Genomic DNA, 115,343 nt, shown 5'->3' with positions numbered 1-115,343 from the left:
ACGGTATGAACGCTTGCTGGTTTCATCATCAAAAGTAGGAATAATGCCGTAGTCTGGGTGAGTGACATTGCCGCTAAATTTGGCCGATTTATCGCCTTCATTAAGGATGTTTTTAGCCTCAAAAATAATCCCTGTTTTTTGGCCACTGTCAGCTGTTTTTTCTGACAGCATAAGCTGGCTTTTAAAGTTTAATCCTTCACTACCGTATGAACCGCCAATGGAAGTGTAAACATCAGTTGGGTTTGACATATCAATGTCTGACTTATTGTCAGCGGCTACTGCTAAACCTGAGGTCATTGACGCGATAATGGCAATATTGATAACAGACTTTTTCATAGTAACTCCGGTTATTTTAAGCATAAATTTGTTATTTTTTTGAAGAACATCTTCAAAAATTAATATTTTTTCAATGGGTTACGCACTGGCCATGAGGCGAGTGTGAGTATATTTTTTACTAAAGAATACATAGGCATACACAGCATTAATGATGAAGCTGAATGCGCCTGCTGCGAGCATTAATTCGTCGTTTCTTGGTAGTGGTACAACGTTACTTTCGTACATGAATGGGCAGCTGAAGTAGTACATAAACGACGCGGCTAATGTGAATGCCCGTGCTTGTAACCAAGTGCCTTTTTTGATGAGTAATGCAGGTAATGTAGCGGCAACTAACACCATCATTTGCGCGGTAGCAGAACCTGGGAAATTGAGGTAAACAAACACAATGTTCCACACGTCATAAGCCACAATCCAGAAGGTGGTCATGGCGGGCCAAATCATGTCGCGTTCTTTGGACTTGTCGGCAAAAATTTTCGCCCAACCTGCTAAGGTGATAATCGATAAGATGCCACCAATGGCGTTAAGGATGTTGGCAAGGTTGCCCATGCTGAAATCTTGCATCACCGCTTCAGAAATATTAATGGCAAGGAAGGCGGCAGCGCCAAATTTGGCCCATTTCATGTCGCCCACCTTGGTGTACCTAATTAAGGTAAATAAGGCGGCGGCGCCAACCACGGAGTACAGTTTTACCCATTTAAACCAATAAGAGATTTCATAACTTGACCATAACGGAATCAAAATGACGGGTAATACAAACCAAAACAGATAGTTACTCCATTTCACTCGACGGCATATCTCATTGATGATCATCAAGCCAATCAACACCAATAAAACGTGGGCATATGAGCGAAATTGATACCATTTATGGATATTGAACCCTTCATCATTAAGGGTGAAACGTATCTGTTCACCGTCAACCATGCTTAAGGTTGCGTCGTCAAAGTCAGTAATAAATTGACCTTCTTGGCTTTGGATTACCACGCCTTTGGGTGAGTTTTTCCAATACTGGGTTTCTGTTAAATTAGAGCCGCCAGATTGCTTAATAACCACAACTTGGTTGTTGTCAGCAAATTCTAAGCGGTAAAACAAACTGCCTTCTCCAGGTTTTCCATCACGGGTGCCTTGCCATACATCACCAGCCATCACCGCGTAAACCTCGTGGGTGTCGACTTCAGTGTCCGCAAAGCTTAAACCTGAATAACACAGCAATAGCAACGCTATTAATGGACTAAATAGAGCCCTTGCTTTTATGTTCATTACATTCTCTCCAGTTGGCTATCGCACCTTGGAGCATCGGTGCGATAGCACGAAGGGTTAGTGAGTTTTGGCTGTTTTGGGTGAGTCTTCCAAATCACTGATTAACGGGGCGGGATGCTTCTCATCACACGGAGGTTCACCGTCTTTTTTCTGGGTTTTGAAGTACCAAATAGCGAATGGAATATGCAGGGCTAAGTTGATGACACCCCAGTAGTAAAGGACGTTCTCGTTGTACCAATGGGTTGAGTCCATCAGTGGGACAAAGATGTCACTGTTGGCGCGAATTAATAAGTGGAATGCCAAGGTGTAAACCCGAGCAATGATATATAGCTCTGGTCGGCCTTTAATGATTGGGTAAATTTCTGCCGCCATTAAGATACAGAACGAGCTTGCGAAGAACGCTGGGCTTTCGCCAAAGACGAAGGCTAAGTTCCAAGTGGTATACAGGAAGTTCCATGCCGCAGTTGAGTAAAATAACAGATCGTTTGGTTTGTCTTTACCGATAACCCAGTATTGGCGTTTACCATTTTTGTAGCGTGGGAAAGGCACCGTGATACATAAGATCACCCCACAAATGGCGTTAAAGTAATTGGCGGTAGCAAAGTCTTTGACCGTGGCCTCGGCAATATTGAGCACTAACATGGCATATAGGAATTTTAATACCCAGTCGCCACGGAAAAAGGCCAATACCTTGTGAGGATTTTCGTGATAAAGATAAGCAATACGCGCGCCACCGACCACAATGGCCGTTGGAATAATCACACTGACTGTTTTAACCCAACGGAACCAACCGTCGAGTTGTTCTACCCATAAAGGCGCGGTTAATAACGATAATAACCAAAATGCAGCAGTTAATCTTGGCGTGCGGCGCATGCCTTCAACCAATACAAGTAACAGAACAATATATCCTGTCATTGATACAACGTATTGCCAGACTGGGATGTCCATAATGCCTCCGAAAGCATGTTTTTCTTTTAGTGTTACGGCGTTTTTTTGAACCGTAATTGGGCGTAATAAAAAATGTGTTTTAAACAGGTTTGAATAAAAATGTGTTAACCAAAGTTAGCGCTTAACTTTTAAAATCCTTTTTTAGAGTCTTTACTCTATTTATGTCGTCGGTGACGAATATTGATCTAGATCATTTAACATTTCGGTTTGGGTTGTTAATGAGGTGTGTTTGATTTGTGATTGTGACGCGGTTATCAAATATGCTTTTGCTAAATAAGTGTTTTCGCATAAACATTGTGGAGTTTTGATGATTTTAATTAATTTAGTGGACTTTACTTTTTGTTGTGTTAGGTAAGTTAAGTGCGGCCAGAGTTAGCTGTGGCGGGGTGTGTGGGGTTTTTGGATGTTTGGCATGAGGTCAGTGATGAGGCGGTTTTATGCCAGTGATACATTTACCTGAAGCCGCAGCAACCTTGCTAGCTAGCGATAAATTGCCCTGATTAATGCAAGTTGAGTCGGTAAGTTAATCAAGTTGTTTATACGTGTGTTGCGTAATTGTTATTAGTTAAGGGTGAGGCTGTCGATAGGGGAATGTAGGTAAAATTGGCAAATTATTATCGTTTTTAGCATTTATTTGTGCTTAATCGGGTGGTGATTGATGGTTTGAGTTTTGAGTTTTGAGTTTTGAGTTTTGAGTTTTGAGTTTTGAGTTTTGAGTTTCGAGTTTTGAGTTTAGATTTTAGATTTTAGGTTTTGAGATTACCGAGTGATAACTAGAGACGAGTGATTAGCCAATCACCCAGAAAGCTCACAAATGATATCGCCTTACAAAAAGTGGGGCAGGCAGCATTAACGCACACATTAATCTGCTAGTTGCTGTAAAGCTTTCGCGGTTAAACGCTCAGTTAATGGATTAATTTTGACATGGCTTGGGCTCCAACCTTTAATAAAACGCTGAAAGTCAGCCCACGCTGTCACAAATAAAGGTTGCCAGCTGTCGATAACCTCGTCGGTGGACAACTGCGGATGATGGCGAGCAATTGCTTGTGATAACGCACTGAAATACACCTGCAAATATGCGTCAAGTTGCTGCTCTGACTCGTCAAACCGTATACAACTGCTTAAGCATAAAATGACATCTTGCATGCCACAGCCGCCGCCAACATATTGAAAGTCGACCGCAGCAGCTTTGCTGTTGTTGTCATTAAAACAAAAGTTAGCCAGCTTAGCGTCACCGTGAATTAAGGTTTGATAACGACACTGTTGTAACTGCTGGTCAAGTTGCTGCGCAGCGTGTTTTAGTGGTAAGTCGGTTAATGCAGCCCATTCATCTGGGCGAGTAGCAAGGTGCCAATAGCTGCCTTGTGGCCATAACCCTTTTACTTGAGTTTGCATAAACGTGCCATGAAACTGCCCAAGCCATTGTAAACAAGTATGAATAATTTGCTCAGCGGTGTTGTTGTGAATGTTGTTGTGTGCGTTATTACTGCTTTGGCTGAGAGCGTTACTATATGGATGACCATGCACTTGGTTAAAGCCCGCTTGGGTTAAGTCTTCCATTATCAGCACAATATGCTGGCCTTGCTGCTGTGCAAAATATGTTTTCGGCACATAACACTCAACAGGGCATTGCGCGCTAATGTGCTGATACCAGTGCATTTCAACTAAATAAGATTGCAGCTTACGCTGGTGGGACAACACGCTATTCCAGCCTTTTGGGTGTGGCGCGGCCTGTTGTGGACTGCTGGGTAATTGAATGTGTTTCACAATTACACTAGGGTAAGGCGCACCTGCAAGTTCAACCCGTAATAACTGACCGTAACCACTCCATAATGACTGAATGACATGCACATGTGTGATTTGCTTCGCTTGAGTTGAGTGAATAATTTGCTGTTGTAGCGCAACGGTCAATGGCATAGGTAACGGTTCTGTTTTAAAGGCGATGGTGTTGGGTGTCTATCATACCTCAGACATACACCGCGAGGGTATTTGGATACAGACTAAGAACTTCATCTCGCTCTGTAAGCTTAGCCCTTGTATTTTGTGTATAAAAGGGTAGCGTAAAGAGCAATGATAACGAGCATCAAAGGTGCGCTGCGCAATACATTAAGCTAATTTAGGCTTAATTAATGTTCATTGTAATAATACGAATATAAAAGGCTGTTGCAGCCCTAACACATAGCGCTTAACCAAGGAGTTTGGCTTATGAAGCCTGGAAAACACGACGTAAAACTATTGAAGTTAGCTATGGAAATTGGCGAAGGTTATGCCGCAAAACGTGGTTTTAAAAATTTTGGTAAAGGGATTTCTCCTAAAGATAAAGTCGAATGTATTTATCGATTATTGGTGCAAGACGGTTTGATTACCCCATTAGCTGAAGATGCCGACGACGGCCCAAACCGGAAACATAAATTAATTTTGTGGATAACTCGGCAGTTGCCTGACACCCACCCATTGAAGAACTAATTCAGTTTTTATGCAGCAACGTTGACCAATAGACATAAAAAAACACTATATTAAATAGTGTTTTTTTATGTCTATTGGGCTGTTATTTAAGGGATATTTAATTGGCGTAGTTGTTTTTCATGCGCTTTGATTTGACGATCGAGACTGGCTACCACGGTTTCGGCTTGTTGATTTACCGCGCTCATTTCTTGCGCCAAGCTTTGCTCCCACGTTGCTCCAGCAAGGTTATTACTGGCCAGTTGGCGGCTTTTATGTAATTGAGCAATTTTTTGATCGCGCTCAGCCAATGTACGTTTACGCTCTCGGACTAACTTATCAATATCGCGATTAATTTTTTGACTGCGGATGTAGTTGGAAATACTGGCTTTTTGCTCGTTAACGTCATGGGCATCGACTTGTTTAGGGGTCGGTGAGTCTGCCGATGTGCGTGCCAACGGCACCACAATGCTACCAATATGGCTCATATCAATCGCTTCACTGTGCTCATCACAAGGCCGGTCTTGATACTTATCAATTGCACACCGATACACTTCAGCCTGTACTGATAATGAAAGTAAGCCACTAATAATTATCACAATTTTGTTAATCATAACCACCCCGATACATTTGTTTAATTAGTGTAACGCGATAATTTGTTAAAAAAAAGTGTTTAAATTAATCTGCTAATGGAAGTTGGTTGTAGGGGGATGTAAATAGTGAAGTCGGTGGAGGCAAGGCTTTCAATATATGTGCACCGAAACGCTGAGCTTTCAGGCTAAATCCTTTTATGAACAACGTGGTTATCAGGTTTTTGGTGAATTAGCGGACTATCCAAAAGGCCATACGACTTACTGCCTTGTGAAAGCGTTATAGCCCACGTTTCCCGTAAAAATAATCATCAAAAGCTATCATCAAACGCACAACATCACCACTATCTTCAAGTTAAAATGATTAGATAGCATAGGGCGGGCAATTAAGATGGCGAAGTCCGTTTTTGTGTCATTATTTATGGCCTTTTTTATTCATTCGATACGGAGAACAAGATGAGTGCTGGAACATTGAGCGATTACAGTGAAGATATGTATGAGGTTTATTTTGAAGTTGCAGATGAAGCCGTATTGACTATTTTAAGCGAATTTGTCGGCAGTAAACATGCTGAATCGATTGTGGTTTTTCCTTTTGGTTATCAAGTTGCTATGCCTATTCAGTGTATTCCAGAGATTGTGAATTATCTCAGCCAAAAAAATATTGCTATTTATCAGGTTATTCGCGGTGATAAAACCGATGGTATATGGCGTTAACGCTAAATGCATAATCGTTTTTCAGTTGTATTATGAGTGAGCAAGTCACTATAAATTCTGACTAATTTTAAACACGTTTTTGGACATAAATGAGTTAAGCCATCTAACCCACTTTGGGGCAACTATGTCTTTGAATGTCGGGATCGGAGCCCTAATAAATAGGGCTCCTTTCAACTAACAATCAATGCTTTCTGAAAGTAACAGTGCATCTTCTAATTCAACACCAAGATAGCGGATCGTGTTATCTACCTTTGTATGCCCGAGTAAAAGCAGCACTGCTCTGATATTCTTAGTTTTTGCATAGACTAATGTCGCTTTGGTTCGCCTCATTGAGTGCGTACCATAAAAACTTGAGTCTAATCCAAGATTTGAAGCCCATTTTCTGACAAGGCATCGATAGTATGAATAGCTAATTGGTTGCTGTTTTCGTCTTTGGCTTGGGAAAAGAAAATCGTTAGGGTTTAGAGAAGCAATCAACATCCATTTCATTAGACTTTGTTGAGTTCTTGTCGTTATTTCAAATTGGACTTCAATGTCTGTTTTTCGCTGAATATGCTTAACACGGTTAAATATTCTATCTTGCGAAGATACATCGCAAACTCTGAGTGGCAGTAAGTCACTAGATCTAAGTTTACTATCAATAGCTAAATTAAGTAGCGCAAGTTGCATCAAACTATTTTCAATCTCTAGCCTGGTTCTGATACGCCATATCTCTTCAAGCCGAAAAGGCTTTTTGACACCACTACGTTTCGCTTTACTAAAACACATCATGACGACCTCCTTTTATTTTGGTCATCACGATTGTAGTTAGAAAGAAATGGATGTATTCACATTAGTATTTCTACGGAATAACTCTGTAAGAGTTTGCCCAGTTAAGCCAATGAAATACTGGTCATTCCAAAACTTTAATTAATCAACTTGAATAGCCCCACACAAAGAAGGAATGGGGCTATACAGAGTTGTTATGACCTAAACTCTTTTAATTTTCCTTTAGAAAAGAACTGATATAGGCTTGGAACAACAAATAGCGTGAGTAACGTTGCTGTAATTAAGCCACCAACAATTACACTAGCAAGCGGCCTTTGAATTTCAGAACCAACCCCATTTGACATCAACATAGGTATTAATCCTAATGCTGACGTAATTGCGGTCATAAGCACTGGACGTAATCTCGACGTAGCACCATCAAATATAGCTTCTGCTGTTGTCAGTCCATCTTTGACGCGTTGGTTAATGCTTTCCACCATGACAACACCATTGAGAACTGCTACCCCAAATAAGGTAATAAAGCCTACGGAGCTTGGAACCGATAAATACTGACCTGAAAGGTATAGTGAGAATACCCCCCCTATAACTGCTAAAGGAACGTTAAGCAGGATCAGCATAGCTTGCCCGACAGAACCAAACGCAAAATATAGGAGTAATGCTATCAAAGCCAACGATAACGGTACTACAATAGAAAGGCGCTGCTGCGCTCTTTGTTGGCTTTCGAATTGACCTCCAATCGATACTGAATAACCTACAGGTAATTTTACTTCTGAGGCTATCGTTGCCTGAATATCTTCAACTACACTTCCCATATCACGGCCTTGGACGTTAGCTTGAATAACCACTCGGCGCTGCACATCATCACGCCTAACCTGTGGAGGTCCAGACTCAAAAGACACAGAAGCTACATCACCAATTCTTACCCAAGCGCCTGTAGGAGACTGTAACCTTATATCGGCTATAGCTTCACTATTCGCTCTAAATTCCTCGCCTAGACGCACGTAAATATCATAACGCTCGTTTCCATTAACAATCTGACCGGCTTCAGCACCACCAATTCCGTTTTGAACCACTTCCATGACATCGCCAACAGATAAACCATATCGAGAAAGTTCAATTCGATTAGGTGCAATAACCAGCTGTGATTCACCAGCTATCTGCTCAAGAGCAACATCTTTCGCACCTTCGATTGATTTTATAGCAGCTTCTATTTCTTGGCCTTTATTAGCAAGTACCGCTAAATCAGGTCCAAATAGTTTTATTGCAAGTTGGGCTTTTACACCTGATAACAATTCATCCACACGAGTAGCAATAGGCTGGGAAAAATTTAGTAGTAACCCAGGGAACTCTTCTAATGAGAGTTCCATTTTATCTTGTAACTCATAACGATTAGAGGCGCTTGTCCATTCTGAAACAGGCTTAAGGCCAATGTAGATTTCAATGTTGTTCACAGGCTCGGGGTCGCCGCCAATTTCTGCTCGACCAATTCGGCTCAGTGCATAGGTCACTTCAGGGAAAGCCATTAACTTTTCTTCCAATATTGGAGCAACCGAGAGCGCTGTTTCTAAACTAGAAGAAGGGGCTAGAGTAACCCTTAGGTTAATCGTTCCTTCTTCAAGTTCTGGCACGAACTCTGTCCCAATTTGTGGAATAACTGCCGCAGCTGAAGCAACAAGTGCTAATGAAACAAAAACAACAAATTTGGTCTGATTTAAAGCAATTTTCAATGACTTCCGATACAGAACATCGATAGGTTTTAAAATCAAACCTTCCCTTTCTTTTACCCCACTTTTAAACATAAAAGTGGCAAGTGCAGGAACAATAAATAAAGCAACAACTATAGCTGACACCACAGCTAGCATAATGCTGATTGCCATTGGCTGAAATAGTTTTGCCTCGACACCTTCAAAACTAAACAGTGGTGTAAAAACAACAAGAATGATTGAAGTAGCAAAAAAGATTGGACGAGCAACTTCTTTACCCGCAAGTTTTAACTTTTGCTTAATTTCAATACTTGCTTCATCGTTGCCGCTTTCCAGTTGCTTATTTAGATGTTTAAACATGTTTTCAACCATTACAACGGAACCATCGACTAACATGCCAATAGCCACGACAATACCACCAAGCGACATCAAGTTGGCTGAAACACCCAACCACGCCATCACCATTAATGCAATACCAATAGAAATTGGAATAGAAATCAGCACTAAAAATGTAGCTCTTAAATTCATTAAAAAGAGCGCCAATACAACGGTAATAAAGACAAAAGCTAAAGCAAGGGCTTCAACAACGGTTGTCACCGCTTTTTCAATTAAATCTGCCTGATCGTAAAAAGGCTCAAACCTTACACCTTCCGGGAGTGCCTGGTTGATAAGCGTGGTTCTAGCATTAATACCATCTATCGTCGCTTTGGTATTCGAACCCATCCGCTTTAAGACTATGCCAGAGACAACTTCACCCAAATTTTCGACAGTACCGTTGTCAGCTTTGCGTGTCATAGTGACAGCACCTTGTCTGATCTCTGAACCAAGTGATACATTGGCTACATCAGAAACAGTAACAACGACACCATTTAGTGTTTTCACAGGCACTTGCTGAATATTTTCAATACCTTTCTCACCACTTTCAAACCAACCTGTACCACGAATAACTAACTGCTCTTGGCCGCGGTTCATGTACCAGCCACCGACATTGGCGTTGTTATTTTCAAGCGCTGAAACTACTTCTTCTTGTGTTAACTCGTAGGATAATAATTTGGAAGGGTCGACATTAACTTGATATTGTCGAACATTACCACCAAATGACAGTACATCAGTCACACCGTCTACAGGCATTATTAATAGTTTAATGATCCAGTCATTCAGACTTCTAAGCGCCATTGAATCATACTTGCTAGTGTCATCTGAAATCAGCAAATATTGAAAAACTTGTCCTAAGCCAGAAGTGTTGGGCCCCATTTCTGGTGTCCCAACTCCGGCAGGAATAAGCTCCTTTGCAGCCTGTAACCGCTCAAAAACTAACTGTCTAGCAAAATATATGTCAGTGCCTTCTTTAAATACTACAGTTACACCGGACAAACCTGTTTTTGATATAGAGCGCACTTGTTCTACATCCGGCAATGCATACATCACAGCTTCAATTGGATAGCTAATAAGCTGTTCTACTTCTTCAGCGGCTAAACCCGGCGCTTCAGTATTAACGGCGACTTGAACATTTGTTACATCTGGAAAAGCATCTAAGTTCAACTTAGGTATGGTTATAACGGCACTTGCCATCAACGCAAATAGTGCGATTAGCACTAGCAACCTGTTGTTAATGGACCAATCAATTATTCGATTAAACATGGTTGGCCTCCTTAATGGTTATGCGGATCAAATCCGCCCTTAGCTATCTCAGAGGCGACAAAAAAAGCGCCACGGGTAACGACTCTAGTTCCAGGTTCAATACCTAAAACTTCGCGATACTCGCCAAAAGATCTGCCTCTTGTCACTTCAACTGCTATAAACTCATTTGGATGGTCTTCAATAAACACTGTCCAATCACCATCACTGCTTCTTATCAACGCTTCTTCTGGTACGGCAATGACCTCACTGTTCGATTCGAACTGAAAATAGACTTTCACAAACATACCTGAATGAAGCTTATGTTCAGTATTATTAACTGACAGTCTGACAATTCGGGTACGGGTGATAGGATCGATTGTGTGAGCTTCTTGTATTACATTGGCAGGATATTTAGAACCACTTACTTCAACTAGAGCAGGGCTGCCTAAGACTATATTTAACGCTTTATTTGGTGGAACATTTGCTTCTACCCAAAGGTCTGTCTCATCGGCAAGTAACATGATGGTTTCACCCGCTTCAATGCGCTGACCTTGCATAAAGTCATCCTGTAAAACAACACCTTCTCGCTCAGCAATAAGCGCATATTGCCCAAAGGTTGAGTTATCTTGCTGATATATTTTTTCAATTGCCTGTTGAGTCAAACCAAAAGCAAGTAACTTACCGTAAACTCCTCTATAGATGCTTTCAGCCTCCACAAGAGTTCGCTCGCTTACATTATCACTACCTAACTTTTTAGCTCGCTTCCAATTGGAAGATGCAATGATAAAATCAGCTTGCGTTTGTGCCATCGTCTCGCTAAACAATGTAACCAGCTCTTGCCCAACTTTAACGTGGTCTCCTAAGCTTGCATGGCGGCTAATAACTACAGAGTCAGTTCGTGGAGAGACAATATAGCTCTTATAACCATTTGCTTGGATTTCTCCCGGAGCATAAATACTTTTAAAATGTTTTTTTAGTACAAGCTCTTCAACTTTTATTCCTGCTAATTTAATTTTCTCAGCACTTAAAGTAATACCTTCTTCGTGCTCCTCTTCCTCAACTGAAAGCTTCTGAGGGATATTTAATTCCTCTGTAGCATGCTCAAGCTCATGAACAACAGTTTTAGTGGAGTGTTCATGCGAATGTTCATCGTGATGAGTGTTATTTTTGCTGCTACTAGCCGATGTTGGGTTTATTGAAAACACACCCAAAGTAATCACTAGGGTTACCCCTGTGATTTGAAGAAAATCATTCATAATGTCTCTTAACTTTTATTAAACCAAATTTTGTTTGCGTGAAGACGCGGTGCATTGAGTAAAGTTAAGCGATGGGAGGGCGATTGAGCCTAGTTGAATAACTATGAGGAAACAAAGTCAACTTATTGAAATTGTAGAAGTGGTTTTTGGGCAGGTTTAAGGTAAATGCTTTCACCAAAAACCAATTGGTATGATTGCCACTACAGTGCCCACAATGGTGACAGTCATACATATCATGTTTTTTATCATCATCAAGCTTGGATGTATGATCAGTCTCGTGGTTATGAGTAGATTGGAAATGTTCAGCATCTAGTTGATGAGCATCTGCAGATACGGATACCGCAAATGATTGTAAAATAATAGATAATATAAGCAGTATTTTTAAAGCAACGTTAGTTTTCACAGCTATACTCTCATCGTTAGATGAATATAAAATAGCAAATTCATGAACTCAAATCTAAGGCTATCATCACATCATCAATGATTTTTTTCTCTCCTTAGCATTTTTAATACTAAATGTACTATCGGTCTGTAGTGAAACGTGTAAGATTTGAAACAACTCTACAGCAATTTGGTGTATGTAAAATTCGGCACCGGTTACACAAATCAGTAACCAAACAAATATTCAGGGAGGAAGCTGCTAATGAATTCAGGTATTTGGTTCAGGGCGGGTATCGTTATCATATATGGCTCGTCTGTAGATGCCTCTCCTCATAGCCACCATGCAATTCAACTTGCGTGGCCTCGATCTAATTCTGGTTGTACATTAGATAATAAGGAAATTAATACAGCTGTAGTTATTGATTCTAGCATCAAGCATCAGTTACAAATGGATGAGGGTTGGATCTTATTAGTAGAACCCTCCAGTGAATTAGGTGTTGCATTGACAAAAAAGTTGGAAGGAAGGCCATCAAGGCTATTTGAAGGATCTGTTCTCTTTTTCAACCATCCCAAAAACACTGATGATTTGACGGAACATCTATCTTCACTGTTTGAAAGCCTAGGTCTGCAGACCATGTTTCCACTTTGCAATCAAACGCTAACAATAGACCCTCGTATTAGGACATTACTGAGCGAACTTTCTCAATGCTTAGATGGGCAATGCCTAAAGCCAAACCATTGGAGAGCATCAGGTGTTGCCAAAAAGCTTGCACTATCTGAAAGTCGATTTCTGCATTTGTTTAGTGAGGAACTAGGCATACCTTGGCGACCATACCTGTTGTGGTGTCGAATGATATGTGCGGTAAGAGCGATACTTAAAGGAGCATCAGCGACAGACGCTGCCTACATGGCTGGTTTCTCTGACAGCCCACACTTGAGCCGAAGTTTTAGAAAAACGTTTGGAATGACAATTCGCCAAGCAAAGACCATTTTTCAAGAAAGGTAGCCAGTTTATTCAAGTCTCGTATTCTCCTTTTGTTTACTCTTTATGTGTGTTCTCAGAGAGGAGATATTCATGACTTTGGTATCTAAAAAATATCTACAAGAAACGGCGATGCTAGATTTTAAGCACCCAGACATCCAAGAGCTAGTTGAGAAAAAAGAGTGGAATAAGCTCTCTCAGTACGAGGTTATTGGTGCAATTTACAAGTATGTTCGAGATGAAATTCAATTCGGTTATAACAAAGATGATCGCTTGGCGGCAAGCCAAGTGCTAAAAGACGGCTACGGGCAATGTAATACCAAAGGTACTTTATTGATGGCATTGTTACGTGCAGTAGGTATAGCAACACGCTTCCATGGTTTTACTATTTTTAACGAACTGCAGCGAGGAGCGATACCGAACTACCTATTTGTGTTCGCGCCAGAGCGTATCATTCATAGTTGGGTAGAAGTCTATCAGAATGAACGCTGGATTAATCTAGAAGGCTATATTTTAGATAGTGATTACTTAAAAGAGGTGCAAAACAGATTCGCTGAAGTTAATGAACCATTCTCAGGTTACGGAGTTTCTACCAAATGTTTGTCCAATCCTAGTATTGATTGGAAAGGAGAAGATACCTATATACAAAGTGAAGGGATAGCCGACGATTTTGGCGTGTTTTCGCAACCCGACGATTTCTATTTTATACACGGTAGTAACTTGTCAGGTATAAAAAAAGTGATGTTTCAATATGCACTCCGCCACTTAATGAACTGGAATGTAAATAACATACGAACAAAAGGGATTTCAAACTGAGTGGATTAGATAAATTGGCTACATATATAGAGCTTTCTGCATGAGAAAAGTAAGTCAAATTGCAGGATTTGAAACTGACTTCAATTCCTTCCTAGCTCACTTTGGGGCATAAACGCGTTAGAAATACAAACGAAGTTCAAAGCTGGATTGTCCCCCGTTGGAAATCTTTCGCTTTCCAGAAAATTTCGCCGGGGCTGCTGGGGAGATGCAAGAGGGGGGAGCAGTTTCCCCCTTCTTGCTCTGGTGTGGGCGAAGCGCCACGACGTTAATCCAAACAGGGTTTGGAAATCTTGTGTGAAATCCATATGTCTAAAACTGATATTAACTAAGTACCAAGACGTAGAGTTTTCAAAACAGTAAACAAGCAATGGGGCGCAAGCGTGTTAGCTAATCCGCCCCTTTTGACCTGACATGACTCAAAAAAGATTAATCTTTATGAGCTTATTAGTGTGTTGGGGTTAAATTGAAATATTTTGTTTTCGCTACATTGGCGACGGTTATTTGCTGGGCGTTGTCATCACATTTCACAATTTTTCCATTGCTGGCACATAGTTGCAGCTCTGCTGTGGCAAATACCTGACCAACCAATTGACTGGTGAGGTATTTGGCGCTGACGGTTAACATGCCATTGTTACCCATGACACCACCGGTAAATAATGGCTTGAAAGTATTTATCCCTAAGCGGCGGAGGTTAAGTGCAATTGGAGCTCCTGTTTCAGGATTGATTTTACCAACCAAAAACGGCCGAGTTTCATTTGTCATGTAGTCGTCAATATGGGCGTAAGTCGCAGCATCAAGTGGTTTGTCATTCATCATAACTTTAGCCGTTATCACCAAATTACTGTTAGCTGCGTTTGCTGCAGGGGTGACTTTAACTGATTGAATATCTATAACAAAGTTGCCAGTGGCTGATTTTCGGCAATGAGTTGAATGCGCCTCATTAGGGCTTAAACGGCCTGATGAATGGCAGAGTGTGCAAGCTTCATCTCCGGTGGGAATAATGCCGGCATGGTTTTCACCGGTATTGAAGTTTACGTTGTTGTGACAAGAGACACAGGCCTGTGCATAAATATTTTGTCGCCACTGTTGACCATTGTCGTGGCAGGTTTGGCATTTATTTGAATCATCTGAAAAATCGATGCCGCCAAACAGTTCTTTTGCCTCACCATTGAGCTTCATTTTATTGCCCGAATGCAAGGTGTGGATCATGGCATTCCAATTAAGGCTAAAACCTTTTTTAGGGTTGTCTTGTGTGGCAGCCATTGCAGAATTGTGGCAAGCAATGCAGTTTTCTACTTTTTGATAGTTATCATGCTTGTGTAAATTGGCAATACGAATATCACCTTCATCGTAGCCTCCAAGGCATAAATGGCAGCTTCGACAAGCAGAATTAGACACTGAATCTTTTTGTGACTTAGCCATCTGCCCCGTTGCTGGAATAAAGTCTATTGGGGTCGACAGTAGGTTGTCAGCTAATGGTTTGCCTGCAAAGTCAGTAACGTTCAAACTTTGAATCATCACTCGGTGTAGATTATTGGGGTCGCCATTAGCAAGTACAACAGGGGCATTGCCTTGGTGTTGCCACCAAGCATGATAAGTGCCCGGTTGTTTTTTGTCTTCGCGCAAGGTGCAATCATGCTGGCTGTTAGCACCATCAACAGAGCAAATCATATTATATTGGTTGTGGGTATTGGTGATGACATGGCTTTGCCATACAAAAGAGGCACCGATACCTTTAGCATTTCGATGTTGATTGGTGACAAACACAGCAATTTTAGTTAGCCCAGTAAAGGGAAGCGTTTTGCCTTGTTGGTTTTTACCTGTGACGGAAAAAGTCATCTCAAACGGTTGCTGGCCAACCACAACAATGTGCTGTGGTTCAAGTGTGAGCCGGTAATCAGTCGCTGTGGCGACATGTTTGATCTGTGACAGAGGGTTATCCACGGAATGAGCAAGGTTATCGGAGTGTAATTTGTACTGATTGCAACCACTTAGCATTACTGTGAAAAACACACTGAGGAACAGGGTGAATGGTTTCATGTATCTCACAGCCGTATCTTTTCATTGAACATGATCAATTTATAACATACGGCTTATCTAATAAACGTGAGTTACATGTAGAACCGTTAAACAATGGCGCAAACTGAGATGAACATTCGTTCATATGTGAGCAAGGTCAGCCTTAAGTACCGTCGTTGCGCATAAGTACTAATGGTAGACATAAAAAAAGCGACGCAGAAAAACGTTTCTCAGTCGCTTTTTTATATCGTTGAATTTAGCCGCAGTGGCTAAATTCGTGATGTCATTTAATCAACCGCAACCATAACATTGCTTGCTTTAATAATGGCATAAGCACTGCCACCTTCTTTTAGCCCTAGTTTATTACATGATTCTTTCGTCACTACCGAGGTGATTTCAACGCCTTGAGCAAGCTCGATGACGACTTCATTATTTACTGAACCTTCGGTGATTGATTTTACTTTGCCGTTGAGGGTGTTACGTGCGCTAATTTTCATGTTAGTTCCTTAACTTTTACCTTGATTGTGAATATATCCTTGCACAGTATAGTCAATAATGGTCACAAAAATACAACCAGAATTGGTGCGGCAAAACGCGCTGATAACCATGGCTTGGTTTATACATTACTCGAGTGCGAATAGATGGCGATTTTAACCTTTACGCAACATAATGTTTAACGTAACGTGGTGCAATTAAATGGGTGATTGAACAAATGAAAATGGAGTGAGCCATGAAAGGGATGAGACAACACTGGCGCAATAAATTAACGATCGGCTGTTGGTTGGCACTCACAGGTATAATGGCAACATCTGCGCAAGCAATGACGTTTGATGAGCATGTTATTACGACCGAAATGACGTTAACCCAAGGGGTGATTAGTGCCAATGTGTTACCCCATCCAGGTAATGAATTAATTACGGTTGGCGTTGACGACAAGCAGCAACGCTGGTTATTGATTTATGGTTTCGTTGACAACAAGCTCAGCCGATTAGATAAAGCCTTAATTGACCGCAGCTTTATTCAGTACGATGTCTTTGAGCCTGACGACCCACTGCCCAATAATCCGCTTCAAAACTTGTTCTTTACCAGTAAAGATATGCTTTACCAATACGTGACACCTTACCGTGATGCCGCAGTAACAACACCGCCTGTTAAAAATGAGCATCAGCATTGGCTTGAAGTTGCGCCGATCAGTTCATTGGTGATGACAGAAAAGCCTGATTATATCGCTAAGGGAGATTTTGTGCGGGACATTAACGGTGACGGCTTAGGGGATGTGATCATCAGTGACTTTAATCAAACCCATTTATTGTTGGCCCAAGCAGACGGTAGTTGGCATCAACAAAGTATTGGCTTGTTGCCGATTGTTGAAGTGACTCAAAGTGGGGCAGAATACAGCCGCAGTGAAATATTTTACAGTGACATGAACTTTGACCAACGCCTTGATTTAATTAAAGTAGGCGAAGGCATGTTGGAGGTTTATTATCAAAAGGAAGATGGCACATTTGCTGATGTCGCTGGCTTTGTGTCGGTCAGTCAGCCAATCAGCGGTGTTAATTGGTGGAATAAGCGCGACGCCTATGGCAAACCGCTTGATCAAAGCGATTTACTCTATCGTAAGGTAGAGCACATTAAAGATATCAACGGCGACGGCTTTACCGATTTAGTGGTGCGTTATACCAAAAGTTCAGGTGTGTTTGACCGCAGCAATGACTATGAGGTGTATTTAGGGACGCAACCTAACAGTGAGTCGCTATCTAATACGGTTCAATTTAGTCGTAACCCAAGTAGTCTTATTCGCGCAGAAGGGACATTAACCGGGCTTAAGTTTGCCGACCTTGATAACGACAATATTGAGGAAGTAATCGTGTCTGGTTTTGATATTGGTGTCACGCAAGTGATCGGTGCCTTGTTGTCGGGCAGCATCGATCAAGACGTCTACATATTTAAAATGGACACCAATAGTCAGTTTCCTAGTGAAGCCAATGAAAGCAAGCAAGTGCAGCTCAACTTTAGCTTAACCTCCGGCCAAAGCGGTCAACCTGTGGTGATGGTCGCTGACATAAATGGCGATGGGTTAGATGAACTGTTGTTGTCAGACAGCGACGCTGCGATCAAAATTTATACGGGTCAAAAAGGGGCTGTGCCTTTTAGCCGTAAAAGCCAATCGCTTAACGTCGATGTCCCTACTGAAGGCAGTATGTTGTCAGTTGCCGATATCAATGGCGACGGTAAAGACGATTTATATCTACAGTATGGTCCGCAAGATGATGACAAGCTACAACAACAGTTAAGGGTGTTAATTGCCAAGTAAGTGCTGTTTTTACATGCAAATAAGATTCATTATCAATAAAGTCAATGTTTTAGCGTGCTCTTAAAGGCCGTGTTCAGAAAAATACCGTTAATTTTATCATTAGCGGTATTTTTTTGTTTTTATAACTAAATATATGATTAATATTGAATTAATTATTATTTATGCTGAGTCACGCGATTCAAGAAAAAGTGATATAACTCATAAAATGATTAACGTGTGTTTAAAATAGGTTTTGATTTTCTCAGTAAAGAGTACACTCGCTTTAAACATGTAAATGTTATACATGATTAGCAATTAGGAGAGTGTGTCAATGTTCTGTGTTCAATGTGAGCAAACAATTCGTACCCCAGAAGGTAATGGCTGTAGTTATACTCAAGGCATGTGTGGCAAATTAGCCTCAACATCAGACCTTCAAGATCTACTTATTTATATGCTGCAAGGCGTGTCAGCTTATGCTGTTAAAGCACGTGAATTTGGTATTGTTAATCCTGAAGTTGACACGTTTGTACCAAAAGCATTTTTCGCAACGCTAACTAACGTTAACTTTGATGACGACCGTTTAGCAGGTTATGCACAACAAGCGCAAGCTTACCGTGATGAATTAAAAGCCGCTTACGTTGCTGCATGTGAAGCTGCTGGTCAAACTCCTGTTGTTATTGCTAATCAAGGCGAATTAAACCTTGCTGCAAGTCAACTTGAAATGCTTGAACAAGCACCTATCGCACTACCTAACCGCGGTGATGTACATGAAGATATTCTTGGTCTTCGTCTTTTATGCCTATATGGCTTAAAAGGTGCAGCAGCTTACATGGAGCATGCTCGCGTATTAGACCAAACTGACGCTGAAGTTGCTGGTGATTTCCATAAAATCATGGCATTTATTGGTGAAGATTCAGTTGATGCTGACCAACTATTTGCTACTGCTATGGAAATTGGCCAACTTAACTACCGTATAATGGCAATGCTTGATGCGGGTGAAACGGCTTCATTTGGTCACCCAGAACCAACTCAAGTCAACACTAAGTCTGTTAAAGGTAAAGCTATCTTGGTTTCTGGCCATGATATGAAAGATTTAGAGCTCATCTTGCAACAAACTGAAGGTAAAGACATTAACGTTTATACCCACGGTGAAATGCTACCTGCTCTTGCTTACCCTGAGCTAAAAAAATACCCACACTTAGTAGGTAACTACGGTAGTGCTTGGCAAAACCAACAACAAGAGTTTGGTACTTTCCCAGGCGCTGTTGTGATGACCTCTAACTGTATTATCGACCCAAATGTTGGCGATTATGCAGACCGTATTTACACTCGTAGTATTGTTGGCTGGCCTGGCGTTACTCACGTTGAAGGTGACGATTTCAGCCAAGTTGTAGAAAAAGCACAAGCACTTGAAGGCTTTAAATACGACGAAATTCCACACATGATCACCATTGGTTTTGCACATAATGCATTAATGGCGGCTGCGCCAACTGTTGTTGAAAACGTGAAAAACGGTTCAATCAAAAACTTCTTCCTTATTGGGGGTTGTGACGGTGACAAAACTGAACGTAGTTACTTCACTGATTTAGCCACTTCAGTACCAGATGACTCAATCATCTTGACGTTAGGTTGTGGTAAATACAAATTCAACAAACTTGAGTTTGGTGACATCAACGGTGTTCCACGTCTATTAGATATTGGACAATGTAACGATGCTTATTCTGCAATCCAATTAGCACTTGCGTTAAAAGACATTTTTGAATGTGACATTAACGAATTGCCATTACACCTTGTCCTTTCTTGGTTCGAGCAAAAAGCGATTGTAGTATTACTGACATTATTATCGCTTGGTGTTAAAAACATCCGTACAGGTCCTAGCGCTCCAGGTTTCTTAACTGAAAACCTTGCTAAGATTTTAGAAGATCAATTTGGTCTTCGTACTACCACTGATGTAGCAACAGACTTAAACGCGATGCTTAACAAAGGCGCTTAATCTGTGAATACGGCGATAGTGGCTTTGGCTGCTATCGCCGTTTTTTTATTTTTAGTATGTAAGGTGAATTATGAGTACCTCAGGATTTTCATTTTCAACAGCATTGGCATCCGCTCAATCATCAAAAGAGCCGGCCAGCGATAACTCAAACGCACCGACCACCGATGCCAACTTGAAAACGACACCCGCGGCGCCAAGCTCATCTGGTTTTTCTTTTGCTGGTGCGTTGTCGTCTGCTCAAGCTGACAACGCCACATCAACCCCTGCCAAAGCCGCTGAAAAACCTGCTAGTTCAGGCTTTTCATTTTCAGGCGCGCTGGCTAGTGCGCAAAAACCTGCGGCAACTAAACCTGCAACAGGCGGTTTTTCATTTGCTGGCGCATTAGCCTCTAAGCAAACACAAACTCAGCCAACTCAAGCGCAAGTGTTAGCGGCAGATGAATGGCAACGCAGAGAAGTCACATTGCGCTGCATTGAAAAATGGAACGAAACCCACGATGTGGTGAGCTTTCGCTTTAAAGGCCTAGAGCCTGTGAAGTTTAACTTTAAGCCGGGTCAATTTTTAACTTTTAAGTTAACCATTGACGGTAAAACAGTTTATCGCAGTTATACCATTGCATCTTCACCATCACGGCCTTATTCGTTAATGGTTACGGTGAAGCGTATTGAAGGTGGTTTGGTCTCTAACCATTTAGCTGAACACCTAAATGTGGACGACGAAGTGACGGTTGTTGGCCCTGATGGCGCATTCAACCTTATTGATATTGCCGCTGACAAATACTTGTTTTTAAGTGCAGGTAGTGGTGTTACGCCGATGCATTCAATGTCACGTTGGTTATGCGACACCAGTGTTGATAGTGATATTGCTTTTGTTCACAGTGCTCAAAGCAGTCACGACGTTATTTTTGCCGATGCGATGGCATCCATGGCGCAACGCAGTCCACAATTTTCATTAAGTTACTTATTGCGTGAAGGCAGTGAAACCGCCAGTTTATCAGCACGTTTTGACGGTACTCAATTTGAAACTGGGCGTATTAACGTTGAAAAGCTAGCCACGCTAGTTCCTGATTATCAAAGCCGTACAGTGTTTGTTTGTGGCCCACAATCTTACATGGATGCGGTAAAAGCCATGTTAGAAGCCGCTGACTTTAATATGGACAACTTTAACCAAGAAAGTTTTGGTGAAGTGGCAAGTGTAACCTCAAATGCGCCTAAGTTGAGTGCCAGTGAACATAAAGCCGCTGGTGGATTTATGTTAAAGGTCGCGGATAAAGAGATTGCCCTTGGCAGCGACCAAACCTTACTTGAAGGCATTGAGGCAGAAGGGCTGCCGATTATTGCTGCTTGTCGTAGCGGTGTGTGTGGTGCATGTAAGTGTAAAGTCACCGATGGCACGACGATTTCAAGCAGTAAAATGACCTTAACCGCAGCAGAAATTGAAGCCGGTTATGTGTTGGCTTGTTCAACCAAAATTACCTCTGATGTGGATCTAGAAATGTAAGTTTGTCATCATTGATGATTGTCAGCTTGGCGAGGTTTTAGGCCAAGCCTGCTGGCATGAAACTTGGTTATCGTCCTATTGGTGTGCGTATTCCCCTTCACCCTTTCATTTAATATTCACTTTCTCAGCGTCGTTATCTGCTTGATGGGGATGTGATTTGGTACAAATAATTATCATTTAGCTTTTATTCCCTGCCTAAACCTTGACCTAACGCAACTTTAACAAGGTGAGCTAGGGGGTACAATTTTGTTTTATTTTTAAAAGGTCTCTCATGTCAAAGTCAATTCATGGTCGTAATGTCATTAATTTAATGAAGTCTCACTCTCCTCAACCTCGTGATCAGTGGTTAGCATTAGTTGCACAGGAATTTGGTGAGCAAGCGCAGTTTCATACTTGCCAAGCTAGCGATATGACAGGTGAACAACTTGTTGATTTGTTTGTTAGTAATGGCCGAATCACTGAAGGTGAACAAGGTTTTACCATTAACCAGTGCGGTCACTGTGCAAGCAAAGAAGCGGCAAAAGCAGAAGAAGCTTAATTGACCCGCTCTGTTTATCTATGCATTAAAGATATGCCTTTGTATCACTATGCTGGTAACCCATTGAGTTGCGCTATTAATAGAAAAAAGTCATCGGCTTAATGTTGCTAAATCGATGAAATAAAAAACGCCAGACTTAGTCTGGCGTTTTTGTTTTTAGCTTAAGCATGACATGGCGAGGTTGATTTCGCTAAACCTGCATCGTCAGCGGCGACTTAGCGGCGTGGGTTACACAATAAAGCTTAAGTAACCTTGTAAGATAATGGCGTTAACGATATCAATAAAGAACGCCCCTACAATAGGCACAATCATAAATGCTTGTGGTGACGGCCCAGTGCGATTAACCAATGCGCCCATGTTCATTACCGCTGTTGGGGTTGCGCCCATACCAAAGCCGCAGTGGCCGCCAGCAATAACTGCCGCGTCATAATTACTGCCCATTAAACGGAATGTCACAAAGTAAGCAAACAGCGCCATAATCACTGCCTGTATCATTAAGATAATGAGCAATGGCACTGCGAGGTTGAAAATTTCCCATAATTTGAGGTTCATCAATGCCATTGCTAAGAACAATGACAATGAAATCGTCCCTAAAATATCAACCGATTCGCTGTTAATTTTATAACCGCGACTCACTTCCGTTAAGTTGGTGATCACCACACCAATAAACAGTGCGTACACAAATGTCGGCATTTTTAAGAAGCTAATATCTAATGCATTTACGCCTTTAGAAATCGCCTGAGAGCCAGCAACACACACTAATAAAATGAATAAGATCTCTAAAATGCTCTTGGCATTAATGCGGTCGATTTCAAGTTGGTCGTAAGTGTGTAAATCAGGATGATCTTTATGGTGGTCGCCATCAATACCGTATGAAGACACTAAGCCCTTTTTATTAATTAATCGCTGTGCGACTGGGCCACCAATAATCCCGCCAATAACCAAACCAAACGTGGCTGCTGCCATGGCTAATGCCAATGTATGAATGCCGTATTGGTCATAAAACGTTTGCGCCCAAGCCGCACCCGTACCGTGGCCGCCTGACAAGGTAATTGACCCAGCAATTAACCCCATAATAGGTTCTAAGCCTAACACCTTGGCTAAGCTCACACCTACGGCGTTTTGAATAATGATATACAACGAGGCGATGCCTAAAAACCAAAAAACTTTTACCCCACCTTTCATCAGCAGTTTGTAATTGGCAGCAAGGCCAACAGTGCTGAAAAACATCAACATTAAGGTGTTTTGTAAGGACAAATTAAACTCCAACACAATATTATTAAAGTGTAAAAGAGTAATCACAGCAGCAACAATTAACCCCCCCACAATCGGTTCGGGGATATTGTATTTTTTTAATACGCTAACGTGACGGTTAACAGTGTGGCCGATAAATAACACTAAAATCGCAATAATAAACGATTCCAGTTCACCGATAGAATAGACAACTTGCATGAAATACCTTTGAATTTACGAGTACAATGATTCTCAACTGAGACAGCTCAGTGAGCGATAAGATGAGTGAAGTTATGAAAATCACAGCCGGTGATTAAAAGATAAGACGCTTCACTTCGATTGTTTTGAAAAGGATACAGACAGTACGCTGTATCAAATTAATTCTACGGTCAGCGCAGCGAAAACAACAGCGAAAGGCATTTTTGTGTGAATACTGGGTGCTGAAGTGACGTTTGTTGTTACTGATGTTGTGTTGGGGTGTAGGTTTGGTTTTAAGTTTATATTCGTAATGAAAGTCAATAGTGTGATGTGTTCTTGAATTGTTACTAAAGCAACAGGTTGCTAGGTGAGTTCATGGCGGTTAAACAGTATGCTATGGTCACCATTTCAGCCCATATTTTGGAAATAAACCCACAATGAAGTTAGAAGTTATCAATAAAGCCCAATACCGCAAAATGAACAATCGGGTGCAAATGGCATTGATTGCGATGTTAGCGGGGTTGTCGGTACTGATTGGCCAAGTGCTGATTGCCTTTTATGGTTCACAAGCCATGCCCGATGGTTCGACGGGCAATTTTAATTTGAATTTTTTAGGGGTGATCATCGCCTTGATGATATGCACATTCATTGTGCGTAAAAATCGCGAAAAGCCGCAGTTTCATGAAGTGTATTACGTGTGGCAATTAAAGCAGCTGCAAAACAAAATCTTTAAAAAACTTACCAAGATTAAGCAAGCCGCCAACGATAATCAAACCGACGCGCTCATTATTTCACTGTTTTACTACCAAAGCCTTGCCAATGTGTATGAGCTGGACAATAACACCTTAACGATGGAAAAAGTCACTGCTGAACTTGAGCAGATTGAGGCACAAATACAGCAATTGAACCTAACCGTGAGCACTGATGATTTTGAGCAAAGTATGTTGGCACAGTATTAATCTAGATTACGTTGATGCTGACTAAGGCTAAGGCTAAGGCTAAGACTAAGGCTAAGACTAAGGCTAAGACTAAGGCTAAGACTAAGGCTAAGACTAAGGCTAAGACTAAGATGAAAATTAACTGCTAAAAACCTAAAAAGCCAAACTTATGTTTGGCTTTTTAGTGGCGTCAGCAAAATAAATCTTACACCTTAAAAGGCTTCATTATTCTAGGCAACACGCCTTGTAGCTTAGATATTGCTACCCCATAGTTAGTGATGGCGACACCACGACGTTGGCACTCTCTCACTCGGCGCAGCATTTCGGTGCGGTTAAACATGCAAGCGCCGCAATGCACCACTAAGGCAAATTCTTCAAGGTTGTTGGGGAAATCATGTCCCATTACCACCTCAAATTCTAATTGTTTGTTGGTATAGCTGTTAATCCACTTAGGTAGTTTTACGCGGCCAATATCATCTGCTTGCGGGTTATGACTGCAAGCTTCACAAATCAATATTTTGTCACCATCTTGCAAGTTATCGAACTGCTCAGCACCGGCTTCCATTGCGGTTAAGTCACCTTTAAAACGCGCAAAAAGGGTTGAGAAGGTGGTGAGCGGAATCGTTTGCGGTACGATTTGGTCAATGTGTTTTATCACCTGCGCATCTGAGATGATCAATGCCGGTGGGCTGGGAAGTTGTTGCAATAAATCCGGTAGTTGGGTCTCTTTTACGACGGTGGCGATGGCGTTGTTATCGAGTGCCTCACGTAAAATTTGCACTTGCGGGAGGATTAACCGGCCTTTAGGCGCAGCAGTATCAATGGGGACCACACATACTACATGATCGCCTGCTTGGTACAAATCACTGGCGAGTGCGGGTTCATTTTTTAACTCCTCAGGCACGAGGTCATAAATGGCTTGTTTTAGGTCGGCATTGCCCTTTGAGGTGGCGGCCGAAACCGCCACAAAAGGCAGCTGTTGTTCGGTGCAATAGGCGCTATCTTTTGGATGTAGTGCGCGTAAATCGGTTTTATTAAATACCACTAATAAGGGTAATTGCAGGGTTTTAGCTTGCGCAATTAACGCCAGTTCGGTGTCAGTGAGCCCTTGCTCATCAGTAACTAACAGCGCGATATCGGCGCGGTACATCACTTGTAATGTGGCCTGTATCCTTTGCGGGCCTAGTTCACTGCCATCATCAACACCGGCGGTATCAAAAAATGTCACTGGCCCTAATGGCAGTAATTCGTAAGGCTTGGCAACCGCATCTGTGGTCGTGCCTTTTATGTCGGACACAATGGACACTTGTTGGCCGACCATCATGTTTAATATTGACGATTTACCGGCATTACGACGGCCTAAAAGTGCAATTTGGTGGCGCATACCTCGTGGGGCAAGTTGTGATGGATTGCTTTGGGGATTAATTCCTTGGCACATGTGGGTTCCTTTTCGAATCTCCGCGGCTTAAGCATGGATGTAAGCCGTGGGCATTTATTTGTTCGAACATCGCGTTTAAACGTGGTTGGGTTGCAATCGTGGAGGCATTTTTCCCCGGGTAGATACTGTAATTAACGTATCCTTTTTCTGGTGTGAACGAAGGCATTATCACATTGCAGCCACGCAATAGTGCTTGTTCACGCGCGCCGCGGGTTAATACCTCTAATGAGCTGGTGGCCGGAATATTGGCGTAAGGGTTCATTAGGCGCAATATGGCGCTTACTCGCTGACTGGTTAGCACGTTCCCGTTTGGCTCATCGGCAAAAGGGGTTTGCTGATGAGCAACAAACGGGCCGCAAGCCAACATATCGAGCTCCATTTGGGTGAGCGTTAATATGTCGTTGGCAAGCCGTTCATCTGTTGTGCCGGGTAGGTCAGTGATAATGCCAGATCCGGTTTGATACCCAAGTGATTGTAATGTTTTAAGTTGATGTAAGCGTTGGTGAAAGTCGGCTTTTGGTCGGCATTGTTCAAACAGGGTTTGATCAAAGGTTTCCATTTTTAATAAGTATCTGTCGGCGCCTGCTGCGCGCCATTGTTGTAACTCGTGGGAATGGCGATCGCCGAGCGATAGCGTAATGGCAATGTCGTGTTTTTGCTTAATCGCCACAATGAGTCTTGTAATTACCTCGCTTCGATAGTGTTTGTCATCGCCCGATTGCAGCACCACGGTGTTTAGTCCTGCCGCCACAATGTTGTCTACTGCTGACAGTATTTCTTGCTCTGATAATCGATAGCGGACCACCTTACGGTTAGCGCTGCGCAAGCCACAATAATGGCAGTTGTGAAGACAATAATTTGAAAACTCAACAATACCGCGTAAGTAAACATTATCGGCAAATACCTGTGAGGTGATACGCTGCGCTTGGTCAAATAACCAGGTGTCTTGTTGACCTTGCAACAGGGAAAGTATTTGTTGTTTGTTTAACGCCATTGGGCTAATGGTTGCAGCGGTCATAACGTTGGCTCCAAGAGGGTAAATGGCTGACGTGATACTTGGCGACATTCTTCAACATAACGACCAATAGCTTGTGGCCAATCGCATAAGTTGGCAGGTGTGCCATCGAGATACCATTGATGTAATTCACCGCCAGCAAGCCCTAATGCGCAGCTGTCTATTTGTAACCATAAGCCTTGAGCTGACGTGCTGTGGCTATGGGCGTATTGGCCAATAAATAGTTGGTCACCAATAAGCAAAATAGGCTGCAATGGTAAGTGCTGACTAACGCAGTGGTGCACTTGTTGCGGGTATGAGTTACTTAACTGCTGACACCAATTGAGCGAGGTGCGTTGCAGTGTGCTGACATCTTGGCTTGTCAGTGTAGGGCGCACAATGGCGGCAAATTCATCTTGCCAATGTTGAGCACAGTGCTGGGAGATAATCGTTAACTGTTGTAACTGCCTTGAACGAAGTTGTCGCTGCAGTAGTGTGTTCATGTCGCCATTGGCAAAATTGTTATAAATAGCCGCGTGCCACACCATGGTGTTAGCTTGTTGCACGGCGTTGAGCAGCGCAGAGATATTGAGCCCTGCGCTGACAGTGATACCTTGCATCGACACCATAGTGTCAGCCATGTTTGCTGTGGGGTTACAGGTAGATGTCACGTTCACCAGCATCCGTTTTGGCTAAGCAGGTGCGCACGTTGCGTTCGCGTGCTTTGCCCATGGCCGTTAATTCGCGTTCTATTAGCTCAGTACCTGCTTTTTGAGTTTGTTCACCGGCGTAATCATTTAAGTATTCGCGAAAAGTGATCAAGGCGTTGGGCTGACAAAATTTACCAATAAATTGTTGCTTGGCTAGGCCGATGAAGTGATCGCCTGTGCGTCCTTTGCGGTAACAACCGGTGCAAAATGACGGCACGGAGTTGGACTCGGTGACCAGTTCATAAATGATGTCATCCATCGGGCGGTGATCGCCGAGGCTGAATTGCTCTGCGTCATGTTGGTCTTGCTCGCTGTCTTGATAGCCACCAGGTGAAGTACGACTGCCAGCACTGATTTGTGAGACTCCCAGTTCTAATAACTCTTTACGCAAGGTACTGCTTTCACGGGTACTCATAATTAACCCGGTGTACGGCACTGCTAAGCGAGTAATTGCCACAATGCGTTTAAAGCACTCGTCGTCGACTTCATAGGGTGGTTTTTCGCTGATTTCTGAGCCGTGAGCCGGTTCTATACGAGGGAATGAAATGGTGTGTGGACCAACGCCGCAAACGGTTTCAAGTTGCTCGACATGCGACAACATTGCTAACAGTTCAAAACGGTGGTCGTATAAGCCAAACAAGGCGCCAATACCGACATCGTCTATGCCACCTTCCATGGCACGGTGCATGGCATAAAGGCGGTAAAGGTAATCTTTCTTTTTACCTTTTAAATGGACTGACTCATAGGTGTCACGGTGATAGGTTTCTTGGAAACACTGATAAGTACCAATTTGCGCCGTTTTAAGGCGGGCAAAGTCTGTGCTGCTCATTGGCGCACAGTTCACATTAATGCGGCGTATTTCTCCGCCTTTGTCGTCTTTGCAGTCGTACATAGTGGCAATACTATCAACAATGGCATCAACATTATTGCGTGGATGTTCACCATAAACGGCCAATATACGTTTGTGGCCCATGTCTTGTAATACCCGCACTTCGTTGCGAATTTGCTCTGGCTTTAAGGTGGTGCGTTTTAGTGCGTGGTTGTCGGCGTTAAAGCCGCAATAGCTGCAGCTATTGGCGCAGTGGTTTGACACGTAAAGCGGGGCAAATAAAACAATGCGATTACCATAAATTTTGTTTTTTATCTCGCGAGCCACATTGAATAATGCGTCATCTAATTCAGCGTGTTGGTTTTGCAATAATATTGCGGTTTCTTCAATGCTAAGCCCTTGGCATTCTTGCGCTTTTTCTAGCACGTGACGGACTTGTTGTTGAGTTGGGTTTGCCGACGATTCAATTGTTTGCCAAATATGTTGGTCATTTATAAAACTGTGGGTTTTATCATATGGCTGCATGTGGATATCGTGGCTATGGGTCTGTGTACTCATAAAAAACTCTTGTGGTGATGAACCCAAAAAACAGCAGCCCTAAATAAGGTGCTGCTGTTTTGAGTTAGCATAAAAAAATGTCATTAATTTTTAGCTGCTTCTGCAGGTTGTTGTTTTACTGCAACGATTTCTTTTTCAACCCATAATGGCGTGTATTGTGCGGCGTCATGGTATGGCACCTTGCCGTGGAGCATCATGGCTTTGAAATCATCAAAACGATACACCGCAAGGAATAAGTGAATCGGTAAGAATGCAGTTAAAACAAGGCCTGCAACTAGGTGTATTTGGCCTAATCCCCAAACCATATCTCTTGGCGCTGCGTGTGGAATTAACCACAATACGAAACCAGAGACGATTAATAATGCGCCGCCAATTAGGACACATGCACCAAATAATTTTTGGCCTGAGTTGTATTTGTTCATCGGTGGGATAGGGACTGTTTTACCCAGCAAGAATTTTTGTGGGTATCCACCCAGCACCATGAACCATTTAACATCACGCTCTGAAAAGCTAAATACGCGAGCAATAAACAGCACTACTCGGTCAAAAGCTAATAAGGTAAATAACACAGCGTTAAGGGTAAGCCCCACACCTGCAATCATGTGGATGTCGTAGGTGAGTTGCATTGCATTTTGCGATAATGGCTTAAAGAACAGCAATAACCCAGTGGCCGCTAAGGGTAAAAAGGTTAATAACAAAATGTAATGAAACACGCGCACATTTAAAGGGTGCTTTAAAATAGGTCGAGTATCATGTTGAGTCGAAGACATGTTGATTTCTCCCTTATGATTTTAGTTTAGTGCGATCAACAAAGTGGGTATGCAGTAGGTCGTGTGACTTATGACCCAGTGGCTCACCACCAAATTCGGCATAATATTTTTCAACGGCAGAGTTAGCGTGGCTCACCCGTTGTTTGGCTATCATGTCGTCTTGGTATAAACCGGCTGAGCGCGCTTTAATGTAGTCATTACGACGAGCCAGTTTATTGCTAAACCATGCAACAGGTAGCGCCAATGTGGCGACAAATGCTGCGCCAATAGCCATAAATTTTCGGCGTGAAAGGAAGAATTTATCTTCCTCAAAAAGGGGTTTTTTATCCATCATAATGTGTTCCTTATCCAAGATTTCCAATCCAACCTGAGCCACTTGTATCAATCGGTTGTCCTGCGCCGTTAACACAGCCGCCAGCACAGTTCATGACTTCAATAAAGTGGTATGGCGAGGTGCCAGCAATAATGTCGTTGATGATAGGTTCAATGTTGTGTCCCATGTCGTGAACCACAGCAACCTTAATGGTGACTTCTTGGTCTAAGGCCTTATCAAACAAGGTCACAGATGCTTCTTTGACCCCTTCGAGGCCGCGCACGGCAGTGAAGTCTAATTGCGCAATTTCTTCATCAGTAATGACTTTATGTGCGGTGCGAATTGCTGCTTCCATTACCCCGCCCGTGGTGCCGAAAATCGTGCCTGCGCCACTGTATTGTGAGAACAAGCTGTCGCCGTCAAACGGTTGGGTATTGGCAAGGTCAATCTCAAGATGCTTGAGTAGTTGTGACATTTCACGGGTGGTCAGTACGGCATCGACATCTTGATATGACGGCACATCTTGACCCTGTTGCTGGTGGTATTGCCATGCTGAATTAAATTCAGGGCGTGATGCTTCAATTTTTTTAGACGTACATGGCATGACCGCAACGGTAAAGAGTTTGTCTGGCTTGGTGTCATACACTTTTGCGCCATAGGTTTTTGCAACCGTACCTGCAATTTGTTGTGGTGATTTAGCCGTCGACAGATGTGGTAATAGCTCTGGATGGTCGGTTTCAAGGTAGCGTACCCAACCTGGGCAGCAAGAGGTAAATTGCGGCAATGCCCCTGCGTTGGGTTCGTTTTTAACATTGGCGTGTAAGCGATGAATAAACTCGCTGCCTTCTTCCATAATGGTGAGGTCGGCGGCAAAGTTACAATCAAAGATTTTAAAACCCGCTTGGTGCATTGCGCCATAAAGCTTGCCAGTGACTAATTCGCCTTTACCTAGGCCAAATTCTTCCCCGATAGCAACACGTACTGCTGGGGCGATAATGCCAACGACTTTGGTGTCTTTGTCTGCCAGTTTGTTAATGACGGTTTCCAAGGCACTGTGGGTTTCTTTAATTGCGCTAAATGGGCAGTTAATTAAGCATTGACCACAACCTAAGCATTTTTCTTGATCAATGGTATGGACTGCACCAGAAGCGCCTTCAATGGCATGAGTGGGGCAAAACTTTAAACAGGCATCACAGCCTTTACATTTTGAAGCTTCAATTTCAATCAGCCCTTTAATCTCACCAGGTTGATAAGTCGTTTGCGTCATAACGTTGCTTATTCCTTATTATTATTCGTCAATCACCTTTAAAATTAGGTGGGCAAATATATAAGAAATATTTCCGTTTAAAATTGCTGAAGATCATATTTTTTGACGCAAAAGCCCGTTTGAGTTCACATTTAAGTCAATATGTTTACAATCTTAAAATTAGCTTAACTTTGCGGGGGTGAAATGTTAATTAAAGTCAATTTAAACAATGACTAATGTAGGTATTTATATATAAGCAAGGCTGATAAATAGCGGCGTTTTTGCATGAGTAAATGAAAAAGGCGCCCCTAAGAGCGCCTTTGTGTTGGCATGTTGTTGCCAAGTCGAGTGATTAACTTAATGGGTAAATCATTTCTACTTTAAGTGATAGTGAACATGAACCAACGATGTCCCAGTTTACATCCGCAAGAGCGAAAGACTCACCTTTACCACCATAAATAGGGAGGTTATATAACGTAGTTAATGTTAACGACGTTTAGTCCAGGGTTAATGCCACTATTTTTAATGGATGATTACCGTCAAATGACGGAAAATCTTGGTGACAGTTGAGCCATTGATGTTGGCTGACACTGCGACCTTGTTTTTCAACACAACGTACAAGTTGTTCAAACCAGATTTGTTTGTCTACCTTGGCGACATTATTACAACAGACAATCGTGCCGCCGACTTTAGTGGTCAGCAATGCGGGTTTAAATAAGCCTTGATAGTCACTAATCAAATCAACAATCCCAAATGGGCTCTTTGCATAACGTGGCGGGTCTAAAAAGACGAGATCATATTGCGTAGCGGATAATTTGGGGTATTTAGGCATGCGTTGGTTTCTTCGGCCACCCACTTTGAGCCCGGCCAATTGACGCAGCGCAGGGAATGCATCGCTCTGAATAAATTCACATTGTGACTCAACGTGATTGAGTTGGGCATTTTTACGCCCAGCGTCGAGTGCAAATGAAGAGAAATCGACATTGGTGACTTTACTTGCTCCGCCTACCGCAGCGGCAGTGCCAATGCCACAGGTATAAGAGAATAAGTTTAATACGGTTTTATTTTGACTGTGCTGACGAACGTATTCTCGGCCAATGCGCATGTCTAAAAACAATAATGGATCTTGGCCTTCGTGACGCAGTTTGCTGGTAAAGGCAATGCCATTTTCATACATCACGCTTGTTTTGCTTGCGTTGATGTCATCGTGCTGATGATCTGGGTTTTGAATCCGTGAGTTGGTGTGCGAGCGGTCATGATACACGACAGGTAAGTCACAGACCTCTGTTAGCAAAGGGCTAATTTGGCTAATTTGGGTTGCGCTTAACGGTTGATGAAATGATTGAATTAACCACGTGTCGCCGTATCGATCAATATTGAGTCCTTGTGCACCTTCAACCGTGCCGTGAAAGAGGCGATAACAGGTGGTATTTTGCTGTGCTGCTAATAATAAAAATTCGCGGCGAGATTGGATAGCCAGGGTGAGTGAAACAAGCAAGGTCATGATAGAAGCTCAACAAGAAAAGAGGCAGATTGTATCAAGTTATCGTGCTTATGTCGGCTGCTTATTATTACCACGAATGATATCAAGCATTTGGATAAACTATTTTCTATAACAGTGATTGTTTTAGCAAAAAATAATCATTTTTAATGATAAGTTACTGATAATTTGTTTTTAAGGGCTGAAATTGTAATGAAATGGCGTTGTTGTATTTTGATGTTGTTGTCAGGTGTAAGCTTGTTGCTTGTCTCTATGGGCAGCTATGCCAAATCAGCCTCTTTTGATCCCCTTGATACGATAAAGCTGACTAAACAAGGACAACAACTGTTTGCGTTGTTTCATCAACGTGAAACCGAACCGGTAAAAACACTTAACAGCGTAGAGAAATTCTTGTCTACGGTGACAGATTCCTCCCCGCCGGCCTACCAGGCGCTATCTTTGCGCATCAAACATGACATTTTAGTCAATGAAGGGAAGTTAGATGCCGCAGAAAAAGTGGCAGATGAGTTTGTATTTTTAGGCGCCAAAAGCCGTAAAAAATGGATTGTTGCTGAAGCACTTACATTAAAAGCGATTTTGTCAGCAAGGCGAGGTCATGCTGAAGTTGCATACAATTTAATTAATCAAGCGGTGGATTTAGCCGAACAAACCCATTATGACCGCTTATTATCGCGGGCGTTAAATGCACGGGGCGTGCTTTATTCACGGCGTTTAAAATATGAAGATGCGGTAAAGGATTATCAACGGGCTATTTCGTTAGTTGATAGCAATGCCAGTATCGGTTATTTGAGTAAACTTTATTCGAACATATCGGTTGTTTACTCACGTGTAAAAGAGTGGGGTAAGGCCATTGAATACAACATGCAAGCGATTGATGTTGCCCTAAAATCAACACACACAAGTTATGAACATTTGGTGGTGTTATACGCCAATGCCAGCGAGCTTATGCTGGAAGTCAATGATTTAGCGCAAGCAGAATTGTTCAATGAAAAAACCACGGTTGTGGCGGAAAAATCGGGTAATACCAAACTGATTATTCATGCCCTTTGGACACAAGCGAGCTTGCTGATGAAGCAAAAGCAGCATTTACAAGCTAAGCCGTTAGTGCAACGTTGTTTAAAATTAGCAAAGAATATGCCCGACCCAATGTTATATAACCAATGCTTATTAGGGATGGGGGAAATTGAGTTTGTTCTGGGTGAATTAGCGCCTGCGCAGCAACATGGACAAGCGGCGTTAAAAGCATTTGAGATGATTGAAAATAAAGCCTTAGCGCTGCGTTCGCATCAGTTGCTAGCCGATATTTTTCAGCAAACTCAAGAGTATCCAAAAGCGATTCATCACCTAACTGAATATTACGAAGGCACTCAAAAGGTGCTGTTTGAGAACCGTGAAGCGCAAATGTTTGAACTGCAAGAAAAGTTTGAGAATGAAATTAATGTTGAAAAAATTGCCTTATTAACTGCGGAAAATAACCTTAAAGAGTCGACGTTAGAGCGTAACAAGCTGCGTGAAAAGTTTTGGTTGTTACTATTTGTCTGTATTGTGATGTTTTCGGGGTGGTTATTCCAACGTTATCGTCAACATGTTCAGCGTATTCGTCGCTTAAGCTCTTCTAATAAAGACTTATTTAATCAGTCCAATATTGACGCCTTAACCAATATTTATAATCGCCGTTATGTCGAAGATGTGGTAATTCAATCTAGTGCGTCATTGAGCTCGCCTTACTTTAGTGTATTGATGTTAGATTGTGACTTTTTTAAACGGGTGAATGACACCCACGGACATGATGTTGGCGATGAAGTATTAAAGGCTTGTGCAATGCGCTTGTCAGGGCAAATCCGCGATACTGACGTACTTGCGCGCTGGGGGGGAGAAGAGTTTATTATTTTATTGGGCTTAGATAGCCCAACCTTACCAACAGAAGTACTTGCAAGAATGAACCAAGCCATTGCTAACAAAGCCATGGAAACCACTGATGTCAGTATTGATATGACGGTGTCAATTGGTGCAACTTTACCGGTGACGAAGAAACATCTCACCAGCCATTGGCATGAGCTAAAAATCTCAGCAGATAAAGCCTTATACCAAGCGAAAGCCAAGGGCCGTAACCGGGCTGAAGTGGCCAGCACGCGAGTGGTCTCTTAAACGCTTTTAGGGCGGCATAACATAAGCGTATTGAGTGAACTTCATCGCTTCAATCGCTGAGTTTGCTTGCCCAGAGATGTCATTGTAAAAATATTGTCAGGCGCATGCTATTTTCTTCAACGTCCTCAATTCACATTGAGTCTGTTAGCTTGTTTAATTACCACAAATACAGGTAAAACGAAGAGATAATAACTAAAGGTTATTATGGCCGTACAACTGGGCGCATGCCGGTTAAGTTGTCGGCCAATATACCTTAAAGGTTTTGTCGGCAATGATGTTGCCATTGAGCGTTAATGTCATACGCCAATTCCCCACTTTGTTGTTAGCGGGTGCCCAAATACAGTCGCCTAAATAAAACGTCCAATCATTTTCTTTTATGTACACTTCGCCATCAAACGGCGGTCTCACCTTGCCATTATCATCAGTAAGATTGGGATGATAAATGCAGTATTTTAAGCGCTGATTTTTGGCTTTTTTGATGCGAGTGACAAAACCAAACTCGACATCAATTTCGCTAGGGACATGAACCGTTGCCTGTAAAAAGCGCGGTAATTGGCTGCTGTTGGCGTCCCATTGACTGAAAATACCGGATTGAATGATCGTGATATCCGGTTTTAACTTACTCATAATGCTACTTATTTGCTGAGGTAAAAAATAATGAGGTCGGTGTCAATCACCTACCGATATCGACAGGTTATGCGCCCGCTTGTAACTGCGTGATAGCCGCTTGTAGGGCAAAGGTGTAACCTTGTGTCCCCAAACCACAGATAACCCCTAGCGCTTTGTCACTAAGGTATGAGTGGTGGCGAAAAGGCTCACGCGCATGCACGTTAGAAATGTGCACTTCAATAAAAGGAATGTTCACGCCCAATAATGCATCACGTAGAGCCACACTCGTATGCGTAAAGGCCGCGGGATTGATGACAATAAAAGCCGCGTCGGTGGCATGAATGGTATGAATGAGTTCATGTTCAGCATTTGACTGGCAATGTTCAAACTCAAATCCTGCAGCTTGGACTTGCAACTGTGCGCGTTCGACAAGGGTCGTTAAAGTATCGTTGCCATATAAGCCCGGTTCACGACGACCCAATAAGTTTAAGTTGGGACCGTTAAGCAGTAGTATTTTGGCGGGCGTTGTCATGGTTAATCCTTAGTGGTTGTTGCTGAATAAAAAATACCCGTTGCATTGATGGTGAGTAAAGGTGATGGTTTCCCTTTTCTACCCAGCATTGAAATTAAGGTATTCAGGGGCGGTTTGTCAAAGTGTCTCGACCACGGTTGTGGCTTAATAATCACTTTTGTTACGACGTAGTGCTTTTGTGGCGCCGCGCTGTTTTTTGCTATCAACTCTTCTTCGTTGGCTGGCTCTGGTGGCCTTGGTCGCAATACGGGCTTTTTGCAATACACCGACACTTTTTACTAATTCGATAAACTGCTCGAGCGCAACCTGACGATTAAAGTCTTGGCTGCGGCTTTGTTGGCATTTAATGATTACCTTGCCACTTTTGGTGATACGGTGATCGGCTTTAGCTAATAGCTTTTGCTTATAAAAGTCAGGCAAAGACGATTGGTTGATATCAAAAATAATTTGCGCGGCAGTAGAGACTTTATTGATATGTTGACCACCCGCACCGCTTGAGCGGATAAACTGCCATTCAATTTCGTTGTCTTCAATGCTGACTCGGTTAGTAATATTGATCATTTGGGTTATCTATGTTGGGCCATTCACCTGCGTTTAGGCTTGGGTTGTGCCTTGTGTTTGCTGTGGTTGTGTTTTTTATTTTACTGAGTGTCTAGGTTTACCTAGGCTTGCTTAGTCATGGCAAGTGATAATAAACCTACCAAGGTTTTGTGCGCCTCAGTTTAGCAAATTTCATGTTGGCTTAACATGTTGCGTCAAGGATTCAAATTATTGCCTAATCATATAGGCACTTAATGGTAAGCGTCCATGCGATGCTAATGATTGACATTAGTGGACGTGGTGGGGCATTAAATTGGTTTTAAGGCTTAGTCACGTGAGAGGTCTGTTTTGCTGTGATAATATCGCCTTGCTTTACACAATGATTTGTTTGGCAATTCAGATGAGTGGGATTGCGCCATGATGATAGTCAATCACTCATCAGTTAACACATAAAAAAAGCAGCAAGAAAACTTGCTGCTTTTTGTTTTATTGCTTATTGAGCCTTATTTTATGGCCAATAAACTTAACTTATTTTAATACTGGTAAATAAGTCAGTACACGCATATCACGAGCAATAGCAGGGTCAATAAATCTTTCTTTAACCGTTTGATTGTTCGAGGTAACGTGTGTCATTAACGCCGTGTTTTGAGTTAATGCATTAAGCTCAGCTAATTGTGTTTTCAAATTAAGTGCTAATTTGTTTTCAGCTGTTATTGCGTAGTTTTTACCATTAAATGAAATAGTATCAACAGCATTAACAGTATCATCCGCTAAGTGAATGCCAACAAATTCACGCCATACTCGCGCTTTCGCTTCACCACGGTAATCACCGTCGTGTGATGCTAATTCAACTTGTTTTAGCATCATTTGCAGTAGGTTGCTTCTGCCTTTTTGTTCATAAGACGCTTGTGAGAAGCCAAAGTAACGACCTACTGAACGCGCATATGCTGGAATCGCTTCAATTTCTTGGTCAGCATAATCCATGTCATTTTTGAAATACGCTGTATCAGTGGTTCCACACGATTCAGTTAATGGGTCAGTCGTCAGCAAACCGTTGATATCAGCAGTGGTTGTACTCATTGTCATATGACAAAGCATATCTTCTAATGGTTTACCAATTGCTGGGTTGTCAACAAGTGCATAATATGAGCGACCCGTTGTATGGCGAGGCGTGGTTCTTGTTAGCAATTGGCGAACCGCTAACAATTTGTCAGGCCACATACCCAATACATCACGTTCGTTCACATAAGGGTGATTCGGACTTGAAACTGGTGCTTTTGAACCATTTAGTAAGTGTCCACCACTGACGTACGTTTTGACGCTATAACTATCTGTGTAAGCAGGTTTAAGGTCAATGTTTAACATTAAGTTGTTAAGTTTTGTAGGATCTGATTGGAAATCCGTAATCACTTTACCAATGTCAAATTTTTCGTCAGGATCAAGCTTGTATGAGTTAGTGCTGTAAAGTGTCGTGATAAGAGACTGCAGTGAATGCCATACAGAGAAGGCAAATGTGTTAGTCGCTTTATCAAAATACTGAGCCTGAAGATAAATATCATTTAGACCCGCTGCCTCTAAGAAAGTCTTAGCAGCTTTATCTGTTGCACGAACAGAAGCACAGAACCACAGTGTTTCGTTACCGGCAGTGTTACAGAAGCTACTAAACTCAAACTCATTGGCACCAAATAGGTTCTCTGCAAACGTTTGATCTTCAACAAATTGACGTAAAGTATCAAATTCTCTTAAACGATGAATGGCATAAGGAACCATGTCATCTTCAAAGAACTGTTGACGATTATGGCGTAAGTTAGCCGTTTCATAGCTGTCGTGGTAACCATCAATGTAGAATTGTTCAATATCATCATTGTTTGTGCCTTCATCGAACATATTACAGTTGCTGTTCAATGATAGGTGGTTATCTGTACAGTATGAGAATGAACGTAGCTGGTTAGATTGCTCTACGTTGTAAAGTGCACCGTATTGAGTGTCAGTTTTTAAATCACCTTTCTCAATGTCTGCAAGGCGTTTTGTATCTTCATCTTTCAAAGAAACATAGTCACCATTTTCGGTTTCAACTTTACGAGCATAACCGAAACGCAGCGCGGCTAAGTCATATTTCCCATAGGCAGTTGCAAAGCGGTCAGTGTTGTAATCCATTTGGCTTGAGAAGCCCGCTTTTGCTGTTAGGTTAGGGTAACCTGCAGCGGTAAACTCTTTATGGAATGCTTGAATTTCATCTTCATTAAAGAAGTTAGCTTGGTCACGGCTACCGGCAAAGTTATGGCGTAAACCAAAGTTATGGCCAAGTTCGTGAGTTAAGGTACCCGCAAAGCCTTGAGCAGCAAGTTTGGTTGTTAAATCATCTTGCACTGCCGTTGGCATTTTTTCGATGGCTAATAATTTACCACCAACAATACCGTCTACCCATAAATCAGCATTTTTCCAGTCAATTTCATGACCTTTAATACCACGTGGTAATTCTTTTAATGCGCCACCGCCGCTTAAGCCGAAGGCTTCGTCTGTGCTCATTAAGTTATGTGCAGCCCAGAACGCTTCAGCGTTGTTTTTGTCATCAACTAACTCAGTTAATGATTTCTCATTATCATCAGTATAGTTAATGGCTAAGTCAGGTGCTGTGTTTGTCGCACTTGCTGTTAGCAGTGGTTGCTTAGTATTTGGGTTATCGCTTAGTGCTGCTTGTTGAGCAACTAATTGATTTGCCGCAACCTCTTTTGCACGTGCAAGCGCTTTTGGTGATGGAGTATAGTCAACATCGGTTAAGGCTTTAACTGAGTTAGCATCTAGCATGCCACGGTTGTAATCAAGTTGCACTCGACGGTAGTAACGAACCGCACCTTGTTTAAGGTTAGAGCTATATTGGTCAACACGACCACTTAAGATTTCACCCGTTAGCGGATTTGATACAGATGGACCATAACCAGCCAAACCATTGTCTAACGGCTCATCAAATAAGGTGACGTTGTTATAACGAATATCACCATGACGATGGTTACCCGCTTGCTCAAACTTAATTGTTGGTAAGCCAGTTTTGTACATCTTGTTCTGGATGTTAATTCCAGCAAGGCTTTCCATTGCAGCATCTAAGAATGGTTTGTTTTTCGCTTCATAGAAGTTATTACTTAAGTAATAAGTGATTTCTGAATCTTTAGGGTTAAAGCGGTTAAGGTAAGTACGTACGTAACCTTCTTTACCAGCTGAATGATTCATATCACGGTATTTATGACTTGTTTTAAAGAAGCCAAAAGTACCGTCTTCATAAGGACTATAAGGAACAGGAGTGTAGTCTTTAGAGGCTAATTTATCTAAAGCAATAATCGAGATATATTCAGTTGTATTGAATGATAAGTCGTCAGTTGTGCTTGCGAAGTACTTACCAAAACAAGATGGACTTGCTTTATAAGTATGCTTGATTTCAAAGTTAATTACACCTGAATCAAGGTTCATTTCATAACCTTTCCAGTCACCATCACGCACTAATTGTGGTGGTTCAGGTTCTGTCGTACAACCTAGGAAAGTGGTTAGGTCAGTGAAGTTTTCTTCAGCAATGTTCACATCTTCGAAATGTGGAATGAAGTATTTTTTCTGATCCCAAGTGACATCGCGATCGCTCACTTCTTCTTCACGGTTGGTACATTCGTCCCAGTTGTCTTTTTGACACTGGAAGTCAACATAATCACCAGGAATGCTTAAAACAGGTGCTTCGTTCGCAGTGTTTTGGAAGCGAGATAAATGATCTTCACCAATAGTGTCACGGTCAATTTGTGACACTTGGATACCATTTTTAGTCATTTTTAAAGTAACTAATTTTTGGTCGCCTTGGGTAAAACCATGAATTGGTGCAGCATAACGAGGTGCTTCACCTAAGCTACGTGTATAAACAAATAAACGTTGAGGTTGTTTTACAGCAAGTTCAGATGTAGAAGTCGCAGTCGTTTCAACGGTAGATGGCGTTTCATTACCTTGTGCCGCTTTATTGATGTCTTGCACAGAGACCATTTTCGGGTCTTTTTTGACTTCTTTATAGGGTTCATCAGCCCCGCAGCCACTCAGTGCAACTGCACCTAGTATGGCTAGCGATATGGTTGATTTCTTCATTGAATTCCTCTCTTCATATTGATGTTATAGATATTTTGTTACTGACAAATAAAACACTGAGCTACGCTTGTTATAGAGCTCGAATCCATGTGATGGGCCTTGCTCTGGATCGTAGAATCCGCCACTGTTGTTGTGGCCAAATGCCGCTACCCAACCTTGGCTAAATACCCATCCAAGCTCTTCACTTGCCGTGAATTTTCTGTCATACCTTGCGGTATTGAACTTGCTAGACATGCCAAAAGAACCGTTAACATCTAAGTACCAGTTTTCGGCAAAAGACCACGTCGCATCACCCAAGATGTCGATTTGGTGTTCTACAAAATGTTCGCCTTGGCGACCCATTTCATATTTGTATGCGTTATATTTCGCTCGTGGCGAAAGATAAAAGCTCCATTCATCCGTTGGGTGGTAAAAGAAATACCCTGCGATTCTTGGTGCTGCATATAATTTGTTTTTACGGCTGGTATGGCTCGATGGTAAATAGACACCGGCACTACCAATAAATGTCCAATCTTGTGACAGTTTTTTAGCCGGTGAACGGTATTCTAGAAACGAGTCATAGTAATAAGATTGGTCGTGATGAGTTTCAACTTCACCACCAACAGACAAACGCACGCTCCCCCAAGTATCTCGGTAACCAATACGGCCATTGGCACTCACCGATTGGTAAGAACTGGGTTCGGACTGCTTAAACATATTGGTTAATGCTGTTGCACTAACGTAACCAGACCAGTGAGAGGTCTTTGCTGAGTTTGCTGCAGATATGGTTTCATTATCGGCATGTGCAACCGTTGCGACGACAAGCGACGCGCCTAATATTGCACTGCTGAGTAATGTTGTTTTATATCTTGAACTGTGCTTATTTTTCAATAAGGCATAGCGGTTCAATGACGGCATACTTCCATCCTATAAACATGGTTGTTGATTGCACAGTAGGATTGCGATTAGCTAATCCACAGTAGACTTTTTGTTATTATAATTTGATGTGTACCAAGGTGATTATTTAACAAATAATTAGCCTTGTTGTGTTACATGTTGAAAATACTTAAGAGGGGCAGCCTTTTACTGGTTTTATCCAGCTTAAGACAATTGAAATCAGGTTTATTTGTAATGGGGTTCTAAATCTTGCTTTCTTAATAATGAAGTAATTACAAAAAATAATAAGTAATAAATAGATAGCAATGTTGGTTGATAAATTATTAGCTTCTGGCTCTGATAACGACAGACTACTGATATTGTGGAATAAACCACTACTCATCGGTAAGCAGTATAAGTAATTAGCCATAAAAATAGATGAAAGACTGACTTTTTGTAACGTGCCTTGGATTGTGGTGTTAACTATATCGTTATGTTTTAAATGAGTTTTTTGAGTTGATGGGTCTTTTTTTGAATGCGATTCGTTTGATACAGCTTGGCCTACCATTAATATGGCAAACAAGGTGAACATGTAAAAAACTGAGCGATTCAAGTTTCTCAAAACATCCTCTTAGGTATTTGAGTTTATAACATCCATACGTGAGTTACACATTGACACAAATATTATAGGCTAACCACTATCAACATTTCTTAAATACGAAAACTTTGCTTTGGATCACTTATTTAATAATAAAAAAAGTGTTACAGATGTTTTTTAGTTAATTTATGTTTGTTATTTGTATGTTTGTGTTAATTAATGTTTAGTGCGCTGATGTTTTCGTGATAAATATTGTAATGTGTTTTTTGCATGGCACGGATAATAGGTTGTTTTTTGATGATTTAAAGGTTGTTTTTTATTCGGTTAGGGGTGTTTTTTATAAAATATGAATGATTTATGGAACTTATTTATTAGCTAAATATTTATTAATTCATGTTGTTAGTCTTGGATTTGTTCGTCAGGTTGCATTGTCTCTATTTGGGTTTTTACACCTCAATGGTGATTGAGGTTATTGTGAGTATTATGCTGGCATATTCATGAAGTGGCGATGCTGAATCTGTTAATGTTACTCTTTGTGTTAATTATCACTTGGCGGCAAAGGGACGGTATATGCGTGCGCGCTAACAAGTGTCAAGAGGGGTAATGGGTTATTGGTGGTAAAGGAAAAACATGAAGTATCAAGGTCCATTAAGCCATTGGAATGATGACAAAGGTTTTGGGTTTGTTGAGCCCAATGGCGGAGGCGTGCGAGCTTTTGTGCATATAAAAGCATTTAAAAATCGCACTCGCCGTCCTGTCGCTGGCGACATTATTGTTTATCACGTTGCTAAAGATCCTCAAGGTAGGGACAAAGCTATGTCGATTCAATATGCCAACGAACTCAGACAAGCGATGCAACGTAGCGGGCCAAGAGAGGGGCGACGCCGCGGTGCAGCCTTCGGCCAATTATTCCTACTGGGCTTTATTGTAGGGCTAAGTGCTAGTACGGTTTTAGGTTATACACAGCCGATTATAGCCGCGATTTATGTGCTGATGAGTATTGTGACTTTTGTTACTTATGCTATCGATAAGTCAAATGCTCAAAAGGGGCATTGGCGTACAAGAGAGAGTACCTTGCATTTAATGGGGTTGCTTGGCGGTTGGCCAGGTGGCGCGATAGCACAAAGATTGTTGCGTCATAAGTCGAGTAAAACCAGCTTTAAACGTACTTTTTGGCTGATGATCGCACTCAATTTAGGTGGTTTTTTGTGGTTACACACTCCAAATGGAACATTTTATACTGATATCGTCAATGGGATTTTTTTACAATGATGAGCGTCTGCTTTTAGGCATGTTTAGCTAAGAGTTAGCTTACCTAGCGGTACTGGCTTTTTTAGGCATAAAAAAACGGGATGATGAGTCCCGTTTTAATTTACTTTATGCTGCGAGCACGTTTATGCAAACGCATCTTGCAGTGGCGGCACGACTTGTTTTTTACGGCTTAGTACGCCATCTAACCAGACTTTATTGTCGGTAAGCGTTTTGGCATAAGCTTTTTCAATTAAGCTTGCATCGTCAGAGGTCACCAGTACTTCTGAACCTTCTTGCATGATATCAGTGAGGAGTAATAATACGCTGTGACGGTTACCTTCAGCTTTTAATTTAACAATATCCGCTTCTAAGTCAGCTTTGATTTTGTCAAATACAGCAAGGTCGGTCACTTCAAGTTGGCCAATACCCACTAAGTTACCGTTCATGTTGAAGTCTTTAAAGTCACGCATCACTAGTTCACGTACTGGAGTGCCGTCAACCGCTGACTTAACTTTGAACATTTCCATACCAAGGGCTTTAAAATCTTCAATGCCTGCAATTTCAGCTAAAGCTTCAACACAGCGAATATCAGCGGTGGTGCAAGTTGGTGATTTGAAGATCACGGTGTCACTTAAAATTGCACACATCATGATGCCAGCTAAGTTGGCTGGAATGGCAACTTGGTAGAAGTCGAACATCATTTTAATGACGGTGTTTGAACAACCTACAGGGCGGATCCAACATTCAAGCGGTGTTGAAGTGGTTAAATCACCTAATTTGTGGTGGTCAACAATACCCACGATAGTGGCGTCGGCAATATCATCAGGCGCTTGGGTCAGTTCTGAATGGTCAACAATATAGACTTCTTCACCTGCATAACTTTCTTTATATGCAGGAGCGTCAAAGCCAAAACGTTCAAGGATAAACGCTGTCTCTGGTGAAATATCACCTAGACGAGTCGCAATTGCTGGCTCATCAATTTGGTTTTTTAGATACGCGAGTGCGATAGCACCACAAATTGAATCCGAATCAGGGATCTTATGACCCACAACATACATTGACATTTTTTGGCTCCTATAAATTTGCCGCCGATTTTAACAAGAAAAATCCACACGACCAATCATTAATCCCATTTGTTGCTTTTGATGCGCAATCACAACATGTCGGTGGTCATTGGTGTCTTGTCGAATGTTCATCATAGTGAGTCCATGTTGGCAGTGGCGCACTGCAGTTGATAATGCATTTATCGTAAAATTATTTCGTTCATGAAAGATTGTTCTTATTTGAGAATAGATAATTTTAGCCATTACTGTTAACGCTAACATTTAGTTAGCGTATGGTTGTGCCAATTTGAGGTCGTTAGCGTCTATGAGCTAAGAGGTACATATGAGTTTGGTACAAAGTAAATCCCAAGAAAATACCTTGTTTGTTATCTTGGTAAGTTGTGTTGCAACCATTGGTGGCTTTCTATTTGGTTTTGATAGCGGGGTGATTAATGGCACCGTTGATGGCCTACAAGCCGCTTTTCACTCTGACGGTGTTGGCACCGGTTTTAACGTTGCATCCATGCTACTTGGTTGTGCGGTGGGGGCTTTCTTTGCTGGGCGTTTAGCTGATAAATATGGCCGCAGAACCCTACTGATTTTAGCGGCAATCTTTTTTATTGTCAGCGCGTGGGGATCGGGCATTGCGAGCAGCTCTGGCGAATTCATTATTTATCGTATTTTAGGTGGCTTAGCTGTTGGTGCGGCATCCGTGATGACGCCAGCTTATATTGCCGAAGTCGCTCCTGCACGTTATCGCGGTGCATTAGCTACCGTGCAACAAGTGGCGATTATTAGCGGCTTGTTTAGTGCATTTGTGAGTAATTACTTTTTAGCTCACAGCGCAGGCGCGTCAACGAATGCGTTTTTATTCGGTTTTGAAGCCTGGCGTTGGATGTTCTGGATTGAGTTAATTCCTGCCTTTATTTTCTTTTTAGCTTTATTTTTCATTCCTGAAAGCCCGCGTTTTTTAGTTACCAGTAATAAAGCGGTTCAAGCGAAAAGAGTGCTAAATCGTCTTTATGGCGAACAACTTGGTGAGCTTAAATTTACGGAAATTAAAGCATCGTTAGAGTCTGATCAGCAACCTAAGCTGTCTGACCTTATTAATAAAAACACGGGTAAAATACGCCGTATTGTGTGGATAGGCATTGGCCTGGCAACGTTCCAGCAATTAGTGGGTATTAACGTGGTGTTTTATTATGGCGCAGTGTTGTGGCAAGCGGTTGGTTTTTCAGAATCCGATGCATTATTAATTAACATTATTAGCGGCGCGGTAAGTATTGCGGCCTGTGTTATCACCATTGTATTGATTGATAAGGTAGGTAGAAAACCGTTCTTAATGGTTGGCTCTATTGGGATGTCAATAACGCTGGGGTTAATGGTATTTGCTTTTGCCCGTGCAGGTGTTGATGCCAATGGCGACCTTGAACTTGGTGATTTAGGCACAATGGCGTTAATTGCTGCTAATGCGTATGTGTTCTTCTTTAACTTGTCTTGGGGCCCTGTGATGTGGGTCATGCTGGGTGAAATGTTCCCTAACCAAATCCGTGGTTCAGGCCTTGCTGTAGCCGGTTTGGTGCAGTGGGGGTCAAACTTTGCTATTACGATGACATTCCCAATTATGTTGGCATCAGTTGGCTTAGTGGGTGCATATGGTTTCTACTGTGTCTGTGCGGTGTTGTCGATTGGGTTTGTAGCGAAATATATCTATGAAACCAAAGGACGTGAGTTAGAAGCCATGCAAGGTTAGTCGCTGTTATCATTGCTAGAGTGACATTGGCAATGAGCAAATAAAAAGCCAGATCGCATCGCGATCTGGCTTTTTTAATGGCGGTAGTAAAAATAATTCAGTTATAAAAAACTAAATTTTTACCTTCATCACCACTTTACGCACCGCTATTGGGGTGTCAGAGGTGCCTGGCATATGAATGTCATTAGGATAAAAAATGGCAAACATGCCTGCTTTTAATGCCACGAAAGTGGCATCAGTTTGGTTAGTGGCATAGTTAAATTCAATGACATCATGTTTTTCATGGTAAGGCGCAATTGGCGTTTGTCCGGCCAATGGCAGGTAGCCAAATTGTTCCTCACCACTGACGACATATTGAATATCAATATACTGTTGATGCGCTTCAAACACCTCTTGCTGACGCACTTTGGTATGGTAGTCATCAACAATGGCAAAAATATTATTACCATCGACATCGTGGCGGCCTGCGTCAAATTGGCTAAAATCGGTGGCAACCAAATAAGCTAAAGCTTGGCTGATGCGAGGTGAAAGGCTTTGGTAAATAGACGCGTTAGCAAGGGTATCGACAATCATAAAACTTCCGTAACATAAGTGATTGGAGTATCGCTACATTTTAGCATTGTTAGTGGATAACGAATATTGATAAAAAGGAATGACACTTGTCTGCGTTACAAATTTTAGCTGGGCCGACAGCTTATCAACAGCTTGAACAACATGGTTTTAATGCTGATCTTTTCGGCCAATTATTTGCCGCTTCTGGGGGCCCTAAATGGTTGTCTTTAGCTGGGCTTGACCAATATCTTTTCGGCACTTTTTTTGCGAAACGCCAACAACCTCTTTATGCCATTGGTTCGTCATCTGGCGCATGGCGAGTGGCCTGTTTTGCTCAGCAACAACCCTTGCAAGCGTATGAACGTTTGATTGAGCATTATGTTAATCAGCGTTATGACACGCGGCCATCAGCAGATGCCATTGCCCGAAATGTTGAACAAATTATTCGGCAAATTTTAGGCGTTAATGCCGGGCAAGATATTATTGATAACCCTGTCGTACGGGCGCATTTTGTTGTTTGTCGTGCGCGGGGATTAAATAAATTGCATTCTAAAGCAGGTTTAGCGTTAGGCCTTGGTGCAACGGCAATATCAAACTTACTGAGCCGTAAAAATGTAGCGTGGCATTTTGAGCGCAATGTGATGAGCAATAATGACCCTCAGTCGCCGTTTATGCAGTTAAATGATTTACCTACCTGTTATGGCCAATTGACCCAAGGCAATATAATTCCCAGTTTAGTTGCATCAGGTTCTATCCCTTTATTAATCGCCCCTGTTTGCCATATTGAAGGCTTAAAAAAAGGCAGTTATTACGATGGGGGTATTACCGATTACCATTTTGATATGCCGTTACCAAGACAGGCGGGTTTAAGCTTATATCCGCATTTTTACCCTTATATGAGCCCAGGTTGGTTTGATAAATCATTAATGCGCCGCAACGCGAAAGCGAACTACCATAATGGCGTCATACTGGCCCCTAGCGCAGAATTTATTGCCAAACTGCCTTATGGCAAAATTCCCGATCGTGAAGATTTTAGTCAACTGCCGACAGATGAAAGAATCCGTTATTGGATGGACACGGTGAATGCCAGCCAAGCACTTGCTGATGAGTTGCATCAATTGCTTAGTAGCGGCGACATTATGACTAAAGTACAACCTTTATAAGCGGCACCAGCACATTCATCACTACGTTATCGCGACAACCTTATCAAAGCTAGATAAGGAAAATATCTCTTTTAATTGCAATATCATCGTTAACCCACGGTCTGAATGATTGAACTTAACGCCATTAAATGACGTACACATGGCTTAATGTTGTTGATTATTTGACCGCTGCTACACTTAACCTTCAGCGTTAAATGTTGGTAGACGGCATTTAAGTTGCTTACGCTTAGGAGGTGACGATGCGTTCTCAGGAAATGGCACTGTTGGTTCAAGATGCGGTACTGCTGCCTAGTGGGCGAGTAGAAATTGAAATTGTGTCGCCAAGTGAGTTAAACCAAATCGCTCGGGTGTTAAAAGGGCATTTCCCATTAGCGTTTGGGGCACTAAAAGCCAGTGGCGACTTACCTTGTTACATGACCGCGACTCAGTGCAATATTATCGATTTTAACCAAACAGACTCTGGTGCGTTAAGCGTGATTTTAGAAGGTCATCAACGAATTAAAATTTTGTCGACTGGCCAACGTAGCGATGGTGCATTAATGGCGCGTACTTTGGCTTGCCCTAATTGGCAGCATGAACCCATTAAAGGTAAGTTTGAAATAATTAGCGCCGCATTAGAGCAGTTTTATCAAGTTAACCCTGAACTGTTAGATTTATATTCCCATATACATTTAGAAGATGCGTCGTGGGTTAGCCAACGTTGGTTAGAAGTTTTGCCGATGTATAACCGCGACAAAATTATGCTTGCAGACCAACCGAACTGCCATAAAACCATGAACTTTGTGCTGCAACTGTTAAAGTCACATGTAGACGGTTAAGCGACATTTCGCCTGAGCTAAAGCCATATTTTTGTTATCATAGCCTCACGTGAATGATGGCATTATTATCACGTCTGTTTAATCTTACTGATGAGTATTACGAGTTTTATGAGCGCCAATTCAGCCATTGCAGCCCAACCTTCTTATGTTATTTTGCCCCGCGAGTCAGAACTGAACGGTCAATCATTTACCCATGTGATTGATTTTTTGCAGTGGAAATTTGCTCAAATTGGCGCAGATGTGTGGCGCGCACGAATGGCGGCGGGTAAAGTTCATTGGCAAAATGGTGAGTTAATTGATGCCAATAGTCGATATCACGCCACCAAACGAGTGTATTACTACCGAGAAGTCGTGGCAGAAACCAAAGTGCCGTTTAGTGAAACCATTCTGCATCAAGATGAGCACTGCATTGTGGTTTATAAACCGCATTTTTTGCCCGTTACCCCTGGCGGCAATTATGTTAATGAGTGCTTACTGCATCGCCTACGTATTGCGACGGGTATTGACACCATTGCCCCCGCGCATCGGTTAGACAAAGACACTGCGGGGGTTATCCTGATGACGGTTAACCCTGCTGTTAGAGCGCAATATCATCAGCTGTTTGTTGATGGCAATATTGCTAAAACCTACCAAGCAATTGCCGAATTACCGCCAGAATTGGTCAGCTTGCACGCCCAAGGTGCGTTAACCTTACCCATGCATTGGACGGTGAAAAATCGTCTTAAACCTAGCACGCCTAGTTTTACCATGGCAGTGGTAGCAGGGGAGGCCAATAGTCATTCAGAAATTACTCTCATTGATGTGCAAGATGGCTTAGGTTTATTTGAATTAAGCCCTATTACCGGCAAAACCCACCAATTACGTGTGCACATGCAAAGCTTAGGTATGCCAATACTTAACGACCGTTTTTACCCGCAATTGCAACCTAAAGGCCCTGATAACTTTGCTAAACCATTGCAGTTATTGGCGCAAAAGCTCAGCTTTATCGACCCTATCACTAAGCAATCACGCTGTTTTATTGCCAACGGGCTGGCGTGGAAAAAATAAATTAACCGATTACGTTAAAATTGCGGCAATGCCAAGTGCGATCTAGCTCCAATGATAACACTGCTGATATAATGCCTCGTCAATTCTTGGAGGCAAAATGGACGTATCATCTTTACTTGACGGCTTAAACGATAAACAACGTGAAGCCGTTGGGGCACCTTTATCAAATATGCTCGTACTTGCGGGTGCTGGTAGTGGTAAAACCCGTGTGTTAACTCACCGCATTGCTTGGCTTATGCAAGTTGAGCAACAAAGCCCGTACTCCATTTTAGCGGTCACCTTTACCAATAAAGCCGCCGCAGAAATGCGTGAGCGGGTTGAAAATGTTGCTGGCAGCAATATGGGGCGCATGTGGATTGGTACTTTCCATGGTTTGGCGCATCGGTTATTGCGCACTCATTATCAAGACGCTAATTTACCGCAAAGCTTCCAAATTATTGATTCAGACGACCAAGTGCGGATGATTAAACGCATTTTAAAAAGTCTTAATTTAGACGAAAAACAATATCCTCCGCGACAAGCTGCAGGTTATATCAATGGCAAGAAGGACCAAGGTTTACGGCCCAAAAACATTGATGCTGGTGGCTTCCCGATTGAGCAAAACCTATTAAATATTTACCAGGTTTATCAAGAGTCCTGCGATCGCGCAGGCTTAGTCGATTTTGCCGAAATCTTATTACGTGCTCACGAATTATGGCTCAACAAACCGCATATTCTTGCGCATTACCAAGAACGTTTTAAACATATTTTGGTGGACGAGTTTCAAGATACCAATGCCATTCAATATGCTTGGATTCGGGTGCTTGCAGGTAACAGTGCTAATGTCATGATTGTTGGCGATGATGACCAATCTATTTATGGTTGGCGCGGCGCCCAAATTGAAAACTTACACCGTTTCTTAAAAGACTTCCCGGGCGCCGAAACCATTCGTCTTGAACAAAATTATCGTTCTAGCGCCAATATTCTAAATGCCTCGAACGAGCTAATTGCCAATAACCCCGATCGTTTAGGCAAGCAGTTGTGGACCGAAGATAAAGATGGCGAACCGATTTCGGTTTACTGCGCCTTTAACGAAATGGATGAAGCTCGTTTTATCGTTGGCCGTATTGTCGACTGGCAAGATAAAGGCGGCAGTTTAAGCGATTGCGCTATTTTATATCGTTCAAATGCCCAGTCTCGGGTATTAGAAGAAGCCTTTTTACATAAAAGTTTGGCTTACCGCATTTATGGCGGCTTGCGCTTCTTTGAACGTCAAGAAATTAAAGATGCCATGGGCTATATGCGCCTAATCAATAACCGCGATGATGACGCGGCATTTGAACGTATTGTGAATACACCCACTCGTGGTATTGGTGATCGCACCGTAGAGATTTTGCGCAATACTGCAAGGCAACATCAACTGACATTATGGCAAGCCAGTTTACGTTTACTAGATGAAAAAGTGCTCGCAGGGCGCGCAGCAAATGCCGTGCGTGGCTTTATGGATTTAATTACTTCGCTGCGCACCGACACCGAAGACATGGTGTTATATCGCATGACCGATTCGGTGATTGACCGCTCAGGCTTGCGCACTATGTACGCCGCAGAAAAAGGCGAAAAAGCCCAAGCGCGGATTGAAAACTTAAATGAATTAGTTACCGCAGCGCGCAGTTTCGAAATGCCAGAAGAACTAGAAGACATGGGCGAGTTAAATGCCTTTTTGTCTCATGCAGCTTTAGAAGCGGGTGAAGGCCAAGCTGATGCCTTTACCGATGCGGTGCAATTAATGACCTTGCATTCAGCCAAAGGGCTTGAGTTCCCAATGGTATTTATGTCGGGTGTAGAGGAAGGCATATTCCCAAGTAAAATGGCGTTAGATGAAGGCGACCGCCTCGATGAAGAGCGACGCTTATGTTACGTCGGTATGACTCGTGCGATGCAAAAACTGTACATCAGTTACGCTGAGTCTCGGCGTATTTATGGCCGTGAAGATTATGCTGCGCCATCACGATTTATTAAAGAGATCCCTGAAAAATACGTTGAGCAAATTCGCTTAAGAGCGAAAGTCTCGCCATCAATTAGTCAGCGTTACCCGTCAAAAAGCAGCAGTTTGAGTTTCAGTACGCCTAAAAACAGTACTGGATTTTCTGTGGGACAAAAAGTGAAACACTTTAAGTTTAATGAAGGGGTGGTGACCAGTTTTGAAGGCGTGGGAGAGAAAGCACGCGTACAAGTTAATTTTAATGACTTTGGTAGTAAATGGCTTTTGGTCTCATTAGCTAAATTAGAGGCATGCTAGTTTTAAACGTGGCGTTTTTCCTCGCAGGTGGTTATGGATTAACGCCAAAAGGGGCCGCGCGTTAATCTGTTTAAGCAAGCGTTAATGATGGCTTAAGAGATAACACATATAAGAAGAATAAGTGTTCGATGGAGAAAGCACAGATGTTATTACGACACAAATTGCACGCTTACGCACGGTTGATGCGTATTGACCGTCCCATAGGGACATTATTATTAATGTGGCCATGCATGATGGCGTTATTCTTGGCTGGCGACGGTATGCCAGACCTTAAAGTGCTGGCCATTTTTGTCGTGGGTGTGGTCATTATGCGCGCCAATGGCTGCATTATTAATGACTACGCTGACCGCCATTTAGATGCGCATGTTGAGCGAACTCAATCTCGGCCTTTAGTGTCGGGTGACGTGAGTACCAAAGAAGCGCTGTTGTTGTTTGTGGTACTTGGTTTGTTGGCATTTTCTTTGGTGGTGATGCTTAACCCGCTAGTGGTGAAAATGTCGTTTGTGGGCATTATTTTAACCGTGATGTATCCGTACATGAAACGTGTTACCAATATGCCGCAAATGTTTTTGGGCGTGGTGTGGAGCTGGTCTATTCCGATGGCTTATGCTGCACAACTTGGGCATGTACCTATTGAAGCGTGGTGGTTGTTTGCTGCTAACTGGTGCTGGACCGTTGCCTACGACACCATGTATGCCATGGTTGATAGAGATGATGACCTTAAAGTCGGCATTAAGTCTACCGCGATACTCTTTGGCCATTTTGACCGACAATGGATTGCGTTTTTTCAATTTGCGGCATTAGGGTGCTTTATTATGGCGGGCCATGCAGCCGACCGTGGGCTAGTTTATGCACTTGGGGTTATCACGTTTGTTGCCTTTAGTAGTTATCAGCAGTATTTAATTTACGACCGAGAACGTGCACCGTGTTTTAAAGCCTTTTTAAATAATAACTGGGCAGGTTTTGCGTTGTTTGTATCATTAGGTATTGATTACATGGTGTCATTCAAAATTTAAACATTAACGAGTTTATTGAGCCAGTCATAACGTTGATGATGACTGGCTTTTTAATGACTAATCGTTAGCGATGACATCGCCGTTTTAGGCTTGAACGAGCTTACTAAGATCAGCCGGACGGTAATAAACCGACTTTAACACTTTGCCTTTACGCACCGTTTTACCTGCCATTTCCACGTCTTGTGCGCATTTAGCTATCAGAAAATCACCTTTAACGCTGCCAACAATCTCTACGCCTTGTTTAGCATAAGCGGCAATGGTTTCATCTAATTCTTGTTGATTACGACACACCTTACTCATATTGCTTGAATGCACTTCATCCCAGCAGCTTATAAAGTCAATTTGGCGGTTTTTAGCCACGTTGAGCAATAAGTCGATTAAATAACTAATGGCAATATTGTCGCCGACATGTTGTTGCCCTAGATGAACTAAACGCCCCATTAAGACATAAACAGAGTCGACAATGGCATCTGCTTGCTCAACTCGAGAGTCAGCTTCTGCCAGTTCGGTCATCTCTTCAATGATTAATGAGGTGTGTAGGGTATCTGCTTGTAAATCAAGCGATGTTGGCGCGCCAACAGGCAGGTCAAAAGTGCTGCGAAACTGGTGAATGTCGCGATAAAGATGGTTGTATACGTCTTGGGTTAATTGACTTAATTGCATGGGGTCGGCTTCGCTAATGATTGATATATTAATTTTAATGAATTTACACTGTCATGGAAAGCCTCGGTCAATTGGCCGTTGTTATTTGCTCTGGCTTTGCCGTGGATAACCAAAAGAGAGTGTCGTTGGCGAGAGGCAAATAAAAAACCAGCAACATGTGTTGCTGGCTTTGTTATGGTTACCCTTTATATTGAAGGTGGTTACATACGCTCATTTTTAAATGCTTTATTTATAAGCGCATGAACCTATCACCACGATTAATTACTTGCGGTTACGCCGACGTAATATCGCTACTGGTAGCAGTAAGGTTGCTAACCAGCCAAGTGAACTACCACTGTCACTTGATTCGCTATCACTTTCATCTGGCGCTGATACTGAAACTAATGCCGATACTGGCTCACTTTCAAGGCGGCCGTCAGAGGCAACGACGGTAAAGCTAATTTCATCAGCAACATTTGGTGCAGTAAATTCAATGGTGTCACCGCCATTGGTAAACGCCACTTCTGTACCGCCAGTTTGAACCCAGTCATAGGTTAAACTATCACCGTCTTCATCACTGCCAGAGACTGATAAACTGATGGTATCATTGGTGTTTGCAATGGTTGCAACGTCAGCCAAAATTGAAGGCATGGTGTTATTAATCATGACTGAAACCGTGGCTTCGTCAGAGCGATTACCCATAGTGTCAAGCACCACAACGGTTGCCGTCATGGTTTCAGAGGCTTGATCAATCACTGCAGTATCACTTAATGTGACCTTACCTTTTGCATCAATGACTAACATGGTTGAGTTAACGCTGGTGACAATAAACTCAGACACTGGGCTAGTAAACATATCAGGGTCAGTGGCCATCACTTGCCCTAATTCAGTTCCAGCTGCGGTGCCTTTGTCGATATAAACCATTAAGTCTTCAACCATTGGTGCGCTATTGCCTGCGTCACTGGTATCTGCAACGACTGACATTGAACCTGCATCAGATAGCACCATATAACCCATTGAGTTATCACCTAGTTGAGTGACCAACTTGGCGCTTTCGCCAGGCAGTAGGCTAGTTACTGCTGCGCCTTCATCATCAACTAACTGTGCGCTGGTGTCTGGCGTGGCAAGTAATACATCCACAACTTCTTCATCACCCGTGCCTGTTGATACTGGCGCCCAATCATCTTCTTCAACACGATAACGTACTTTTATACTGCTACCTGCATCGGCCAATGTGAGACCGACATCTTCAAAACAGGCAACTGAAGTTAAAAAGTCATTACCCGTTACATGATAAGCCGGACGTAAAGAACCTGAACTTGTGCCATAGGCACCTGCAAGGCCATAAAGCGCGCGTGGGTAACCGCTATTGAACCAATTTAAGTTAACGGTACTGACGCTGTAATCCCAAACACCGTCGTTGTCGATGTCATAGTCAACGTTGTAACTGGCAACAAAGGCATGGGCAACGGGATCGCGCATTTTAAAGGTGTTATAAATGACCGCGCCTTCAGTACAACTGCCGCTGCCATATATTTCAGTTGAAGCGGCTAATAAGTCATGACGTACACTCATGTCTTGTGCGCTAATGGCTGTTACTGGTGCACTAAATGGATCGGTAATCTCGGTTGCGCCAACGTTGGTAAAGGTTCTTACAATCCCTTCCTCTGTGACTTCGGTACTCACTGATGCCGCCGCGGCTGCTTTAGGTAAAATATGGTAAACCACATGTAAGGCGTGTTCTTCGCCGTCCATAAAGTTAATGGCACCATCAAATTCAGCGAGGGTTAACGCCTGTGACGCATCTGCTGCGCTGCCGTCTAACTCATATGATGAAGTCAGTGACCATTCAGGTAACATACTCGGGTCGATAGTGACCGTAACATCAAAGGTTACCGTTTGCCCTGCTGGAATGGTGATGCTTTCTGGTAAGTCAAAGCTGACCGCGCCAGAGTCGATATCGTTGGTGTAACGTTGCTGCGCCATTAACGTATAAGTTTTCTCTTCGCTAGCGAAGTTTTTTACACTGACGGTTTTGGTCATTGAAGTGGTTTCTGATAACGACACTAAACCAAAGGCCAAGGCGGCTTGCATGGTTTCGTCGTTATAGGCAATGACTGGCAAATTAACTGCTTTTTGCACATCAACTAAACCGGCACCAATGTAACTAATCGGAGCAAGTTCTGAGTCAGGATTGATGGTCAGTGGCTCGTTGGTTACGGCAAGATTAGCCGAGTTCATCATTGTCGCTTTGATTTCAAGCGCTGAGCGATTGGGTAATGCTTCTTTAACAATACTAATCGCGCCAGCAGTAATTGGGCTTGAGAACGACGTGCCACTAATTGGTGATAAGCCATCACCTAAACCTGGATGAGCCGTCATAATTGACGTACCCGGTGCGGTGATTTCAGGTTTTAATGTACCGGCAATAGAAGGGCCGCGTGACGTAAAGGTTGCAATACCGCCAGCTGTTAATACTTCAGTAGAAGTAATACTAAAGGCCACTGCGCCCGCAGCGATTTGCGCTTTAATGATGTCGCCATCTTCTTTTGACACCATCACCGACGGGATAGTGATATCAGGGTTGCTTCCGCCCATGGTGAATGCGCCGTCATTTTCGACGTTATTGGCCACAATCACAAAAGCCGCCCCATTTTGTTGAGCATGGAACACTTTATCAACGAAGCCACAACCACCACGGTCAATTAGCACGGTTTTACCGCTAAAGTCGACATCAGCTGCAAATGGGAGGCAGCCATCAAGGTTGTCTGTTGGCAAGACTAACGGCGCGGTTGTGTCATTAAAGTCAAATACTTGCGAAGTATTAAAGCTTGCCGCAACTGCGCTAATATCATTGCCTGCCACCATGACATCGACTTTACCTGTTAAGGTAGTTGGGTGAGTCATTGCACCAACAGATAACGCATGATTACTGGTACTTGGGCCACCAACAACAAAAGGTGTTGCGCCGTCATTCCCTGCTGAAATAACAAAGTTAACGCCAATTTCAGACATTTCATCAATCAGTGTTTGTACTGCACCGCCGTTAATGTCACCAAAATCGCCGCCAAGTGACATGTTGACTGTATCAACACGATCAGAAATATCGCCGTCACCGTTTGGATCCATTGCCGCTTCTAGTGCATATAATTGCGCTAGACCCGGACAAAACTGAGCACAAACTGAGTAAACATAAAGTTCGGCATCAGGCGCAATACCTAATACTGAGTGACTGACGTGGGTACCATGGTTTTCGTCGACATCAATTGGGTTGGGATCGTCATTATAAAAATCGTATCCACCAATAACCTTACCTTGTGGCCAATTAACCATTTCAGTCTGCGCGGCAACAGCGGCTTCATAATCGGCAATATCACCAGAACCACCAATGGCTTTATGAGTGTAATCTACGCCGGTGTCCAGGACGGCCACGCGTTGTCCCATACCGCTAGCAGTACCTGCGGTGATAACGTCGGTGGCATGAATGTAGTCGGCGCTATCGGCAACATCGAGTTCATAATCATAAATCGGCAAAATATCGACTACATCGGGTAACGATAATAAAGCTTTAAGTTGTTCTTTATCAGCTTTAACTAATAGCGAACTGACTAAGTTGCTCGTTTTACCAACAACATTGATTTGGGCGTCAGATGCATTAATGGCATTCATGACACGGTCTTGTGATTGCATAATTTGGCTTTTGGCAACGTTGAAGTTCGTGCCAGCAATACGGCTTTGTTCAGAAAGTGATTTACTGCTTAGTTTGATCATCCAGGCCGAAGGAATTTTAGCTTGTTTTTCATTTAAGCTAACTTGTAAGCCTGAGTACTGTTGATTGACTTGGTTGGTTGTATTGTATTTGTCTGCATTGGCGTAAGCGGCGCTAGAAATAAGCGCGGCTGTAATCGCGATAGAGAGTTTAGTTTTCACAACTGCTTCCTTGTTTCAGTATCTGCTTGACATTGGTGATTACCCAAAAGCCAATGCAAGCGAGATTTTGTTGATTGCATTTTCAATGTTTTTGTTGCGATCTTCGTCGCTTCAATAACATTCTTAACACAAAATCATAACAATAGTCATGTTGATTATTTAAATACTTATTACCAACATGGGGACTGAACAGGCAGTTTTTGTCATTAACTTATCGCTAAAACGGCTAAGGTTTAACCGCCCTGACTATCGGGTTTTGCAAACTAATTAAGGTTTCGGTGGATTGAATTTCATCAATAGATTGAATTCTGTTGATGAGCACATGCTGTAAACCATCGATTGATTGGCACATTACCTTTACAAAAACTGAGTAATTACCGGTGGTGTAATATGCTTCAACGACTTCTTCGAGTGCATTGAGTTTGGCTAGCGCTGAAGGGTAGTCTCCGGCACTTTTTAGATTAATCCCAATAAAGCAGCACACATCATAGCCCAACGCTTTTGGGTTTACGGTAATTTGTGCGCCAGTAATAATGCCAGCTTGTTTCATTTTTTCTACACGGACGTGGATGGTACCTGCGCTGACATTAAAGCGTTTTGCTAATTCAGCAAAAGGGGTGCGGGCATCTTCCATTAATGCGGTTAAGATTTGATTGTCGAGCTGATCGCGCTGAAATGAATTTTCCATAATAAATTGCCATAATAGTTAAGCGATTAAACTTGAACTTGGGATAAAAAATAAGGGAACTAAAAGCGGGTTCTGCGATCAGATTTTTCGCCCAAGACAGAACAATCGCAATGGAACCAAGTATGCATAAACTAGTAGACTTGTATTGTCATGTCGATGACTTTTGTAAGATTTTGATTCCTCAATGGTAAAAGTGTCAACGAGAAAGTGGCGAAAGGAAGTGCAACCGCAAAGGGTATATGAATGCCAACGCCGCCAGCAGCAAAAGGCAAAATCTCGATACCACTTTTAGTGAGTGAGTTTTACACAACGCACTCACGGTCATCTTGGCGCCAATGGCAGCGAGATAATCTTTCCCATTAAGGTGTTTAATAGCCAACTAGGTTTTTCTAGCAACACTTTGTCTACTAGAAATGGCATTAGCATTGGGATAGGTAAGCTTAATAACGTGGCGGCAACTGCTATCGTATTTGCCTGAAAGAGTTGCCGTTTATGAGCAATAATCTTTTGTTTTAACCAAGCCCAATTAAGCTGTGGATGAGGTTGTTGCAACGTTGCGTCCTTAACAAGGTTTTATACCAATTGTAATGAATAACTGTTCACCCTAGCTTGTGAAAACACGCGATAACGGTGTTAGATTTTTTGGCTGTAGAATAACTACTTATAAAAAATCTGCCTTGTTCTCAAGTCTTTGCCTACACTATTTCTGAACTCTTACTTATCGTGATTGGTATTAAAGTAAAAATGGCAGTGACCTCCTAGCAATGGCTAGGAGGCTGCGCGATATTTGAAGTTCTGTATATTAAAAAATAAGTGGGAGGTTGCTTTTAGGGTCGATAACTAAGGTGGGCTTGTAGTGCCAAACTTTCTCGATCACTTCAGCACTTAGCGCTTCATAAGGTGCGCCATCACTGACCACTTCTCCTTGTTCAAGTACCACTAATCTGTCGGCATAACGGCAAGCTTGATTGAGGTCATGTAATACCACAATAACGCAATAGTTTTGCTCACGAGCCAAGCTTTGAGCGAGTTCTAGGACGCGATGCTGTTGAGCTAAATCCAATGCGGATGTGGGCTCATCAAGAAACAAAATTGGCTGACTTGGTGCCTGAGCAAGTTGGGTTAACACTCGCGCTAATTGCACACGTTGTTTTTCACCACCTGAAAGCGTTGGATAGCTGCGATATTTCAATGCAGACAGTGCCACTTGTTCTAATTGTTTATCCACCAAATCAGCACCTTGCTGCTGATTAAGGGTTAATGGGTATAACCCCATCTGCACCACTTCGTGGACGTTAAATGGAAACGTGAGTGACGCATGTTGTGGCAAAACAGCAAGGGATTTCGCTAGTTCAGCACGATCCCACTTGGCGAGTGGTTTGTTTTGTAAAGTGATCTCACCAGAGGTTAATGCTACTTCTTGGCAAAGGCTTTTTAACAGCGTGGATTTACCCGCACCATTAGGGCCAAGCAGCGCCGTCACTTGGCCGGGCATAATCTCTAGATTGATATCTGTTAACACGGCTTTTTTGCCAATATGAACAGATAAATCTCTGATATTGATAACCGATTGTGAGGCTTGCACTGCAGAGTGACTGAATGCATCGGGCTTTGACTTATGTTGAGTCAATGGCGTGTTGTTGGTATCAGCGCCAGCCAATGCTAATTCTGATAATGCAGGCGCAGATTTATGTGTTTTAAGCATGGATTTTAATTCTAGATTTCTCATCATATTACACCAACTTATTGCGCTGTTTGAGTAATAGAATAATAAAGAAAGGCGCACCTAACAGTGCCGTGACAAGGCCAACGGGGAGCTCAGATGGTGCAACAATAGAGCGTGCGCCAATGTCAGCAACCACCAATATTGCAGCACCTAACATCGCGCTTAAAGGCAATAAAAAGCGGTGATCTGGCCCTATCATCATTCTCACTAAATGCGGTACAACAAGACCGATAAAGCCAATAATCCCAGTAGCAGCAACAGCAATACCGACGCCAATAGCACACAAAATAATTAACTTGAGTTTGAGCTTATCAACATCAAGGCCAAGGTGCCTTGCTTCTGCTTCGCCTAGCAGTAATGCATTTAATGCCTTAGCGCTTTTATTAAATTGCCAACTGATTAAGGCTAGGGCGATTAAGCTCAGTACAACATAATGCCATTGTGCTCCCGCGACCGAGCCCATTTGCCATAAGGTTAAGTCACGTAATGCCATATCGTTGGCCATATAGGTCAGCACCCCAATACCCGCACCTGCAAGTGCGGCTACGGCAACACCTGAAAGCAGCAATAGCACAACAGAGGTACCGCTTGGGCTCGATGCTAAACGGTACACAATCAAGGTGGTGATAAGCCCAGCGAAAAAGGCGCTAAAAGCCACAAGGTATTCACTACCTTGGGGGAATAACACAATACAAATTGCTGCACCAAGTGCTGCTCCTGAGGACACTCCAATAATGCCAGGATCCGCCAGTGGATTGCGAAATAACCCCTGCATGACAGCGCCACACTGAGCTAATGTTGCGCCCACAGCTAGAGCTAAAAGAGTTCGGGGTAAACGGACGTTATTAATCACCAGTTGCTCATGAGGAGCAATCGCAGCTAATTGATGTCCAGTTGCCCAATTCACCATGGCATTGAAGCTGGTGGAAGGGCTAATTTGTAATGGTCCGATGCTGACAGACAACAGGCTTGTTATCACCAAAGTGGTGAGTAAACAGGGCCAAAGCCAACGTTGATTTTCCATGATTGTTCCTCGTGCGTTAATGCAGCACGTTTAATATTTGCTATAGCCGTTCAACAAACTTAGCGCTGTTGGATCTCAATAAAGTCACTGGCAAGCTGGTCGGCAGCTTCGAGTGCACTGATCCCTAATCCGCCGAGCAAAGCTTTCGCTGACAAGTTTTTAATCAGCTTATGTTCGCCTGCAGGGGTATGAGCAAGTAATGGCATTTGGGCTAATAGCGTTTTTGCAGGATCTTCTGCCACTTCTTCACTGCGGTTTGAAATCAGAATGACATCAGGTTGCAGGGCTAAAATACCTTCTTGAGAAACGCTCTTATAACCTGAGAAACCTGCTATATTATTGCCGCCAGCAAGGTTAATAACGATATCTGCAGCAGTGTCGTCGCCGCCAACACGTGCTGGACGGTCAGGTTGTAGCAGTAGGAAAAGGACTTTAGGGGCATCACCTTGTTTGGCGATGGTGTGTTTTTTAGCATCAATTTCTGCAAAAGACTGTTGAATTTGCTCTGTGAGTGCACTTGCTTGAGCTTCTCTTTCCAGCAGCTGCCCCATTTTTTCAACATTTTGCAGGAGTTGTTCTTTAGTATTGGCATTAGGTAGCGATACCACTTCAACATTGGCGCCAGCTAAAACCGCTAAGGTATTTTTAGGTCCCATAGCATCAGAGCCCAATAATAACGTTGGTGATAACGCTAAAATACCCTCTGCCGACAGCATTCTATGGTAGCCAAGTTTTGCAATCGAGGTGAGTTCTTCAGGGACTTGGCTAGTAGAATCGACACCAACTAACTCGTTACTCCCCTCTAAGGCAATCACTAATTCAGTGATACCAGCACCGGCACTGACAACGCGCTGTTCAGCCATGGTTGCTGAGCTAAAAATAGCCCCAGAAAGTGCCATTAAGCTGGCGAAAAAAAAGGTTTTAGATTGACGTGTTTGTTGCTTGAGCATAATTAAAACTCCTAATAAATTTGATAAAGGCTCAAAATTCCTGTGGAAACCTTCTGTGTTTCTTTTACTGTGAGTCGATTGTCAGTAATTAGAAGTGCAGTCATTAGGGTTCCATTAAAATTTGGGTATTACTGATTTGCTGTCTTTGTAATAAAGCCAGTACGGTCATCAATGGTTGTACTGGCGCATTTTTATCTGCAGCAACCACCACATTAAGATCAGGTGAAGCATTCAATACACGAATAAAGGCGGCTTCAAACTGATCAAATTGGTCAAATGTTTGTCCGTCGAGTGCCCAATGTGGTGCTTCATCCATGATGTTGACTGCAAGGTGTTCTTGCTGAGATAAGCCCACCAGTTCTGACTTGGTTTCAGTGGGGACATTCACAGGTAGCGTCAGTAACTGGGTATTGGCTGTCAGTAGCAGAAACACCAATACGATAAAAATGATGTCGATAAGCGGCGTAAGATCGATGCCAATGCTACTTTGAGCCGACGTTCCTATGCCTTGTTCAGAGCCAATCATCAGTTTGGCTCCGACAAGGTTGCTGTCATTGGCGGTGGCATATTTGATGAGGTCTGTTGCTGATTTGTGTGGGTATTACTGGCTTTAAGGCAAGGTGCATTTGCGCCGCAAGGGACTTCACAACCAATATTTAATGCTTGGTCGAAGCCTTCTAACCATAAGTTAAGCTGGTTGAGCGCATGAGCCATTTTGTTGCAGCGTTTTTCAGCCCATAACCCAATCAAATGTGACATGGTGATGGCTGGCACGGCAATGATAAGCCCTGCAGCTGTAGTATTCATTGCTAGTCCAAGTCCAGTTGCCAATTGTGATGGCGTGACAGGACCGTCTGAAATGCCTAGCTGGCTGAACATTTCAATCAGCCCTAATACTGTGCCCAATAGGCCCAGTAACGGAGTGATGACACCAATAATGTGTAATACTTTTAAGCCCGATTGCAGTTTTTCTTTTTGCTTGATTAGCCATAAATTTAAAATTTCTTCACGCATGGCTCTAGGGTGATCACCATGGGATAACAACAGGCCTGTTCCTTTAGCTAACATCGTGTGGCCTTGGCTTAATTGAGTAATTAATTGCTGACGCTGCTCTGGGGTTGCACTGCGAGTTTGTTTTCTCAGTTCAGTTAACCAAGCGTCACGTTTTAATAACTCATTGGCCATTAACGCAAGTCGTTCAAGAATGATAAGTAATGCTAAAAAAGCACAAATAAGCAGCGGCCAAGTTAAGTAACCTAATTGCTCACAGAGCTGCAAATATAATGGTTGAGACATGTTGGTTTCCTATCTTCAGATTAATTTAGCGCAAACTTCACTGGGACTCTTACTGTGTAAGCAAAAGCGGTTTGCGGTGAAGGTGCGGCAAATTGCCACTTTTCAACTGCATCAATCGCAGCTGCATCAAGTAGGCTATAACCTGAACTATTAACTAAAGTGAGCGAAAGTTGCTCACCCATTTGATTAAACATGACTTCCACTGTCGCTGTGCCCTCAAAGCCTCTTTTACGCGCTTTTCTTGGGTAATTAGGTTGTGATGGCGGCGCTGAAAATGTCGGTTTCTGTAACGCGATGGTTTGTTGAGTAATGCCTTGCTGGGCCTCCACTTGTTGCTGTTCATGGGTTGCACTTGCATCGGTGCTGGCAAGTTCGGTATCTGATTTTTCGGTTTGAGGTTGCTCAGTTACAGGCGTTGGTATGAGTTCAACGATGTCTTGCTCAATGACATCTTCAACTTTTGCGATGACGTTATCGGGTGCTGGCTTTTTAGGATCGGTTTTGACGACTTTCTCAGGTATTGGCTTAGGTTCCGGTTTAACTTCTGGCTTCGGCTCTGGTTTAACTTCTGGCTTCGGCTCTGGTTTAACTTCTGGCTTCGGCTCTAGTTTAACTTCTGGAAGCACTTCTTTAATGGTTTGCTCAGTGCTTTGGGCTTGTGCACTTGCTTGCATTGCCACCATGACACTAACCGCTTGATTTGATCCCATTGCGGAGCCTGCCGCGAGCTGAATGTCAGGCTTAGTATTTTGAGAGGCGAGTACGCCTCCTTGGATTAAAACGGTTAAACATCCAAAAGCAAAATATCGTCTAGGGGTCATAATCCATATTCTTCCATAACAGCATTCGGTTAAATATTGATCATTTTTAAGAAAAGCAATCAGTTAGCTGGAAATGGCGTTATTTTTACAAAGCTAATAATTACAATGACTTAAAAATGGCAATTAACATGGTGCTAATAAATGTATAACACATGTAATGAGATTGCAAATGATAAGTATTTTCATTTGTAATGAATTTTGTTCTCAGGTAAAGTGCGGCAATTAGTTAGGCGATAATCTTACTTTGTGATTAGTTTTTCTGAATGATTCATTCGTTTTTTCACTAACACAAAGTGGTCATTACCTCTCTCGAACTAAGCCGAATTTTGTATTTATAATTTGAGGATTTAATCATGACCAAGAAGCCACTTGTAGTCGCAATGGCAATGGTTTTCAGTACAACCGCATATGCACAAGAAAGCAAAATAGTCACCGAGTTTGATGAAGTTTTAGTTACCGCAACGCGTATCAGTGAAAAAGTATCTGACACTAGCCGAAGCGTGACAGTGATCAGCGAAGAAAAAATGCAAGTGTCACAACCTTCATCGGTGGCTGATGCACTGAAAAACGAAGCTAACGTTAGTGTGACTAATGGTCCTCGAGCTTCCTCTCAAGGTGTTGAAATCCGTGGTCTAAGTGGACCGCGAGTACTACAAACTATTGATGGCGCACGTCAAAACACCAATTCTGGTCACCGTGGTACCTATTTCATGGACCCTGAGTTACTCAGCTCAATCGAAGTCGTGCGTGGCCCTGCAAGTAGCTTATGGGGCAGTGGTGCGATTGGTGGTGTGGTTGCACAAAATACCAAATCAGCCCAAGACTTTTTAGATGAAGGTGATACCTTTGGTGGCTACATCAAACAAGGTTTTGAAACCAACGACGACAAGATCAAAACCAGCGGTACTTTATATGGTTTAGCTGACAATATTGATTGGTTATTAAGCGGTAGTTACCACGACAGCAACAATATCAAGATTGGTAACGACCAAACCCTTGAAAACAGTGCTTCAAAAGCAACGAGCGGTTTAGCTAAATTAGGTTGGGAACCAACTGATGATCAGCGTCTACAGTTTTCTGCACGTTTTTCAGATACTGATGAGTTAGTACCAAGTAATCCAGCGACTAACGTGGGCAGCTCAGTACCATTAGTTCAACGCAATACGACAGATCAAAACGTGACATTAGATTACAGCTTAAACCCAACAGATAACTCATTGTTGGATTTAAACGCCACCGTTTATTGGAATAGCACTAATTACGACGAAGATCGTGTCACTAAGGACCAAGTTGATAGCACGGAATACGACACCATAGGTTTTAGCCTTAATAACAGCTCTACCTTTGGCAATACTGTGCTGACATATGGGGTTGATGGTTACAAAGACACCATTAATACTGTACGTGACGATAATGGCCAAGCGGGTGAACGTCCTGATGATATCGACGGTGAGTCTTCGGTTTGGGGGGCTTTCACCAAAGCCGATATTAGCCTAACCGATACCTTGGCACTAGATGCTGCAGTGCGTTATGACACCTTCAAAAATGAAAGTAACAACTTAAACCAATCATCTGACGACAATGCGTTTACGCCATCTGTTGGCCTAGTGTGGAAAACCACGGATTGGTTAACCTTAAGTGCACGTTACGACGAAGCATTCCGTGCACCAAGCATGGAAGAAATGTACTCAACAGGTACCCATTATTGTATTCCTTCTATCCCAGGTTTCTTGCCAGATGGCTTATGTAACACTTTCGAGATTAATCCAGAACTGAAAGCAGAAAAAGCGCAAAACAAAGAGATCAAAGCCGACATGCGTTTTGCTGATTTAGCGGGCGATGATGAGTTAGTGGTGACCTTAAGTGCATTTAGAAATGATGTTGATGATTTCATCGAGCAGTCAGTATCTAACCCATTTTATGGGATTCCAGGACTTGAGCAAACGACCTCTTGGAACAATGTAGACGAAGCTAAATTAACCGGTTTTGAATTCAATACTCGTTACCGTTATAAGCAAACTCGTTTGACCTTCAACTATGGTCAAACTGAAGGTAAAGACCAAACGTCAGATGAGTATCTATCTAATATCCCAGCTAAGAAAATGGGCTTAGATTTATCGCAAACTATTATGGAAGGCGATATGAAGTTTGGTACTCGTTTTACTTATGTTGCTGAGCAAGACGAGTTACCCACTGACAACCTAGAGCAATATGACTCGTACAAATTGTGGGATGTGTACGTAGCTTGGGAACCAGCTATGGGGACATTTGAAGGCTTGCGTGTTGATTTTGCAGTAGAAAATATCGGTGATGAGGAATATCGCCAAGCGTGGCAAACCTTGTATGAGCAAGGCAGAAATTTCAAATTGTCAGCGCGTTACTCGTTTTAATGCTTTTACCCAGTAAACGAATTAATGAGACTAAGGTGAGAGCGCAATCGTGTGGATAACACTTGCTCTTTATCTGGAAAGCCTCTCAAGGCTAAAAGCTTGAGCGGCTTTTTCAAGATTTAAGATGTGTATATTAGGGTGATTAAATATTTGGAGATATTCCATGGCTGTATCAATAGAACAAATCAAGCAGTACCTTGCCGACAACCCAGCAGCGATGCCTGGACAAGTTGCAGCTGAGTTAGCAATCACAGAGTTAGACGTCGTTAAAGCACTGCCTTCAGAGCAGTTGGCTTTATTACCACTGACAGAAAAAGATAACTTACTGGCTTCACTACCAGAGTGGGGCAATATGACCACGATTGTGTCGGCATCAGGTAGCATTTTTGAATTCAAAGGCAGCTTCCCTAAGGGCAAGTACGCCCATGGTTACTACAACTTAATCACCAAAGGTGAAGGCTTACATGGCCACTTAAAGCTCGATGAACTCAGTGCAATTGCCCTGATCAGCAAGCCGTTCAGAGGCACTGAAAGCCACGCAATTAACTTCTTTGGTGCACAAGGTGAAGTGGTCTTTAAAGTGTATTTAGGCAGAGACAAAAAGCGCGTGTTATTAAGTGAACAGGTTGAGCGTTTTCAAGCACTTAAAGATAGCGTGAATATTGCAGCTTAGTTGTTGATGACGGTTTGTCATCGCTGCTGAATAGAAAATAGACAAAAGGAATGTGTGATGTCGACAGAAAAAGAGCAACGCTTACGAGAGAAACTTCTTCCAGAAATTGAAGAATTCAAAGCACAACGTTCAACCTTACAATTGGCAACGCAAGATGCTAATGGTGTACCTAACGCCAGTTATGCGCCATTTGCATTGGCCGATGATGGTTTTTATATTTTGGTCAGCGAGTTAGCACGCCACGGCACTAACTTAAAAGCCTCTAATAAACTGTCTGTCATGCTCGTTGCTGATGAGTCTGAGTCGAAAAGTGTGTTTGCACGTAAGCGTTTAACCTTTGATGCGACAGCTGAAATGGTTGCCCGTGATAGTGAAACATTTACTAAAGGTGTAGCGGCGTTGTCGGCACGTTTTGGCGAAATGATTGACAATCTAGCAGGATTAACTGACTTCAATCTATTTAAACTAAATCCGCATCATGGCTTGTACGTGAAAGGATTTGGTCAAGCATTTAGCTTGTCAGGTGCAGAGTTACTTGATGTAGATTGGAAGCGTGATGGTCATCATGGCACCCCAAAAGAGCCCGCTGAAAAAGCGTTATCAGAATTCAGTTAGCCTAGGTTAACTGAGTTTTATGCTGCTTTTTTATCCTGGCTTGTAGTATTTTTGCAATGCATTTGTATTGGTTTAGTGCCTGTTAAGTGCATTTGTAGCTGTTACGATATTTGCCATGATAAGTGAATATGTCTCTGCTTTATTGCGGTTTGACTTAAACAAATACAATCACGGCAACTCCAAAAGATGATATTGTTTTAACACGATTTGTTACTCACTTTAATGGCAAAAAGCCCCAGTTTACTTCATGTAAATTGGGGCTTTCCTTATTTAGGCGTTGGCCAAAAATTTTCGAGTTTGTTCATAAAATAAAAATGGTCACTAAGTCACTAAGTCACTAAGTCACTAAGTCATTAAGTGCCTTTGCTTGCCTTTTAATTACTGCGCTTCTTGATGGCTGTGACGGATGCTTGTGCAATGTCACCCGTGACATCTTTCATTGCCCCGTATTTTGCGTGATCTCATTTGTCACTTGGGTTTGTTCTTGTGCTGCGGTAACGGTATTTTCTGGCGTGACTTGTCTGTTGAGGTTGGAGATTGGAGCGCGGGTTAACGTTGCTTCAATTTATGGTCAAATAAAGATCTTTTAAAGATATTATTCAGTCAGTTATTTAAATGTTCTGATCGAGAGAGGGGGCGATGATGGGGTGATTGTTTGAGCGCATTATCACTGGCATTCTTAATGATGTGGTTACCAATGCATGTGTGAACGACATTCACACCGCAAAGGTCAACACACCCTGGTATTAAATGGCTTTTAAGCAAGATTTATTGATTAACTGTTGGGATGACAAAAGGGGTTGCAGCTTCAAATGTCATGGGTTTTCCAGAGTATGGATGACAAATCTGTAATCGACTTGCATGCAACAGTAACCGCGGTGATTGACTTTTTGCTAATGGATCGGCATAAAAACCGTCGCCAAGTATCGGGTGGCCTAATGCCATCATATGCACCCGCAACTGGTGCGAACGTCCTGTGATAGGCGTGAGCTTAACTAACGTCGAACGCGGTGCATAACTGATAATTTCAACCCCGGTTTCAGAGGGCTTACCTGTTTGATGACACACTTTTTGTTTTGGGCGGTTAGGCCAGTCGCAAATCAGGGGCAAGCTGACTTTTTCAATGGGTTTCATGTGCCCAGCAACGCGTGCGTAATAAGTTTTAGCCGTTTCTCGGTTGCGAAACTGGCGCTTTAATTCTCGCTCAGCATTTTTACGCAGTGCCAATACAATGACCCCAGAGGTTGCCATATCTAAACGGTGTACCACTTGTGCATTGGGGTGCTCAGCTAATACACGTTGGAAAACACTGTCTTGATATTCAATTTTTCGCCCCGGTATTGAAAGCAATCCTGAAGGCTTATTGAGCACAATGATATCGCGGTCTTGATGAATAATATCAAGCCAAGGAACAGTGGGTGGGGTGTAAATAAAGTCAGCCATATGAGTCTCTTCGTGTCGGTCGCCGACACCTTACTGCGAGTGACTTCTTGGTGCAAGTGTGATGACACCAAACTCGGCAATTATCTGTTTATCAGCAAGCTAAACCAACGAGGCGACCTTTATGAAAATGCATTGCCGTTGACATGCATAATAGTGAATGTCCATACCACAAATGCCAAGGGGATATGCACTAAGCCATAAAAAACTTGGTCAAGGCGCGTGAGTCCTTGTGCGTGCCAAATTAAATAACCATGTGTGAGGATGACAATAGGAAACAATAAAAACAGCGGGTATAACGCAAAAGGGCTGGCATCATTAAATACGGGTTGGCTCAGCAACGCCCAAAATACCATTAAAGAGGTCATTAAGGGCGGCGCTGCAAGGCGATATTGTTCAGGGTAAGGAAACATCCATTGTCCTATTTTTAAGCGGGCTTCAAAATTTACTATATACGAAATTGTCTCGTTGTGGAGACAATTGTACAAATTTAAACCCGTTACCCTTAGCCCTTAATTTCTTTTTTAGCGTGAATGACCTTGCGATGAATGATTGAATAATGACGTAATCCAGCCGGGCCATGTGACACGATGACAGACAGTAAGATGATAAAAATAATCAGTTCTGCTTTGTGCGCTGCCAATGGAATAAATAAAAATAACAAGCCAATTTTAATCAGTGTGAGTACGCCTTTTAATTGAATTAACCAGCGCCAGTCTCTCACCACTTCCCAAATCAGTAGCAGTGAGCCGGTTGTCATCGCCATCATCCAATAATGAATCCACAATCCTTTATCTGCACCCACCAAAATACCACCGCCAGCACCCACGACACCAACAATGTGTAGGGCCCGTAAAACCGTTTTAGATAACCGTTCAAACCAGAAGCGTTTTTCAGAAAGAGGTTGCTGTTGTTTGCTCATAAAAAACCTAACAAAGTGTCCATGAGATGTCTCATGTAAATAGTCTATTTAGTGTATTCGATTCTAATAAACAGAAGCTAATTTAATGCCGCAGATTGTGCACTCGTCGATATCAAATGGGGCAACATCTTATCGGTATGTTAAATAGGGTAGCGTTTATAGTGGCTTGCAGTTAGCTAGATCACAAAAATACACCACTATAAGGCACTCTTAACGACAAAATTTAGCCTTTAGCATAAAATTGCCGATTAGAAATGTAATTTGACTCTCGCCTTTGCGAGTAGGGATAAGTATGAGAATTGGATTTTTTAGTGCGAAGCCATATGACATTCATCATTTTAAACAAGCGAATCAGTCTGTAGGGGCAAAAATTGAATTTTTCGATTATCGCCTATGCATGCAAAACGTGTCTCTAGCTAAAGGCTACGAAGTGGTGTGTGCATTTGTTAATGATTCACTCTGTGAAGAAGTGCTCGTTGAGCTTGCTAACGGTGGGACTAAAATTATTGCTATGCGCTGTGCTGGCTTTAATAATGTCGATCTAAAAGCGGCCAAACGTCTTGGTATGGATGTAGTTAACGTTCCAGCATATTCTCCAGAGTCAGTGGCAGAGCATACTATTGCACTGATGCTTACGCTTAACCGCAAAATTCATAAAGCTTATCAACGTACTCGTGATGCAAACTTTGCTTTATCAGGTTTAGTGGGCTTTAACATGTTTGGTCGCACAGTTGGGGTGATTGGTACCGGTAAAATTGGCTTAGCAACCATTAAAATCCTCCAAGGTTTTGGTTGTAAAGTGATTGCTCACGACCCTTACCCAAACCAAGCGGTTATCGACCTTGGTGTTGAGTACGTTACGCTTGATGAGCTTTACCCACAGTCAGACATTATTAGTTTGCACTGCCCGCAAACGGAAGAAAATCACCATTTATTGTGTACCGAAAGCTTTAATAAAATGAAACCCGGCGTGATGGTGATTAATACAAGCCGCGGTGGTTTATTAAATGCAATTGACGCGATGGAAGCGTTAAAACACGGTCAAATCGGCGCTTTAGGCTTGGACGTTTATGAAAACGAAAAAGGCTTATTCTTTGAAGACAAATCAAGCGAAATCATTCTTGATGATGTTTTCCGTCGTTTATCTGCGTGTCATAACGTGATTTTCACCGGTCACCAAGCATTCTTAACCGAAGAAGCGCTTAACGCCATTGCGACGACGACATTAAATAATGTGGTTGCTATTTTTAATGGTGAAAAATCGGGCAATGAGCTGTGTTAACTCGTCGTGATTATTGATAAATTGGAACTCAATTGAGTTCCTTTTTTTTGGCCTACTGTTTGTGAGGGAATATGAATATTGTTCAACAAAGCCATGAGATTTTGACTGAAACCGGCATGATGCGCACCAGCGTTTACCGACCCGATCAAGCAGGACAATTTCCGAGTCTCATTTTTTATTCTGAAATTTTTCAAGAAACCGCACCGATTAGCCGCGCTGCAGCCATGATGGCCGGTCATGGTTTTGTGGTGTTTGTGCCTGAAATCTTCCATGAATTGAACCCTATTGGCACTGTTTTAGCCTATGACGAAGCAGGCAAAGACAAAGGCAACCAAGACAAGTTTAACAAGCCGCTAGAGAACCACGACACTGACACGCAAGCGTTGATTAACTTTGCTCGTGAACAAGTGTATTGCACTGCCAATATTGGCGCAATGGGCGTGTGTATTGGCGGTCATTTGGCATTTAGAGCGGCATTAAACCCGGATATCAGCGGCGCTTTTTGTTTATATCCCACCGACATTCATTCAAATACCTTACCGTGCTTGCCTAACAATGACTCGTTAACACGTATCGCGGATATTCGCTGCGAATTAGTGATGGTATTTGGTAAGCAAGACCCGCATGTGCCGCCACAAGGTCGCAAATTAATTTACCAACACCTTGAACAAGCACAAAGCCAATTTAGCTGGTTAGAAGTCAATGCCCAGCACGCATTTATGCGCGATGAAGGTGAACGCTTCGACCCTGCATTAGCAGTGCAAATGTATTTACAGGCGGTCAGTTTTTTCCAGCGCACTTTAAAGTAGAGTTTTTAAGTTAATCACGGGCATACAAGGGGATTACTGTATAATGATGTCCTTAAATAAGCTTATTGAGTTTTAAATGTCAGATTACAGTGTTATCCATACGGGCAGTGATGCCATTGGCGATTTTTGTGTGTTAGATGATGGTGATTATCGCGTACTTGCCTTTGGCGATAATGACGAACAAACTAAGCTTTATAAGCAACAACCTCACATAGCCCAACATACTTATGTGCAAGCTATGTTGGCTTCGTTACTGTTTAACCAGCCTAAAAGCGTAATTATTTTAGGCTTGGGCGGCGGCGCATTAGTCCATGCGCTACGTCATTATGACAGTGGTGTAAAAATTACCGCGGTAGAATTACGACCGTTAGTGATAGCGGCCGCTAAACGCTATTTTCAATTACCTTTGGGTAAAAAACTCAACGTATTAAATCATGACGCTATCGATTTTATTGCCAATGTTGAGCATAAAAAAGTGGATGTAATTTATGCCGATATGTACAGCGAAAAAGGCGTTGATAAACAACAAATGGCTGATGAGTTTATTAGCAATTGTATTGCACGCTTAAAACAAGGCGGCATGGTGGTGTTTAATTGTTGGAAAGAACACAGCCGCGACGACGACTTTAAGCAGCGCTTACAACAACACTTTACTTATGTTTATGCGTGTTTAACTGGTGGCGGTAATTGGGTTATTTTTGCCAGTCAACAAGACAACGGCTTTAATCTGGCAACCAATAAAACGGCTACTCAAGCATTATCTCAAAAGTTAGATTTTAATATTTCTCGCGTGTTGACGCGTTTTAATGAATGGAAATAAGCTAATTAAATAACATGGCTTATTTTTAAGTCATGTTATTTTAAAAATGCAAGTGTTCAGATCAACGAAACCATTGTTATTCATCCCTTGATTTATCGCTACATTATTTTGCTGTTTATTTGTACTGCAAAGCGCATTTATCGAGGTTTTTTTAATCTGAATCTGCTTTTTGATAAAACCGATTAAGATGATAGATTTTGTCCGTTATACATAATTAATACGTTTGGCTATTCTAACTCCATCGAATGACGACGAGCTGATTGAAAAAGACAATTCGCCGCATTTATTGAACATAAATACCGTCAGCCAAAATTGAAAGTTAATTTATTTAATGGAGTTAAACATGACACAGTCAATCATCAACAGCACAATCAAGCCATTTAAAGCAACTGCATTCCATAACGGCGCATTTGTTGACGTTACTGAGCAAGATTTACTCGGCAAATGGTCAGTTGTGTTTTTCTACCCTGCTGATTTCACATTTGTTTGTCCTACTGAACTTGGTGACATGGCTGACCATTACGCTAAATTACAAGAAATGGGCGTTGAAGTTTACTCAGTATCGACTGACACTCACTTCACTCACAAAGCATGGCATGCAAGTTCTGACACCATCGGTAAAATTAACTACCCAATGATTGGTGACCCAACTGGCGCAATCACTCGCAACTTCGGTGTGATGATTGAAGAAGACGGTCTAGCACTTCGTGGTACATTTGTAATGAACCCAGAAGGCGAAGTGAAAGTGGCTGAAATTCATGACCTTGGTATTGGTCGAAGCGCTTCTGAGTTAGTTCGTAAAATTCAAGCTGCTCAATATGTTGCTACTCATGATGGTGAAGTTTGCCCAGCTAAATGGCAACCAGGTGAAGAAACACTTGCTCCATCAATCGACTTAGTCGGTAAAATCTAATCATCCTAAACGATTAGTTTAAAGCCAAGCAACATCATCTCTCCGGCCAGTTATCAAGTTCACCCTTTGGTAGCTGGCACCCCTTACTCAAGATATTAACGCCAGATAAAATGTGGTTATACAGCACATTAGTGGTTAACTGCGCGCTAAAATTAAGGATCCGTTATGCTAGATACCAATGTAAAAAATCAACTGAAGTCTTATATGCAACATCTCAAACACCCAGTTGAGCTTGTGGTGTCTGCTGGAGAAGGTGAGAAATCAGCCCAAATTAATAGCCTTGCACAAGACATCGTTGATGTCAGTGACAAAGTGCAATTGACTCATAGCGTGGGTGAAAGAGCGCCAAGTTTAACTATTACCAATGCCCAAGGGACGCAAATTACTTTTGCTGGATTACCAATGGGGCATGAGTTTACTTCGTTAGTGTTAGCGTTATTACACAGCGGTGGTCACGACATTAAGCTTGATGCTGATGTCATTGAACAAATTAAAGCGATCCCAGGTAAGTTTGCCTTTGAAACTTACGTGTCATTAAGCTGCCAAACTTGTCCTGAAGTGGTACAAGCGCTGAATATGATGGCCGCAATTAACCCCAATATTACTAATGTGATGATTGATGGCGCATTGTTCCAAGAAGAAGTTGAACAGCGCAATATATTGTCGGTGCCATCAGTGTTCTTAAATGGCGAGCCTTTCTCTGTAGGTTCTATCAGCGTAGTAGAGATTTTAAATAAAATTGATAGCAATGCCGGTGCGCGTCAAGCACAGTTATTAAATGAAAAAGCGCCATTTGATGTCTTAGTCGTTGGCGGCGGCCCAGCAGGTGCAGCAGCAGCTATTTATGCTGCGCGTAAAGGCTTAACAACAGGTGTTGTTGCTGACAAATTTGGCGGCCAAGTCGCTGAAACGGTCGGAATTGAAAACTTTATTTCAGTGTCGAAAACCGAAGGGCCAAAATTGGTTGCTAACCTTGAGAGCCATGTGCGTGACTACGATGTCGACATTATGGACAACCAGCGCGGCATCAGCTTGTCACAAGACGGTGGCTTCAATGTTGAGCTTGAAAGCGGCGCACACTTACAAAGTCAGTCAATTATTTTAGCCACGGGTGCACGCTGGCGCGAAATGAACGTCCCAGGTGAGCAAGCTTACCGCGGTAAAGGTGTGGCTTATTGCCCACATTGTGACGGTCCATTATTTAAAGGTAAGCGTGTTGCAGTGATTGGCGGCGGTAATTCAGGAATTGAAGCGGCAATTGACCTTGCAAACATTGTTGAGCATGTCACCGTATTAGAGTTTGATAGCAAGTTACGTGCTGATGAAGTGCTACAAGCTAAAGCACAATCAATGGGTAACATAACGATTATCAAACAAGCCATGACCACTGAAGTACTCGGTGATGGTAATCGAGTGACTGGTTTGCAATACACCGACCGTGCCACTAACGAAAGTCACTATGTTGAATTAGCAGGTATTTTTGTTCAAATTGGATTAATTCCTAATACCGAATGGCTTAAAGGGGTGGTCGATTTAACTGAGCGCGGTGAAGTGATTGTGGATGCTAAAGGTCAAACATCGATACCGGGCGTATATGCCGCAGGCGATATGACAAATAGCCCATTTAAGCAAATCATTATTGCAATGGGGAGCGGAGCGACTGCATCACTTGGTGCTTTCGATTACCTCATTCGCCAAACTGAACCTCAACAAGCAGCGATAGCATAAATTGCATTTGATACGCTCAGCCAGCGTGATTAGCTAACAAAATGTTGAGCAATAAATGGCTGCTAATGTCAGCATAAATCAAAAATCGATACCGCAAATGCAGTATCGATTTTTTGTTTTATCGTGGCAGTCTTATTGTCTATTTGATGTGTATGTTATTGATGTCATTTCTCATTTCATTATGTACTGTTAGCGAGTAAATTTAAACGTTGATGCTATTGGATCCCATTTCGGTTAAATCTGCATTCTTGTCATCAATGGCGGTGATTTGTTATTCACAGTTAAGTTTTCATTATCATTAGATAGCGCGCTTTACCGAGCAATATGCGCTAAATAATTGTTGGTTTGGTGTTGGGGTAATGTTTATAAACACTAATTAAATTATAGGTTTATGACTTTCGGGTTTATACTGTTTGCACGCAAAAGATAACAATTTACTTTCTTAAGGAATAACAATGAAATCTCTTTCTATCGCCGCCGCGGCTGTTGTCATTTCTATGTCAGCGCCTGCATTAGCTGAGCAAGCGCCAACACACAACAGTGACAATGGTTTTTATGTCGGTGGTTCTGTTAGTCAGATGACGTTAAAAGATAGTGATGACCATCATTCAGAGTCTGGTGCTGGCGTTGGCGTCTATGGTGGTTATCAGTTTAACCATTGGTTTGCTTTAGAAGCTAACCTTGCTGTGTCTGGCGACTTAAATGATAATAGTGATACTGATATTACTGCTGGCACATTAGCTATCACTCCTGTTTTTACCTATCAGTTTAATGACGTTTTAGCCGCTTATGCCAAAGTGGGTGTCGCGTCAATGGCGGTGGTTGCTGACCCTAATTATAGTGATGATATTACTTATTCAGGTATTGGTTTTGCTTACGGTGCGGGGATAAAAGCTGCATTAACTGATAACTTATACTTACGTGTTAGTTATGATATTTCGACAGGTAATGTTGAAGATGATGATTCTAACGATGACTTTGATGTTGATATCAAGCAATTTGCTCTTGGTATGCATTACCAATTCTAAGCATGGTTAATGGTGCAAGCGCGCCATGAACATAATAAAAAAGGCTACGTTAAGTAGCCTTTTTTATTGGTTTTCGTTTGTCATTTTAAGGATGTTTTTCATTTTTAATGCACAATTGTGACTGATTTTAGCTTGATTGGGCTAATTTTCAGGTGCAATAACTGACTGCTCGATAGTTAGTCATTGATCTACATCTAACTAGCGTATCATCAGCTTATCGAGCAATTGCTTACCCTAGCACTTTGTTTTAACGTAATGTGAGCTTTGTTCGCACTCGCGCTAAATGTATTCACTATTGCGCAATTGGCGAACATCTGATTGATTTGATGCCACAACTTTTATCCATGCCATCATCATAAACCTGTTTGGAAAGGACCCACATGCCAAGCTTGAAAAGAATTGTACTGATAAACACCCATCTTCCAGGCGTAGTTGAACTTGCCTTAGACGGCCATACTAATATTTGTGGCACCAATGCGTCAGGTAAAACCACCTTACAGCGGCTTGTGCCGGTCTTTTATGGCGAATACCCAAGCCGGGTTGTACCGTCTACGCGCGACAGTTTTGAGCGTTGGTATCTGCCGCACGACTCGAGTTACATCATCTACGAATACCAAAAACAAGATGGGTTGCTTTATCAGGCCGTGTTGGCGTCGGCAGGTGACGGTAAAGGGGTTAATTATCGTTTTATTGCCCAAGGTTTTACGCTTGAGGATTTCGTAAAAAGCCGCAATGGTGACACCATTATTTGTCATTCAATGGCGGATCTTGGCCGTGAAATGAAGCGTCAAAAAGTTGCACATAGCAACTTGCTAAATACCCGTGAGTTTAGAGCGATCATTCAAAACGATCGCAGTTTACTCGCCACTGGCAGTAATCGCAGTGAGTTGCGTACTTATGCTCGACAGTTTTCATTATGCGAGGGCGAGCACTCATTACGTCATATTGAAAAGCTAGCAAAAGCGGTGCATTCAAAAGAAGGCAAAATGGAAACGGTTAAGTCGATGATTGCCGCCATTTTAGAAGAGGACGGCGTCAACCCGCCTGCGTCACGGCTTAACCCGCAACGTGTTGAATCGTGGATCCGTGAAAGCCAATTAGTACAAGGCTTTGAAGAAATCCGCCCCCAATACGATAAACTGGCTCAAGAGTTTGATCAGCTATTAAGCGCCGAGCTACGTCTTGCCAGTTTAACCAAGGGCTACAAAAATGATGAAACCCGCGAAGTGGAGCGTCAAGAGGCGAATTTACAGCAAGCCAGTGTGCTAAACAGTCAATTGGCTGACTTAGACAGCGAATGGAAAGAGATACGTGACGAACTAAACCAAGAGATCTCCGCTGCCAATGCCAGTGTGCAAAGTTGCGAGCAAGAACTTGATGCGATTGAAGCCAAACATGCGGGTTTTTTAGATGCCAATATTGAGCAAGCCAAAGCTGATTTAGATAGCTTACCCAATTGGCGCAGCGACGTAGAAAGCTTACAGCAACGTCACCAATTGCAAACGGAAAAACACCAAGATGTTGAGGCCGCTTACAATGCTCGGCGTAGTAAAATTGGTGAGCAATTAGCACGTGAGCTCGACAAACTGCACCAAGAACAAGACAGCCAACGCGAACAACGTGATGCCAAGCGAGAATTGTCTAATGACGACATGACCCAACTTGAACAGCAATGGCGCGATCAAACTCAAACGGGTAAAGCGCGCTTTAGCGAACAAGAGTATCAATTAAAGCTCACCAAAGTAGAGCTTAAGCATCAAATTGATGGCGTAACGTACACTGAAGATGAGAAAACCCGCTTAGCCATTTTTGACGAACGTATTGCTCGCGCTGATGAAGAGCAAGAAGTCTGCAATCAAAAAGTAGAGCGCTTAACTGCTGATGAACGTAAGCAACGCGCTAAACGCGATCAAGCGAATGAAGCCCTGCGCATGGCAAGCATTCGGGTAAATGAAGCCAGCCAAGCGAAAGACGAACTGCATACCATGTTGTTCCCGCAGTCACATACCTTATTGGAGTTTTTACGCAAAGAAGCACCGGGTTGGGAGCAATCGTTTGGTAAAGTCGTTGCCCCTGAGCTGCTGCACCGCACCGACTTACACCCTAGCGCGTCACAAGCCCAAACGGACACCTTATTTGGCATTCATCTTGATTTAAATAACCTTGATGTGCCTGAATATGCGCAGTCAGAGCAAGATCTGCGCATTGCTCTAGCAAAAGCCGAAGACGTGTTAAAAACTGCCCAAGAGCATCAGCAAGATGCTGAATCGCAGTTAGTGAACATGAATGATGCGCTCGATAAACTAAGCCGAGAGTTAACTGTTGCTCGTACGACGTATAAAAATAGCCGTGAAGATCTACGCCGTTTATTTGAAGAAAAACGCACCGAACAGCAAAGTATTAATGCTGCACTAACAACGCGTAAAGCGGAGTCAACCAAACGCTTAACCCAGTTAGACAATGAGCTAAAGCAGCTGCATAACCAACATCAACAATGGTTAGAAGAGCAACAAGCGCAAGCATTAGAAGCGCGAATGGAAAAAAGCGCCTACTGGCAAGAAGTGCTTGGGGTGATTGATAATCAGCTCGGGCAAATTAAAGCCAATATTGCGCAGCGTCGTCAACATGCCAAAACCGAGCAAAAAGCCTGTGAAACATGGTACAAAGACGAGCTAAAATCACGTGGTGTTGATGAAGACAAAATCATCGCCCTTAAAAAACAAATTCGCACTCTTGAAGCCAAAATTAGCTCTGCAGAGCAGCGTCGCAGTGACGTATTACGCTTTGACGATTGGTATCAACATGCTTGGTTAAGCCGCAAGCCTAAGCTGCAAACTCAACTTGCCAATGTTAAACAAGCCGCCTTGAGTTTAGAACAACAGTTAACTCAAAAGTCGACTGAAGTGAAAACCCGCCGCAATGGTTTAGAAACCCAGCGTAAAACCTGTCATAGCGAACAAGTGAGCGCCTCAGAAAACTTAACCAAATTACGTGAGGTGTTGCGCAAATTGGCCGAATTAACATTGCCGCGCAATGCTGAACAAGCGAGCGGCAGTATTGGTGAGCGTCTGCGTCAAGGTGAAGAGCTGCTATTAAAACGAGATCATTTACTCAGTTCAGTTAAGCAGTATGTTCAACATTTTGATTCGGTTATTTCTAGCAAGTCTGGTTCAAATTTGGCCGAGTTTTGGGAGCGTGCTCGTGAAGAGTCAAGTTATGTTAACGACAAGGCCATGCGGGTTGTCGATTACCGTAAGCTTGTGCCACAACTTGAACGGTTATTAAATGAATTGGTGCCGCAATCGTTAATGGCCATTAAAGAGCAAGGGCGAAACTTTGGTATTCAATTAAATAGCTTTTATGACGTATTAGCAGGTATTGATCGCCGTATTGCCACCCAAAGTGCGCGAATTACCCGCGAAGTGGGCGAAGAGTTATTCCTTGATGGTGTGTCAGAATCGGCTGTTAAAATTCGTTCCCGCATTACTGAGTTAGAATTTTGGCCAGAGCTTAGAGACTTTGTTAAAGCCTTTAAAGCTTGGAAAGCCGATAACTTCACGCAATTGCCCGACGAGAACTACACCAACAGTATGCGCCGCGCGTTAGATATTATTGGCCGCGCAGCCCTTACCGGTGGCGTTGCTAAATTGCTGGAAATTGAACTGCGCTTAAAAGAAGGCAATAGCGACTTAGTTATTCGCACCGACAGACAGCTTAATGAATCGTCTAGCCACGGTATGGCTTACCTTATTTTATGTAAGTTCTTATTGGCATTTACCCGTTTATTACGCGGTAAAGCCGATGTCACTATTCATTGGCCTATTGATGAACTGGGCACCTTGCATCATGCAAATGTGAAAAAGATATTTGATGCCTGTGAGAACAATAATATCAGCGTGTTAGGGGCGTTTCCTAACCCAGAGTCTGAAGTGTTAAGCTTATTTACCAACCGCTATATCATTAATAAACAAACCAAAAAGCTGCAAGTGGTTAAGCCTAAAGCCAATCCATTAGCACAACGTATTGCCCAACATAAGCAATCACAACACGGGGAGCAGGCATAATGTCGCAAACTCAACTATCGTCATCTTCTGACACCGTGCTGGTTGGCACAGGCCAACTGATTGAGCAGCTATTAAAAGGCGAGTTTATCTGCAAAGTCACCAACGAAGACGGTTTACGAGCACTTAAAAACCCGCAAACCCGTGAACGAGTAGAAGACTATTTAAATCAAATTAACCGCACGGTTTGTAGCGCCGCTGAAGGCGACGTGTTTTTTTGTGGCTATCTGCAATTAGGCGATGCGGAGCGTAAAGTGGTGTCGAGTCAGTTTAAAGAGGTGTGCGCTGCATTAGTGCCAATGGTGGAATGGTTATTGTTAGTGCAAGAAGCCAATGGCCAAGATGAACCATTGCGTGAAGGCATGCCGATTCGACTAACCGACTTACAAACATGTATTGAAGACACCCCAGCTTTTAGTGAACAGCTGGCTAAATTAAGTGGCTATCGTTTATTTGGATCTAATTCAAGCAGCACCGACGGTCAGTTAAAATTGGTGTTTAAACGGTTGGTGGATTTAGGTTATTTGATTAAACCCAATGCCGAAAAACAGCTATTTATTGCCACGGGTAAAATTGATTACTTGTATGAAGTGATCCGCTTTATTGATGAAACCGAAGGGCTTAATCTTGAAGCTCAAGCGGAAACCGCGACTCAAAGGGATTTACTATGAGCAATAACTTGCATCAAGCAGGCGTTAAGCTGCTGAAGCAGTTAGGGCGTCATGCTGACGTTGTCATGGATGTGTATTTGTCTGGCTCGATTAACGAGGGGCAACACGATGACAAAGTGGTGGAGAAACTCAAAAAAAGCGGCATTTTATGGCGTCCCGAGCCCGATCAAGACTTACGCTTAAAACGTTCGGTTAGGGCGTTACTCGAAGAGGCGTTAAGTGATGAACGAAACAGGCAAATTGATGCCAATGTTGGTTCTGCGCTAGCCACTATTAAAACCTTAGCGGATCACTATAAGGAAGCGCGTGCCAATAGCGATTACAGCGCTAGCGAAGCCTATTTAGCCGACTTAAATGAGCATGTTTATAGCTTTACCGACAGCTTGCGTTATTCGGTGCGGGTGTTGTGGGGACGGATTAATAACGAGTTTGGCTATGTGGGCAGTATTAGCGCGAAAATTCGTGAAAATGAACTGGCACAAAGCCAAGTTACTGAGCTGCTAAATGGCTTAGACATGTTCCAATTTAGCGAACTCGGTGAGATTGCGGGTGATATACGCCAATTACGTAAATTGTTAATCACTAATATGCAAGAAACCTTGAGCCAATGTACCCAAGAGCTCAGCGTTGTGCAGGCACGTTTATTTGAGTTGCTGGGTCGATTTAGGCAAATTCAAGGCCGTACTCGGTTACTTAAAGGGTGGTTATTGCATAATGACTTACACCCTGATTATGTGGTTAATGATCATGTCAGCCATAACAACATAGCGCCGTTATTTAATTGTAGTGAGCCTTTGCTTGCTGCCGCACATGTCGATGTACAAAACCCACAACATGAGCTGGATTTACTGGACATAGTAGCGCAAGTTAAAGCCATTAATCATACCGATAAACCGCTCAATACTCGCGAAACGGAAGTGGCATTCTCATTAGATGATACCCAAGAGTTTGCTATTCCAGACAATCCATTAAAACAAGCGGTGGATGAGTATTTCTGCGCGATTATCGACTCAGGTCAAGCACAGTCAGCCTTAGAATATCTTGCCCAAAAGCAATTACCTTGGGACAGTGAAAGCTGGATTTACCAAGTGATTGGTGGCTATGAAGGCTTACCTGAAGAACATAAACGCTTCTTTGAGTTAGAACCTCTTGGCGAGCCCGATCCTATTTATAGTGGCAATTATATTATCCATGACGTGGAGTTATGGTTGGCCTAGTGTGTGAAAGTACTTTCCGAAATATGGCAGTCGCTTAAGCTGCTACTATTTTGTGATTTATGGATAGCTAGTAGCTAACTGACTATGTATTAAGATATTGGCGATTAAGTGACTTTGCATGGTTAACCACTAAATTGATAACAGCACTTTAGTTTCACTAGAGTGTTGTTGAGTTTATTATTTGCTATTACTCCGATAATTAACCGCTAGAGGTAATATGGCCGAGTTAACGAAAGCACAAATTAATGCAATTGCCAGTGCTTATAAAAAGCAGTCGCAAAAGGTCAAGAATTCGGTTAACTGGCAAAAAATAAGTGATCACTATGATGTCGGTGAAGTTGATGGCAGCAAAAAGTGGCTGTATTTAACCGCTAAAGACCGTGATATTTTACAGGAAATGGTGCAACTGGATTATGGTTTAGATGTGCGCCTAGAAGATTGCTTTAATGTTGACAGGCATCAGTTATCAAAGCGCTCTCATAAAGAGAAGTGGGCTAATATCCGCCCCGAAGCCAGCTATGTGTTAGTTAAACAATTAAAGGGTTACTCCAAAGCTGATCCGTTAATCGCGCCAACCGCAGCGCACGCCACAGCTAAACTTGTCACAACATCGTCAACCCAATCGTCAACGACATCGACAAATAACTTTACAACCCCCTCAGGGCCGCTAAGTGGCTTAAACGCAGTCACTGAAGTCGATACCTCCCAATCAACTGCAAAGCCAGTAACCAAAGCGAGTGATGAGCAAACCCAGCAACGTCAAACTAATAAACAGCAAGCGCTTGCTTTGTTATGTTATGAAGCAGATGTAGCGCTGCGTGTACCGATTGCTAAGGTGTTAGCGTATTGCCAGCAGGCCAATATTACCCAAGTGATTGTGGTTGAGAATTTAGATAGTTTTGATTGCATTGCCCAAATGAACTTTGATGATGCCATTGCTGCAACGCTCAATAACAGCTTGTTTGTGTACCGAGGTGGCGGAGTGAATTCTCCCGCGGGTTGTAAAGCATTGTTGCAACGCATTAATAACTGCGAAGTATTGTCTAAGCAAATTAAAGTGACGGCATTAACTGATTTAGATGCCGCAGGTATCCAAATTGCCACTTTACTTAAAGGTTGTCAGGGGATGATTGTACCGCAGTGGGTATTAACCTCGCCTGAAGATATTTTGTCTATGGTGCAAGTTAATGATATCAACGATGATCATAAGCAAGCTCGCGCCAACAAGTACTTACAGCATGCAATGTTACACAACTGGCAAGGGTTGGTTAATGCCATGCAACAATATCGCATCAGTGTGAAGCAGCAACATATATTAACCCACGCAATGTGTCTGACATATCTTCCTCGTAAAAAACAATCGTCATAGTGTTTTCGCTTTATAAAGTTAGTTTTTTCAAGCTGATTATGCTGTTTTAGTGGTGTTTCGGTAATCTTTTTGACATAAAATTTTTTAAAATATTTTTTATCCATGTAAAACAGTGGTTTAGGTTGTAGTGGTGAAATAATGACACTATTGCAGCATATTTATTACCAAGTGTAGATTGAATTACCTGTCTCAATGTTCCAGTATCCTTGTTCATTTTGCGGCTAAGCATTGTGGCTTAACGTTAAAAAAGCACTGATTTGTAGAATAAATATAAGCAGGTAACAGCCTGTAATGGGGATAAGTAATAATGAAAAATTCATTATCGACACGGATTTTTATTGGATTATTTGTAGGGGTGTTGCTGGGTAGTATTGTGCAATTTGCACTGCATGATGTGTCATTTTTTTCCGGCACCTTGGTGGATATTGCCAGTGGTATAGGCAAAATGTTCGTTAACATGATCATGATGCTGGTGGTGCCATTGGTATTTGTTAGTATTGTTTGTGGTGTCTGTGAACTGCAAGACTTAAAAAGCTTTGGTCGTTTAGGCAGTAAGACCTTTGGTTTTTATATTATTAATACCTTGATTGCGATTATGGCAGCCTTTGCTGTAGCCATGCTGATTGAGCCGGGTAAAGGCGTTGATATGAGCAGTGCTGGCGGCGTTGAAATCACCGCCACCGAATTACCTAACCTGATAACTTTACTCGTTAATATCGTGCCTAATAATCCGTTCTCTGCGTTTACTTCTGGCAATATGCTGCAAATTATCTTTATGGCATTACTGCTGGGCGGCGTCATCAAGTCGCTGGGGGAGCCTGTTAAAGGCGCGGTTAAAGCTTTTCAAATCGCAAACCTCATTATGATGCGCTTAATTTCAGTGGTGATGAACTTAGCACCTATTGGTGTGTTTGCGTTGATGTTTAAACTTGGCGCAACCTTAGAACCTGAAATTTTCTTTAGTGTGGTGCAATATCTGGTATTAATCCTTGGATTATTATTACTATGGATTTTCGTGGTCTATCCCATTGCTGTTGGCGCGTTTACCCAAGTATCGGCAAAGCAATTTAGAGAAAAAACCCGCGAGCAAATTTTGTTTTCGTTATCAACGGCAAGCTCGAATGCCACGATTCCAGTCACTATGCGCACCTTAACCGATAAGCTTGGCGTTAATCGCGCTGTTGCAGGCTTTGGTGTGCCATTAGGGGCAACGATGAACATGGGTGGGGTGTCGATTTATATCACTATTGCAATTTTCTTTGTGGCAAACGCATTTGGCATGCCAATTACGGGTGAGCAAATTCCTGCGGTATTGTTTAGTGTGTTTTTATTGTCAGTGGGTGCTGGTGGCGTGCCTGGCGGCGGGATGGTGATGATTGGTGTGCTTATTCATCAAATGGGCTTGCCTGTAGAAGCTTTTGCTATTGTCGCAGCGTTAGACCGCCTAATTGATATGGTACTGACCTCATGCAACGTAGTGGGTGATACTGCAGTGTTGACCATTGTGGATCAAACTGAGCAATCGCACTTAATCTCAGCAGAAAAAGCGTAGTTAGCTAGTTACTTAATTGATTTATGACTTAGATTATTATTAGCTTAGATGATTAATAGCTTAATTGATTTATGACTCAGATGATTAATAGCTTAGATGGTTAAGTATGGTGCTATTGCAAATCCTTTGGCTGCATTGAATGAGTTTATTCGTTATTTGATGCGCTACTTGTTCATTCAATGCAGTGATAGGCATTAAATTAAATGATGAGTTTGATTAAATGACATTAAATAAAAAAATACCGCCAATTGGCGGTGTTTTTTTATTTGGCTTAGTGTCAATACGCTTAATATTAGTCGACTTGAGGCTCTTGGCTGTAGTCTTGTCCGTGGTAACTTAAGCAAGTATCAACTTCATTGGCGCTGCCAAGAATAACAGCAACACGTTGATGGATAGCTGTTGGTTGTACATCCAAAATAGTTTGGTAACCGGTAGAGGCTTTACCGCCAGCTTGTTCAACTAACCACGCCATTGGGTTGGCTTCATACATCAAACGTAATTTATACGGCTTTTGTGGGTTCTTGTTGTCAGTTGGGTAAGTAAAAATACCGCCACGACATAACACTCTATGTACGTCACCGACCATAGCGGCTATCCAGCGCATATTAAAGTTGCGCTCACGAGGGCCTAATTCACCAATCAATAAGTCAGCAATATAGGTTTGCATTGGTGCTTCCCAAAAACGTTGGTTTGACATGTTAATGGCAAATTCAGCGGTATCAGGGGTGATAGTTACTTGGTCTTGAGTTAATAAAAATTCACCACTGTTCGGGTCAAGGGTGAAGAACTGAGTTCCGTTACCTGTGGTTAATGCCATCATGGTTGATGGGCCGTATAACACATAACCTGCCGCCACTTGGTCGCGACCTTTTTGCAAGAAACTTTGTTCAGTTAACTCACCCGCAGGGGCTGGTAGAACAGAGAAAATAGTCCCGACTAATGAGTTGATATCGATATTTGACGAACCATCTAATGGGTCAAAACACACTAGGTATTTACCGTCTTTACTGACTTCAACAACATAATCTTCTTCTTCTGATGCTAAACCGCGGACGTTGCCGTCTGCTTTTAGTGCATCTTTCAACATGTCGTTGGTAATAACGTCGAGTTTTTTCTGGGTTTCACCTTGAACATTTTCTTGTTCAGTTGCACCTAAAACACCTGCTAATGCACCGTGGCGAACAGCTTGGCTGATTGCTTTTGAGGTGTCGGCTAAGGTGAGAAGTAAATCGGCTAATGAGGCATTAATTGCTTGTGCAGTCAGAGTTTGTGCCAAGTTTTGCATGGTGATTCCTAAGACAGGTCGGGTTAAGGTCGTTGATTGTTGGTTTCTTTAGTCGCCAGCAATCGGTATTTTTTATAATTAGCGCGGATAATAGCGCACAATGGGGCATAATTCAGCGTTGTCAGGTCGGTTTTTGCAATGCAGGAGTCATTTCAGGCAGAATGACCAAGATGATCTTAATTTCTAGGACCAGTAATAATGAAAACAACATGGAAACAAAGGGCTGTCTCATTCGTTTCAGTCATGCCTTTGATTCTTGCCGGTGCAATGGTGTCTACTCCCGCCATTAGTGCCGCTAACACCACGGCAGCAGATATGATCTATTTAACTACAGCACCATTAACTCATATTGATGGTGGCAAAACACCATTAACCATTGAACGTATTCACCAATCCCCAGCCTTAGCTGGTACAAGCCCGCGTGGCTTGCAAATATCACCTGATGGTTTACGGGTAACGTATTTAGCTGGACGTGATGATAACCAGAATTTTTATGACCTCTGGCAAATGGACACCATCACAGGCAAGCGAAGTATGTTAATTAATGCCGATGATTTAGCCTCTGGTGAGCTTTCAAATGAAGAAAAGGCGCGTCGTGAACGCCAACGTATTTACGGCCAAGGTATTATGGAATATTTCTGGTCAGAAGATGGCCACTCTATTCTTATTCCAGCCTCTGGGCAGTTATATCTTTACCATGTTGCATCTAACAAAATAGATTCACTTAACACCGGAGAAGGTTTTGTTACCGACGCTCGCTTGTCTCCTAAAGCCCATTATGTGTCGTTTATTCGTGAGCAAAACCTATATGTATTGTCATTGGTTGATGGCGCGATAACAGCGTTAACTCATGATGGCAAAGGCCCAATTAAAAACGGCATGGCTGAGTTTGTTGCGCAAGAAGAAATGGATCGCATGACCGGTTATTGGTGGTCGCCAGATGAATCAAAAATTGCCTTTACTCGCATTGATGAGTCAGGTGTTGAGCTAGTTACTCGCAATGAAATCTATGCTGATGGCATTAAGCTCACGCAGCAACGTTATCCGTATGCAGGTAAAGCGAACGTAGAAATTGAATTAGGCGTTGTTACGCTTGCAGATAAAAAGGTGCAGTGGATTGATCTTGGGAAAGACAAAGACATTTACTTACCAAGGGTAAAGTGGCTGCCATCAAGCGAGCAGTTATCGTATCAATGGCAAAGCCGCGATCAACAAACATTAGACTTACGTGTTGCAGATTTAGTTAAGCAAACTAACCAAACTTACATTGAAGAGCGCAGTCAGTCATGGCTCAATATTAATGACGATTTACACTTCTTAAAGCAGCAATCTGGATTCATTTGGGGATCAGAACGCTCAGGCTTTAAACATTTGTATTTAGTAACAGGTAAAGATCATAAGCTCACGCCTTTAACTGAAGGTGACTGGGCTGTTGATAAGCTTGAGTATGTTGATGAAGCCAACGGTTGGGTGTATTTTTCTGGCCGTAAGGACAGTGTTGTTGAGCGCCATATTTATCGAGTGAATATCAATAAAGGCCCTGCAAGTATTGAAAAACTGAGCCAACGTTCAGGCATGCACAATGCCGTATTTGCCAGTAGTAAACCGGTATATATCGATTATTTCAGCAGTTTATCTCAACCACCGCAAATCAGTTTGCATCAACAAGATGGTAAGCCACTGGCGTGGGTTGAACAAAATCACATTGATAAGCAGCACCCGTTAAGTGCATATGCCGGTTTGTGGCAAATGCCTGAATTTGGCCACTTAACTGCTGATGATGGTCAAGCATTAGCGTACCGTTTATTCAAACCAGTTGACTTTGACAGTAGCAAAAAATATCCGGTATTAGTTAGAGTGTATGGTGGCCCACACGCGCAATTGGTAACCAATAGTTGGAGTGAGTCTGATTACTTTACTCAATACTTACTGCAACAAGGTTATATTGTCTTCCAACTTGATAACCGTGGTTCAGCTAATCGAGGTGTGCGTTTTGAATCGGTTATTTATAAGAACATGGGCGATGCTGAAGTGCGCGATCAAAAAGTCGGTGTCGATTTTTTACGTTCACTTAATTACGTAGATGGCGATAATATCGGTATTTATGGGCACAGCTATGGTGGATATATGGCACTGCTTTGCCAATTTAAAGCGCCTGATTACTTTAAAGCTGCCGTATCTGGTGCCCCAGTAACTGACTGGCACTTGTATGATACTTATTATACAGAGCGCTATATGGGGAACCCAAATACCAATAAAAAGGGGTATGAAAGCAGTAGCGTAATGCCTTATGTACAAGGTTATCAGTCGGGCTTGTTGATGTACCATGGTATGGCCGATGATAACGTATTGTTTGAAAACAGCACTCGCGTTTATAAAGCGTTGCAAGACCAAGGTAGTATGTTCCAAATGATCGACTATCCTGGTTCTAAGCACTCTATGCGCGGCGAAAAAGTCCGTAATCACTTATATAAGTCAATTGCGACCTTTTTAAATAGCCAATTAAAATAATGGCAGCAAATTAACCTATTTAAAATCCAGCCTCATGGCTGGATTTTTTATGTCACTTTTCGAGTCACTCACTTTAGGTTGTCACATTTATCGCGATTAAATGACTTATCGTTAATGGATACATCAGAGGGCGCAGGGGCAATAGTGTTGTGTTTTTTGCCATATTTGAGTGATATCCACTGTGAAATGCGACGAGTACTGGCGCGAACAATAAACCGATTAATACAGATATAAACGATATTTACTCAGTTGGGGATGGGATGACGCTAAAGCAGGCTATGCCAACTAAGCTTGCTAACAATAAGCAAGCTTAACGCTTAGCATTTCAAGGGTGTTTATATAGAAACAAAGCTAGTTAAAAATAGGCTATCTTCAAACAAGCAGTTTGTGTAAATGAATTTACATTGAGTCATTTCAATACGATCTTTCTAAGTGCAATGAAATCACATTAGACGTATTTAAAAATACGTTGTCCTGAATGCGTGCAAAGCTATCAACGGATTTAAAGTAAGCCACTGAAACAAATAAGCTGTAGTCAGCCCATTGAAGCTAATTTAGCGTAAGTTAAGCTAACGTAATATAATTTGTGCGTTTATACGAAGGTGATTTCAGCCACAAAAAAACCAGGCACAAGCCTGGTTTTTAATCGGTAACGTAGAAAAATTAGTCTTCTAGGTTGCCACAAAAACGGTAACCTTCACCGTGAATAGTTGCGATGATTTCTGGCGTGTCAGCTAAGCTTTCGAAATGCTTACGGATACGGCGAATCGTTACGTCAACAGTACGGTCATGTGGTTTAAGTTCACGACCTGTCATCTTCATTAACAAGTCTGCACGCGTTAAGATTTTACCTGGGTTTTCCACAAAATGAAGCATTGCGCGGAATTCACTGCGTGGCAACTTGTAAGATTCGCCTTGTGGGCTAACTAAAGAACGGCTGTTGATTTCTAAGCTCCAACCATTGAAGCGGTAGTATTCAACGCTGCCTTTTTCTTCTGACTCAATACCGGTGCTATTAACACGAGTCAATAAGTTACGAGCACGAATAGTTAATTCACGTGGATTGAATGGTTTAGTGATGTAGTCATCAGCTCCAATTTCAAGACCAAGAATTTTATCAACTTCGTTGTCACGACCAGTAAGGAAGATAAGACCAATGTTGTTAATTTCGCGAAGTTCACGAGCAAGCAACAGACCATTTTTACCTGGAAGGTTAATATCCATTACAACAAGATTTACTTTGTTATCTTGCATTGCTTTGTGCATTTCAGCACCGTCGTTAGCTTCAGTTACCACGTAACCTTCTGCTTCAAAAATACTACGAAGGGTGTTACGGGTTACGGCTTCATCTTCAACGATAAGAATGTGCGGGTTTTGCATATTAATTTACCTAAAATTAAAAAAGTCATGGTCTAGCATTTAACAGCTAGGGCTGAGCGCCACTTTTTCCCTTTAAATAAGCGGGCCGTATATTCATATTTATGGTGTTTAAACTTGTCTGCCTTGAATATAAACACGCTATAAACGCTGTCTAAATCTAGTTATTTATTTAGACTGTCATTCGTATGTAAACTAAGAGGCAACATCGTTGTTGACGGAAAGTGGATACATACGAATAAATTTGGTCTAACACCTCGATATCTAAGACGCTACAATAACAGTAAAGTTCTCTAGTAACGTCTTTATTTCTTTAATTTAATGTTCATCTTAAATATAGAACATGAAATAAACAGGTGTAAACTTAGCTTTTATAAAAAAATCATAACTGTCAGTACAAATGTATCAACATTAATCATTGATTTTATTATTAGCTAGTGATGAATATTGTACTCGTTTTAGGCATTTGTTAACAAATGAAATGTTAATAATATTTCAACATCAGAAGTTCATAAAAGGTTAATGGTGGCTAAGTCATTGATTGCTAACTACATTTATATTTGTTAACTTGTGATTGTTGTCACATATCTATCATGTTCAAAATCTATCTGCTACACTCTTTTGGGCTCATTTAAAGACAATTTAGATATGAATAATGTGAATTCCACCTTGTGGCAAACTTACCAACATACCCAGTTTTTATTAACACAGCGCTTATCAAATCAACATTCTTTTGCAATTATTACAGCTTGTAATCCTTTTGGTTCTCAGTTGACCTCTTGTCAAAACCGCTTATTAGATCGTCAGTTACAACAAACTATCCAACAGTTCAAACAACCATACCGCTCACTTTATGGGGCATCGCCTGATTTATCTCATCAAGAGAAAAGCTGGGCTATTTTCATTGATAAAGAGCAGGCATTAGCGGTAGGTCGCAAATTTAACCAGTTGGCAATCTATTATGTCGAGATGGGGAGATTATTGTTACTAGCTTGTGGGCAAGCACCACAATTAGAGTGTGAGATTGGCCGCTTTGATCAGCGACAACGCTTGGTCAGTGAGCTGCCTGATTTTGAATGTTAATCGACAAAGCCTTTTAGTTACCTAAATAAGCATGTTTTACTGCTTTTATGGCGTGATTTGTTATTGATGATGAATAAATAACACCATAACCGCTGATGATTGACCCTCAAGTTAATGTGAGCTTGTTAAAAAGAGTCACTGACGACAAGTTCGCATCATCAAACTCTATTTCTCTCTCCTTTTTTAACAATACCACTTCACTCAAAACAAGCTTAACCACAACCTCGCTATCAAATGACTGCCCAGCCTTTTTCATCTGGTGATGGTTAACCTCGGTAAAGCAAGCTGGCTTAACGTTGCGTGTATTTATAAATTGGCTTTTATATCAAGGTGTTAACGATGATTGTATCGGGCATTGGTTGATAAGCGCGGTTGATTGGATGATGATATTTTATGTTTAACCGGTTTTCCCATCTGCGTTACACCGATTTCGTTTTTATCGGCCGAAATGACATGCACCCAAGGCTAATGGCGGCGATGAAAAAGTGGGATAATAAGGATTAGTTTACAATAGTCGGTTATGTTTGAAGTGAATGTATATTTGATGAATTTAGCTCATCCGCAGCAATTGCTGATTGACTTTTAAGCAACATTCTTGGTATTTTTCTTGCCTTCCTTCATTGAGGGAGACACAGAAGAGGAGCGTTAGCTAGGTAGTAAGTTTGAGGAAGCTCAATTCCGATGATGACTTATGAGGGAGATTAGCGCCGAGGTAAATTAAGGTTGATGCCCTTTGAATACCGGTCGTACAGGTTGAATCCTGGCGATTGTCACCTGTTTTTTGGTGGAGAGCTTCTGGTGGTGATTGCTGTTTCCCTTCTTAAAGGGTGCGTTATCTTAGCACCAGGCTCTTCGAACGTTTTGAGTTCGGAGTGTATTTCATGTTTTATTCTATTGTTTTAAATCTATTTTCCTCTGTATTAGAGGGTATAGTCTAATGGCATTATTACAACCTATCCAGCCGTTATCTCACCTTATTGTTGCCAAATTTGGCGGTACATCTGTTGCTGACTTTGATGCAATGCAACGCTGCGCTGACATTGTGTTAGCTAACGCTCAAACGCGTTTAGTGGTGGTAAGTGCTTCTAGTGGTGTGACTAACCTGTTAGTGGAGTTGACCTCAAATTTAGATAATGAGCGCCGTAAAACATTATTAACCGAGATCAATGGCGTTCAACAACGCATTATTGCCAAGCTACATGAACCAGAAGCCGTTAGTGAGCAAATTGCAGCGATATTAAGTCGTATGGCTCAATTAAGTGAGGCGTTACTTCACCAACGCAGTAAAGCGATTATGGATGAATTATTATCCACAGGTGAACAGTGCTCATCGATTTTATTTGCTGCGGTTATTCGACAAAAAGGCCATGCATCGCAAATGTTTGATGTGCGAAAAGTGATGCGTACTGACAGTCAATTTGGTAAAGCTGAGCCTCAAATTGAGACTATTGCAACGTTAGCCCAAGATTCGCTAATGCCGCTATTAACTAAAAATATTATTGTTACCCAAGGTTTTATTGGCGCAGATGAGCAGCAACAAACCACCACGTTAGGCCGCGGTGGTAGTGATTATTCAGCCGCGTTACTTGCAGAAGCATTAACGGCACATGCCGTTGAAATTTGGACTGATGTTGCGGGCATTTATACGACCGATCCTCGTCTTGCTCCAAATGCCCACCCGATTGCAGAAATCAGCTTTAATGAAGCGGCTGAAATGGCCACTTTTGGCGCGAAAGTATTACACCCTGCGACAATTTTGCCTGCTGTGCGCCAGCAAATACAAGTGTTTGTTGGCTCAAGTAAAGCACCAGAGCAGGGCGGCACTTGGATCCGTCATCAAGTGGAAGATGAGCCGGTGTTTAGGGCTGTTGCACTGCGCCGCGACCAAACACTATTAAACCTTCATAGCCTGCAAATGTTGCATGCGCAAGGTTTCTTAGCGCACACGTTTACGACCTTAGCTAAGCACAAGATTTCGGTAGATTTAATTACCACCTCAGAAGTCAATGTGGCGTTGACGTTAGATAAAACCGGTTCAGATACAAGCGGACAAGGGTTGTTAAGTGAAGCATTACTGCAAGAATTATCGCAACACTGTCGCGTACGAGTAGAAGATAAATTGGCGTTAGTGGCCATTATTGGTAATAAAATTGCGCTAACATCAGGAATTTGTAGCCGTGTGTTCCAAGTGCTTGAACAGCACAATGTCAGAATGATCTGCCAAGGTGCCAGTCCGCATAATTTATGTGTATTGGTCGCCGAGTCTGAAGCGGCAAAAGTGGTCAGTTCACTGCATCAAAACTTATTTGAATAACAAGATATGATTAACAAGGCAAATCAGCATATGGCTGTAATTGATTCAAAAGCGGTTATGTCTAGCGTTGAACTAGGTGAATTGGCTACAGGGCAGCGCTTAACTGCGCCGGTTTATACATTTGAAGGACATGATAAGCAAGCTGCTAGCGTCTATATTCAAGCCAATGTCCATGGTGCAGAAGTGCAAGGTAATGCTGTTATTTATCAATTAATGCGCTTATTAGAAAATTACACCATTGCTGGCGATATCCATTGTGTTCCTTTGGCAAACCCATTGGGTATCAATCAAAAAAGCGGTGAGTTTACCTTAGGTCGATTTGACCCCATAACCGGCATCAATTGGAATCGCGAATACTTTGACCATAGTCCCGTCGTGGCCGATATCGCCACTTGGTATCAGGCGCACCAACAGTTAACCAATAATGAACTCTTTGACGCTTTTCGGGGGCAATTACTCACAAGTTGTCAGACTCGATTAGCCCAACCTTGGGGCGTATCAACCGGGCATCGGTTAGCGTTAACTTTGCAGTCAATGGCGCACAAAGCTGACATCGTTTTAGATTTACATACCGGCCCTAAGTCGGCTAAACACTTATATTGCCCTGAATATGATATGGCTGATGCCCGTTGGTTTTCGATTCCTTATGCGTTAGTTATTCCTAATGAGTTTGGCGGCGCGATGGATGAAGCTGCATTTTATCCATGGTGGCAGTTGCAACAATATTGCGCCTCAATTGGACGTAATTTTAATGTGCCAGTGTCGGCTTTTACGCTAGAGCTTGCTAGCCAAGAACGGATTGATTTAGTTGATGCCAAACAAGATGCGTTAGGTATTTTGGCTTATTTGAGCCATCGTGGGGTGATTAAAGAACATGTTGCGCCAAAGGTTATGTCACGTTGGGGATGCTATTTAGCGGACTATAAAAAACTTCATGCCCCAAGGGCTGGGATGGTGGAGTATTGCGCAGCAGTCGGTAAGCCATTAGCTGCAGGGCAAAACTTAGTTAACTTGCTTAGGCTTGATCAATACGGCAGCGAATACGCATTAACCGCAGTGAGTTTACCTTGTGATTGTGTGCCGATTTTGCACTTTGCATCGGCGTCAGTACATCAAGGTACTGAGCTTTATAAAGTGATGACCAATGTGTTTTCGCTGTAAACACATCGGTCATAATAAAGCTGAGTCAGTGTTATGAATACGAACAAAGCTCAGCGCAATCTTGTATCTGTTGTGCTGGCGTGTGTGAGCTTTTTAAGATTTCCATTGGCAGTGCCAGCATGTCGTTGCCGTGGCCAGCAAAATACCAAATGATGCCAATTAACGCACCTACAGTGATCAGATACCACACTGCAGAGAATATTTGTCCGTAACGATCTAGCGGTAATAAATGGCTTTGATGCCTTGTTTTCCATTCAAACACAATTTCTAAACTACCAATTAGCAGTAAAAAGCCTAATAGTGCTAAACCTAAGCTATAGCTAATAACCACGCCAATTGCAGCGCCTGCAATACAGGCAATGAGCCCCACGGCTGAATTCATTGAAAAGCTGATACTTTTTAATATGTGACCGCCATCCAGTGGTAAAATAGGTAATAAATTAAATAGGTTAAGCAAGGCATTAAATGTGGCTAACCCCGCAAAAAAGAGATTACCTGTCACCCAATAAGCCACAAGACATGTAAGTGACATCAACAAGCCAAATGTCGGCCCCATAATGGAGATAACCACATCTTGCCAGCGAGTATTAATGCGCTCGTCACTTAATGCTAATCCACCCATAAACGGGATTAAATAGATACCCTTGGTCTTCATATTGAAGTATTTCATTGCCCGAATATGACCATATTCATGGAAAACCAAACAGGCAATTAATGCCAGTGCAAACTCAATAGAAAACAACCAAGAATACGCCGCCACACTGGCGCCAACTAAAAGCGTTTTTACTACCTTGGCACTTTTTAATAATTTAAACCCTAAAGACGCGAGGCCAACTAGGCTGAATCTTGGCGGTTTTTGTGGTGTGACTTCTGGGACTTGTTGCTCAATATCTTGGGTGTTACGTTTGCCTTGCGTGATTTGTGTATCATCAACCCATAATTGGTAATTAAGCTCAAATGGTTGCCATTGCACCTCGGAAATAAGTCGTACCGTTATTGGACTAACATTGTCAGCTTCGGTGCCGGTGTGATTATCTGTTAATGGCTTTGTGGCTTGGGTTGCTAATTCGAAGCAGTGTTCAATGGGGGCTTGTGCATCAACGGTTGCAGCCATTTGTGAGACCAGTTGATTGTCCCAAAATAATTGTTGCCAACCTGCCATAGAGCCTTCAAGTCGAAGTTTTTTGCCAAGGCATTCAATATTGAGTAATTCCATTGCCGTGCGAGTATCCCATTCTTATTGTGGAGGCGTATTTTGCCAGAGAAGCTCATGCCATAGAAGCGATTGTTGTGACAACTGAGTTGATGAATGCCGCTGAAGTGCAAAAAGATTAATCGATTTGAGTCAATTGCTGCACTAACGTCATTGCTTGTTCTAAGCTAGTAATCTGAAGCTTACTGGCACAACATTGCTGCTGCAACTGGGCATAGGCTTGTACTGCTTGAGTCAGTTGCTTAACTGTTAGTGCTTGAGTTCGCTCTAGCTTAAGTGGATATGATATTGCTTGGGTGATAGTGATGTAAAAGCGTGAACCTTTGCTGTCGTTTATATAAAAGCGATTGAATAAGTTGTGTTGGTTTTGAGCGATAAACGCTGGCCATTGCTGGTGGTCTTCAAGGTGGAATAGCTCATCGGAATCATGCAATTGAATCAATATTGGCCAATGGATATGGGCTCCTGAAAAGCGTGAAGGTTGATGAGGTTGCATATTTAACGTCTAGACCTATTTCGTTAACTATTGTAATTGAATTGTACTTCATTATTGATGTTTTTTACGATACAAGGGCCGTGTTCTCGATGGGTACGATGCTTGGCTTTGCTAAGGTTGATTTCAACATTGGTGAAGATATGTTTACTGGCTTGAATGTAATAATGGTTAAAGTAGCCGTTAACCTCATTTAGTACCTCTTGCTGTTGCTGTTCTTCTTTTGCACGCTCTGCTGATATCTTTTTCTTTTGCGTTAACATCATTTGTACTTGCTCAATCATACCGGGGTCAGTTTGCCATTGGGCCTTTGGCGGTAACTTTCTAAGCCGCGCTTCTAGATCTAACCCCACAACGACTAAGGACTTTACGCTTTGCTCTAACTCTTTTAATTGGCTTTTAAGTAATTCTTTGTCCATCGCGCAGTAGAGTTCTGTTTTAGTACCGGCGGTAGCACCAAATGCGACAGCGTGAATGCCTTTAGCGGCTTGTGCACGCCCCCCAACAATGTCACCGCGGCGCGCTTGTTTATCGCTAACGGTAATGGTTTGCTTTGAGTAACTTTGACTATGAAGCAACTGCTTGGTGACTAAAATATTACCGTCGGCTTCAAGGTGTGAATATTGCACAAATTGGGCACAAATTTGCCCCTTTGCCTTAATAGTGGTGCTTAATTCGCTTTCTTTTATTTGCCGGCCAATGATCCCTTTACTGACAATGACATCGCCTTTTGCTTCAATATTAGCGGAGTCGACAAACCCCATAACGGTAACATCGCCTGTGGCTTTAACGTGCATGCCTTCTTGTACGTCACCGGTGATCAGTACACTGCCTTGAAAATTGACATGGCCGTAATTTACATCAACATTTTTAATCTGCAAGGTATCGTCAACTTGCATACCTTGCTGGGTTTCAACAGGTTGCCCCGATTTTATTGCAAGTAAATGGTGAGGGTTATTCTTGGCGATAGCTGTGCCGTCACCAACGATTAATGCAACGTCTTTACCTTGTGTTGGCAGTAATTTGTCACCATGAACATTGTAGCCTTCAACTCCCTCCGTAACGGGATGTTTCACCATTAAAATATCATTGGGTTTAACGGTGATCATGGAGCCTAGGTTGCGCATGTCAACACTGCCATCGGCGCGTTCTTGTGGTTGTAATAAACGTTCACGCGCTAAGGGGACTTTACGCACTAAATAGGCATTTTTGCCGTTAATGGCAGGCTTACCTTTCGCCATGTTACCGGTGCGTGTTTCACCGGGCGGTAGTATTGCAAGGCTTTGAATTAAGGCAAGGATTTTGGGTTTGCTTAAGCCCATTTTGATATTGTGTTCTTTTAAGGTTTTAAGCACCGTAGTCAAGGTGACTTCCGTGCCACCCCAAGCAGAGGTTAAGGTCATCGAGGCTGACATTTTGTCGTCACTGACCTCTATGCTGACCTTACCATCTTTGCGGTTGGCAATAATAAAAAACAGCTCATGATCGCCACTTGGTTGGTTGTATATGCCGTTTATTTCATCGACAGCGTTAGCAATAGCACTGGTATTAGGGCAGAGCTTGGCAAAGTCAGGTTGGGTTAAGCAGGTGTGAATATCATCTGATGTAACAGGGCCGTGAGTATTAGGAATAATACGCAGCTCAACTTGCGTGTTATCAGCACTTAAACTGGTTACCGATGTTGCTAACATGATTGCCTTTTTTATTATTTTCAGTGGTTAGTATTAAGGCTGACAACCCCAACATGGGGTTGTCAAAAATACTATCAGGTAAGTAATCTAACGGAAAATAACGTTTTTCTCTAGTCACTTAGGTTGTGAATGTTAAAGTTTGTTTATTAAAAACTTAGACCTAAGTAGGTAGTAAATAATTGCTAACCATGGCAGGCGTATAGTTTGTACTTGTTATTTTGGGCTGGCACATCAAATGTATCAAAGTGTAGTGCAATGGTGTCTGCATAGGGTAGGTGACGATTGGCAACAATTTGCCATATTCCCTGTGGTATTAGGTGGGCTGCGCTGTCTTTGACAAACGCGGTGGCAATGTCGGTGGTCGCATTAAGTCCGTCATGAAATGGGGGATTTGAAACAATAGCGTTGAAATGCTGAGTGATTTGAGCAAAACCGTCAGAGGGATAAATGTTAGCACGCATATCGTTAGCCGCTAAGGTTAATTCGCAAGATAATAATGCCATAGCATTGATATCGATACAGCTCATTTTTAAGCTTGGATTTTGTTTCAATAACGCGGCAGAAATAACGCCAGTGCCGCAACCAAAGTCAAGTACTTGGCCGTTTAAATCGGGTAAGTGTTGCAGTAATAGTTCGGTGCCAGCGTCGAGTTTTTTCTCACTAAAAGTGCCAACAGCATTACAAATTGTGATCTCGCCTTGAGGTGTCGCTAACGGATATTGGCTTACCCAATTGTTGATATTTACGCTTGGTGCTTCGCTGATGAGCTGGCTAGTAAATAACAGGCAATGCCGCGCATTATCGCGTTTTACTGGCGTAGAGAAATACGCAGGCATTAATTTGGGTAATGACTTAATGCCGCCCTTATTTTCACCGACGATCATCAGTTGTCCGCCTGGGGTTAAATGTTGGGCTGCCAGTTCAATTAAATAACCGATTAATGCTTTTGCCTTAGGGAAGTAAATGATCACCGTATCAAATTGTTGTGGGTTGTCGCTGGCAGGTAATTGATGGCCAAAATGGCTGGTTAATTGAGGCGCTAGGGCCTTTTTAAGGGTGAGGTAGTGATTAAAGTCTAGTGCTAATGTGGTAACACTTTTAGCTTGAGTTAAAAGCTGCTTGGCTAAATCATCTGCTTCGTGGTTAATCAACAGTACGTCATCTTGAGCAACGTAATCAATATTTCGTAATAGGATTTGTGATGGGTTAGATAACACGATGATTAACTCTCTTTATTTGACCCATTGCAGGAAATTCACTGCTAAGGGGAATGTAACAAATGAATGACGCGCGGGTGATATCACTTCAGCGCAGCAAGCATTTGGATTTAAAAACGATGTAATGTATTAAGGCGATAACAATATAGCGGGCCTAGTTGAATTACTCTTTTTTGCAAAGGTGCGTGAGTTTATCACGCACGGATTTCACTGTAACCTTGCTTAATGACGCATTAGTGTAATGGTACTTTGCTTTAATGCTCGTGAGTTGTAAAGGGAGCATGTACCCAATAACGCCGATGCGTTAATGGCGTTATGGGTACCTTTGTTTTGGCCATGATTAACCGCAACCTTCATCATGTGGCGTTTATATAAAGGGGTATCAGGCATGGGTTGTTATTTCACCCGTTTATTTAACTGTCGATAATTCCGGTTCTTTGGGGGTATCGGCAAGTTTTTTAAGGGGGATTTCCGCCGGTGATTTAGGTAATAAGCTAATTAAATTGTTGGCGATATCGGTATTATCTTGATGGCCAATAAACAGATTAGCACCTGGGCCTGTAGCAAAAACTTGTACGTCTGAAGCCGTATGCCCAAGGCCAGTCCAGCCGGTATTGGAGTGTTGATTAATCACATCGATAATTGCTGTTACTAATGTTGTTTCATCTTGGCTGCGAGCTTGGGTTAATTGCTGCCATTGGGTGTCAGTTAATTTAACCTGTAATGCACTTTGCAACGGTTGTTGCCATTGCTCGTTATTGAATGCTTGTTTAGCTAACAACCACGGGCTGGCTGAGACATGCTGCAAAAATGCAGGGTTCCACGCATATTCACCGTTAGCACCGACAGATAATCCGCCAGTATTGTGATCGGCAGTGACCACGAGCAAGGTGTCTTTATGGGTGCGAACATATTGCTCTACCACTTCAATTGAGGCGGCAAATTCGTCCATTTCGTGCATCGCGCTGGCGATATCATTTGAGTGTCCCGCCCAATCTATAAGGCTGCCTTCAACGAGTAATACAAAGCCTTGCTGATGTTGCGACAATAATTCAAGTGACTTTTGGGTCATGGTTCGCAGCTGGTGTGCGTTAGGCTTATCGATAGCCCACGGCATTTGCACCGGAGCAAATAAACCAAGGACTTTAGGCTGAGTTACATCAGCGAGTTGCCTGAATTCGCTGATATGTTGATAACCTTTCGCAATAAACTTTTCTAATAGCTTTGCTGAGAAGTATTGTTGACCGCCACCTAAAATGACATCGGCATCGGTTTGCAAATAATCTTCAGCGATGTCGACGTAGTTTTTACGGCTTTCATTGTGGACTAAAAAAGCGGCTGGGGTAGCATGATTCACTTGTGATGTAACGGCTATGCCAGTGGCCATCCCTCGTTGTTTGGCCAGTTCAAACAGGGTGGGTAACGGTTGCTTTTGTTCATCGACAGAAATGGCACCGTTATAGGTTTTGTAACCAGTAGCCAATGCAGTTGCTGAGGCGGCGCTATCCGTAATAAAGCCACTACTCGGCGCAGGATTCGTTGATGACATGCCGACTAATAAACGGTCAAACACTGTTTGCTCAATTTCTTGAGTCTCAGGGTTATCTTTATAGTAACGGTAGGCCGTAGTGTAAGCTGGCCCCATGCCATCACCAATCATGACCACAATATTTTTCGGTACAGTCGGCAGTGTTGAATGGCTGTTTTGACCGTAATATTGTGGTGCAAGTTGGTTAACTGTGTCTGCAGCCTGTGTTATCCCACTAACGAGAAAACTTAATCCTAGTGCCAGTAGTGTCGTTAAACGCATAATAATCCTTTATTTTGCTTTAATACGTGCTTCTATCGCGTCCATTAGCATGCCAGTAATATCGACATCATAAGCCGCTTCAATTTCTTTGATGCAGGTTGGGCTGGTGACGTTGATTTCTGTTAGCTTGTCGCCAATGACATCTAAACCAACGAAAATTAAGCCACGCTTTTTAAGCTCAGGGCCAATGGTGCGGGCAATATGCCAGTCGCTTTCAGACAACGGTTGAGGTACACCGCTGCCACCAGCGGCTAAATTACCACGGGTTTCGCCTTTCATTGGAATGCGCGCTAATGAGTAGGGTACTGGTTCGCCATCAACAACTAAAATGCGTTTGTCGCCTGAGGTGATATCTGGGATAAACGCTTGCGCCATGGCGTATTGTTGACCGTGCTGAGTGAGCGTTTCAATAATCACCCCAAGATTAGGGTCTTTTTCTTTGACGCGGAAAATTGACGTGCCGCCCATACCGTCAAGCGGCTTTAAAATAAGGTCGCCCTTTAATTGATGAAAAGCGCGGATGCGTTTTTCATCGCGGGTAACGATAGTTTCAGGGGTGAATTCTGAAAACCAAGCGGTAAATAGCTTTTCATTGGCGTCACGTAAACTTTGTGGCTTGTTGACGATTAATGTACCGGCATCTTCAGCACGTTCAAGCATATAAGTGGCGTAGATAAATTCGGTATCAAATGGTGGGTCTTTGCGCATCAGTACTACATCAAGATCCGCAATCGGGGTGTCTTTGGGTTCACCTAATTCAAACCACTTTTGTGGGTTATTCTCAACCGTTAATGGGCGCATATTTGCCATTGCTACACCATTTACCATCGCAAGGTCGTGCATTTCCATGTAAAAAAGCTGATAACCACGCGCTTGCGCTGCCAATAACATCGCAAAGCTTGAGTCTTTTTTAATATTAATGTCGCTGATGGGGTCCATCACAATACCGAGCTTAATCATGTTGTTATCCTTTAATGGTGTCATTTGTTAATAAGACAGTGTGACTAGCTAAAATATTGCTAGCCGATATCTCCAAAGTTGACTTGTAATGCTGTAATTGCCGTTAACGATGCGGTTTCAGTGCGTAATACCCGTGGGCCAAGCAATACATCAGTAAATTGATATTGCTCTGTCATGGCAATTTCTTCTGCCGATAAGCCGCCTTCTGGGCCAATAAGTAATCGCACGCGATTATTATTATCAGGGGTTAATGTTAACCCATTTATACCGTGCGATGCGCGCGGATGTAAGTTAAGTTTTATTGCCGCGGTAGACTCGGCGCACCAATCGTGTAACTGCATTGCTGGGCGAACAATCGGTACATAACTGCGCCCCGATTGTTCACAAGCGCTGATGACTATTTTTTGCCATTGGGCCGTTTTTTTGGCTAAACGCTCACCGGTGAGTTTAACCCCGCAGCGGTCTGAGAACAGTGGCGTAATAGTACTAACACCTAATTCAACTGATTTTTGAATAGTGAAATCCATGCGGTCGCCGCGTGAGATCACTTGCCCCAAATGGATATTAAGTGGTGATTCATTTTCACGGACTTGGCTGCTAAGCACTTCAACAGTGAGTGACTTTTTACTGGCTTGGGTGATTTGAGCTAAGTAATCATTACCGTCACCATTAAATAATTTTAGGTGTTCGCCTTCACCCATACGTAATACGCGGCCAATATGTGCCACACCATCGTCATCAAGGGCGATAGATTGCCCAACGGCAATATCTTGGCTAGGTTGATATATTCTGGGTGCTTTCATTGCATTTTGCTCTGTGCTTGGGTTGTTGATCTGTTTCATATTATCAATGACAAGCTATACGTTAGCCAATGACGGGTAAACTAGTGACTTAAACCTCGATTTTGGCATTGTTTGTTCACAAATTCATTATGATTACCCTGTGTATTTGCAATTAAGCGGTCTCGTTGACATTCTGCTGCCGTGACAGGATAAGCGTTATTCCATGCATTAAACAATTTTCGTTGACTCGCTGCGAGTTTAAAGCCGTAGGTTTGCTGCATATAGAAATAAGTTCTAGCAATCGCCCCACGGCTTTGTTGTGGCGGCTGTACTTTGCGGGCTTTAAAATCGACCAACATTTGGCATTGTCCGTATTGCTTAGGTTTACCATTCCATTGGCTAAAACGGAAATTACTGCGATCGCCATTCACTTCACCAATGGATGGGGTTAAGTTGTGCAAGTCAGATTCCATTTGCTTAAATTTTTTGTCAGTGCGGCCACAATTTTTGCGGCCACCATCTTGCCAACATTGGCGTTGGTGCCCCATTTCCCAAGCTGGGACAACATGTTCCCATTCAATACGGTTAGCACGGCGAACTTGTTTGCGTACTTGATAACCGCAACTGGCTAAGTCTGGTTGCCATAATTTACCGTTAATTTTGATATCACATCCACAGTAAAAGGTTTGCTGGGGCAGTTGTTGATAGATTTTTTTTGCAAGGCGTTTGGCTTGGCTAAAACTGCTTGGGTGTTTGGCGGCAACAGCCGGAGAAACAATAGCCACAGACGTTAATGCCAATACTGACATTAAGACAAATTGTTTAAACATGCTTGGGTAACTCTACTACTTATGAAGGACGGTTGCTGGTATACCAGCGAATTTGTGCGAGATGGTAAGGGATTGTTTTTTCCTATGCAATGCGATTAATCAATTTTAGCCGCACTGATCATTGCTTGGTGATTGGTTACAGCTTGTAATGTGTGGCCGCAGCGACGACAGCGGTACTGCATTTCGCCGCGGATCACCTTGTTATGACGGCGAATACTCAGCGTTACCACACCACATTCGCATTGGTAGTCAAATTGCTTACCTTGAACTGAGCTTATGTCTAATTGGTGCGTGGTTTTGGGGGCTTGTTTAAACACGTTGTACATAATGTGTTGCCATTCTCGCCCGTGAGGCTTTACCTTTCCAAATAACCTGAAACACAACAAGTGACTGATTTCATGAGGAATAACGTGCTCTATAAAAGTGTCAAAGTTTTCGGTTAATAGCACCGGATTAAAGCGTAACTTGTTTAGTTGTAAGTGTGCCATGCCAGCAGCTTTGCCACGCAGAGTAAATTCCACTTTAGGGCGAGGAAATGATTTAGCTAAGGCTAATTCGGCAACTTGATAATCAGCTTCTATTTTGGCTAGTACTTGTTGCTGTTGAGTTGAGGTTAACGCTGTCACGGCAATGGGTTCGTTTTAAATCATATTGGCGGCTATCGTGCAGTTTTTGGCGGCGTTTAGCAACTCGCTGTTAGCGATTCACGCTAATAAAACAACTGTCAGTGATTAATCTTGGCTACAACCTCAACGCATCAGCAATTATTGATAGTGAGTTTATGAAGTATTTAACTGTTGATATCTATTTAACATGTTTTATCTGCAACAGCAGAGGACGATAAAGTAGGGTTTAAGTGATTAACAAGATAGCGTTATCGTTTAAATGAAAAAGGGGGCTCAATTGAGCCTCCTTTTTCATTATCTATTTGCTCTATAAGGTACTCGCTGCTGCGCCAATCATAGCTCTAATTTGTTCGACAATATCTGCTTCAGTATCGGCGTCATATCCTTTTACTCTTGGAGTATGGATATGTCCAACAGGAATGTCATAGTTAAATTGCGAGCGTAATAATAGGCTTCGGTAAGATATTTCATTTGATAAATAACCGCCGCCAGAACCTTCAACTGATGTCGCTCGTTGCAACTGATTTAATGAGGTCGCGTTAAATTGCCCACCAGATAAGGTGCTCACTTGATGATGGTCGTTGGTTTTCCATTTACCTTTCACTGCCACCATTGCGTCAGCGGGGAGTGAGAATTCCATAAACTCAGGGCCGTTGAGGGTGCCATTATTAAATAATGGTGCAATCGGTTTGGTTGCTGTTGCGCCGGTGAAAACGTTTAAATTGTCTGGTGCGTCAGCACTGCGGTTACGCGCTGGAAAACGTTCTAAGTCAAAATCGCTGCGTCCCATGCTAATGGTGAACACCATATCAATGCTTTTATCTCGAAAAAATGGCGTCAGTAGCGACTCAATAATGCCATTATCAAAGTCTGCAAAGCGCACTGGGATCATCACAGTTTCGACTTGTGCTTGTTTACCATTAATATTGAACGTGTATCCGTCTAAGGCTAAAGCCGCAAGGCCTGATGGGTTGCTTTGGCTAATGTCTTTGTCGAGAAAGAACGGATCAAAGCCGGTGACTAAAATTTTGATTTGGGTTTCAGGTTTAAAATGAATGTCACTAAACCCGCGTGATGATTTTTCAACGGCGTTAACCAAAATATTACGTTGCCATTTTGCAATGTTAAAGCCGCTATTGGCTTGTTTAAGCGCGCTGCGCATTTGCAAACGGCTCCAATACAGCGGGCGGTCGTCATTATTGTCAGCTTGTACATCGCGCACTGCTTGTTGCCATAACAACTGGCCTTGTTTTGCGATGGCTTGGGTCACTTTTAGCTCGTCCGTTGCCTGACTAAAGGTGTTTTTGAGTGACTTAACTTGGCTGTCATAACGGTTGACCACTTCTGGCAGATGACTTGTAGCGGCTTCAATACGTTGCTCTTCTACATCTAAGGCTGTTTGAGCCGCTAATGCAGAGGATACAAGCAGCATTAAAGAGCCGAGAGTCCAACAAAGGGTATTGTGTTTATTCATGTTTGTTCCCTAAATGCTTGCTGGTGCAGCAAGTGCTGTTTATCTATTGTGGAAGGTGAGCAATTGGCCCGTTAAGCGCATCTGAATGAGACCGAATTGATTGATAACATTTATTTATAACATAAAATTAGTGCTGTGATTAGTTCATCAATGTGTTCAATGATTCTTGGCTACTATAGCGTTTACTGAAAAAGTCTAAAAAGGCACTAATATTGGTCGCCAATTGTCTTCGGCTTGAATAAACGCCGTAAATCTTAAAGGCTTCCATTGGCCATTCTTGTAAAATAGGTTGTAAAGTGCCTGCGGCAATTTCTTGTTTACAACTGGTATTTGATAACATGGCTATACCATGATCATCCATAGCAAAGCGTTTAACCATGTTGGCTGAATTGACCCTTATTTTACGGTTAAAGGTGGCCATCATTTTTCGGTTACCTTTGCCCAATGGCCAAATTGGCGCAGATAAGCGTGTACCCAGTAATATGCCATCATGCTGAGTTAACTCTTGCGGCGTTGCAGGAGTGCCATGTTTTTTTAAGTAACTTGGACTGGCAACTAAAATAGGTTGGCGTTCAAATAACAATTTGGCGACCAAATCTGATGACTGTAACGGGCCATATTTAATGGCAATATCGTAACCTTCACCCACCAAACTTACGTCGTTATCAGTAAATTGAATGTCGAGTTCGATATTGGGATTTAAGCGCATAAAGCTAGAACATAAATGCCCAATAACATCCTGAGAAAATGACACCGGGATGGCAATTCGTAATGACCCAGATACATCGCTGTGGGTGTTTTCAATGGTCGCTTTTGCGGCATCTATTTCTTCACTTATCGATTCACAATGCTGAAAAAACATGGCACCAACTTGAGTTAAACTCAAATTTCGGGTGTCTCGTTGTAATAATCTCACCCCAAGTTGCTCCTCTAATTGGGCAACTTTTCGACTAATTGTCGATTTAGGTTGTCCGATGTCTCGTGCTGCTTGCGAGAATCCTTTTGCTCTCACCACCGCTGCAAACAGCATCATACCGTTCAAATCGGGCATTTTGGCCTCACTGTCTCATTTTTGGAACAAAGCGTCCAAGGTAGTTTAATGGTAATTAAGCTCACAACAAAGTTATATTTACGCGTTAAAATTTTCAGTGGCTATATAAAGCAGAGGATCTTGCTATGACCAGTAATAAGCAGCCCGTAAATACGGCACCTACCGTTTCGGCTGACCCTTTATTCTTACAAGCGGAGCATTTGGCCAAGGATTTTTCGTTATTTCCTGCTCACAGTAAGCAAACGTTATCTGAAGAAATTAAAGGATTATTATCTGACGATGCTATTCAAATAAATCTAAAAGAATTGGCCTCTTTAGATGTTGACGGTTACGTCAATCAAGTGATTCAGCCGACCCAAGACAAAAATCGTTTTGGGGCTAAGAAAATGATTGCCGATCTTAAAGGCAAACTTATTGCGGAGAATCATCAAGGTGCATTTTATAGCGCTGAAGTTGAATTGGACTTTGGCGCACGTAGTCGCCGCGTTGGCTTTATTGCTCAAGAACGTTCAACTGCCAATGGTGCTTGGATGCCAGAGCATCATTTAGAAGCGTGTAAAGCGATTCGTCATTTTGCTGAATTGGCTATGCCAATCGTTTACCTGATTGACACTCCAGGTGCTGATGCAGGCGAAGCAGCTAATAGCCATAACCAAGCACACACTATTTCAAAAGCGATTGCTGAAAGTGCCAACGTTGACGTACCTACAGTGGGTATTGTGGTCGGCGCAGGTTACTCTGGCGGCGCAATTCCATTAGCTGCGGCAAATATTTTATTGTCAGTGCGTGATGGTATTTTCAATACGATTCAACCTCAAGGGTTACAAAGTATTGCCCGTAAATACAACTTATCTTGGCAAGAATGTGCGAAATCAGTGGGCGTCTCACCTGAAGAGCTATATACCGCCGGTTGTATTGACGGCATTATTGATTTCTCTCCAATTGACCGTGATGAACGCCAACATAACTTACGTCGAGCGATTATTAGCTCGGTAGAAGCCGTTGAGCGTGCAGCAATGAACTTTGTTCGTGAATCTGGTGACTTAAAAGAGCATTATGAACGTAGTTTGGAGCGTTTTTTAAGACCGTCTGAAAACCTGATGACCCTTCAAAGTAATACCGGTTTAGCGATTGCGAATAACCCTACCATGCACCACAACATTTTTGGTAGTGCATACCGTTATTTACGTTATCTTACGCTGCGTAGCCGTATTCATTCTATCTCTCAAGACCAATATGGTCGCTTGTCGAAAGTCAGCGTACCAGAAGGGGATTTACTTGAACGTATCGCTCAGGAGCAAGAACGTGTATTCCAGTCTTGGTTAACAAACCCAGATAAACTGGTTTATGACGAAGAATTGAACAAGTTGTGGACTAATTTTGCTGCTAAGCGAAGCGAAATTTCAACTGAGCGTAACATGCTTACACGCTTTATCTTAGGTGAGCCGAAAGAGAATTATAAAAAAGCACGTAAGGCATTATTGTTTAACATCAGTTGGTCGCTGTACCACCGCTGGAAAAGCAATGCAGAAAATAACTTCAAAGGCTTAATTGAGTATCTTGAGTCATTACCTGCTGAAAAAACTCAAGCACAGTGGCCTGAACTTAATGAACTGACCGTGCTGGATGTGGTTGTTAATGACGAGCTGCGTGAAGACTTTATTTGGCAATGTCATAACATTCTTATCTTTAATGCTTTGTATGACAATGTGGTGGGCAATTTAGCGTCTATCTCTAAAGAAGCGATGATGGCGAAAAGCTTAGCTCGTGAGTCAGTTGATAGCTTATTGCATAAGTCAATCGACAGTGCGATGTCTAATAACCACGTTGCAAACGACAAAGCGAAGTTCTACAAGTGGCTTAAATTCTTTATGGCGCAATCAAACCGCGCTGAGTTATTAACCCGAGTTGAGCAATGGAAGAGTGTGGGATTCCCACAATTAAACGATTCGCTGTTTGTTATCTTGACTTACTTCTTCGAGCGTTTACTGCCAGAGTATTTTGACAGTGAAGATGAGCACGACAAGTATACTGGCACGATTAACCCTGTGCGTATTGGTCGTCGTAAAGACTTCTGGAACCGTTTAACGATGGGGTATCAAGATTTACTGATCCAAAAAGTGCTTCGTGCTGAAAAGAAACAAGGCAAAATGGGTTGGGAAAATGTCATCAATCAATTCTTCACTCAGTTTGATGAAATTGATAGTGACAAGATGTCTGCTAACTTACTGACTTTCCCCGGCTTTCGTCTTTCAATTGAAGATGCGATTGACCGTGGCGTGCGTCCTTGTGGATTAATTACCGGTTTAGCTGACTTTGGTGAAGGCGATCAAAAACTGCGCGTCGGTGTTGCTGTGTCGAACACTGCATTCCAAGCCGGCGCATTTGATATGGCCAGTGCCGAGAAATTTAGCTCACTATTAATTGAGTGTGCTAAACGTAAATTGCCCGTGATTTGTTTCATTAGCTCAGGCGGAATGCAAACCAAAGAAGGTGCTGCTGCATTGTTCTCAATGGCGGTGGTAAATGACCGGATTACTCGCTTTATTCGTGATAACGAACTGCCAGTATTAATGTTTGGTTTTGGTGACTGTACCGGCGGCGCACAAGCCAGTTTTGTGACTCACCCGTTAGTGCAAACATATTACCTTTCAGGGACAAATATGCCGTTTGCTGGGCAAATGGTGGTACCTGCATACCTACCGTCAACATCAACACTGTCTAACTACTTATCAAAAGTACCGGGCGCGATGAACGGTCTTGTTGATAACCCATTCTGCGAAACCTTAAATAGCCAGCTATCAAGCATCGACCCAATGATGCCAATGCCAAACGCAAGCATTCAAGAAGTGATTGGTCATGCGTTATCGACTATCGTGCCTGAGCGCGTGGAAGTGGATGACGAAATTGTACAAGATGACCCGCGTGAGCTGATGAAACCCATTGATAAAGTATTGGTTCACGCCCGAGGTTGTACGGCGGTTAAACTTATCCGTAAAGCGCATGACAATGATATTAAAGTAGTACTTGTTGCGTCTGACCCTGATATGACATCAGTGCCAGCGAATATGCTAAAAGACAACGATAAGCTGGTTTGTATTGGTGGTAACACTTCAGATGAAAGTTATTTGAATGCCTATTCGGTATTAAAAGTGGCTGAATATGAAGAAGTTGACGCCCTGCATCCAGGGATTGGTTTCCTTTCAGAAAGTCCACAATTTGCTGCATTGTGTGTAAATAACGGCGTTAACTTTGTTGGCCCAAGCGTTTACTCAATGACCACAATGGGGAATAAATCGAACGCGATTAAAACTTCACAAGCGCAAAATGTACCAGTTGTACCAGGTTCTCACGGTATTCTAACCAACGCTGAACAAGCGGTGAACGTGGCGCTTGAAATTGGTTACCCTGTATTGCTTAAAGCGGTACAAGGTGGTGGCGGTAAAGGGATTCAGGTTGTTGAACGTCCTGAAGATATGATTGCATTATTCCAGCAAACATCAACCGAAGCGGCTGCCGCATTTGGTAATGGCGATTTATACCTTGAGAAATACGTGACTTCTTTGCGTCATATTGAAGTGCAATTACTGCGTGATAAATTTGGCAACACCAAAGTATTGGGCATTCGTGATTGTTCTGTGCAACGTAACAACCAAAAAGTCATTGAAGAATCAATGTCGACCATGTTACCTGCTGAGCTAAAAGAAAAAGTACTTGAATATACGCGTGCTTTGGGTAATGCCACAGACTACATGGGTGCGGGTACGGTTGAATTTATTTACAACCTTGATGCTAACGAAGTGTACTTCATGGAAATGAATACGCGTCTGCAAGTAGAGCATCCTGTTACTGAAGCAACATCGGGTATTGATATCGTGAGCGCGCAATTTGATATTGCTGCTGGCCGTTCAATTGAAGATTTACAGCCGGTTGATCAAGGCTACGCGATGGAAGTTCGTGTGACTGCAGAAAAGGCTGAGCTTGATAGCAATAACGTACTGCAGTTAATGCCAAATCCAGGCAAAATTATTGAATGCATTATGCCTGAGCGTGATGACATTGAGATTATCTCAATTGCTGACTCAGAAACTGAAGTCTCGCCATATTACGATAGCTTAATTGCGCAGATTATTATCCGCGGCACTAACCGTGCTGAAGTCGTCAAGAAAATGTACGATTATTTAGACAGTGTGGTTATTCGTGGTATTGCAACCAATATTCCGTTACTTAAACGTATCCTAACTGATGCAACCTTCAACGAAGGTGTATATGACACGAATTATCTGCCTAAATTAATGGCTGAATTAGACGTGCCAGCATTGATTGAAGAAATGGAAGCCGCAGCGGAAACCGAAGCTGTTGATACTGAATCATTACGAGTTGGTGAAAGTAATGAACTAAAAGTATTGGCTCAAGGTGCAGGTATTTTCTATACCTCTCCAGCGCCAGGTGAAGCAGACTTTGTTAAAGAAGGTGATGTGGTCACACTTGATCAAACTCTGGCACTAACAGAAGCGATGAAGATGTTCTCACAGCTGACATTGGCAGGCTTTAACCGAAAAGATGCGGAGTTATACCCAGCTGATAAGCAATATCGTATTGAGCGTATTCTTAACAGTAATGGTCAGCAAGTATCACAAGGTGACTTATTGTTTGTTATCTCACCGGTTGAGTAAGCTTCCTGCTGTCTAAAGTGCAGCACTAAGCTGCAATAAACCAATGAAAATACCCGCCAATGGCGGGTATTTTTTTCGCGCTAAATGACAGATGTTAATAACTTAGGTGTTATTCGCTAGGCATAACGGCGACCCAAAAAGCGGAAATATCCTCTTGTCGCGGTTAAAAGCCATTGTCAGTAAAAAAAATAATAATGCTTAAAAAATAATCGATTATTTTTAGTTGCTTGTTTTATATCTAATATCTACTAATAAAGCGGTTTTTTTTTATTAAAAATGCAGAAATATCGCAACTGCTGTTTGCGTGTTGCAAGGTTCCAATTTACAATATGCGCCTTAAATAACCTGATGAGCGGTGTGTCGGTACTTTTTCGCATACTCCGTCTACTTCTTAAACTAATCATTAAAGTTGAATCATGACCGAATTATCAAAATACAGAAACATTGGTATCTTCGCTCACGTTGACGCGGGTAAAACCACGACCACCGAGCGTATCCTTAAGCTAACCGGTAAGATCCATAAGATCGGTGAAGTTCATGATGGCGAATCTACAACTGACTTCATGGAACAGGAAGCTGAGCGCGGTATTACTATTCAGTCTGCAGCAGTAAGCTGTTTCTGGAATGACCACCGTTTTAACGTTATCGACACTCCAGGCCACGTTGACTTCACTGTTGAAGTATATCGTTCTCTTAAAGTGCTTGATGGCGGTGTTGGTGTATTCTGTGGTTCTGGTGGTGTTGAGCCTCAGTCAGAAACTAACTGGCGTTATGCGAACGAATCAGAAGTTGCTCGTATCATCTTCGTAAACAAATTAGACCGTATGGGTGCTGATTTCTTACGCGTTGTTAAGCAAACTCAAGACGTACTAGCGGCTAACCCATTGGTTATGGTTTTACCGATTGGTATCGAAGACGAATTCTCTGGTGTAGTTGATCTACTTACTCGTAAAGCATGGGTATGGGATGAAACTGGACAAGCAGAAAACTACAAAATCGAAGACGTTCCAGCAGATATGGTAGACAAGGTAGAAGAATACCGTGAAATGCTAATCGAAACTGCTGTTGAGCAAGACGACGATCTAATGGAAGCTTACATGGAAGGCGAAGAGCCATCTATGGAAGACATCAAGCGTTGTATCCGTAAGGGTACTCGTACAATGGCATTCTTCCCTACTTATTGTGGTTCTGCGTTTAAAAACAAAGGTATGCAGCTTCTTCTTGATGCTGTTGTTGATTACCTACCTGATCCAGTTGAAGTTGATCCACAACCTCTTACTGATGAAGAAGGTAACGAAACAGGCGAACACGCTTTAGTTTCTGTTGACGAGCCATTCAAAGCGTTAGCATTTAAAATCATGGATGACCGTTTTGGTGCATTAACTTTCGTACGTATCTACTCTGGTAAGATCAAGAAAGGTGACACCATCCTTAACTCTGCTACAGGTAAAACTGAGCGTGTTGGTCGTATGGTTGAAATGCAAGCTGATGAGCGTAACGAATTAGATTCAGCTCAAGCTGGTGACATTATCGCTATCGTTGGTATGAAGAATGTTCAAACTGGTCACACTTTATGTGATGTTAAACATCCTTGTACTCTTGAAGCAATGGTATTCCCAGAGCCAGTTATCTCTATCGCTGTAGCGCCTAAAGATAAAGGTGGCAGTGAGAAAATGGGTATCGCTATCGGTAAAATGATTGCAGAAGATCCATCTTTCCGCGTAGAAACTGACGAAGATTCAGGCGAAACCATCCTAAAAGGTATGGGTGAGCTTCACTTAGACATTAAAGTAGACATCCTTAAGCGTACTTACGGTGTTGACTTAATTGTTGGTGAGCCTCAAGTTGCTTACCGTGAAACTATCACTAAAGTAACTGAAGATAGCTACACGCATAAGAAACAGTCTGGTGGTTCAGGTCAATTTGGTAAAATTGACTATGTAATCCGTCCTGGCGAGCAAAACTCTGGCTTTACGTTCAAATCATCAGTTGTTGGTGGTAACGTACCTAAAGAATTCTGGCCTGCAGTAGAAAAAGGTTTCGCTAGCATGATGAACACCGGTACTGTTGCTGGTTTCCCTGTGTTAGACGTTGAACTAGAACTTACTGATGGTGCTTTCCACGCAGTTGACTCGTCAGCTATCGCGTTCGAAATCGCAGCTAAAGGTGCATTCCGTCAGTCTATGCCTAAAGCCGGTGCGCAACTTCTTGAGCCTATCATGAACGTTGACGTATTCAGCCCAGAAGACAACGTAGGTGACGTTATTGGTGACCTTAACCGTCGTCGTGGTATGATCAAAGACCAAATGGCGGGTGTTACTGGTGTTCGTATTAAAGCTGACGTACCGTTATCAGAAATGTTCGGTTACATCGGTTCACTACGTACTATGACATCTGGTCGTGGCCAATTCTCTATGGAATTCGCTCACTACGCACCATGTCCAAACAGTGTTGCTGAAAAAGTCATTGCTGAAGTTAAAGAACGTGAAGCTAAGAAGTAATTCTTAACTAAACGCTTTAATTAAAAAAACCGCTGCCTTTGCAGCGGTTTTTTTATGTCTAAAAGAATGTTGATTGGTTCTGGTCGTGATACTCATGCTTGCTTGTACTAGCTTAGACTTGATCTGACAGTTACCCTGTAACCATCCCGCCGTATTTAGCTCGCCACTTATAAAATGTGGCGCTACTCATACCATGTTCTCGACAAAGTTCAGGTACAGGGGTGCCAGCCTCTGATTGCTTGAGGATAGTGATGATTTGACTATCCGAGTATCGTGATTTTTTCATTGCAGAATATCCTGTGTTTAATTTACGAGAAAATTCTACTTTTAGCAGCGATTATTTTTCGGGGGATTACCAGTCTATCAAGCCATACATTAGAATTGAGTCGTGTTACTTATATTAATTATGGGTGGCATGTTAGTACCGACTATCGGCAGCGTATTGTTATGCAACCGGCCTTCAACAGCGATTTATTTCAACAATTGCTCGAACCTGAGAATCTACACCGAGCGTGGC

General features: G+C 42.5%; 91 protein-coding genes, 1 pseudogene and 1 riboswitch (1 of these 93 running past the window's edge). Of the genes and pseudogenes, 37 read left to right on the top strand and 55 right to left on the bottom strand.

Annotated features, from left to right (window positions below; genetic code table 11):
• From G3R48_RS10595 to G3R48_RS10580, 4 genes are all read right to left on the bottom strand, one after another.
• Positions 1–336 carry the 5' end (the start) of a hypothetical protein gene (locus G3R48_RS10595; RefSeq protein ID WP_153664885.1) on the bottom strand. Its footprint begins 525 nt before the window's first position, so only the first 336 of its 861 coding nucleotides appear in the window; it begins with the start codon at positions 334–336; the stop codon falls past the left edge of the window.
• 78 nt (positions 337–414) lie between these two features.
• The gene (locus G3R48_RS10590) at positions 415–1,593 is read right to left on the bottom strand and encodes a DUF5692 family protein (protein WP_228497462.1); all 1,179 of its coding nucleotides are present in this window, start codon (positions 1,591–1,593) and stop codon (positions 415–417) included.
• 57 nt (positions 1,594–1,650) lie between these two features.
• Positions 1,651–2,541 carry a hypothetical protein gene (locus G3R48_RS10585; protein ID WP_153664883.1) on the bottom strand — a complete coding sequence of 297 codons (891 nt, stop codon included), beginning with the start codon at positions 2,539–2,541 and terminating at the stop codon, positions 1,651–1,653.
• Positions 2,542–3,402: 861 nt separating this feature from the next.
• On the bottom strand, positions 3,403–4,458 hold the full coding sequence (locus G3R48_RS10580) for a phosphotransferase (RefSeq protein WP_153664881.1): 1,056 nt from the start codon (positions 4,456–4,458) through the stop codon (positions 3,403–3,405).
• A 288-nt stretch (positions 4,459–4,746) separates the two neighbouring features.
• Between G3R48_RS10580 and G3R48_RS10575 the strand changes: the two genes are divergently transcribed.
• Complete coding sequence (locus G3R48_RS10575) at positions 4,747–5,007, top strand: DUF5062 family protein (RefSeq protein ID WP_153664879.1); 261 nt, start codon at positions 4,747–4,749, stop codon at positions 5,005–5,007.
• Positions 5,008–5,093: 86 nt separating this feature from the next.
• On the opposite strand, the gene G3R48_RS10570 is transcribed toward G3R48_RS10575, so the two are convergent.
• Positions 5,094–5,597, bottom strand: coding sequence for a hypothetical protein (locus tag G3R48_RS10570; protein ID WP_153664878.1), 504 nt, complete (start codon positions 5,595–5,597; stop codon positions 5,094–5,096).
• Positions 5,598–6,029: 432 nt separating this feature from the next.
• On the opposite strand from G3R48_RS10570, the gene G3R48_RS10565 reads away from it, so the two are divergent.
• Positions 6,030–6,287: a hypothetical protein gene (locus G3R48_RS10565; RefSeq protein ID WP_153664876.1), complete on the top strand. Its 258-nt coding sequence runs from the start codon at positions 6,030–6,032 to the stop codon at positions 6,285–6,287.
• A gap of 174 nt (positions 6,288–6,461) precedes the next feature.
• Here G3R48_RS10565 and G3R48_RS10560 read toward each other — a convergent pair whose 3' ends face one another.
• The 4 genes from G3R48_RS10560 to G3R48_RS17415 form a co-directional block, all read right to left on the bottom strand.
• Entirely contained in the window at positions 6,462–7,058 is a 597-nt protein-coding gene (locus tag G3R48_RS10560; protein WP_153664874.1) for a tyrosine-type recombinase/integrase, read from the bottom strand.
• 191 nt (positions 7,059–7,249) lie between these two features.
• Complete coding sequence (locus G3R48_RS10555; RefSeq protein WP_153664872.1) at positions 7,250–10,399, bottom strand: efflux RND transporter permease subunit; 3,150 nt, start codon at positions 10,397–10,399, stop codon at positions 7,250–7,252.
• Positions 10,400–10,410: 11 nt separating this feature from the next.
• On the bottom strand, positions 10,411–11,634 hold the full coding sequence (locus G3R48_RS10550; protein ID WP_153664870.1) for an efflux RND transporter periplasmic adaptor subunit: 1,224 nt from the start codon (positions 11,632–11,634) through the stop codon (positions 10,411–10,413).
• Between the two features lie 64 nt (positions 11,635–11,698).
• A complete protein-coding gene (locus G3R48_RS17415; protein ID WP_380714375.1) occupies positions 11,699–12,037 on the bottom strand; it encodes a DUF2946 family protein in 339 nt (112 codons plus the stop codon).
• 240 nt (positions 12,038–12,277) lie between these two features.
• Between G3R48_RS17415 and G3R48_RS10545 the strand changes: the two genes are divergently transcribed.
• The gene (locus G3R48_RS10545) at positions 12,278–13,021 is read left to right on the top strand and encodes a helix-turn-helix domain-containing protein (protein ID WP_153664868.1); all 744 of its coding nucleotides are present in this window, start codon (positions 12,278–12,280) and stop codon (positions 13,019–13,021) included.
• A 69-nt stretch (positions 13,022–13,090) separates the two neighbouring features.
• A complete protein-coding gene (locus tag G3R48_RS10540) occupies positions 13,091–13,813 on the top strand; it encodes a transglutaminase-like domain-containing protein (protein ID WP_153664866.1) in 723 nt (240 codons plus the stop codon).
• A 444-nt stretch (positions 13,814–14,257) separates the two neighbouring features.
• Here G3R48_RS10540 and G3R48_RS10535 read toward each other — a convergent pair whose 3' ends face one another.
• Positions 14,258–15,853 (bottom strand): multiheme c-type cytochrome, encoded by a 1,596-nt coding sequence (locus G3R48_RS10535; RefSeq protein WP_153664864.1) that lies wholly within the window; start codon positions 15,851–15,853, stop codon positions 14,258–14,260.
• 266 nt (positions 15,854–16,119) lie between these two features.
• Complete coding sequence (locus G3R48_RS10530; protein WP_153664862.1) at positions 16,120–16,329, bottom strand: TOBE domain-containing protein; 210 nt, start codon at positions 16,327–16,329, stop codon at positions 16,120–16,122.
• 233 nt (positions 16,330–16,562) lie between these two features.
• Between G3R48_RS10530 and G3R48_RS10525 the strand changes: the two genes are divergently transcribed.
• The 4 genes from G3R48_RS10525 (at position 16,563) to G3R48_RS10510 (ending at position 22,157) form a co-directional block, all read left to right on the top strand.
• Positions 16,563–18,146 (top strand): FG-GAP repeat domain-containing protein, encoded by a 1,584-nt coding sequence (locus tag G3R48_RS10525; RefSeq protein WP_153664860.1) that lies wholly within the window; start codon positions 16,563–16,565, stop codon positions 18,144–18,146.
• Between the two features lie 310 nt (positions 18,147–18,456).
• Positions 18,457–20,118: a hydroxylamine reductase gene (hcp, locus tag G3R48_RS10520; RefSeq protein WP_153664858.1), complete on the top strand. Its 1,662-nt coding sequence runs from the start codon at positions 18,457–18,459 to the stop codon at positions 20,116–20,118.
• 70 nt (positions 20,119–20,188) lie between these two features.
• Entirely contained in the window at positions 20,189–21,619 is a 1,431-nt protein-coding gene (locus G3R48_RS10515) for an FAD-binding oxidoreductase (RefSeq protein WP_153664856.1), read from the top strand.
• A 271-nt stretch (positions 21,620–21,890) separates the two neighbouring features.
• A complete protein-coding gene (locus G3R48_RS10510) occupies positions 21,891–22,157 on the top strand; it encodes a YecH family metal-binding protein (protein ID WP_153664854.1) in 267 nt (88 codons plus the stop codon).
• 228 nt (positions 22,158–22,385) lie between these two features.
• Here the strand turns inward: G3R48_RS10510 and gltS are convergent, their stop codons facing one another.
• Entirely contained in the window at positions 22,386–23,609 is a 1,224-nt protein-coding gene (gltS, locus tag G3R48_RS10505; RefSeq protein WP_153664852.1) for a sodium/glutamate symporter, read from the bottom strand.
• Positions 23,610–24,025: 416 nt separating this feature from the next.
• Between gltS and G3R48_RS10500 the strand changes: the two genes are divergently transcribed.
• The gene (locus tag G3R48_RS10500) at positions 24,026–24,547 is read left to right on the top strand and encodes a DUF3087 family protein (RefSeq protein ID WP_153664850.1); all 522 of its coding nucleotides are present in this window, start codon (positions 24,026–24,028) and stop codon (positions 24,545–24,547) included.
• Between the two features lie 184 nt (positions 24,548–24,731).
• On the opposite strand, the gene hydF is transcribed toward G3R48_RS10500, so the two are convergent.
• The 8 genes from hydF to G3R48_RS10460 all read right to left on the bottom strand — a co-directional run bounded on the left by hydF (position 24,732) and on the right by G3R48_RS10460 (position 32,888).
• Complete coding sequence (gene hydF / locus G3R48_RS10495) at positions 24,732–25,964, bottom strand: [FeFe] hydrogenase H-cluster maturation GTPase HydF (RefSeq protein ID WP_153664849.1); 1,233 nt, start codon at positions 25,962–25,964, stop codon at positions 24,732–24,734.
• Entirely contained in the window at positions 25,948–26,982 is a 1,035-nt protein-coding gene (gene hydE, locus G3R48_RS10490) for a [FeFe] hydrogenase H-cluster radical SAM maturase HydE (protein WP_153664847.1), read from the bottom strand. The genes hydF and hydE overlap by 17 nt, the downstream gene beginning before the upstream one ends.
• Positions 26,979–27,635 (bottom strand): hypothetical protein, encoded by a 657-nt coding sequence (locus G3R48_RS10485; protein WP_323741269.1) that lies wholly within the window; start codon positions 27,633–27,635, stop codon positions 26,979–26,981. Before G3R48_RS10485 ends, hydE begins: the two co-directional genes overlap by 4 nt.
• Positions 27,613–29,055 carry a [FeFe] hydrogenase H-cluster radical SAM maturase HydG gene (hydG, locus tag G3R48_RS10480; protein WP_153664845.1) on the bottom strand — a complete coding sequence of 481 codons (1,443 nt, stop codon included), beginning with the start codon at positions 29,053–29,055 and terminating at the stop codon, positions 27,613–27,615. The genes G3R48_RS10485 and hydG overlap by 23 nt, the downstream gene beginning before the upstream one ends.
• 83 nt (positions 29,056–29,138) lie before the next feature.
• Complete coding sequence (locus G3R48_RS10475) at positions 29,139–29,825, bottom strand: cytochrome b/b6 domain-containing protein (RefSeq protein ID WP_153664843.1); 687 nt, start codon at positions 29,823–29,825, stop codon at positions 29,139–29,141.
• A gap of 13 nt (positions 29,826–29,838) precedes the next feature.
• A complete protein-coding gene (locus G3R48_RS10470; protein WP_153664841.1) occupies positions 29,839–30,159 on the bottom strand; it encodes an iron hydrogenase small subunit in 321 nt (106 codons plus the stop codon).
• A gap of 10 nt (positions 30,160–30,169) precedes the next feature.
• Positions 30,170–31,405, bottom strand: a complete 1,236-nt coding sequence (hydA, locus tag G3R48_RS10465) for an iron hydrogenase large subunit HydA (RefSeq protein WP_153664839.1) — start codon at positions 31,403–31,405, stop codon at positions 30,170–30,172.
• A gap of 475 nt (positions 31,406–31,880) precedes the next feature.
• Positions 31,881–32,888 (bottom strand): class I SAM-dependent rRNA methyltransferase, encoded by a 1,008-nt coding sequence (locus G3R48_RS10460; RefSeq protein WP_153664837.1) that lies wholly within the window; start codon positions 32,886–32,888, stop codon positions 31,881–31,883.
• 189 nt (positions 32,889–33,077) lie between these two features.
• On the opposite strand from G3R48_RS10460, the gene G3R48_RS10455 reads away from it, so the two are divergent.
• Positions 33,078–35,033 carry a tetratricopeptide repeat-containing diguanylate cyclase gene (locus G3R48_RS10455; protein ID WP_153664835.1) on the top strand — a complete coding sequence of 652 codons (1,956 nt, stop codon included), beginning with the start codon at positions 33,078–33,080 and terminating at the stop codon, positions 35,031–35,033.
• A gap of 231 nt (positions 35,034–35,264) precedes the next feature.
• Here the strand turns inward: G3R48_RS10455 and G3R48_RS10450 are convergent, their stop codons facing one another.
• From G3R48_RS10450 to G3R48_RS10425, 6 genes are all read right to left on the bottom strand, one after another.
• Entirely contained in the window at positions 35,265–35,660 is a 396-nt protein-coding gene (locus G3R48_RS10450) for a DUF3859 domain-containing protein (RefSeq protein ID WP_153664833.1), read from the bottom strand.
• 67 nt (positions 35,661–35,727) lie between these two features.
• Positions 35,728–36,174: a type II 3-dehydroquinate dehydratase gene (aroQ, locus tag G3R48_RS10445; RefSeq protein WP_153664831.1), complete on the bottom strand. Its 447-nt coding sequence runs from the start codon at positions 36,172–36,174 to the stop codon at positions 35,728–35,730.
• 144 nt (positions 36,175–36,318) lie between these two features.
• Positions 36,319–36,735: an alternative ribosome rescue aminoacyl-tRNA hydrolase ArfB gene (gene arfB / locus G3R48_RS10440; protein WP_153664829.1), complete on the bottom strand. Its 417-nt coding sequence runs from the start codon at positions 36,733–36,735 to the stop codon at positions 36,319–36,321.
• Positions 36,736–37,242: 507 nt separating this feature from the next.
• A complete protein-coding gene (locus tag G3R48_RS10435) occupies positions 37,243–40,830 on the bottom strand; it encodes a zinc-dependent metalloprotease (RefSeq protein ID WP_153664827.1) in 3,588 nt (1,195 codons plus the stop codon).
• Between the two features lie 24 nt (positions 40,831–40,854).
• Positions 40,855–41,727 (bottom strand): hypothetical protein, encoded by an 873-nt coding sequence (locus G3R48_RS10430; protein ID WP_153664825.1) that lies wholly within the window; start codon positions 41,725–41,727, stop codon positions 40,855–40,857.
• A gap of 148 nt (positions 41,728–41,875) precedes the next feature.
• Positions 41,876–42,298: a hypothetical protein gene (locus tag G3R48_RS10425; protein WP_194823898.1), complete on the bottom strand. Its 423-nt coding sequence runs from the start codon at positions 42,296–42,298 to the stop codon at positions 41,876–41,878.
• A gap of 615 nt (positions 42,299–42,913) precedes the next feature.
• On the opposite strand from G3R48_RS10425, the gene G3R48_RS10420 reads away from it, so the two are divergent.
• The gene (locus tag G3R48_RS10420) at positions 42,914–43,555 is read left to right on the top strand and encodes a DUF1294 domain-containing protein (RefSeq protein WP_153664821.1); all 642 of its coding nucleotides are present in this window, start codon (positions 42,914–42,916) and stop codon (positions 43,553–43,555) included.
• 122 nt (positions 43,556–43,677) lie between these two features.
• On the opposite strand, the gene G3R48_RS10415 is transcribed toward G3R48_RS10420, so the two are convergent.
• Positions 43,678–44,598 carry a manganese-dependent inorganic pyrophosphatase gene (locus G3R48_RS10415; protein WP_153664819.1) on the bottom strand — a complete coding sequence of 307 codons (921 nt, stop codon included), beginning with the start codon at positions 44,596–44,598 and terminating at the stop codon, positions 43,678–43,680.
• 322 nt (positions 44,599–44,920) lie between these two features.
• On the opposite strand from G3R48_RS10415, the gene G3R48_RS10410 reads away from it, so the two are divergent.
• The gene (locus G3R48_RS10410; RefSeq protein WP_153664817.1) at positions 44,921–46,330 is read left to right on the top strand and encodes a sugar porter family MFS transporter; all 1,410 of its coding nucleotides are present in this window, start codon (positions 44,921–44,923) and stop codon (positions 46,328–46,330) included.
• Between the two features lie 111 nt (positions 46,331–46,441).
• On the opposite strand, the gene G3R48_RS10405 is transcribed toward G3R48_RS10410, so the two are convergent.
• Entirely contained in the window at positions 46,442–46,903 is a 462-nt protein-coding gene (locus tag G3R48_RS10405) for a NanQ anomerase/TabA/YiaL family protein (protein WP_153664815.1), read from the bottom strand.
• 86 nt (positions 46,904–46,989) lie between these two features.
• Between G3R48_RS10405 and G3R48_RS10400 the strand changes: the two genes are divergently transcribed.
• The 5 genes from G3R48_RS10400 to ubiA all read left to right on the top strand — a co-directional run bounded on the left by G3R48_RS10400 (position 46,990) and on the right by ubiA (position 53,204).
• A complete protein-coding gene (locus G3R48_RS10400; protein WP_153664813.1) occupies positions 46,990–48,045 on the top strand; it encodes an alpha/beta hydrolase in 1,056 nt (351 codons plus the stop codon).
• A gap of 239 nt (positions 48,046–48,284) precedes the next feature.
• The gene (locus G3R48_RS10395) at positions 48,285–48,863 is read left to right on the top strand and encodes an LON peptidase substrate-binding domain-containing protein (protein WP_153664811.1); all 579 of its coding nucleotides are present in this window, start codon (positions 48,285–48,287) and stop codon (positions 48,861–48,863) included.
• 108 nt (positions 48,864–48,971) lie between these two features.
• The gene (locus G3R48_RS10390) at positions 48,972–49,910 is read left to right on the top strand and encodes an RluA family pseudouridine synthase (RefSeq protein WP_153664809.1); all 939 of its coding nucleotides are present in this window, start codon (positions 48,972–48,974) and stop codon (positions 49,908–49,910) included.
• Between the two features lie 97 nt (positions 49,911–50,007).
• Positions 50,008–52,188, top strand: coding sequence for a DNA helicase II (gene uvrD, locus G3R48_RS10385; RefSeq protein WP_153664807.1), 2,181 nt, complete (start codon positions 50,008–50,010; stop codon positions 52,186–52,188).
• A 143-nt stretch (positions 52,189–52,331) separates the two neighbouring features.
• Positions 52,332–53,204, top strand: a complete 873-nt coding sequence (ubiA, locus tag G3R48_RS10380) for a 4-hydroxybenzoate octaprenyltransferase (protein ID WP_153664805.1) — start codon at positions 52,332–52,334, stop codon at positions 53,202–53,204.
• Positions 53,205–53,288: 84 nt separating this feature from the next.
• Here ubiA and G3R48_RS10375 read toward each other — a convergent pair whose 3' ends face one another.
• From G3R48_RS10375 to G3R48_RS10330, 10 genes are all read right to left on the bottom strand, one after another.
• On the bottom strand, positions 53,289–53,867 hold the full coding sequence (locus tag G3R48_RS10375; protein ID WP_153664803.1) for a nucleoside triphosphate pyrophosphohydrolase family protein: 579 nt from the start codon (positions 53,865–53,867) through the stop codon (positions 53,289–53,291).
• 261 nt (positions 53,868–54,128) lie between these two features.
• Positions 54,129–57,776, bottom strand: coding sequence for a S8 family serine peptidase (locus tag G3R48_RS10370; protein WP_212593311.1), 3,648 nt, complete (start codon positions 57,774–57,776; stop codon positions 54,129–54,131).
• 226 nt (positions 57,777–58,002) lie between these two features.
• Complete coding sequence (gene asnC / locus G3R48_RS10365) at positions 58,003–58,464, bottom strand: transcriptional regulator AsnC (RefSeq protein WP_153664801.1); 462 nt, start codon at positions 58,462–58,464, stop codon at positions 58,003–58,005.
• 321 nt (positions 58,465–58,785) lie between these two features.
• Entirely contained in the window at positions 58,786–59,016 is a 231-nt protein-coding gene (locus G3R48_RS10360) for a hypothetical protein (RefSeq protein WP_153664799.1), read from the bottom strand.
• 250 nt (positions 59,017–59,266) lie between these two features.
• Complete coding sequence (locus tag G3R48_RS10355) at positions 59,267–60,196, bottom strand: heme ABC transporter ATP-binding protein (RefSeq protein WP_228497461.1); 930 nt, start codon at positions 60,194–60,196, stop codon at positions 59,267–59,269.
• 1 nt (position 60,197) lies between these two features.
• Positions 60,198–61,214 (bottom strand): FecCD family ABC transporter permease, encoded by a 1,017-nt coding sequence (locus tag G3R48_RS10350; RefSeq protein WP_153664797.1) that lies wholly within the window; start codon positions 61,212–61,214, stop codon positions 60,198–60,200.
• A 59-nt stretch (positions 61,215–61,273) separates the two neighbouring features.
• Positions 61,274–62,164 carry a heme/hemin ABC transporter substrate-binding protein gene (locus G3R48_RS10345; RefSeq protein WP_153664795.1) on the bottom strand — a complete coding sequence of 297 codons (891 nt, stop codon included), beginning with the start codon at positions 62,162–62,164 and terminating at the stop codon, positions 61,274–61,276.
• A gap of 103 nt (positions 62,165–62,267) precedes the next feature.
• Positions 62,268–62,690, bottom strand: a complete 423-nt coding sequence (locus G3R48_RS10340) for an ExbD/TolR family protein (RefSeq protein ID WP_153664793.1) — start codon at positions 62,688–62,690, stop codon at positions 62,268–62,270.
• On the bottom strand, positions 62,690–63,460 hold the full coding sequence (locus G3R48_RS10335) for a MotA/TolQ/ExbB proton channel family protein (RefSeq protein WP_153664791.1): 771 nt from the start codon (positions 63,458–63,460) through the stop codon (positions 62,690–62,692). Before G3R48_RS10335 ends, G3R48_RS10340 begins: the two co-directional genes overlap by 1 nt.
• Positions 63,461–63,480: 20 nt before the next feature.
• Positions 63,481–64,281 carry an energy transducer TonB gene (locus G3R48_RS10330; protein ID WP_153664789.1) on the bottom strand — a complete coding sequence of 267 codons (801 nt, stop codon included), beginning with the start codon at positions 64,279–64,281 and terminating at the stop codon, positions 63,481–63,483.
• A gap of 353 nt (positions 64,282–64,634) precedes the next feature.
• On the opposite strand from G3R48_RS10330, the gene G3R48_RS10325 reads away from it, so the two are divergent.
• The 3 genes from G3R48_RS10325 to hutZ all read left to right on the top strand — a co-directional run bounded on the left by G3R48_RS10325 (position 64,635) and on the right by hutZ (position 67,959).
• The gene (locus G3R48_RS10325) at positions 64,635–66,671 is read left to right on the top strand and encodes a TonB-dependent hemoglobin/transferrin/lactoferrin family receptor (protein WP_153664787.1); all 2,037 of its coding nucleotides are present in this window, start codon (positions 64,635–64,637) and stop codon (positions 66,669–66,671) included.
• Positions 66,672–66,834: 163 nt separating this feature from the next.
• Positions 66,835–67,344 (top strand): heme utilization cystosolic carrier protein HutX, encoded by a 510-nt coding sequence (hutX, locus tag G3R48_RS10320; protein WP_153664785.1) that lies wholly within the window; start codon positions 66,835–66,837, stop codon positions 67,342–67,344.
• A 57-nt stretch (positions 67,345–67,401) separates the two neighbouring features.
• The gene (gene hutZ, locus G3R48_RS10315) at positions 67,402–67,959 is read left to right on the top strand and encodes a heme utilization protein HutZ (RefSeq protein WP_153664783.1); all 558 of its coding nucleotides are present in this window, start codon (positions 67,402–67,404) and stop codon (positions 67,957–67,959) included.
• Between the two features lie 768 nt (positions 67,960–68,727).
• On the opposite strand, the gene rluA is transcribed toward hutZ, so the two are convergent.
• The 3 genes from rluA to G3R48_RS10300 form a co-directional block, all read right to left on the bottom strand.
• The gene (gene rluA, locus G3R48_RS10310; protein WP_153664781.1) at positions 68,728–69,402 is read right to left on the bottom strand and encodes a bifunctional tRNA pseudouridine(32) synthase/23S rRNA pseudouridine(746) synthase RluA; all 675 of its coding nucleotides are present in this window, start codon (positions 69,400–69,402) and stop codon (positions 68,728–68,730) included.
• 119 nt (positions 69,403–69,521) lie between these two features.
• The gene (locus G3R48_RS10305; protein WP_153664779.1) at positions 69,522–69,812 is read right to left on the bottom strand and encodes a hypothetical protein; all 291 of its coding nucleotides are present in this window, start codon (positions 69,810–69,812) and stop codon (positions 69,522–69,524) included.
• A 92-nt stretch (positions 69,813–69,904) separates the two neighbouring features.
• On the bottom strand, positions 69,905–70,321 hold the full coding sequence (locus G3R48_RS10300) for a hypothetical protein (RefSeq protein WP_153664777.1): 417 nt from the start codon (positions 70,319–70,321) through the stop codon (positions 69,905–69,907).
• Between the two features lie 292 nt (positions 70,322–70,613).
• Between G3R48_RS10300 and G3R48_RS10295 the strand changes: the two genes are divergently transcribed.
• The 11 genes from G3R48_RS10295 (at position 70,614) to G3R48_RS10245 (ending at position 85,771) form a co-directional block, all read left to right on the top strand.
• Complete coding sequence (locus tag G3R48_RS10295) at positions 70,614–71,603, top strand: 2-hydroxyacid dehydrogenase (RefSeq protein WP_153664775.1); 990 nt, start codon at positions 70,614–70,616, stop codon at positions 71,601–71,603.
• A 71-nt stretch (positions 71,604–71,674) separates the two neighbouring features.
• The gene (locus tag G3R48_RS10290; protein ID WP_153664773.1) at positions 71,675–72,412 is read left to right on the top strand and encodes a dienelactone hydrolase family protein; all 738 of its coding nucleotides are present in this window, start codon (positions 71,675–71,677) and stop codon (positions 72,410–72,412) included.
• Positions 72,413–72,488: 76 nt separating this feature from the next.
• Positions 72,489–73,232: a spermidine synthase gene (locus G3R48_RS10285; RefSeq protein ID WP_153664771.1), complete on the top strand. Its 744-nt coding sequence runs from the start codon at positions 72,489–72,491 to the stop codon at positions 73,230–73,232.
• 343 nt (positions 73,233–73,575) lie between these two features.
• Entirely contained in the window at positions 73,576–74,145 is a 570-nt protein-coding gene (gene ahpC / locus G3R48_RS10280; protein ID WP_153664769.1) for an alkyl hydroperoxide reductase subunit C, read from the top strand.
• Positions 74,146–74,310: 165 nt separating this feature from the next.
• Positions 74,311–75,873, top strand: a complete 1,563-nt coding sequence (ahpF, locus tag G3R48_RS10275) for an alkyl hydroperoxide reductase subunit F (RefSeq protein WP_153664767.1) — start codon at positions 74,311–74,313, stop codon at positions 75,871–75,873.
• A gap of 455 nt (positions 75,874–76,328) precedes the next feature.
• Positions 76,329–76,901, top strand: a complete 573-nt coding sequence (locus tag G3R48_RS10270; RefSeq protein ID WP_153664765.1) for a porin family protein — start codon at positions 76,329–76,331, stop codon at positions 76,899–76,901.
• A 380-nt stretch (positions 76,902–77,281) separates the two neighbouring features.
• Complete coding sequence (locus G3R48_RS10265) at positions 77,282–80,965, top strand: ATP-binding protein (RefSeq protein WP_153664763.1); 3,684 nt, start codon at positions 77,282–77,284, stop codon at positions 80,963–80,965.
• Positions 80,965–81,633 carry a hypothetical protein gene (locus tag G3R48_RS10260; protein ID WP_153664761.1) on the top strand — a complete coding sequence of 223 codons (669 nt, stop codon included), beginning with the start codon at positions 80,965–80,967 and terminating at the stop codon, positions 81,631–81,633. The genes G3R48_RS10265 and G3R48_RS10260 overlap by 1 nt, the downstream gene beginning before the upstream one ends.
• Entirely contained in the window at positions 81,630–82,850 is a 1,221-nt protein-coding gene (locus tag G3R48_RS10255; protein ID WP_153664759.1) for a phosphoenolpyruvate carboxylase, read from the top strand. The genes G3R48_RS10260 and G3R48_RS10255 overlap by 4 nt, the downstream gene beginning before the upstream one ends.
• 217 nt (positions 82,851–83,067) lie before the next feature.
• Entirely contained in the window at positions 83,068–84,219 is a 1,152-nt protein-coding gene (locus tag G3R48_RS10250; RefSeq protein ID WP_153664757.1) for a DUF7281 domain-containing protein, read from the top strand.
• Between the two features lie 307 nt (positions 84,220–84,526).
• Positions 84,527–85,771 (top strand): dicarboxylate/amino acid:cation symporter, encoded by a 1,245-nt coding sequence (locus tag G3R48_RS10245; protein ID WP_153664755.1) that lies wholly within the window; start codon positions 84,527–84,529, stop codon positions 85,769–85,771.
• Positions 85,772–86,063: 292 nt separating this feature from the next.
• On the opposite strand, the gene G3R48_RS10240 is transcribed toward G3R48_RS10245, so the two are convergent.
• On the bottom strand, positions 86,064–87,056 hold the full coding sequence (locus G3R48_RS10240) for a class 1 fructose-bisphosphatase (protein ID WP_153664753.1): 993 nt from the start codon (positions 87,054–87,056) through the stop codon (positions 86,064–86,066).
• Between the two features lie 198 nt (positions 87,057–87,254).
• Here G3R48_RS10240 and G3R48_RS10235 point away from each other — a divergent pair, with 198 nt between their 5' ends.
• On the top strand, positions 87,255–89,567 hold the full coding sequence (locus G3R48_RS10235) for a S9 family peptidase (RefSeq protein WP_153664751.1): 2,313 nt from the start codon (positions 87,255–87,257) through the stop codon (positions 89,565–89,567).
• Between the two features lie 663 nt (positions 89,568–90,230).
• On the opposite strand, the gene arcA is transcribed toward G3R48_RS10235, so the two are convergent.
• Complete coding sequence (arcA, locus tag G3R48_RS10230; RefSeq protein WP_153664749.1) at positions 90,231–90,947, bottom strand: two-component system response regulator ArcA; 717 nt, start codon at positions 90,945–90,947, stop codon at positions 90,231–90,233.
• A 645-nt stretch (positions 90,948–91,592) separates the two neighbouring features.
• Between arcA and G3R48_RS10225 the strand changes: the two genes are divergently transcribed.
• The 3 genes from G3R48_RS10225 (at position 91,593) to G3R48_RS10215 (ending at position 95,502) form a co-directional block, all read left to right on the top strand.
• Entirely contained in the window at positions 91,593–92,027 is a 435-nt protein-coding gene (locus G3R48_RS10225) for a DUF3293 domain-containing protein (protein ID WP_153664747.1), read from the top strand.
• Positions 92,028–92,654: 627 nt separating this feature from the next.
• Positions 92,655–92,830, top strand: a riboswitch (Lysine riboswitch).
• Between the two features lie 134 nt (positions 92,831–92,964).
• Positions 92,965–94,341: a lysine-sensitive aspartokinase 3 gene (gene lysC, locus G3R48_RS10220; protein WP_153664745.1), complete on the top strand. Its 1,377-nt coding sequence runs from the start codon at positions 92,965–92,967 to the stop codon at positions 94,339–94,341.
• A 30-nt stretch (positions 94,342–94,371) separates the two neighbouring features.
• Positions 94,372–95,502 carry a succinylglutamate desuccinylase/aspartoacylase family protein gene (locus tag G3R48_RS10215; RefSeq protein ID WP_153664743.1) on the top strand — a complete coding sequence of 377 codons (1,131 nt, stop codon included), beginning with the start codon at positions 94,372–94,374 and terminating at the stop codon, positions 95,500–95,502.
• 31 nt (positions 95,503–95,533) lie between these two features.
• On the opposite strand, the gene G3R48_RS10210 is transcribed toward G3R48_RS10215, so the two are convergent.
• The 11 genes from G3R48_RS10210 to G3R48_RS10160 all read right to left on the bottom strand — a co-directional run bounded on the left by G3R48_RS10210 (position 95,534) and on the right by G3R48_RS10160 (position 107,649).
• Complete coding sequence (locus G3R48_RS10210) at positions 95,534–96,718, bottom strand: site-2 protease family protein (RefSeq protein WP_153664741.1); 1,185 nt, start codon at positions 96,716–96,718, stop codon at positions 95,534–95,536.
• Positions 96,719–96,833: 115 nt separating this feature from the next.
• Positions 96,834–97,211, bottom strand: coding sequence for a DUF4144 family protein (locus G3R48_RS10205; RefSeq protein ID WP_153664739.1), 378 nt, complete (start codon positions 97,209–97,211; stop codon positions 96,834–96,836).
• A 23-nt stretch (positions 97,212–97,234) separates the two neighbouring features.
• Positions 97,235–98,899 carry a flagellar assembly protein A gene (locus tag G3R48_RS10200; RefSeq protein ID WP_153664737.1) on the bottom strand — a complete coding sequence of 555 codons (1,665 nt, stop codon included), beginning with the start codon at positions 98,897–98,899 and terminating at the stop codon, positions 97,235–97,237.
• A 182-nt stretch (positions 98,900–99,081) separates the two neighbouring features.
• Entirely contained in the window at positions 99,082–100,116 is a 1,035-nt protein-coding gene (locus tag G3R48_RS10195) for a methyltransferase (RefSeq protein ID WP_212593310.1), read from the bottom strand.
• A 409-nt stretch (positions 100,117–100,525) separates the two neighbouring features.
• Complete coding sequence (locus tag G3R48_RS10190) at positions 100,526–101,926, bottom strand: alkaline phosphatase (RefSeq protein WP_153664735.1); 1,401 nt, start codon at positions 101,924–101,926, stop codon at positions 100,526–100,528.
• A 9-nt stretch (positions 101,927–101,935) separates the two neighbouring features.
• Positions 101,936–102,886, bottom strand: a complete 951-nt coding sequence (gshB, locus tag G3R48_RS10185; protein WP_153664733.1) for a glutathione synthase — start codon at positions 102,884–102,886, stop codon at positions 101,936–101,938.
• A 59-nt stretch (positions 102,887–102,945) separates the two neighbouring features.
• Positions 102,946–103,689 (bottom strand): 16S rRNA (uracil(1498)-N(3))-methyltransferase, encoded by a 744-nt coding sequence (gene rsmE, locus G3R48_RS10180; protein ID WP_153664731.1) that lies wholly within the window; start codon positions 103,687–103,689, stop codon positions 102,946–102,948.
• An 80-nt stretch (positions 103,690–103,769) separates the two neighbouring features.
• On the bottom strand, positions 103,770–104,477 hold the full coding sequence (locus tag G3R48_RS10175; RefSeq protein ID WP_228497465.1) for an endonuclease: 708 nt from the start codon (positions 104,475–104,477) through the stop codon (positions 103,770–103,772).
• A gap of 116 nt (positions 104,478–104,593) precedes the next feature.
• Positions 104,594–105,124 carry a SprT family zinc-dependent metalloprotease gene (locus tag G3R48_RS10170; protein ID WP_323741268.1) on the bottom strand — a complete coding sequence of 177 codons (531 nt, stop codon included), beginning with the start codon at positions 105,122–105,124 and terminating at the stop codon, positions 104,594–104,596.
• A 307-nt stretch (positions 105,125–105,431) separates the two neighbouring features.
• On the bottom strand, positions 105,432–106,598 hold the full coding sequence (locus G3R48_RS10165; RefSeq protein WP_153664726.1) for a pyroglutamyl-peptidase I: 1,167 nt from the start codon (positions 106,596–106,598) through the stop codon (positions 105,432–105,434).
• A 139-nt stretch (positions 106,599–106,737) separates the two neighbouring features.
• A complete protein-coding gene (locus G3R48_RS10160; protein ID WP_153664724.1) occupies positions 106,738–107,649 on the bottom strand; it encodes a LysR family transcriptional regulator in 912 nt (303 codons plus the stop codon).
• Between the two features lie 125 nt (positions 107,650–107,774).
• Between G3R48_RS10160 and G3R48_RS10155 the strand changes: the two genes are divergently transcribed.
• Together G3R48_RS10155 and fusA are read left to right on the top strand one after the other, a co-directional pair.
• Positions 107,775–112,325, top strand: a complete 4,551-nt coding sequence (locus G3R48_RS10155) for an ATP-binding protein (RefSeq protein ID WP_153664722.1) — start codon at positions 107,775–107,777, stop codon at positions 112,323–112,325.
• A gap of 416 nt (positions 112,326–112,741) precedes the next feature.
• Positions 112,742–114,826: an elongation factor G gene (gene fusA / locus G3R48_RS10150; protein ID WP_153664720.1), complete on the top strand. Its 2,085-nt coding sequence runs from the start codon at positions 112,742–112,744 to the stop codon at positions 114,824–114,826.
• A 142-nt stretch (positions 114,827–114,968) separates the two neighbouring features.
• On the opposite strand, the pseudogene G3R48_RS10145 reads toward fusA, so the two are convergent.
• Positions 114,969–115,112 (bottom strand): annotated as a pseudogene (locus G3R48_RS10145) (transposase); the annotation flags it as partial.
• Between the last annotated feature and the right edge of the window lie 231 nt (positions 115,113–115,343).

The sequence above is a fragment of the Shewanella intestini genome, from assembly GCF_018221465.1.
In the GTDB taxonomy this organism is placed as follows: domain Bacteria; phylum Pseudomonadota; class Gammaproteobacteria; order Enterobacterales; family Shewanellaceae; genus Shewanella; species Shewanella intestini.
The sequence above is the reverse complement of the archived record's forward strand: the minus strand, read 5'-3'. Positions and strand labels throughout refer to the sequence as shown.

Bases quoted from the DNA above. Each gene is read 5' to 3' on its own strand.
- G3R48_RS10590 (WP_228497462.1), bottom strand. From the start codon at position 1,593: ATGAACATAAAAGCAAGGGCTCTATTTAGTCCATTAATAGCGTTGCTA.
- G3R48_RS10585 (WP_153664883.1), bottom strand. From the start codon at position 2,541: ATGGACATCCCAGTCTGGCAATACGTTGTATCAATGACAGGATATATT.
- G3R48_RS10580 (WP_153664881.1), bottom strand. From the start codon at position 4,458: ATGCCATTGACCGTTGCGCTACAACAGCAAATTATTCACTCAACTCAA.
- G3R48_RS10575 (WP_153664879.1), top strand. From the start codon at position 4,747: ATGAAGCCTGGAAAACACGACGTAAAACTATTGAAGTTAGCTATGGAA.
- G3R48_RS10570 (WP_153664878.1), bottom strand. From the start codon at position 5,597: ATGATTAACAAAATTGTGATAATTATTAGTGGCTTACTTTCATTATCA.
- G3R48_RS10565 (WP_153664876.1), top strand. From the start codon at position 6,030: ATGAGTGCTGGAACATTGAGCGATTACAGTGAAGATATGTATGAGGTT.
- G3R48_RS10560 (WP_153664874.1), bottom strand. From the start codon at position 7,058: ATGATGTGTTTTAGTAAAGCGAAACGTAGTGGTGTCAAAAAGCCTTTT.
- G3R48_RS10555 (WP_153664872.1), bottom strand. From the start codon at position 10,399: ATGTTTAATCGAATAATTGATTGGTCCATTAACAACAGGTTGCTAGTG.
- G3R48_RS10550 (WP_153664870.1), bottom strand. From the start codon at position 11,634: ATGAATGATTTTCTTCAAATCACAGGGGTAACCCTAGTGATTACTTTG.
- G3R48_RS10545 (WP_153664868.1), top strand. From the start codon at position 12,278: ATGAATTCAGGTATTTGGTTCAGGGCGGGTATCGTTATCATATATGGC.
- G3R48_RS10540 (WP_153664866.1), top strand. From the start codon at position 13,091: ATGACTTTGGTATCTAAAAAATATCTACAAGAAACGGCGATGCTAGAT.
- G3R48_RS10535 (WP_153664864.1), bottom strand. From the start codon at position 15,853: ATGAAACCATTCACCCTGTTCCTCAGTGTGTTTTTCACAGTAATGCTA.
- G3R48_RS10530 (WP_153664862.1), bottom strand. From the start codon at position 16,329: ATGAAAATTAGCGCACGTAACACCCTCAACGGCAAAGTAAAATCAATC.
- G3R48_RS10525 (WP_153664860.1), top strand. From the start codon at position 16,563: ATGAAAGGGATGAGACAACACTGGCGCAATAAATTAACGATCGGCTGT.
- hcp (WP_153664858.1), top strand. From the start codon at position 18,457: ATGTTCTGTGTTCAATGTGAGCAAACAATTCGTACCCCAGAAGGTAAT.
- G3R48_RS10515 (WP_153664856.1), top strand. From the start codon at position 20,189: ATGAGTACCTCAGGATTTTCATTTTCAACAGCATTGGCATCCGCTCAA.
- G3R48_RS10510 (WP_153664854.1), top strand. From the start codon at position 21,891: ATGTCAAAGTCAATTCATGGTCGTAATGTCATTAATTTAATGAAGTCT.
- gltS (WP_153664852.1), bottom strand. From the start codon at position 23,609: ATGCAAGTTGTCTATTCTATCGGTGAACTGGAATCGTTTATTATTGCG.
- G3R48_RS10500 (WP_153664850.1), top strand. From the start codon at position 24,026: ATGAAGTTAGAAGTTATCAATAAAGCCCAATACCGCAAAATGAACAAT.
- hydF (WP_153664849.1), bottom strand. From the start codon at position 25,964: ATGTGCCAAGGAATTAATCCCCAAAGCAATCCATCACAACTTGCCCCA.
- hydE (WP_153664847.1), bottom strand. From the start codon at position 26,982: ATGACCGCTGCAACCATTAGCCCAATGGCGTTAAACAAACAACAAATA.
- hydG (WP_153664845.1), bottom strand. From the start codon at position 29,055: ATGAGTACACAGACCCATAGCCACGATATCCACATGCAGCCATATGAT.
- G3R48_RS10475 (WP_153664843.1), bottom strand. From the start codon at position 29,825: ATGTCTTCGACTCAACATGATACTCGACCTATTTTAAAGCACCCTTTA.
- G3R48_RS10470 (WP_153664841.1), bottom strand. From the start codon at position 30,159: ATGATGGATAAAAAACCCCTTTTTGAGGAAGATAAATTCTTCCTTTCA.
- hydA (WP_153664839.1), bottom strand. From the start codon at position 31,405: ATGACGCAAACGACTTATCAACCTGGTGAGATTAAAGGGCTGATTGAA.
- G3R48_RS10460 (WP_153664837.1), bottom strand. From the start codon at position 32,888: ATGACCTTGCTTGTTTCACTCACCCTGGCTATCCAATCTCGCCGCGAA.
- G3R48_RS10455 (WP_153664835.1), top strand. From the start codon at position 33,078: ATGAAATGGCGTTGTTGTATTTTGATGTTGTTGTCAGGTGTAAGCTTG.
- G3R48_RS10450 (WP_153664833.1), bottom strand. From the start codon at position 35,660: ATGAGTAAGTTAAAACCGGATATCACGATCATTCAATCCGGTATTTTC.
- aroQ (WP_153664831.1), bottom strand. From the start codon at position 36,174: ATGACAACGCCCGCCAAAATACTACTGCTTAACGGTCCCAACTTAAAC.
- arfB (WP_153664829.1), bottom strand. From the start codon at position 36,735: ATGATCAATATTACTAACCGAGTCAGCATTGAAGACAACGAAATTGAA.
- G3R48_RS10435 (WP_153664827.1), bottom strand. From the start codon at position 40,830: ATGAAGAAATCAACCATATCGCTAGCCATACTAGGTGCAGTTGCACTG.
- G3R48_RS10430 (WP_153664825.1), bottom strand. From the start codon at position 41,727: ATGCCGTCATTGAACCGCTATGCCTTATTGAAAAATAAGCACAGTTCA.
- G3R48_RS10420 (WP_153664821.1), top strand. From the start codon at position 42,914: ATGAAGTATCAAGGTCCATTAAGCCATTGGAATGATGACAAAGGTTTT.
- G3R48_RS10415 (WP_153664819.1), bottom strand. From the start codon at position 44,598: ATGTCAATGTATGTTGTGGGTCATAAGATCCCTGATTCGGATTCAATT.
- G3R48_RS10410 (WP_153664817.1), top strand. From the start codon at position 44,921: ATGAGTTTGGTACAAAGTAAATCCCAAGAAAATACCTTGTTTGTTATC.
- G3R48_RS10405 (WP_153664815.1), bottom strand. From the start codon at position 46,903: ATGATTGTCGATACCCTTGCTAACGCGTCTATTTACCAAAGCCTTTCA.
- G3R48_RS10395 (WP_153664811.1), top strand. From the start codon at position 48,285: ATGCGTTCTCAGGAAATGGCACTGTTGGTTCAAGATGCGGTACTGCTG.
- G3R48_RS10390 (WP_153664809.1), top strand. From the start codon at position 48,972: ATGAGCGCCAATTCAGCCATTGCAGCCCAACCTTCTTATGTTATTTTG.
- uvrD (WP_153664807.1), top strand. From the start codon at position 50,008: ATGGACGTATCATCTTTACTTGACGGCTTAAACGATAAACAACGTGAA.
- ubiA (WP_153664805.1), top strand. From the start codon at position 52,332: ATGTTATTACGACACAAATTGCACGCTTACGCACGGTTGATGCGTATT.
- G3R48_RS10375 (WP_153664803.1), bottom strand. From the start codon at position 53,867: ATGCAATTAAGTCAATTAACCCAAGACGTATACAACCATCTTTATCGC.
- asnC (WP_153664801.1), bottom strand. From the start codon at position 58,464: ATGGAAAATTCATTTCAGCGCGATCAGCTCGACAATCAAATCTTAACC.
- G3R48_RS10355 (WP_228497461.1), bottom strand. From the start codon at position 60,196: ATGATGAGAAATCTAGAATTAAAATCCATGCTTAAAACACATAAATCT.
- G3R48_RS10350 (WP_153664797.1), bottom strand. From the start codon at position 61,214: ATGGAAAATCAACGTTGGCTTTGGCCCTGTTTACTCACCACTTTGGTG.
- G3R48_RS10345 (WP_153664795.1), bottom strand. From the start codon at position 62,164: ATGCTCAAGCAACAAACACGTCAATCTAAAACCTTTTTTTTCGCCAGC.
- G3R48_RS10340 (WP_153664793.1), bottom strand. From the start codon at position 62,690: ATGATTGGCTCTGAACAAGGCATAGGAACGTCGGCTCAAAGTAGCATT.
- G3R48_RS10335 (WP_153664791.1), bottom strand. From the start codon at position 63,460: ATGTCTCAACCATTATATTTGCAGCTCTGTGAGCAATTAGGTTACTTA.
- G3R48_RS10330 (WP_153664789.1), bottom strand. From the start codon at position 64,281: ATGACCCCTAGACGATATTTTGCTTTTGGATGTTTAACCGTTTTAATC.
- G3R48_RS10325 (WP_153664787.1), top strand. From the start codon at position 64,635: ATGACCAAGAAGCCACTTGTAGTCGCAATGGCAATGGTTTTCAGTACA.
- hutX (WP_153664785.1), top strand. From the start codon at position 66,835: ATGGCTGTATCAATAGAACAAATCAAGCAGTACCTTGCCGACAACCCA.
- hutZ (WP_153664783.1), top strand. From the start codon at position 67,402: ATGTCGACAGAAAAAGAGCAACGCTTACGAGAGAAACTTCTTCCAGAA.
- rluA (WP_153664781.1), bottom strand. From the start codon at position 69,402: ATGGCTGACTTTATTTACACCCCACCCACTGTTCCTTGGCTTGATATT.
- G3R48_RS10305 (WP_153664779.1), bottom strand. From the start codon at position 69,812: ATGTTTCCTTACCCTGAACAATATCGCCTTGCAGCGCCGCCCTTAATG.
- G3R48_RS10300 (WP_153664777.1), bottom strand. From the start codon at position 70,321: ATGAGCAAACAACAGCAACCTCTTTCTGAAAAACGCTTCTGGTTTGAA.
- G3R48_RS10295 (WP_153664775.1), top strand. From the start codon at position 70,614: ATGAGAATTGGATTTTTTAGTGCGAAGCCATATGACATTCATCATTTT.
- G3R48_RS10290 (WP_153664773.1), top strand. From the start codon at position 71,675: ATGAATATTGTTCAACAAAGCCATGAGATTTTGACTGAAACCGGCATG.
- G3R48_RS10285 (WP_153664771.1), top strand. From the start codon at position 72,489: ATGTCAGATTACAGTGTTATCCATACGGGCAGTGATGCCATTGGCGAT.
- ahpC (WP_153664769.1), top strand. From the start codon at position 73,576: ATGACACAGTCAATCATCAACAGCACAATCAAGCCATTTAAAGCAACT.
- ahpF (WP_153664767.1), top strand. From the start codon at position 74,311: ATGCTAGATACCAATGTAAAAAATCAACTGAAGTCTTATATGCAACAT.
- G3R48_RS10270 (WP_153664765.1), top strand. From the start codon at position 76,329: ATGAAATCTCTTTCTATCGCCGCCGCGGCTGTTGTCATTTCTATGTCA.
- G3R48_RS10265 (WP_153664763.1), top strand. From the start codon at position 77,282: ATGCCAAGCTTGAAAAGAATTGTACTGATAAACACCCATCTTCCAGGC.
- G3R48_RS10260 (WP_153664761.1), top strand. From the start codon at position 80,965: ATGTCGCAAACTCAACTATCGTCATCTTCTGACACCGTGCTGGTTGGC.
- G3R48_RS10255 (WP_153664759.1), top strand. From the start codon at position 81,630: ATGAGCAATAACTTGCATCAAGCAGGCGTTAAGCTGCTGAAGCAGTTA.
- G3R48_RS10250 (WP_153664757.1), top strand. From the start codon at position 83,068: ATGGCCGAGTTAACGAAAGCACAAATTAATGCAATTGCCAGTGCTTAT.
- G3R48_RS10245 (WP_153664755.1), top strand. From the start codon at position 84,527: ATGAAAAATTCATTATCGACACGGATTTTTATTGGATTATTTGTAGGG.
- G3R48_RS10240 (WP_153664753.1), bottom strand. From the start codon at position 87,056: ATGCAAAACTTGGCACAAACTCTGACTGCACAAGCAATTAATGCCTCA.
- G3R48_RS10235 (WP_153664751.1), top strand. From the start codon at position 87,255: ATGAAAACAACATGGAAACAAAGGGCTGTCTCATTCGTTTCAGTCATG.
- arcA (WP_153664749.1), bottom strand. From the start codon at position 90,947: ATGCAAAACCCGCACATTCTTATCGTTGAAGATGAAGCCGTAACCCGT.
- G3R48_RS10225 (WP_153664747.1), top strand. From the start codon at position 91,593: ATGAATAATGTGAATTCCACCTTGTGGCAAACTTACCAACATACCCAG.
- lysC (WP_153664745.1), top strand. From the start codon at position 92,965: ATGGCATTATTACAACCTATCCAGCCGTTATCTCACCTTATTGTTGCC.
- G3R48_RS10215 (WP_153664743.1), top strand. From the start codon at position 94,372: ATGGCTGTAATTGATTCAAAAGCGGTTATGTCTAGCGTTGAACTAGGT.
- G3R48_RS10210 (WP_153664741.1), bottom strand. From the start codon at position 96,718: ATGGAATTACTCAATATTGAATGCCTTGGCAAAAAACTTCGACTTGAA.
- G3R48_RS10205 (WP_153664739.1), bottom strand. From the start codon at position 97,211: ATGCAACCTCATCAACCTTCACGCTTTTCAGGAGCCCATATCCATTGG.
- G3R48_RS10200 (WP_153664737.1), bottom strand. From the start codon at position 98,899: ATGTTAGCAACATCGGTAACCAGTTTAAGTGCTGATAACACGCAAGTT.
- G3R48_RS10190 (WP_153664735.1), bottom strand. From the start codon at position 101,926: ATGCGTTTAACGACACTACTGGCACTAGGATTAAGTTTTCTCGTTAGT.
- gshB (WP_153664733.1), bottom strand. From the start codon at position 102,886: ATGATTAAGCTCGGTATTGTGATGGACCCCATCAGCGACATTAATATT.
- rsmE (WP_153664731.1), bottom strand. From the start codon at position 103,689: ATGAAAGCACCCAGAATATATCAACCTAGCCAAGATATTGCCGTTGGG.
- G3R48_RS10175 (WP_228497465.1), bottom strand. From the start codon at position 104,477: ATGTCAGTATTGGCATTAACGTCTGTGGCTATTGTTTCTCCGGCTGTT.
- G3R48_RS10165 (WP_153664726.1), bottom strand. From the start codon at position 106,598: ATGAATAAACACAATACCCTTTGTTGGACTCTCGGCTCTTTAATGCTG.
- G3R48_RS10160 (WP_153664724.1), bottom strand. From the start codon at position 107,649: ATGCCCGATTTGAACGGTATGATGCTGTTTGCAGCGGTGGTGAGAGCA.
- G3R48_RS10155 (WP_153664722.1), top strand. From the start codon at position 107,775: ATGACCAGTAATAAGCAGCCCGTAAATACGGCACCTACCGTTTCGGCT.
- fusA (WP_153664720.1), top strand. From the start codon at position 112,742: ATGACCGAATTATCAAAATACAGAAACATTGGTATCTTCGCTCACGTT.